Below are 100,229 nucleotides of genomic sequence, written 5' to 3' on the forward strand. Positions count from 1 at the left end.
GAATTGCGCAATGTGAGATTCCGGTCAGCGACTAGGTGGAAGCTGTGTCGCGATAATTGGTGGTTGTTGACGAACTTTCGACAACCGCCAATTATCGGGGACAAATTGAAGACTCGCACGTTTTTTGGCGAGGCTTCAATTTGAGGACTGAGACCGCCCTTTGGCTCAGGCCGGCCCCACAGCTGGAACCTAGTCGTTGACCGGAATCGTTAGTTCACACAAATCACATTTCACAAACTCACATCAATGATGCTTACGCTGGACACAAGCGACAGCATCAAGCGCTCATATAACGATAGCGATCGATTCGTTTGCTTCTCAGCAAGAAGCCATTAATGCCATCTTCGAGATAGAACTTCAAAAACTCATATTCCTGTTTAAACGACACTTCGGGATCCTGATACAGCCACTTCTTCAACGAGGTAAACAGCGTCTCGCCCAGCACTTCGCGTAAGAAGTCGCAGTAGTCCGTGTTGAGACTGATTTTTTCGTACTCGCCTAAGCTCGTGAAGATTTCACCGACCATCTTCTTGATGTGTTCGCCGATGACTTCTTCAGGAGCGTTTTGTTCGTCCAACTGCAACACGTGTTGGTAGAAAGTGCGGTTCTCATTAAAGTAGGTCATCATCGCCAGTAGGGTCTGTGGCCAAAGCCGGTAATTGCCGCAATAGCGCACCGCGTCGTTGACTTCCGTTTGGTAAATGTCAGCCAACACATCGTATTTATCCCGGAAATGGTCGTAAAATGACTGCCGTCTGATTCCCGCTTCCGCCATGATCGTGGTCACGGTGATCTTATCAAATGGCATGGTGATCACTAACTGCTTGGTTGCCGCGATAATTGACTCCTTCGTTTTACTCATCCATCAAGATCCTTTCGTTCGTTCTTCGTGCTTACTAGTCGTTAGTGGTAGCTTAGCACAAATCATTTTGAAATGAAATTAACGACATTTATCGATTTTCGTTAGCTTCAAATTGGGAGCGAATTCGTTTACCCCATCAACATTTTTTACAAAATGACCAAATCTGGGTAAGTTATGCATTGCAGTTCGCCCAAATTTTCAGTAGAATATTACTATTCTATAAGGGGGAATATTCACTTGCTTAATAACGTCGAACTGATCATTAATCCCGTTGCGGGGAACGGGAAAACGGCACGGCTCCAAGATCAATTGATCGAACAGCTCCAGCCAAACTGTCTTACCTTACATACGCAACACACCCAGTATCCGGGTCATGCGCAAGAACTCGCCAGTCAATTGACTGACGCTGCCGATACCATCGTGGTCGTGTTCGGCGGTGATGGCACCCTCCACGAAGTTGTGAACGGCTTACACCAAGCGCACCTTGAACTGCCAGTCGGTTACATTCCAACTGGGACTGGCAATGACTTTGCGCGGGCGCACGGTATTTCACAAAGGCCATTAATCGCACTTAATCAACTGCTAACGGCTCAGACAACTGCCACCGCAATTGGCCTTGTCAGTGACCCTAAATTAGGTGAAATTGTGTTTATCAATAATCTGGGTATCGGCATTGATGCCAATATCGTGTACCAAACCAACCATTCGAAAATCAAAGGGCTCCTAAATAAGCTGAAGCTTGGCAATATGTCATACGCGGCTAATCTGTTAAAGGCCATCCGTCACCAGCAACCATTCCAGCTGACTTGGCAGGCCCGCAAAGATCACCAACTAGACCACGCTTACTTATGTGTCTTCACCAACCACCCCTACTTCGGTGGTGGCGTCCAGTTGTTGTCTGACCGTCAAAATGCGCAAGCTGGCATCCACCTCGTCATGGTTGAAAAAACCACTTGGCGCAAATTGATTCCGGTCATCGGCTCCATTTATGCGGGACGATCGTTGAACCGCAACATTCATACGGCTGATCACAACACATTCCATTTACTCGTTAATTCACCGCAACACATTCAAATCGATGGCGAAGAGGCAATGGCACCCGTGAACGCAACAATCAAACAGATTAACCAGACCTTTTTATTGCCGGTCAGTTAATCCCGTATCAATCAAAAGCACGCTGATCACATAACTAAGTGGTCACCGTGCTTTTTAGTCCATTGCCCCCATCAACGCTTCCGTAGTACACTATTGGTAGTTACGACACGTTTATTATTGGAGGCCACATGGATAACCAAAAACCATCAAAATTTACTTACACCGTTTCACAGCACCACCACATGACGATTCCCTGGAAGTCATTTGCGCAAGATGAGGACCACCACGTTAAAGCCGCTCACGTCAAAGCACGGGCGTCAATCGTTGGCCGCATTGGCATTCAAATGCTGTCGTGTGGCACTGGGGCCTGGCGCGTTCGCGATGCCATGAACACCGTTGCCCGAGAACTCAACCTCACCTGTTCCGCTGATATTGGCTTAACCAGTATCAACTATACCTGTTTTGATGCCGGTCACAGTTACTCGCAGGTGCTCGCACTACCCAACACCGGCGTGAACACCGAAAAGCTGTACACGTTGGAACAGTTCGTTAAACGTTTCCACACCGATTATGCGGACCTGACCGTTCGTCAGATTCACCAAAAATTAGATGAAATTCAAAATCGTCCCGGTCACTACAGCCCTGCCATCCGCGGTTTAGCTGCTGCCCTTGCCTGCGCAGGCTTTATTTTTCTGCTTGGCGGCGGTTGGATTGAAATGCTGTGCACCTTCGTTGGCGCCGGGTTGGGTAACTGGACCCGTGGCGCAATTGGTAAACACCGCGTCACCACCATCGCAGGCTTGGCCGTTGGGGTTGCCGTTGCTGGCTTGGGCTACTTTTTAGCCTTTAAACTTCTACAGATTGGGTTCCACGTCCCCGGTCACCACGAAGCTGGCTACATCGGCGCCATGCTGTTTGTGATTCCCGGCTTTCCATTCATCACGAGTTTTTTGGACATCTCCAAACTCGATATGCGCTCCGGTTTAGAACGGCTAACTTACGCCTTGATGATCACCATTGTCGCAACGCTGGTCGGCTGGCTGGTGGCGCTCGGCGTGCATTTTCGACCCGAAGACTTTGCCACACTTGGCTTAAGTTCACTCACGCTATTATTACTACGCTTGCCGGCCAGTTTTGCGGGAGTCTACGGTTTCTCGATGATGTTTAACAGTTCCCAGAAAATGGCAATTACCGCCGGCGTAATTGGTGCGATTGCCAACACACTCCGACTTGAACTGACGCAGCTCACGTCCCTACCACCAGCTGCCGCAGCTTTCTGTGGTGCGCTGGTTGCTGGACTCCTCGCCTCAGCCATTAACCACTATAACGGCTATCCGAGAATCTCGCTAACGGTCCCATCCATCGTCATCATGGTGCCCGGACTGTACATCTACCGTGGCATCTACGCCATCGGCCTGAACAACATCGGCACGGGGGCCCTCTGGCTGACCCGCGCCAGTCTAATGATCATGTTCCTGCCGCTCGGCCTGTTTGTGGCCCGCTTCTTGATGGACAAGAAGTGGCGGCATTTCGATTAAACTACCTCTAAAGGAGCTTTCCTATGCCTGATTACCCCATCGTTGAGAACCAAACACTGGCCTTTGACGATCTCCAACCAGAACATACTTACCAAAACTGTACGATTACCTATGCCCACGAGGCCATCAAGTTAAGCGACCTGATCCTTGACCACTGTACTTTCCAGCAGGAGAATTTTTCCGCTGGCGAATGGTTAGACTGCACGATTCGTCACTGTCGTTTTCTGAACGCGGATTTTAGAAACAGCCAGTTCTATCGGTGTCACTTTGAAGCGGATCAGTTAGTTGGTAGCGACTTTGGCAACAGCCACCTCAAACAGGTGACGTTCCACGATGCTCAGGCTGACTACTGTAACTTTTCCGAAGCCAACTTAGATGACTGCCACTTTGAAACGACTCGGTTGCAGGAAAGTGTTTATCAAGCCACAACGATTAAACATGCGCTCAACTTTGACCGCTGCGACTTAACCGGCGCCGATTTTAGTGATACGGCGTTGAAAGCCGTTGATTTTCGGACCAGCATCATCGAAGATTTTCGGTTCTCACCGCGGTTAGTTCGTGGTTGCCGAATCGATCCGCTTCAGGCGGTGCCGTTCGCGTTGGCGCTGGGCGTTACGATTGAAGATTAAACTAACACAAAAAGCTCGCCGAATTCGAGATCACGAATTCGGCGAGCTTCTTTGTTGTAAGTAACAATGGCCAACCAACGGGGCACCGCCCATCAGTTGACCACTGTCAGTTGAGAAATCCACTTCTTGAGAAATTCACTTCATTAACATCTCACAACAGCTTTAACGGCGCCTACTCCTACGTGTTAACCATTAATTATTGTGCTGTGTAACCACCATCGACAACGAATTCAGAACCCGTTGCAAACTTCGATTCATTAGAAGCCAAGTAAACGCACATGTACGCAATGTCATCGGGCTCCCCAATGTGCCCCATTGGCGTCTTAGTCCGTTCTGACATGGCTGCTTCAGCCCCCGGCAAGTCATCGACTAGTGGCGTTTTGATGTACCCTGGGTGAACCGTGTTGACCCGGACACCGTAGTCCTTCAAAGCGCAATCCAAAGCAGCTGACTTCGACATGATCCGAACAGCACCCTTCGATGCGTTGTAAGCACCCAAGTTAGGATCACCGATGAAGCCTTCAATTGAAGACATGTTGATGATTGAAGCACCTAGGTTCTTATTCTTCATCCGTTGAATGGCCAAACGTGTGCCAAAGAATACGGCATCCAAGTTAATGGACAACAGTTTGTGCCATTCTTCCGTCGTCGTGTTTTCAATGCTCTTGTTGACAGCGATCCCGGCGTTATTAACTAACGTTGATACGGGACCAAAGGCCTTTTCGGTTTCGTCAAACAAATCGACCCAGCCAGCTTCATCCGAAGCATCATGCTTGAAGAACCGAATCTTATCCGGTCCACCAATGCTAGCAGCAGCCTTTTCACCAACGTCGGCGTGGCGGCCAGTAATAACCACTTTTGCCCCTTCGTCAACGAAACGCTTAGCAATGCCTAAGCCAATTCCTAACGTACCACCTGTAACGATTGCAACCTTACCTTTTAAACGATCTGTCAAACCGAACACCTCCAGCGAAATTACATCGATTGATGTTGATTTAAGGATAGCACCATTTTGGTCAAAAAGATAGTGTTTTTCTTCACAAATAATCTTTTTTTGAAAGTATTTCGTTTCTATTACTCAATAATTAGAATAATGTAATGTACGCTGTTAACGTGTATTTACCAATGTATTATTTACTTATTATTGATAATAAAAACGATTTCAGTTCATTTAACTCGATATTTTTTAACGTGACAATAATCACATTCAAGCGTTTTTTCACTAAATGTAATTTGAAAATCGTTGACTAAAAAGAACCTAGTCGATGGTGGTTGACTAGGTTCTTTTTTTAATTTAGTTGGTTACTTTCAATCGTGTTAGTTTGCGGTTGGTAGTTTTCAACTGCTTTGTTCCACCTCTCTTGAGAACTCTAAATCATGGCCGATACTGCTTAACCGTTCTTCTGTCCTCGAGCCTAAACGGGCCCCGCAAAGCAGAGACCTGCACCTAAGCTACACCAACCACAAACCCCAAAAACCGGGGTTTCTGGTTGGTGTAGCTTAGGCTCCGGTCTCTAACCGCTTTGCTCCGCCCTCTCTTCTCAACAACTCATTCTTCACCAACCGATAAATCGTTGCAGCAACTGGGACGCCCAGCAACATGCCCACAATGCCGCCTAGACCGCTACCAATCGTAATGGCTGCTAAGACCAAGATGCCTGGCAGGCCAATTGACGTGCCGACCACTCGTGGGTAGATTAAATTACCTTCAACTTGTTGGAGAATCAAGATGTACACAATGAAGAACACCGCTTTAATTGGTGAGGTGACTGCAATCAGCACGAAGCCAACGATTCCACCAATCCAAGCACCAATCATTGGGATCAATGCGGTGACCCCCATTAACGCCCCAACGGAGACGGCGTCTGGGAAGCGGAATAACAGCATGCCCAACATACATAACGTCCCAAGAATGAAGCCTTCCAACACTTGGCCGGCAATGAAGCTTGAGAAGACCTGGTTCGTTTCACGTAACACGTAATGCGTTTTCGTCACAAATTTTTCCGGTAAGAACGCCAACATCAAGCGGTCCAGCGTCCGGCCAATTTTTTCCTTACCCATGATGAGATAAATTGAAAAGATGAAGGCCAAAATGAAATTCATCAAGCCCTTCGTCAAGCCGCTGAAAATCGATACCGTGGACGAGAACACCCCACTGGCGCCCACCTGCAGGTATTTCATCACCTTCGACTGAATCGAGGTCCAGTCGAATTGACTGCTGGCTAACTTTTTCGTGATGGCCGTACTCTGGTCAAACTTCGTCAGCCACTGGTTCACATCGTTGATCGTACTTGGCAATGCCTTGAAGAATCCACTGATGGCGTCCACGAACTGTGGAATCACCAACCGCAATACCCCACTAATGATCAATAGAATAAGAATGATTGATACCACCAACACGATTGGTCGGCGAAGTCCCGCCAACCACTTTTGCTTCGTGTGTGGCCAAAACCATTTTTCAAGTTGCCGGCACAGCAAGTTCACGCAGTACGCCATCGCTGCCCCCAAAATCAATGGCATCACAACGTTGAACAAGTTGCCAATCGAGCCAAAGACCTGTTTTGGATAGATCACACAAACCAAAAAGATGGCTAAGACAACACTGTATTTCACAATCTGTCGCTTCGATATGCTCATTTTATTTCCCCCTACGTCAAATTTATTAGTCTTAGTGTACCCTACTCATTCCGAATAACAAAGTGCTGATTTTAGTCCGTGGCTGGTTCCTTGATACCCGACCAAAGTAAGTCGTAGAACGTTTCAAACGAATAATCAGATGGCTGGTATAAACCACGCTTCAGATTCAACGTATGGGTATGGATCATCGAAAAGACCAGTGACATGTGGACGTTGATCGGCACATTGCGAATGACGCCCGCATCGACTGCTTCTTGCATCAACGTTTCAACAATGTTTTGCGTCCCCTGAACCGTTGCTAACAACGGGTTACCGTCATCCTGACCCATCAAAAATTTAATCTGCTGAATCAACGTCAGACTGTCTGGATGGTCAACGGCGTAGTCAAAAATCCCTCGCATGTAGAGCCGCAATCGCACGGGTAACGCAATCGTCTTGTCCGTCAGTTGATTCAAATCACCAGCCGCCTGAATCCGAGCTTGCTCGCGCTGGTAAACACTCAGTAGTAAGTCATCCTTATTTTTAAAGTAGAGGTACACGTTGGATTGAGAAATGCCAACCCGCTTCGCCACCTTCACCGTTGAAACGGCCGCCGCCCCCTCTTTGAGAATGATTGCCGCAGTTGCGTCTTGGATGCGTGCTTCTTTCGTTAAATCCTTTTTTCGCATGTTATTAACCCACATTTCCTTAAAATCATTTCGCCATAAATCCGGTCGTTAGTTCGTTTCTCCCAGTTTACGCAATTTTTTTCGGAAGTACAAGCTTGACAAAGATAGTTCTATCTTTTATGATGGTGATATTCTAAAAAGATAAACCTATTTTTTAAAAAACCAAAGGAGTTCCTTAAAATGAAAATTACCCTACTCGGTTCCCTCGGCAACGTTAACCGCATCGTCGTCCCAAAGCTCGTCCAAGCCGGCCACGATGTCACCGTCATCACGACTAACGCCCAACGAGTTGCTGAAATTGAAGCGTTAGGCGCCCACGCCGCAGTCGGTACCATGACCGATGCCGCGTTCTTAACTGAACAATTTACCGGTCGTGACGTTGTTTACTTAATGATTTCTGGCACTGCTCCAGACCTATTCGCTGCTGCTCAGCAACAAGCTGAGGTTTTCAAGTCAGCAATTCAAAACGCCGGTGTTAAAAAAGTGGTTAACCTCAGCAGCATTGCCGCTCAAGATGAACCCGCTGGTACGCTGTACGCCTACCACTTCATCGAAGACGCCCTTTCAAGTTTGACTGATATCGACCTAGCTATCGTCCGGCCGACTGGGTTCTACAATAACCTCTATGCTAATTTACCAAGCATCAAAAAGGATCACGCCATCTACAGCAACGTTCCAGCTAATATTGAACGAAAATACGTCTCACCAGTTGACATCGCTGCAGCCGTCTTTGGCGTTTTGGCCAATATTCCAGCTGGCAAGACCATCCGTTACGTTGTTAGCGACACGTTTACGGGTGATGAAATGATTGCGGCTTTCCGCGAGGCTTTGGCGTTGCCAGACCTCAAGTTGGTCGAGATCACTGATGACCAATTCGCAGCCTCTCTGCGTGCTAACGGCGTGCCGGACAGTATCGTTGACCCTTACGTTAAGAGCACCCAATATCAACGTCATCCGGAGCAGCTCTACGCCGATCTCAAGCAACACCCCGTATTTGACGGTCAGGTTAAGTTAACCGATTTTGCAAAGCAGTTTGCGGCAGCCTATCGCGCTGGGGACGATGCGCCAAAGTCACAAACGGTGGTTAGCAAATAGCGCCAACTCACCAGCTTAGGACCATTATAAAAGCGGTATGACCTCCACATCGGAGTTCATACCGCTTTTTCAATTCTACCGCGTTAACTTTTTGGCTGCCCCTTCAACGTGATCATCATAGTGGGCAACCTTTTCCGAGATGCGATCATAAGTCTCTTGAACCTCATCCAAGTGCCGCTTAATGACTTCAAGCTGTTCGGTCAAGAGATCCTTGCGCGCTTGATGCGTCCGTTCTCCACCGGGATAGAGGGTAATGTATTCAATCAAATACTCAATTGAAACGCCAGCACCCCGCATGCATTTAGCAAACGAAACCCAACCTAGATCTTCTTCATCGTAATCGCGATAACCAGCTGAATCCCGATGAACCGCTGGGATAGCACCGACCCGTTCCCAATAACGGAGGGTGTCGGCGGGAATGTCGTACTGTTCGGAAACGGCTTTGATTTTCATTGTTGTCACCTGACCTTATTGCTATTATTGAAGCTATTCTAAACCTTTGAGCTGGGTCTAAGGCAACTCATTTTTCGGCAATCGGTTCAAATAAATTTAAAAACGCCGTCAGCTGCGGCGTTACCGTCTGATCACGTCGCGTCAATAAATGTGCGTGAACGTGGTTATCAATGTCCGTTGGCACTTCAAACAACTCGCCGGCAGTTAATTCCTGCTGAACCATTTTCCGTGGCAGATAACTAAACCCGATGCCATTAACGACTGTTGCTTTGATGGCCGCAATACTTGGTAGCATTATCGTTCGAAACTTACGCTGATGTTGTTGCCACAGTGCGGTTTCAAACTGATTGCGGTAACTGCAGTCCGGTTCGTTGATCACAAACGTTGCCGTTCGATCTGCCAGCAGTGCCTCGTAGGTCTGGTTGGATTGACTTGTCACCAAGACGATCTCTTGTAGCCCAAGGTCGTGATCGATTAAACGAGCGTCCGGTTGACTCGGCCACATCATAAAGGCTACATCAACATCGTGTCGCAGCAATGCCGCCTCATTGTGCAGGCAGGTGGCATTTTGCAACTGTAGCTCGACCAGTGGCCATTGTTGCTGAAAGTGCTGAAGTTTAGCAGCCAGTAGCGAAATGGTCAGCGACTCTGGTGCTGCAATTCGCAAGCGCCCCATCTCCTGCGTTCGGGTCGCCCAGTGGGCCACGTCATCGAAGCTGGTGAGCGTTTTTTCCACCAGTGGCAATAGGCGTTGACCCGCTTCGGTCACCTGAACCCGTCGCCGTTGATAGGTCAATAATTTCGCCCCCAGTTCCGCTTCCAATCGCTGAATCTGCATCGATACCGTTGATTGGGTATACCCTAATTGATCAGCCGCTTTCGAAAAACTCCGGGTGGCCACGATTGTCTTAAAGGTGAGTAGTTCCCGAAATTCCACCTCTTTATCCCTCCTATCAAAATAATTGATAATAACTATTATAACTATCAATTTTTCAACTAACTGGTTTCAGCGTACACTAAAGCTATGCTAAACACAACGGAGGCTTCACGATGCAAATTCAATCCTATCAACCTAATCCACAACACCTCGCCGAAATCGTCGACGTGATCAACTACTGTCAAAATCTCGAAGCGCATCTTAATATCAAGATGGCTGAACAAGCGGACATCTTCGATATTCAAAACTACTACCAAGCTCGTGGTGGCGACTTTTGGCTGGCACTAGATGCTGACCACGTGGTGGGAACGATCGCATTACTGCCAGTTGATGCCCACACTGCGGTTTTGAAGAAGTTTTTTACGTATCCCAAATACCGAGGTGAACCGGTTCATCTAGGGCAACAGCTCTATCAACAATTTTTGACGTTTGCGAAAGCGCATAGGTTTAGTCGAATCGTGCTTGATACGCCAGAAGGTGAACATCGGTCGCACCGGTTTTATGAACGGCAGGGATTTCGGCAAATCACGGCTGAGCAGTTAGGGGTGAGTTATGCTTATCCGGATCGGGAGTCGCGGTTGTATGAGTTAGTGTTAGATTAGCGTTTAAAAATGAGCTATTTTATACGTCTACTCTTTTGATTCGTGTGAAAAAATGCAGGACCCGGCCTTATAAGTGAAAGTGATTACGATTGAGCACTAATTCCTCACTATTATTTCAGAGTGGTAGTTGGCGACGCGCTTTGCTATGACGTTTGTTTCGGCTTGGTTTGAGCTGAAGTTCTTGGGGTTCTTTTTAAATTTTGAAATTTAGTAGTTTAACCACCTTCTGGCCACCACGCCGAAACGTGTGAAAAAATGCAGGACCCGGCCATATAAGCAAAGACGACCAGTAATCCCCAAAAACCGGGGATTACTGGTCGTCTTTGCTTATATTCTGGGTCCTAAACGCATTTTTTCACACTCTAAAACTTAATCTCATCCACATACTCTAAATGCCGATAATAATCCAACTCCACAAAATCAGTCGGTCGCACATCGCCTGGTTGCTTATCGAAGTAAGTGGCATCCGCTTTTTGCAGCATCTTATACACAAACTGCGAACAAAACATAATGTTTCGCCGCAATGACCGCTTCGTGACTAGGCCAAGAATGTTATAGGCACTGCCCGTATCATTGATTTGCTTCACGGTATCGATCACCCGTTGCTTCTGCTCAACCGTTACTGGTAAGCGATACACCAGCACCGAAGCATCCGCCTTTTTATGGAAAGCCGCGACCATTTCCGGGTTCAGGCCCGGTGGATAAACCCGTTCACCACCGTTATAGCTGATAATCGTGGTTAAGTCGCGATCAAAACTTAACGATGCGTGGTTGAATTGTTTTTGGGTGAACAGCGCAATCAGCTCACTAGCCGCACTCCCGGTATTTGAAATCACGATATACAGCGCTGGATCAGCTAATGAGGCTTTCACACGCTCAAAGTACTCCTCATTCAACGACCCATCGTTGACGTAATGGACCGAACTATGCCGGTGCAGGTCACCAAAGATATCTTGGACGTTATCAGCCGAAAACACCGATTTGACCTTATCTGCCCCCTGCATCGCTTGGCGAATCTTAGTTTTATTTTTCTCAAATTCCGCAAAGCTGATGGTTGCCAATTCACTCAACGATGGTAAATAAAACGCGTCGGTCTTATTTCGAATCACCAACCGCTCCAGCAACAACGGCAACGGCAAAATGGCCGCCGCAATCACCCGCATCACGATGTGGCCCCAGCCCGGAATAAACACCCCGTTAACGTCAAACACGATTTGAAGCACCATCGCAAACCCATATGTAACCCCTAAAAGTACCTTTTGTCGCACCGTATACTGCGGATTCAGCGCACCCCTTACGATCAGATACGCCGCAATGCCCACGGTCACGATCACAAAAATAGGTAAGTTTCCAAATAACGCCATCACGATTAACATGCCAAGTTCAATTTGGCCAAGTAATCGCTGATAGCTCACTATATCGCCCATGAAACGTTCCTTTCTAATTCTTCCTTATAAAAATCATCCAAAGATTAAGACTAGCATATCCACATAGGCGATACTAGACCTTTCCGGAATTTTATCTAATTTGAAATTTGAGTTGTTTTTCTAATCATCTTTACACAGCCTATACCAATTCAACATTTTCTCGTCACACTTACCTGTTAAACTAGTGCTACTAATAGTTAGAGGAGGTTCATTTCGATGCCAACCCAATCCATTACCTTCAACTCACAAACGTTCCTCTACGATTCGCGAATGACCGCCTACCAATCTGTTGACGGCACCCAGCTCATGTTTACCTCAACAACCGCGCCGGATAACGTTGTGGAAATCAACCTCACTGTGACCCTTGACGATCAACAACAGCCTCAACTTCATCCCGGTTACGAGGTTAGCTTTACCCTTAATCGAGATGACAGTATTACCGTTTGGCTCAATTCCGAGTTGAGTTAATTTTTTTCAACAGCGTAAACGCCCGTCTTAATCGTCTTTTCAACCTGCTTTCATCATTTTTGCCCAAAAGGGAAGCCAAACAATGTCCTTTCGACCGATGTTGCCCAATCGCATTCCCGTTATGATAGACCTACTTAATCAGTTAACGGGAGGCACTATATGAGTTATTTAGAACTACGGGACATTCATAAGTCCTACTATTTAGGGAAAGAGGAGTTTCCAGTCCTCAAAGGCATCGATCTGAACTTTGATCTTGGCGAGTTCGTATCGATTCTCGGGGAATCTGGTGGTGGTAAGTCAACCTTGATGAACATCATTGGTGGTCTTGACCGCCAGTTCCAAGGGAGCGTGACGGTGAACGGCAAACGCCTTGACCATAACGATGAAAAGGCCTTGGATACCTACCGCCGAGATACCATCGGCTACATTTACCAAGCTTACAATTTAATCAGTCACTTATCGGTTATCGACAACGTGCTCATTCCGTTGGACATGACCACCCTCAACAAATCCGAACGAGAAGCCCGCGCCATGCAGCTACTTGAACGGGTCGGCTTGAAGGAACAGGCCCATAAGTACCCCAACCAACTGTCTGGTGGACAAAAGCAACGGGTCGCCATTGCCAGAGCGTTGGCGAGTGATCCCAAAGTCATCATCGCCGACGAACCAACCGGTGCCCTGGATGCCCAAAACACCCAGGAAGTGCTCCAAATTTTGGACGATATCGCCGCTGAAGGCCGTTTGGTCATCGCCGTGACCCACTCACAGTCCGTGGCTGACGCCGGCACCCGAATCGTTCACCTGGAAGACGGCCAAATCGACAAGGACACGAAGCTCCGAGACGCTTACGCAACTGACGAAACACCACGGTTGCAATCCAAGCTCCTCCCAGCATCTGTTTCATACAAAACAGCCTATAAGCATTTCAAATACAACTTCTGGCGTAACTCCCTCATCGTGTTAGGGACCGCCATCGGCCTATTTGCCGTGATGCTGTTCTCCGGCTTAGGCAACGGGATCAAGGGTTACATCAACAAGCAGGTCAACGACATGGTCAACCCACAAGTCGTTTCCGTGAGTCGTTACCAAAAGACCAGTAAGTCGGCTGCAGCTGGCGCACAAGCTGCTCCAAGCAGCAGCAGCGGTGGTGCGTCACAAGCTGGTCCATCCGCTGCAACCGGTGCTGCTGCTACAACCAGCACCAAGAAGGTCAGCTTAACCGACAAACAGATCAACAAGCTGAAAAACCTCAAGCATGTCGACCAGGTCGATAAAGTCTACTCGGCTAGTGGTGTAACAGCCAAATACAGTGGTAAGACCGCTACTATCTCAACTCTGCAAAACTGGAATGCCAGCGCCACGACCAACACCATCAAGTACGGCCACAAACCAAAGGCCGGCGAAGTGTTGATCGACAAAAAGAGCGTTGCCAAGACCTTCTCAAAGAACGACTACAAGTCTCTAATCGGTAAAACCATCACCCTGTCTTACAAGACGTTAAACAAGGATAACAAGATGGTCACCGTCAAGTTCAAAGCTAAGGTTGCCGGCATCACCAGCACCTCCAACAGCATGGGCATGGCCTTTGATAACTACGTCAACACCAAGACATTAACGTCGGCTATGAAAGCCAACAATGTTGATACGACTGCTTCTGGGGTTGCTGTGAGCGTTGATAAACTCGATAACGTGAACGCCACCACCAAGAAAATGAACCAATTGAAGATGAACGGCAAACGGATTTTCACTGCCACTTCAGTCAGTTCAATGATTGGGACGATTCAAACCTACGTTGATCTCGCCACTAACATCTTGGCTGCCATCGCTGCCATCTCATTAGTCGTTTCCGCACTGATGATCATCGTCACGATGTACATGTCGGTTAGTGCCCGGACCAAGGAAATCGGGATTCTCCGAGCGCTTGGTGAAAGTAAGAAAGACGTCCGCCGGTTGTTCATCAGTGAATCGTTGATCATCGGGGTCTTGAGTGCCGCTTTAGCTACAGTCGTTGCGATTGGCGGTGAGTTGCTCACGAACCACTTACTGGCGTCAATTGCGAACTACGCCTTCGTTCAAATTACGATTGGCAACGTGGTCACGGTCTTCGTGATTGCCCTCGTTATCTCCTTGTTAGCAGCGATGCTACCAGCCCGGAGTGCCGCGAAGTTGAACCCAATCGACGCCTTATCAGCAGACTAATAACCAAAATAGTCAAGGAGGCGATGCCCGTCAAAAACACAACCAACTGCGTTAATGAAGTGTCATCAAGCGATTTCTCTCAAACCAATAATCAACCGTCACTGGCGCTCCCCTCGTCAATGATGGACTAACTTAATTCCATCCCACAGAAACATCTATTCCAAAAATACCAGCTTGCGGTCGTTGACGGGCCCAAGCTGGTATTTTTGCGATGTGTAACTGGTGTATAATTTGAGTCAATTAGACCATTTGAAGGAGCTGAACCTTTCCATGACCCAACCTACCGAAGCGCAAAAGATTCAGACATTACGCGCGATTCGTGGCCCGCTGATCGTCTGGATGATTATGATCGGGTTTGTGGCCGTTTATGTCAGTACCAGCGCAATTGCGCTGATTCGCACCCATATTTCAAGCAAACAATTTCAACTGCTATCACGGTATGCGCCATCGCATCAATCCTTAATTCCGTTCTATATCCTCCTAGCAACCGTCTGTCTGATTGCAACGATTTGGTTCGGACCCAAGCTCTACCAGCACCGGCGCTACCTACTAATTGGTTGTCCAATGCTACTACTCCTGATTTATATTCGGTTTATGCCCACCAGCGCACCCGTGTTGATGATTGGGACCTACCCGGTATTTACCATTGAATCAATCGTTGCTTACAATAACTCGAAAAGAATTTTACGGTATGTCACCACCGTTTACCTCTTCATGTGGGGGGCCTACTCGATTGCGGTCGGTTGGATGATGGCGCTTGTGACCCTTGAGTCCTTCGGGTTTGTGATGATGATGGTCTTCTACTACTGGCGCTTCTACCAACGCCAAGTTCAGGAACGCGAGCGGGTCGAGAATCTGTACACTGAATTGCAACTCGCCTATACCCAGGTTGAAACCTCCACCATCCGCGCCGAACGCCAACGCGTCGCCCGTGAACTCCACGACACCCTCACGCAAGGTTTGGCGGGGACGGTCATGCAGTTGGAAGCTGCCAAGAGTTTTTTGGAACAGGGAAATACCGAGCGCACCGCCGAGATTATTGATAACAGTATCGACGTGGCGCGCGATGCCCTCCACGAATCGCGAATCACCTTAACCGACCTACGGAGTACCACGGAAGAAAGTTTGCCAGCCCGACTGCATTTAGTTACCGAAGCGATTCGAAAAAACTACCAAGTGACGACAACCACCAAAATTAACGACATTCCGGACTATTCACCGAGTCAACTCACTGAGATCACGCGAATCGTCACCGAAGCGTTAACTAACGTGGCGAAGCACGCTAACACCGACCAGGCGCTGTTAACTAGTAGTCTCCACGACGATATCTTCAAACTCAAAATTATCGACTTTGGTGACGGCTTTGACATGTCATCACAGTCCAAGAAAAAGCTGGCGGGTCACTTCGGTTTACAAGGCCTTCAAGAACGGGCGACCCGCTTAGACGGTGTGATTACCGTTGTCAGTGCGCCCGATGAAGGCACCACCGTCACCCTCACCATGCCAGCCACCAGAAAGGAACTGACAAACTCATGATCAATTTACTGATTGTCGACGACCACCAGATTTTACGGGCGGGACTCGAACTCATTTTTGAAACTGTTTCGGATATCAACGTGCTCGGAACGGCGAACGATGGTGAGGCCGGTCTGCAGCAAGTTGCTGCGTTGCACCCCGACCTCGTACTCACCGATATTCGCATGCCGAAACTGGACGGCATTGCCATGATGCGCCAACTTCACGACACTGACCCGGACCTGCCCGTTGTGGTGCTCACGACCTTTGATGACCAAGAACCGATTCAACAAGCTATGCAGCTTGGTGCAAAGGGCTTTTTATTGAAAGACGCTGATAAAGACACGATTCTTCGCGTCATCCGCGGGGCAATGAAGGGCGAAACCTACATTGAACCCCGAATCGCCGGAAAGGCCTTTACGCCCGCCAAACCTGCTGAACCCGCCATTGACCTGTCACCCCGGGAACACGCCATTTTAACGCAGGTTGCTCAGGGTGAGCACAGCAAGGAAATCGCAGCCGATTTGCACGTGAGTGAGCGGACTGTTAAGTCACATCTAACTAGTATTTATAATAAACTGGGCGTTTTTTCCCGCGCTGAGGCGGTGGCGAAGGCGTTGCAGTTGGGGTTGATCGAGCTGTAGCAGCCCGATTGCTTATGGCAAGCAAAAGGCGTACCACGCTGAATTGAACGTGGCACGCCTTTTTCATGACTGCTCATCAAACCGGTGTCCCTTCTGCCGCAACAATCGCCACATCGGTTTCGGCAACTTCACAATTTCAACGTCATCGCCCAAATACAACAACCAGTCTACGAATCGGGACAGCTCCCGCTCATCCGCTAAAGCCACAGTTGTTTCGTACTGCGCTTGAGGTCCCAAGGTATCGGTTGGCTGATGAAACCCTTGAAACCGCTGAATTGCGGTTGGCCCTAACCTGAGTTGAACATTCGTTGTTTGATCAAAAGTCGTTTCCAGCGCAGATGTTGGTGTCATCAGTTCTGGCACTTGTGATAAGTCATAGGCGGCTACGCTTTGAATTCGGTCAACCCGAAAAGTTCGCTTAGCCTGCCGGGTTAAATCCCAAGTATCCACGTACCACAGTGATGATTGTTGAAAAATTCTGCGGACATAAACGTGATGTTGCTCGTCATTAGTCGCAAACTTTTTTCTGTACATGATCGTTGCAAACCCCATCCCATAACTAATTTCATCAATTAGCGGTGCCAGCATGACTGGCGCCTGATCCGATACTGCAAACCAGTCTATATCAGAGCGACTTTCGTTCGATATCGTCAGGAGTTGCTGTAAACTCAGCAAGGCATGACGCTGTTTTTCCGGAACGTTCCTCAGTAACTTTTCAACTAGTGATTGCCGACTTTTTAAGTACGGTAGGTTATCGTTCAACGAAGCCAAAAACGAAACAAAGATGGCCGCAATTTCATCTTGGTGGAGTTGAACCGTCAACGAATTTTTTCGATTTTTCACCGTATACCGATCCCGATACCCCGCCTGTGGCACTACCGTTATTCCTTGTAATTCAATGTCATGCAAGTCCCGCATCGCAGTCTGTCGCGAGATGTTAAATACCGTCATTAAGTCACCAATTGTGAAACTATCGCGATTAGTCACGTATCGAATTTCGGTTGGGATACGGACGCTTTTCTTCAATCGACCATCATCAAAATCGTAGCCACTGTCTTCATCCAGTAGCGGCATCGTAAACTGCATTTTAAACCCATCAATCATTTGACCCACCTCGGTTTCCCATCAACCTCTAATCCCTTCAACCTAATTTGAAGAAAGTTTAACATAGATTTCGGCGTTCTTGAATACTGATGATCCGCAATTCCTTTTGAAAAATAAATTGCCGAAACCCATGCTTAACCTGTTACAATAGTGCAAGACTCACGAAAGGAGGCGTCGCCGTGACGCTCACTAAAACGCAAAGCAACCTCGGTTTGTTGACCTCAGCCTTTATCTGGGGCATTAGCTACACCTTTATTAAACAGTGTACGGATGCTCACATGTCGGCCGGCTTGATCAACGGTGGTCGGGGACTGATCTTCGCCACGCTTCTCTACATATTTTTCCACAAAACGATTCACCACATCACTTGGCAGGAGGTGAAACTGGGCGCTATTGGCGGTCTGCTCAACGTTGCCGTCGTGCTCCTGCAAACCACCGGGCTCAAATACACCACGCCCAGCAACAGTTCATTTCTCACCGCTACCTACGTGCTGTTTGTCCCCATCGTGGTCTGGATTACACAACACCAGCGCCCGCAACGCAAACTGATCCTCGCGATTATCCTGTGCTTGATTGGTACGACCTTCCTAACCGGCATCATCCAAACTGGATTTCACCTCCAACTGGGTGATATCTTAACGCTTTGTTCAGCCATCTTCGTGTCACTGCAGATCGTTTATTACAGTGCGTTAGGTACTCGGCTAAATCCCATTAATAGTTCATTTATGTTAGCCATGAGTCAAATCGTGGTGAGTGGTGGCATGTCGCTTCTCTTTGAGCGTCAAGGCTACGGCGCCATTGATTGGCCACACGCCATTTTACCTTTGATTGCATTGGGAATTACTGCCTCGTTTATGGCCCAGACACTGCAAATTTTCTGCCAACAGTTTGCGGACCCGACCACCTCTGGTCTGCTGCTAATGACGGAATCGCTGTTTGCGAGTTTGGTTTCCGTGCTGGTTGGCATTGAACCGGTTACCAGTAATTTGGTGATTGGCGGAAGCTTGATTTTTGTGGCGTTATTATTAATGCAGTTGGATTTGCACCGGTTGTCGTTGTGGCGGCGACAGCGGTTTTAAGCAAATAAAAACGAGAGTGAGCAAAAACTCGTTTAGGTCCCAGAATATTAGAGAACCGGCCCGTGGATTCCTGGTTTTGGAATCTACGGGCCGGTTCTCTTATATGGCCGGGACCTGAGTTTTGGCGCACGTTTAGACTAGATAATAGTCTTGAGATAAAATGAAATTTTTAACTCACTTTGAGTTAAGAAATTAGTTCGATGCTTACCAATATGGACTTTTGTCCAAGCTTCGTTTTTTGTATTATCTATAAAATTGCAATTAATTCATCCAATTCAGCCTGCGTCGTTGACCAACTCGTTGCCAACCGAATCGCCGTGTGTGTCTCATCGATCTTCTCCCAGAACGAATAATCGACAGACTGACTCAACGCTTTTAATTGATCTGCATCAACCACGATAAACTGCTGGTTAGTTGGCGAATCAATGTAGAATTCGTATCCCTTATCCGTCAGCGCTTGTTTCAATTGCATCGCCAAATCAATGGCGTGCTTGCTGATATCGAGATACAAGTTGTCGGTAAAGAGGGCGTCAAACTGAACACCACACAACCGGCCCTTCGCCAACAACGCCCCCTGACGCTTGATTTTCGTCACGAACCGCTTTGGCGTGTTGTGTTTCGTAAAGACCACCGCTTCACCACACAGTGCGCCAACCTTCGTCCCACCAATGTAGAACACGTCGCACAACGCCGCAATTTCTGGTAACGTCAAATCCGCTGCCGGACTCGCTAAGCCGTAACCTAACCGGGCACCGTCAATAAAGAGTGGTAACTGATTGGCATGACAGGTTTCTGCTAGCTCAGTGAGTTCCTGTTTGCTGTACAACGTGCCACCCTCAGTTGGGTAAGAGATGTAGACCAAACCCGGCGCCACCATCTGACCGTGATTTTCGTCAGCATAAAAGTCGTCCACGTAAGTTTGGAGGTTACCGGCAGTCAACTTGCCATCAACTTGTGGTACTGTCAGGACCTTGTGCCCCGTATACTCAATGGAACCCGCTTCGTGTAGCGCAATATGACCGGTATCAACGGCCACAACCCCCTCATCATCGGCCAGTAAGTTTGAAATCACGATAGCGTTGGTTTGCGTCCCACCTGAAATGAAGTAAACGTCTGCGTCATCAATCCCACAGGCCGCTTGAATTTTAGCAATCGCACTTGCAGTGTATTTGTCAGCCCCGTATCCGGGTTGTGCATCTAAATTGGTATCAACTAAGTGTTGCAATACCTTGGGATGGGCGCCCCGAGCGTAATCGTTTGCGAATGGTAACATAGTGAATTCCTCCAGACTTTTCCTGACACTTTATTAAATAAGTTTTAATCTGATTGTAAGGCTATGCCAATTCACCAAAGCTGTCAAGATACGCCATTAATCCGCTGTTAACGATTTCAATACTCGAGCCGGAACCCCGCCAACCAAAACGTTATCGGGCACATCTTTTGTGACGACAGCACCGGCAGCAATGACGACATTATTACCAATCGTGACGCCAGGCGTAATCGTTGCCTTGCCACCGATCCAGACATCGTTGCCAATCATCACCGGTTTGGCTTGCGCTAAGTAATCTCGGCGTCCCTGCGGCGTCATCGGGTGATTGACTGTATAAATATCAACGTTGGGCCCAATCATGACGTGTGTTCCAATCATCACGGGCGCAATATCTAAGATGGTAAGGTTGTAATTGCTCAAAAAGTAATCCCCCACGTGAATGTTTTGCCCGTTATCGCAGTTAAACGTCGCTTGCATGGACAAGTGGGCCCCTGCCGACCCTAAAATTTCACGCGCTTTAGCCGTTTGTCGCTCCGGTTCGGTTGCTGGAATGGCGTTAAATTCCTGGCACAGTTGCGCAGCTCTAGCTTTTCTAGCAGCCACCGCTTCGTCTAAAAAGTTGTACCAATCACCGGCAGCTAATTTTTCTAGTTCTGTCATCTTTCCACGCTCCTTTTACCTTTAATCATAGTTGTTAGAGGTGGGTGTAAGTCAAGAAAATCGTTAATTCTTAGGGTTCAAATAAACCGATAACCACTGTAGCTATGCTCAATTAAGCTACCACAATAGTTACCGGTTTATTTTTATGTAGCACTTACCGCGTAATCTCACCCGCAATCGCAGCCCGAGCAGCCGTTGCTGGCGAGGCCAAATAAATCAGTGACTTATTCGTTCCCATCCGGCCAACAAAATTCCGATTATTCGTGCCAACTACGACTTCATCATCCGCCAATAAGCCATATGGTTGTCCTGCACACAACCCGCAATCTGGATGGGTCACAGAGCCACCCGCTTTCACAAAAGTCTGAATATACCCCCGTTTAACGGCCTGTTTATAAACCGAGATTGTCGCAGGTGTCACTACCAATTTAGTATATGGCGCAACGTGATGACCAGCTAACACGTTGGCTGCCTCTGCCAGATCTTCAATACTGCCGTTGGTACACGAGCCAATGAACACCTCATCAACCTTAGTGCCAACGACTTCACTGACTGGATGAACGTTATCCACGCCCTGCGGACACGATAGTTGTGGTTCTAGCTCATTTAAATCATAGTGAAGAACCTGTTCATACCGGTCATCCGGGCCCACCGTTAACCAATCCAGCTCCGTCAGCGGCATCTGGTAATAGTCAGCGGTTTTCTGATCCGCTTCAAACAAGCCCACCTTAGCACCAACTTCTAGTGCCATGTTGCAAATCGTGAACCGTGATTCCATTGATAAGGCACTCACGCCCGGTCCCGTAAACTCCATTGACATATACTGAGCACCATCCGACCGCAGATCACCTAAAATTTTTAGAATCAAATCCTTGGCAACGACTCCCGGCTGAAACTCGCCGTCTAACACAAACTTCAACGCTTTAGGCACCTTAAACCACATCTGACCAGTCGCCATCACCGCGGCCATTTCAGTATGGCCAATACCCGTACTAAAACAAGCCGCGCCACCATACGTTGTCGTATGACTATCGGTTGCCACAACGATTTCGCCTGGTCGTGCAATTCGCAGTTCGTGCATCAGGTGATGACAGATACCCTCACCCTTATGAACGTCCGTCACGTGGTATTTTTCAGCAATTTCCAACGCATCTCGAAAATGGATTGGATCCGTAGACGCGTAGTTAGTTGGTAATAAGTGGTCAATGAAAATGACGCCCTTGCTCGGATCTGCCAGTCGTTTTACGTGCATCTCCTTTAGCACCCGTTTAATGCTGGACGTGTAGATATCATGAATCATATAACGATCCGGATAAGCGGTTACGATTTGACCTGGCATTAAGTTGATCTCACCCGTATTTTTCATCAAGATTTTTTCCGCTAACGTTGCCTCCAACTCACTCGCCTCCTTCTAATGCTTGCATCCGCTTAATGGTGTTCGGAACTAAACCACCGTCATTAATAATATCCATTAAGTAATCTGGTAGTTTCGAAATGGGGTAAGTTTGGCCGTTCACGACCACTGATTGACCGATGTTGACTGTGAGCACATCGTTTTCGACAACCTGATCTGGAATCACATCACTTTCAATCAGTAACATCCCATTATTAATGGCGTTTCGAAAGAAGATTCGTGCAAATGACTTGGCGATGATACAGGTAATACCTGATTCTTTCAACGCTTCTGCGGCCTGTTCACGGGAGGAACCACAGCCAAAGTTCTTCCCACCAACAATAATGTCGCCTGATTTGACGTTGGCCGTAAAGTCTGGTCGTAGTGACTCTAAACAGTGTTTAGCCATCTCGGCCTTTTTAACAATAATGCAGTACCGCACCGCAATAATTGAATCCGTATCAACATCGTCCGGTAGTTTCCAGACTTTTCCCGAAAAAGTTTTGTCCACTACTGCTCACCTGCTTTCGATAGCTGACCAATTGTTTGCGTTAGCGCTGTTTCTGCGACCGTCCTTGCCGAAGCGACAAATGTCTGCGAATCCGGGGTTCCGTTATAGCCCACGTAATTCCAATACCCATCGGTCAGTTGGGTTTCACCTTTACCTACTACCGCCTTCGATGGCAATCTAACGCTCCCATACCCAGGCTCGATCACCTGTGCACCTGCATCGATAAACGCATTAACTAGCCCCTCCGCCAACGCTTGTAGGTAGACCGCGTTACTTTCAGGTGAAATCGTCAACCGCATCGTCATTGGGACGTGATGGCCCTTGAGCACATTTGCGACCACCCGTAAATCGGCAATGCTAGATCCCGTCGCCCCACCAATTAGACAAGACTGAACGACTTGCTCACCTAACTTAGACAATGGTGTCACGTTCGTTAACTGGCCTGGTTTCGCCACCATTGGGACTACTTTTGCTAAATCAATCGTGATATCAGCAGCCGTAACGTTGGCCTTTAGCCCACTTAGAATCGGTAACGTATGAGTGAGTTGTAATAGGTCACGCTGTTCATCCGCTGTTAATTGATCGTAACCAGCTCCACCAATTTGTAATAACTGACCGTCAACGCGATCATTCAACATTGATAGCAACTGTAACCCTGCGTCCTTTAGCATCACTCCCGGTTGCAGTTGACCGATTACCTGAACGTTCAGCGTTGCGGGACGTGCCACTCGGACTGCGCCAGTACTCAGAACCGATAACAAATTTTCTTCAGTTAAATTAAAGCCCAATGCGTGTTTAACCCCAAACACTGCATTATGCTGACCGGTACTCATCACAACCTGTCCTGCCGTCACATACTGTCGTAACAGGGTATCATAGATAATTCCGTCTGCCTGTTCAAATCGAAGTTGATACCGCTTCGCATAGGCGATCAACGCTTTTTGAACAGCGGAAGTTTCGAACGCACCAGATGGCACATCATAGGCGTTCATCACAACGATTCGTTCAGGCATCGCTGGCCTTAATGCCGTCAATTTATGTATAGTTTCAAGCGTTAAATTATCGCCTAGCACGAGCACGTCTGGCGTCAAAATCACCTGAGTCCCCGGTGAGGCAGTTAAAAATCGATCAACTTGTGTCACAATAACCACTTCCCTAACTGATTGACGTCGGTATTCCCACGCCAATAATGAGTATATGATTAGAATTATAACGAGATTCCTACAACATAAATAGGTTACTTTTTCAACACAAGCTGCTGAAAAAGTAACCTATTTATTCCGATTAACGTTCAAGCAATCCCCGAAGATTCTGCCAATCCTGCTGACTTAGTGGAATATTGATCGATAACACCGGTTGTCGCCGTTCCGAAACATCTAAGTTGGTCACAACTACATCGCACTCATCAACATCGGTAACATACCGAATCCGATAACGTTGTTGTAGGAGCGTCGTTAACTCCTTGGCAAACCAGTCTCGATAAAATGAGGATGAATCTAATAATAACCGAATCTTTAACTCAGGATTGAGAACGGATAAATCAAAATACGTCATGAGTAACGTTGCGTAGTTTGCCATCAAGTAGTCTTCATTTTGAAACACTGAATTCCCCGACAATTGCCACTGCCGGTATAGCTCACTTAAACGTTGAACGACTTGCGGTCGTTGTTGCGTGAGTTGCGTCAAGACGCTATCTCGTTCAAGTAATAAGCCACCGGTAGGAAAAATTAAACTATAACTATGTAGCAGGTTAAGTTGTTGGATAAACCGTTTTTGGTCTTCATCTGTCAATTGCTGCTGATACGCAGTCGTTAAATCAGCCATTACTTGTCCAGTAGCGCATTGAACAGTCTCACCTACAACTAACGGTGTTTGCGCCTGATGATCTACACAGAAAAAGCGACGACAGTAGTCCAAAAAAACGTCCTCGGGCAGTTGACCATCCGCAACCGGCACTTCTTTTGGTAATTGTAGCGTATGTTTCGAATTCCGGTTATGGGTGATCACCAACCAATAACTTAACTGTAACGCTGCAACATCCGTCAATTGTTGCCAACGTTGATGAACCTCGTCCAAAATGGTTTGTCGTTCAACTGCTTTAAACGGCCAAGTAAAATGCGAATAGGTCTCCCAGTAAACTCGATAATAAAACAACCGAACCATGGTTTCTGGCCCTTCAAGTTCGTTAGTTGCCGCTAAATAATGACACCCATAAATGGCAAGATGTTCCTGTAACTTCCGGACACCACGCTTAGCCGTTGAATAACTCACAAAGGATTGTTCTGCAAACTCTTCCAATGAAGTTGCGGTTCTTTCAAACGTTGTCTTAATTAATTTAGTCATCAACGACTCCGTTGTCAGAATCAGCATCATTCGATTTAAATTACTGCTGTTTCGCCTGTGCAAACTCACCCCAAGACCCGTTTGATAAAGTAACTGCATGTCATCTGGACTAAATTGCTGTTCAATTAACGTCTGTAATTCTGCTAAATGTTTCTTTACCGTATTCCGATCCAACTCCAATTCCGAGGCAATTTGAACCAACGTCACCGGTTGAATATGGTTATCCAAGTACCGAATTAAGCGAACATTAATTGTATCTCGACTCATAAACGGTTGCATTACGTCACCCTCTTTCTAAACAGTGTAGCATGCTTTGAGCAGTTATTAATCATGACCGATAAGCAAAAATACCGAACAAGAAGTGCGCCTTCTCATCCGGTATCAATCATAATGACTAATCACTTAACTTATAGATCAATCTTAGCTGTCGCATATTTTTGTTCCAACGCATTAATGTCATCCAATCCAATAAATTGATTGAACTTCGGGAACGTGACCATGTTGTCAATTTGACGTTTGGTCGTTCCAAGTTCAACCATATCCTTTAGCAACCGTTCCGTTGAGAAGGTCGATGTGTAAACAAGTACGTTAGGGTGGACAACAATGGAGAAGCCCATCTCATGAATTTCTTCATTCGTGAGCAATGGCGTTTTTCCGTTTTCAATCATGTTAGCCATAACAGGAACGTCTGGGAAACTATCAGCAACTTTTTGAAGATCATCCTTAGTCTTTGGTGCTTCAACGAAAACTAAGTCCGCCCCCGCTTCGTGATAGTGCCGCGATCTATCAATCGCACTTTGTAATCCGGTAACCGCATAAGCGTCAGTTCTTGACATAATCAAGAAGTCATCATGTTGACGAGCCGCCACAGCCGCCTTCAATTTATTAATCATCACTTCTTCAGGAACGATGGTTTTACCATCCATGTGCCCACAGCGTTTTGGCCAAGTTTGGTCTTCGATGAATAAACCGGCCGCTCCCATGTTTTCGTAAACGTGAACTAGCCGAGCAATGTTTTCTTCATCGCCATAACCGGTATCAGCATCAATAAAAACTGGAATGTTGACCGCGTTAATAATTTCCCGGGCACTATTACTCATTAAACCAAAATCAGCAATTCCCCGATCAGGTTGGGCTAATTTATTCGCTGAAGTGGCATATCCGGCCTGAAAAATCGCCTTGAATCCCGATTGTTCAGCAATCTTTGCACTTAATGCATCTGGTGCAACCACTAAATTCACCAGCTCGCCACTAAAACACATTTGTTTAAAGGCCGCTCTCATTCGATCTGCTTTTGTCATTTTGCTGCCTCCTTTGGTTGTTCTAGTTGACGTGCGACTTGCTGCTCCGCTTGTTGACGTGCTTGCGACAATGCGCCGGTATAGAAAATGGTCTTGAACGCGGTTGCCTGATTTGCATCAAAGTAAGCATCACGAACGGTATTGATCACCAATCCAATCGCCTGTTGCTGAGCAAGCGCAGCAACACCTTCAAAATCGGCTTCAGAAACGTGTCCAATCAAAATAACGTCCGCTAGCCCATTGACCTTGAGGTACTCGACCCGCTTCGCCAATCCCGTTTGACCATACGCGCTAACGCCATCCAACTCGGCAAACAGCAACGTTTCAGGATTATCAAACGCATCCTTCGCCGCCTTTAGCTTGGCCACAAAATCACTAAATTCAATCAACTGCGTTTCGGCTGCAGCTGTATGGGCTGGAAAAATTTGGTCATTGATCACTAATCCTGCAGCGCCAGACCGTTCTAGATCCTGTGTTACAAAATAAGTTGTCAGTTGATTACCAAACCCAGATTCAGCGTCAACAATAACCGGAAAGTCCGATTCTTCTTTAACATGTCGTAAACTAGCTGATAACTCAGATGGTGAAATCAATCCTTCATTCGTCTTACCTAACTGACTTCTAACCACATCATACCCGTTGAAATAACTCGCAACATATCCCGCTGCTTCAGTTGATTGGGCGCTCTGTGCATCCATTACGCCTAGAACTGATACAGGTGTTGTCGTTTCAAACGTTGCTTTCGATAGTGTCATTATGACCCATCCCCTCAATATTAATTAATTTTCTTTGCTTTCGTTTCAGGACCCCAAATAAACGTGACGAGTGCTGACACAGCTGCTAATCCGATGATGAAGTAAATCACCGCGTCTTCGTTAGCAATTTGAAGAATCCAAATAACGAGGTATGGCATACCGAAATTGGCGAATTTAGATAACCCATTTGCCACCCCAGCACCTCTAAATCGATACTTAGTTGAAAATAACTCAGTCACATAAACCCCAATAATGGTTGAATTTAAAACTTAAAAACAACAAGTTAATAAGAAACCAACAAACATCACCATGGCGGCCTTAGACTGCAAGGTATACGTAAAGCCAAGAATCATGACCAAGATAAAGCCACCAATAATGTTCTTGCGACGACCAACGCGATCGACTAATAACGACCCGATAAAAGCACCAACTGGTGCGCCAATCATCATAACCGTTGTGTAGGACAGCGATGAAACAATGGTGATTCCCTTTGCAACTAGCAACGTTGGCACCCAAGAAGTAAAGGTATACTGACAAACCTGCGTTCCAACGGCCAACATGATGGCCACTAACATATACCGAACTAAGTGATTATCACTAGCCTTAGCAAGTGTCTTTTGTTGTTTAACTGGTGCCGGTTGTAACCCTGCCGCCGTCATCTCAGTTTCAATTTGGGTAATCACTTGGTCGGCAGCTTGGAAATTACCATGGGCAATATTCCAACGCGGTGATTCTGGTAAGTGATGTCTGAAATAACAGACAATTAGCGCCATTGCGCCGTTAAGAAAATATGTAGACCGCCAAGTAAAATGAGGAATTAATAGTAGACAAAGTGCCATTGCAACGGGTGCGCCAATATTACCGATACAATTAACTAACGTGCCCCATCGTCCTCGAGATGAGACTGGTGCGAATTCATTAATCACTGAAAAACTCGTCACTAGTTCTGCCCCAAGTCCAATCCCACTGATGAACCGCATGACAATTAAGAACCACATATTAGGTGAAAAGGCACCGATTAAAGTTGCCAACCCAAAAATCAACAGGTTCCATTGAAAGGCTGTCATCCGTCCCTTTCGATCACCAATAACCCCAGCTAAAATTGATCCTAAAAATAAGCCTAAGAAACCACTAGATAAAAAGGTTGAATTCAATAAATCTGTTGAAAAGCCTGTCGATTTCAGGTATCCAATCGTTCCACTCGCCAAGTAAACATCCATCGCATCAATGAACACTCCGGCCGACGTTAACGCAAATAATCGATAAAAGGTTTTAGTTGCCTTAACCCCGTTCATCCGTTCGCTTAACGTTGTGGCGTTTTGTAGCGTTCCTGTTACATTTTCTACCGTAGTCATCACTTCCTTATCTCATTTAATCGTTCTGCAACGATTAGTATTTGGTTAGAATCATAACGATATTTTCACATTAAAAAAAGGTCACTCTTTCATCTTATCATGATGAAAAAACGGCCCGTTTTATTATTGTATCCCTTATTCCGTTTCCAACCCCCGCTTAACATCCCCCAACAACGCCAACAATGTCCCCCGCTGTTCGCCCGTTAGTCCGCGGGTTAAGCGCTGATCGACCATCTGCTGAACCGCCTGAAACTGATCAACAATTGCCTGACCTTCAGCCGTTAAATACAGCATCTTATTGCGCGTATTATCCACCGGAATGTGCCGTTCAACTAGGCCTGCCTCTTCCAGTTTCTTAAGAAACGCTGAGACCGTAGCTGCCCGCCGGTGCATCACGTCCACTAATTCGCGTTGAATCATTCCGGGGTGTGCCCCAATCAACTGTAAAACCATGGCCTGCTGATCCGTCACCTCGTTGGTTTGACGTAACTGGTCATTGATCAACGCCCGTTCTTTCAGTGTAATTTGTCGTAACAGTGTACTAATTTCCTGTGCCGTTTGTGCTTCCGTCATCTGAATCACCTCACTTCCAGTGTAGCAAAAAGTTAGTTAAAAATATAGTTAGTCTAACTAATTGTTTGACAATCGAATTTCACAGCGTTATGATGACTAACTGTTAGACAATCTAACTTTAAAGGAGACTAACTATCATGACAGAAAACACAAAAGCTTTAACTAACCTCGATCCAAAAATCACCACTTTCCAAAACCAACTCTACGCGAAGTACGACCTGGCTAACCAAACCTTTACCCCCGGTCAGACCGTTTTTGTCGGTTCCTCACTAATGGAAATTTTTCCGATTGAACGGTTCCAGACTGAACAAGAACTTAACCTCACCCAACATATTTATAACCGTGGCGTCCGCGCGACCACTACGGCTGATTTGTTAGCGCACCTGACAACGCAAGTGCTAGCACTAAAACCTAGTCGCCTCTTTATTAATATTGGCGCCAATGACCTTGGATTCAACGTGCCCGAAGCCACCTTCTTCGCCAACTACACCACCATTTTGACCCAAATTCACGCTGAATTACCGGACACCCAAATCTTCGTGATGGCCTTCTACCCCATCAACGCGGTCGCTGACTTTGGCGAAGATTCACACGAGCACCAACAGTTCTTTGAATTTCGGTCAAATAATCGCATCGATGCGGCCAATCAAAAGGTTCAACAACTGGTGACTGATCTTCCAAACGTTACCTTTATTGATGCCAGTGACGGGTTACGGGATGCTGCTGGCAACCTCCGCCAAGAACTCACCTTCGATGGTGCGCATCTGCTTCCCAACGGCTATCAAATCATCCTCAACAACTTGATGCCCTACCTCAAATAGCCACTACCCCATTCGTGTATAGGTCCAATAGGGAACCTCAAATCGCCGTTGATTGATGGCCGCAACCTTTAACGTCGTCATCAACCTAACCGGTAGCAACGCGATTCCTCGCCCCGTTGCCACCAATTTAGTGATACCTGCCCACGAATCAACCGTCATCACCCGCTCCGCTTCGTGGCTAAATACCGTCAGCGTGCGGCGGCGAAACGGGCACCGGGTATCTCGATTGACTAAAATTGGTAGTTGGTCACTTTGACCTAAAAATGCGGTCGTTAACGCCGACTGCGCGACGCATTGATAGTCGGCTTGCTCAAAATGAGCGTACGTAATGACCTGGTCCGCACCCTGTACTGGCTTCGTTTCAATCTCGGTAGACGACTTAACTTGAAAAGTATTTTGCGTTAAATCAAACCGTTGTTGGTCGATCACCAATTCGTTAAACAGTAATTCTGAAATTACAATTTGCCGGTGTTTTGGTGCCGATTGGAGTTTACTGCGAACCGCCGAAGTTGCTTGCAACACCGTTAACGCATATTGATAAAAAGCTTCACCAGCCTGAGTCGGCGTGATGCCTTGATAGCTGCGTTCAAATAATTGCGCATCAAACTCCGATTCGATGGCCTTCAACCGGGCCGTAATGTTAGATTGCGCAAACCCCAACGCTTTCGCAACCGCGTTGATTGACCGTAATTCGTATAGTTGCCGATAAATTTCTAAGTCTTGAAGTTGCATGGTTAGCCGCCCCCTTATCACTATTTATGATAACCATATCACATTCCGGTAATAGGCAGAACCCTTTTTAGGGACTAAACTAACCCCATTACTTAACGAAATGAGGAATTCAACTATGCCATACTTACGTGTTCGAATCGCGAGCGCTAACACAACCATTACCAGCCAACAAATTGCAACCAACCTTACCCAACTTGCCGTGGACGTTTTGGGTAAAGATGCGGCAGTAGCGGCCGTTGACGTTAAATTCACCGACCCTAGTGACTGGTTCGTTGGCGGTAAATCGTTAACGCAACTCAACCAAACCAGCTTCTACGTTGAAATCAAAATTACTGAAGCAACGAATACCCGAGACCAAAAGGCCGCCTTTGTAAAACAGGTCTTCGACACCTTCGCCAAACTTTACGGCAACGTGACGCCAACCAGTTACGTTGTCTTGCATGACGTTGCTTCCGATGCTTGGGGCTATGGTGGTAAAACCCAGGAGTATCGCTATATCGCACAATAATAACGTTAAATTCACCTAATCGGCTCAGTTAACTGCTAGCCGATTTTGGTCGTCGCTCTGCCGCAACCACCGCTCACCAAAATGATAGTTTAATCGTTTTACTCACTGTTATAACAAGTCTTAACAGAATTCTAAAATTGAATATAATTGCCGGATTTAATGGTTGACGCTATCCCAACCCGCGCCCTATAGTAGTAGTGATGAGATCAAGAACGATATTTTCTCATCATCCGACACTAGCACTCGCGTTAGGAGGTTAACTAGATGCTGATCGGTAACTATATCACGAGCGTTTTTTTGGTGGTTGCATGCACCCTCGGTATCATGTCGACTTACTTCCAAGTCGATGCCGTTACCCGTCAACGAGTGGCTAAGCAACGTGATTTAGGGCGACTTAAAGCGGACTATCCGCTGGTCGTCTTCGTTTGCTTGGTATTACTACTACTTGGTTTTTTGAGCACGACCGCCAGTCACCAACTGTTTTGGGTGCTCATTAACCTGCAAGCAATTTTGATGCTTTACAGTAACCTGCTCCTACCAACCCTTAGTGAATTTTTGATTATTCAAGGCATGGGCGCACTAATGTTCTTTCTAGCAGGTGATGCCCTTAACTGGGTCACCTGGCTGATTTTTCTGGCCTCTTGCTTCGTCGTTTATAGCGAGCACTGGTATTCCAAATACCTAGCGCACCACCCCTACTTCTTTTTGATGCCACCACTTATTATCGGCGTCGTCTTCTGGGCTCGAGTTTACTTTATTTCGCCTAGTCTATCATTGACCGATACCATTGTGAACTACATCGGTTTTGCCTGGGCCTATTACGCCCTTTGGGTTTACGATCAATCCTTGCAGCGGGATCAACAAGTCGTTGCCAAACTCACCCACGAAGTGCAGTACGATGGCCTTACCCGCGTCCGTAATTGGGCGATGTTTCGTCAAGATTTCACCCACAACTATGGTCAGTTAAGTGAGACGCCTCAGTTAGCCCTAGTCGTGATGGACATTGATCATTTTAAGCACATCAACGATACGTACGGGCACTTGGTCGGTAACCAAGTCCTCATGATGGTGGCCACTCAGATTCAAAGCTATCTCAAACGTCAAAATCCGAATTACAAATTCTACCGAACCGGCGGCGAAGAATTCGCCATGATCCTTCCCGGCGCTGATTTAGCCCGGGCGAAGGTTATCACGCTAATTTGCCACCAACTGCTCAGCGATATGGATGTTCGCTTCAACGGCGGTGAATTCAACATCACCGCCTCCTTCGGCCTCGCCATGGCAACAACAAAAGACGGCAACTCAACCGCCGTCTTCAAGCGCGCCGACCACTACCTCTACCAGTCCAAACACGCTGGCCGAGACTGCATCACGGTCGAAGGCGAAACGTTGAATCATCAGGTTGCATGATAAAAGCACTGCTATTCTGAATTGAATGGCAGTGCTTTTTTGTTTGCTGTCGTTTGTGTCCAGCGTAAGTGTTGGGTGTATGGTGAGTGTCGGCTGTTTGTCGTCGCTTCGCTCGCCAAAGCCGCATTGAAAAGCGCTCGTTCAGGCTACAAAATTCGGCGCCGCTTAAACTGTTATTTCCAGGGTTCTTGAAGTTGTAGGAACTTGTCAACCACGCGCTTTCTGGCCACCACGCCGAATGGTGCTGCGCGAGACTGAGAGCTGCATGTAGGGGCACTTCGATAAAACCGCCAGGCCCGGGCGCTTTCACCGAAGTGCCCCTACACACCGCTCTCAACCCGTCTCGCTCCGCACACTATCGCTGGACACAAACGTCAGTCATTCACCGTAACTTGCTCAATCGCCCGAACATACTCCTGCAACAACGATTCATCCGTCCCGTTATCCCGCTCCGTCTCATAAGCCGCCTGTAAGAACTCAACCACAGCGGTATTACCAGGTTGACTTAACCGCCCTACCGCATACGCAGCAGTGGCACGAATCAATGGCCGTGGATCATTTTCGACGACTTCTAATAATTTCGGTAATGAGCTGGTGTCATTCAGATTGGCCAATGCAATGATAGCGTTGCGTTGGAGCGGCTTTTTACCCCGCCACGACCCAGCCATTGGACCAAAACTTTCCTTAAACTCCCGGTTTGTCTGCGTCAACATCGGGGTTAACTCCGGCCGAACCAGCTCAACGTCTGGTTCCATTCGCTCATGCAGATGATTATCCACGCCCCGGTTAAACGGGCACACGACCTGACAAATATCACAGCCGTAAATCACGTTACGAATCAGTGGCCGAAACTCATCCGGCATTTGCCCCTTGGTTTGCGTTTGGTACGACAAACAGCGTTGGCCGTTCAGCTGACCGTTGCCCATCAACGCCCGTGGCGGGCAGGCATCGATGCAGCGGGTGCAGTCACCACACTGGCAGGCCATCGGCTCATCCGGTTCCAATTCTAAATTCGTGACGATTTCGCCTAAGTACACAAATGAGCCAAATTCCGGCGTGATCAACAACCCGTTCTTACCAATAAAGCCGACCCCTGCCCGTTGTGCCACTGCAACGTCGATCAACTCGCCAGTGTCCACCATTGGTTTGAACCGAACGTCGCTGTCCGCTGGTAGTAACGCCTTGATGGCTTCAATCAACGCTTCTAGGTGGTCGTCCAAAATGAAGTGGTAGTCCTCACCCCACGACGCCCGCGCAAACTGACCCCGCTTCAATCCAGTTCGCGGTGGTTGCTTTTTCAACCGCGCCGGATACGCCAACGCAATTGAAATTAACGTTTTGGGATCATCGAAAATCAAATCTGGGTTTAACCGCTCATCGAGATTCTGATGTTCAAAACCGGTGGTGTGCCCATCGGCTTTTTGTTTGACCAATCCAGCTCTTAAATGCTCAAAATTGGCCGCTGTCGTAAAGCCGATTTTATCGATACCGACTTGTTGACTAGCGGCGATGATTTGCTGTTTCAGCGTTGTATTTGGCATCACACGTGCCTCCTTAATGACTTGTCTGTTGGAGTTGCTTGTTAAAGTTAATCAATGCGGGGTTGGTGTTCAGTTCGTTGACCACCACGCAAATTTGGTACCGGTGACTAGTGTTTTTAATTTTACGGTACACGATATTCGGATTGCTGGGGTAGCTAAAGCCCTCCGGCACAAAGGTGATGCAGTTGTTCAACGAAACGTTGAGCAACAATTCCTCTAATCGGTCAAAGCGCTTCGTTTTCTCAATCGCATACCCGTCTCGATGGGCGTTAGGAATCATCCCGTTTGGCGCGGGCGTTGCGCCGTCAAAGTTGTAAAAGCCAATTGTTTCGGTAGCTAACTCCTGACCATCCAGTACTTGCTTTTGCGCTAACGGGTGATTACGACTGATGCCGATCATCATCTCACCCTCACGCACCACCGTCTGCTTGATAAAGGCCTCCGATAACAAATGTCCGATACCGTAATCGACCGCGATCACCACATCAACGGTCTGATTCAACAGCCCTTCGCGACTCTGTTGGTAGGTCTGCTGTACCGGAAAAAGGTTGGTCTGTGGGAACTGCTTTTGAAACGGACTCAGCAGTTCATCTGCTACAATCGACTCAAAACTAGTGGTAAAGCCGATGCGTAGGGTCGCCGATGTCGATTGACTCAGTTGCTTAGTTTGGTCGATAGCAATCGACAAATCACTGAGTAACGACTTGGCTTTATGGTAGAACAGTGTCCCCGCCGGCGTGAGTTTAATCTTGTTATGCTCAATGTTGAATAACTGAACATCCAGTTCCTTTTCCAGGGTGTGAATCTGCTTGCTAATGGCCGTTTGCGAAATGTAGTTTTTACTAGCAGCGGCTGAAAAGCTTTCTAATTCAGCACTATCAACGAAGTATTTTAATTTATCCGTGTTCATCAACCCACCCCCAACTAAAAGTTAGACCCTCAACCAAAGCGATAGTGTCCGCCGTTAATTAACGATGCTATGCTTAATTTGAAATTAGTTGAGCAAACTTTCTAGATTATTATTAATCCTATTTTACTACAAACACTTGTCAGAAAAGGAGATTGTCATGAGCAATACTTTTAAACCAGGTACCTACACCGTTAACGCCAAGGGGCACAACGGCACCTTCCCCATGAGCGTTACTTTCTCTGAAGACCGAATCGAAAACATTGATATTCAAGCTAAGAGCGAAACGAAGGGGATCAGTGATGTCGTTTACGAACGACTACCACACCAAGTGATTGCCGGCCAAACCTTGAACGTTGACGCCGTGACCGGAGCTTCCGATACCAGTCACGGAATCATCGACGGGGTCGCCCAAGCCGCCGCCTTAGCCGGTGCTGACCCAGCCGAATTAAAGGCCCGTGATAAATACGTGGCGCCTGCGAACACCGAAGACAAGACCTTCAGCACCGACCTCGTTGTCGTCGGTGGGGGTGGCGCCGGTCTCTCAGCAGCCGCAACCGCCTTAGATCAAGGTCAACAAGTCGTCCTCGTTGAAAAAGCCCCCGCACTTGGTGGTAACACTGTCCGAGCAGGTGGTCCCATGAACGCCGCTGACCCCGACTGGCAAAAGCAATTCGCAGCCCTTCCCGGCGAGGACCAAACGTTGACCGACATCCTCAACATACCAATTGATGATATTGACGCTGAATTCCAACCTGACTTTAAAGTGCTCCAATCTCAAATCAAAGCTTACTTAGCAGAAGTCGCTAACGGCACCCCAGCCTACCTGTTTGATTCCGTTGAGCTGCACCGAATCATGACCTACTTAGGCGGGACCCGGACCGACCGTAACGGCTACCGAATTCACGGTAAATACGATTTGGTCAAAACGTTGACCGATAACGTGCTGGCTTCTCAAAGATGGTTAGCCAAAATTGGCGTGGCCTTTGATAACACCCAAGTCACGATGCCCGTTGGTGCGCTCTGGCGCCGGGGTCACAAACCAGTTGAAGAAGCTGGTTTCGCCTACATCTCCGTCTTGGGTGATTACGTGAAGGCTCACGGCGGCAAAATTTTCACCGACAGTCCCGTCACTGCCCTGCAACATGCTGACGGCCGTGTAACCGGCGTTATTGTCACAAAGGCAAATGGCCAAACAATCACCATTAATGCCAAAGCCGTTATCTTGGCTTCCGGTGGCTTCGGTGCCAACACCAAGATGGTGCAACAGTACAACACCTACTGGTCAAGCGTTGCTGATAATATCGCCACCACCAACACACCAACCGAAACCGGCGACGGGATTCGCTTAGGCCAAAGCGTTGGCGCTGACTTAACCGGCATGGGCTTTATCCAAATGATGCCAGTCGCTGACCCAGAAACCGGCGAACTCTTCTCCGGCATCCAATGCCCGCCAGCTAACTTTGTGATGGTCAACCAACAGGGTAAGCGATTCGTTAACGAGTACGCTGAACGGGACGTCTTAGCCCAAGCGGCATTTGATAACGGTGGGCTGTTCTACTTGATTGCAGATGCTAAAATCAAGGACACGGCTTACAACACCAGTGATGCTCAGCTTGAACAACAGGTTAAAGATGGTCGCTTGTTTAAGGCTGACACCTTAGCCGAACTGGCTGACCAAATTCACGTTGATGCGGCCACGCTAGAAACCACCATCGCTAACTACAACCGTTACGTTGACGCCGGTGAAGATCCTGAATTCGGCAAGAACGTCTTTGACTTGAAGGTTGAAGTTGGACCGTTCTACGCCACGCCACGGATGCCATCCATTCACCATACCATGGGTGGGTTGACGATTGATGCCAAGGCTCACGTACTGGATGAAACTGGCACTGCGATCAGTGGCCTTTACGCTGCTGGCGAAGTTGCCGGTGGCCTGCATGCCGGTAACCGATTAGGTGGTAACTCCCTTGCGGACATCTTTACCTTTGGCCCAATTGCGGCGAAAACTGCCGTGGCTGAATTACCAGCCGACGTTGTGACGGGTGCCTCGCAACATTAATGAATCGTTATTAACAATAATCTGTCTACACTAAAAACGGAACACCTAACTGACTTAACATCAGTAGGTGTCCCGTTTTTAGTCTTATTCCGCCGTCAAATAATCTAACAGTTGAAACATCACCTGCCGATTTTCTGCCGGCACTGGTGCAGCTAAAATATCAACGGGCGTCTGGTGCAACGCGGAATCCGCCGCATACTGGCCGTCATTGACCACAATTTCTCGCACGTCATCCGCTTCAGGTTCAAAGTGGAACTGCAGCCCGATTGCTTCATGGCCGAACACAAAGCCCTGATTACGGACTAAATCGCTACTAAATAATAGTTCTGCACCATCCGGAATGCCAAACATCTCTTGGTGCCAGTGTAGCGCCGTTAACTGCTCTGGGAGCTGTGGAATCACGTGACTTTGCAGGTAAACTGGTGCCCAGCCCACTTCCTTTGCGGGCGCTGCAGTCACTGGTGCGCCTAAAACTTTCGCAATTTGCTGAGCGCCATAACAAGCCCCAAACATCGGGACGTTACGATCTAGCAACTGCCGAATCAACTGCCGTTCCTGTTTGATCCACGGTAAGTCATCGTTAGGGCTCATCGGCCCACCCAAGATGATCAGTAAGTCAGTTTCAGCCGCACTAGGGAGTACTCCGTTAAACTGGTATGGATGGTACACATACATCTGATGACCATGCGCTTGTGACCAAGCTTTGATGGCCCCCGGTCCTTCATTTGGCGTATGTTGTAGCACGTTGATTCTCATCGTCTTGCCCCGCTTTCGTTTCAATTATGATGCCTTATTTTAGGCCTGACGATCCCTAAAAGTCAAAGTTAGGCGTCGAATGAGTTGAGCTCAAAACCGGTCTTCGAGTATGATGGAAGTAACCTATCTAAAGGACTGATTTTAGTGAAAATTCTACTGATTAACGGTTATACACCCCATCCAGACGCCCGTGGTAAATTAACGCAGGCGCTGGTTGATCTCAGTGCCACAACGCTGAGTCCGCAGCACCAAGTTAAACAATCGAACGTGCTCGATTACGATTTAATCGAGGAATACCATAAGTTTCAGTGGGCGGACATGGTTTTACTGTACTTTCCACTCTACTGGTATGCCGTGCCGTGGGGGCTCAAACGCTACCTCGATGACGTTTTCGAAAAACACCGGTTCTACGATGCTGATGCACAGGGCCGTCCGGTACCACTGATGACCGGTAAATCCTTCGGCTACGTGACCACGTTGGCGGCGGTTGAAGATACTTACCGTCCCGGGAATCCGCTGACGCAAGGACTGACAGTTGACGATTTACTCCAGCCATTAACAGTCACTTTCCGTTATGTCGGCATTGAACAACAGCCACGGTTTCAAAACTGCGTATTTTATGATGTGTATGATCCGAAACAAGTCGTGGCAGCTAAAGAAACGTTGACGATGCAGTTATCATCGCTATAACCCTTACGTTTGTGTCCAGCGATAGAGTGCGATGTTTGTGAAATTTAGCTTCGTTGGTGTGTTAATCATGGGTGATATTGTGGGCACAACCGGTCGGTCAGAAAATTTGGGCTGGAACGCCGTGGGCACGATTCTGAGCCGGAAAACACGTCTCAGAATTCGGCCTTTCACTAAGCTGGAAGTTCACCAGCTAAGTGAAATTTCACGGCTGAGCCCAATTTTCTGACCGACCTCTTGTTTGCGAGCTTTCGGCATCGATTACCGCACTCCCGAAAATTTATCATGAAGGGCTAAACCGTCGTACGATGACAATCGAGAACATCTCAGTAAACATTAAACGATAACGTTACAGCATTACGTCACAGTCCGTTCAAGTGCATTAAGTCAACGTTCAGAATAGATCGACATCTTGTCCGTCACGATGACGAAACATCGACTGTTGATCAACTTTAGCGTTTGTCGACTCAACGTCAGTCATTGTAATACTGTCGTAAGTCGTTCAGTTAAGCACTTGAGATGCTCTACAACAGTGGCGAATTGCGCCGATGTAAGATTTCGGTAAGCAGCTAGGTGGATGCTGTGTCGCGATAATTGGTGGTTGTTGATGATCTTCCAACAACCGCCAATTATCGGGGACGAATTCAAGACTCGCACGGGTTTTGGCGAGGCTTGAATTCGAGGACTGAGACCGCCCTTCGGCTCAGGCCGGCCCCACAGCAGGAACCTAGCTGCTTACCGGAATCGACAGTTCAAGCAAATCATCGCATTTCACAAACTGACAACAACGATGCTTACGCTGAACACAAACGTAAACAAAAAGGACGTCAACCAGTCGCACAACTGATTGACGCCCTTTTACTTTCAGTAAGATAAACCGCGTTCATCTTACCCTGCCCATTTAAGGCGACCGTTGATCTGTTTTAAAAACATTCATTGATCGGCTTGAGACCTACTTCGGCTCCTCCAGGTCAGCTAGTGAACCACAAAAACCGCCACGGATGGTGACCGGTCGTTTCAAGCCAACTGACGTTTAGCTAAAGCCAATTTCCCCAAACTGACTCGTGTTGCTAACTTAGTTGCATCAATCGTGACTTTCCCCATCACAATTGCGCACCGCTCTTCAACATTAATGATTCCTCCAAGGCCTACCATGTATGCGTTGAGCACAATTGAATCGCTCATAATCGTTACATGTTAGAACAATTGTCATAATTATGCTCCGCCCTATATAGTATCATAATCATTTAGAAAAATCAGGCGAAAGTCGAATTTTTTATAATAGTTGCAGTTGAAGGCGTTATTATCTCACTTGTCACACTCCGAAAACGCTATCATTTCGGGGATTGCATCGATTCTCTTTGCGAATTAGAGTTCAGTGAGCACCCTCACAGCAGTCACAATCTACGGACTAATGTGATGCAACTGATCACAAGCCATAAAAAAAGAACCCCAACCCTGCTTCCCTAGCAGCATTGAGATTCTACTTATCCCTTGGGGCAAACGGTTGTCCCTTAACCTTCGACAGCTTCTTGGCGCTTCACGTGATACATCTGTTCTGCCATCTGACGAGCTTCGCAAGCCTCGTTACGGGTGTCAAAACTCTTCAGTAACACGTAGCGGCCATTTACCATCAACCGTGCAAGCCACTTATTGGTTGCCTTATCATAAGACACCCCAATCATGCCGGACTTGTTGCGGTGTGACATCCGAATGGACGCTAGTGAAATACCGTCAACGGTCTTCAGCGAACTTGCATCACCGATTTGCGCGATGAATTGATCATTTTGCCGTGAGCTCCGGCGACTGGTTTCCCGTCGTAAGCACCCACAACTCCGAGTTGCACCTGAACGCAATCGGGCACCATCGACGTTAACGATGTTGCCACAATCACACTGGCACCGCCACATGAGATCGCCGTTTCGCTCATCTCGACCACTCACGGACAGTGCAACTAACCGACCAAAACGCTGGTTTGTAATATCTTTCTTACTAGCCATAACATTCCCCCCAATATTCCTCCAAAAAATTGGTGTATTCTGGCGAGAACAATCAAGCGGGTAATCGTAACACTGACTTAGCAACGACTTAATTGCACAAAGCGATCCCCGTTCGTTGCGGTTTCAGTGATCACTATCCCCCGATCGATCACCCTCTCAACACCAGCAAGCTATGACGTCGACTTCCCCAAAGGAATGTGAAATTACCAGTTCTATACCTAGTCACTGATGTTCCACTGTCCAAATTCGAACAGTCATACTACTAGTGTTGTACCTAATCATAACATAAAACGTCTAAAAAACGGCGAAATTTTGAAGATTTCATGAACATTGTTACATTGCTGTAACTTTTGTTGCAGATAGTCATAATCCCGTCATTTTTCTGACACATTTTTATGCTACCTGATTAACTACGCACCACTAATGGCCTAGTCATTTTATTTATTTCAATTAAGCCTTACGGAACTATACAGTGTGCTGTATAGTTGATTAGCGAGGTGAAAAAAATGAACCAAGATGACATGATTACGCGTCAGTTAATTCAGTTAGCACGCCGAATTAAGCAACGCCGTAATTTACACATTCAAGATTTGAACTTAACGACCAGCCAAGGCGATGCATTGCGGTATTTTTATGAGCACCCGCATCAGACCATTGCCGCGTTTAAGGCCTATCAAGATATTACCCATCAAACTGCGCGGGTGATTGTCCAACATATGGTGCGTTTGGGTGTGCTGACTTTAACCCCTAACCCTAATGATGGTCGGTCAAAACTAGTTGGCGTGACCCCACTTGGCAAGCGTAAATACAATCAGTTAGATCAACACGGGTGGCAAACGAGCGCCGAACTATTTGCCGGCTTTACACCAGAAGAGCAACAACAATTTTTAGCATTAGCGCGCCGTGCCAATGCCAACTTGGAAAGGAAATGACAGCTTGCAACAACGTTTATATACGAAAGATGTCACTTTAGTTTTAGTGGCCAGTTTCTTCTATTTAATGAGTCCAATGCTTATTAATCCGGTGATTGCCGGCTTTTCAACCAATATCGGTGCCAGCAGCATCTTGGCAGGCGTTATCGCCGGGGCAATGAATTTAACTGCTCTGGTGCTGCGACCACTGGCTGGCAATTTAACCGATCACGTTTCAAAATACACCATTACCTTTATTGGTGGCGGCTTTATTTTAGTGGCCAGCTTAGGTTACGCATTCACGACTAACGTGCTGTTGGTCTTGCTCCTTCGAATTATCAACGGTATCGGCTACACCCTGTGTTCCGTCTGCATGGCTACCTGGATGGCAGCCTTACTCCCTGCTGATCGAATCGGTTCTGGGATGGGCATCTACGGACTAGCCAGTGCCTTGGGAATGGCAGTTGGCCCAGCCGTCAGTGTTTATTTATACCAACACTACAGTTACCGAAGCGTCTTTTTGGTGGCAGCTGCGTTTAGTATTTTGCTACTGATCGTCATTCAGTTTGTCGGCAATCATGGTATTCCAAAACCAACCCCGTCAGCAACGACCGCCAGCGCCAAAAGAGTTCGCTTAGTGCAACCCAAAGTGGTGCCCTTGGCCGTTATTTTGCTGCTGATTTCCTTACCCTATTTTGCCACCGAAACTTATATCGTGAGTTACATTGCCCATCGGCATTTTTCGGTGTCAGCCGGCGCTTTCTTTCCAACTTACGCTGTTATTTTATTGATCATGCGAATCGTTCTGCGAGATGCGTTTGATCACGTACCGTTTAAAAAATTCTTTTGGCTATGCTTAGGATTTAATCTACTCGGCATCATTGGCTTAACTGATTTAAGTAACTGGTTAATGCTGATTTTGGGTGCATTCGGCTTCGCTGCCGGATACGGCCTGATGTTTTCCATTTGCCAAGCCAAAGCGTTGACGCTGGTCCCAGAATCCGATCATGGCTTGGCCAACAGCACCTTCTACATTGGCGTTGACCTTGGCATGTCCGGTGGCCCAATCATAGCGGGCCTGATTACCGCTTTCTTACCATGGGCGTGGCTCTACCCTGTCATGGCGTTGTCGTTGCCAATAACGGTTGTCGTCTACTTAGCTAATCGCAAGTTATTAGCTTAATTGAAAAAATGCTTGTCCAGCAACGCTAATGTCGCTGAACAAGCATTTTTTATTCAATAAGTGTGTGATCGCCTAATTAAGCCGTTGTTTTTGCCATCCGAACCGCCACCCCAATCAAACCAAGGGCCAGCAAGCTCAACACCAGACCACCAACCGGCGTCATTGCTAAGCCGAACTGGCTCACAATTTGACCACCGGTAAATGACCCTAGCATAACGCCGACGTTAAACGCTGAAATGTTCAGTGACGACGCCAACTGAACGTCCGCCGGTAACTTGGTTTCAGCAATTTGCATCGTGTAAAGTTGCAGCCCTGGCACGTTCATGAAAGCCAAGAGGCCCATAGCAAGGATGAAGAGCAGACCGAAGTATTTAGCACCCATCCCTACCAGCAAGAACGCCATCACAACCGCCAAAGCCGTAAACATCCAAGCTAGTGCGCGTAACGGCTTCACGTTCGCAAACCGGCCACCGGAGACGTTGCCAATCGCAACCATTACCCCGTAGACGATTAACAGCAGGACGACTGCTGTAGTTGACCAACCGTCATCCGCTAAAATGGTCGTTAAATAAGTGTAAACTGGGAAACTCGCCCCGTAACCGATTGCCGTTACGATCAATCCCAACAGCAATTCCTTTTGCTTTAAAATGCGCCAGAAGCCACCACGTTGACCCATTGCTGGCTTTGGTAACTTAGCTGGCACTAAGATTTGACTGGCAATTAACGCCACGAAGCCGATTGCGGCAATCACTGTAAAGGACATCCGCCAACTCGCGTGTTGGCCAATAAACGTGCCCAGCGGTACCCCGGTCACCGTGGCCACCGTCAACCCCGTAAACATGGTTGCGATTGCTGAAGCCCGCCGGTTAGCTGGGACCACGCTTGCAGCAATCACCGTGGCTACTGACATAAACAGGCCGTGCGCTAACGCTGCAATCACCCGTCCAATTAATAGTAACGTAAAGCTCGGTGCCATTGCCGTGATCAAGTTACCTATGATAAAGGTGACCATCACCGCTAACAGGAGTGTCTTACGTTCAAACCGGCCAGTCAGACTGGTTAAAACCGGTGCCCCCACCGTCACGCCGGCCGCGTAGATTGAGACCGTTAGACCCGCGGTACTCAAACTAATCCCAAAGGTCTTGATAATTAAGGGCATCACCCCAACACTAATAAATTCCGTTGAGCCAATCGCAAAGGCACTCAGTGCGAGCGCAAGGAGCGTCCAGGTTGCCGTTGCACTTTGGCGTTGTTCATTTAACATATTTTGTTACCTCCCATGATTTCAATTCTGCAGATTGTTCAGTTAACGTTGTTTCTAGCACAAGAAACCATTATACTGATACCAGCGAACGAAACAATTACGCACTATAAAGTGCGATACGCACCTTTTAGTGCCTATGGAGGTCATCATGAGTAAAACCTACAACATTGGCGTTGAAGCCACGATGGAAATTATCGGTGGTAAGTGGAAAGCCATCATTCTCTGTCATCTACGTCACGCAACCATGCGAACCAGTGAATTGAGACGGGCCATTCCCCAAATCACCCAGAAGATGCTGACACAGCAACTTCGTGAATTAGAAGCTGACGGCATCGTCAGTCGCCACGTGTACGAACAAGTGCCCCCCAAGGTTGAATATGCCTTGACCGAGCGCGGTGAAAGTCTCAACAAAATTCTGAACCAACTCTGCAAGTGGGGTGAATGCAACATTGACGCTCGCCGCGCGGAAGGTGAAGAGATCACGTTAATTCACCGAGACGACGTGACCCTTGAGCCAGGAACTCAGGCCAGTTAACGTCATCATAAAAAGGACCATTCGTTACTCAAACTAATTAGCGTTGAGTAATGAATGGTCCCTTTTTCTTCAACATTAACGTTAGGCCTCATGTTGGCGCGCATAATCGGCAACATCTAAATAGACCCCGCTATCACCCAACGCCGCTGTTATCTGCATCAACCGCGGCAACATCAATTGCGCGCGTTGCACCAACGCTGCATCTTGGAATAGTGCCGTTGGCGTTCCGGTGAAAACCGCTTCACCCGCTCGCAAGACGGTCACTGAGTCGAAGCCAGCCGCAACTAGATCCATATCGTGGGTAATCACGATCACCTGCCAACCAGCTTCGGCTAACCGATGAAAAATCGCCATGACCCGTTGGCGACTTTGCCAATCCAGCGCCACCATCGGTTCGTCAAACAGATAAATCGCCGGGTCAATCGCTAAAACGGTGGCAATAACGAGTAATTTACGTTCTGACAAGGACAAATCATACGGGTTTTGTTCCCGCCGATCCTGTAACCCCACTTCCAGCAAGACTCGGTCAACGGTCGCTGTGATGGTCTCAGCGTCAGTTCCTAATTGTTTAAGCCCCCACGCCACTTCGCTTTCCACCGTGCTGTTAAATAACTGATCATCCGGATCCTGAAACGTGATGCCGATTTGGCGTAATCGCTGCGCTGGTGTCAGCTCAGTTAGTGAGTGCCCCGCTAGTTGAATTTGCCCCGTTTGAGGCGTTAAGAGGCCCGTTAATAATTTGATCAAGGTCGTCTTGCCTGCCCCATTTTGACCAACGATCGCCGTTAGTCCCGCATCCAGTGTGAGCTGATCGATGGTGAGGCCAAACGCTGTATTCGGATACTTAAACTTGAGTTGCTGCAACGTGATCATAGCGTGCCTCCTTCAATTCAGTCAGGGTCACCGGCCAAGATTGATCAGCCAACCGCCAGTTCATGGTCTGGGCTAACTGGGTGGTTACGGGAACTGGTAGGTGCCACTCAGGAACGAGTTGATTTATGACTTGTCGTGGCGTTCCACTGATCACTAGCTCGCCATCAGCAAGCCCCCACAATTGATCCGCAATTTCACAGAGATCGTCAATTTCATCGGAGACAATGAGAACCGTGGTGTCCGTCAATTGACGTAACCACTTAAAAAACACCGCCCGTCCTTGCGGATCCATCTGGCTGGTTGGGTCATCCATGACTAATACTTGTGGGTGGGTGATCAGGGCACAGCCAATTGCCAGTCGCTGCAGTTGACCGCCAGAAAGTTCGGTTGGGGCCTGTGAAAGTTGTGACGTTAACCCCAGTTGTTGCGCGATTTCGTGAACCCGGGTGACAATCATTGCTTCTGATTGCCCCTGATTGACTAAATCAAATGCCAGTTCATCCGCAACCGTCTCAGATAGCCCGCTCAGTTGACCCGCTGGATCTTGAAAGACAACGCCTAGGTGTTGCCGGTATGCGGCCCAGTCCGTTACCGGCTGATAGCTACCAAGTTGAACAGTTCCCGTAAGTTTACCATGCACGATATTGGGAATAATCCCCGCCAAAACTCGGCACAAGGTCGTTTTACCAGACCGACTGGCACCGATAACGCCAATTAGTTGTCCCACTTGAGCTGTTGCACTGGGAATCGTCAACTGTGGCGCCGATGTTCCCGGATACTGCACGACTACGTTCGTTAATGCCAGTTGTTGAGAATTAACCATCCGATTTTCCACCCCACAATTCCGATCATGACAAGACTTAAACCAATATGGCTCACGGCCGGATGCCAGTAATGACGCACCGCTGTTGCCCGTTGCCGGTGAGGTTGATCAAACCCACGAAGTTGTAAAACGATTGCCCGTTCCATCGATTGCGTCAACGTTTTAATGATCAATGGCACCAGTACGGGGACGATTGCACGTACCCGTTGGATCACTGTTTTTTGCGGGTTGATGCCTCGGACCCGCTGCGCCGTTTGAATCTGGCGCATATTACCCATGATTTGTGGCAAGACGTAGCACACCGACATGACCACGTAAACGATTCGGTGTGGGACCCCTACCTGTTCTAGGTAGTGCGTGTTCTCGGAAATCGTCGTTGTAAAGATAAAGAAGCTGGTGATCAGAATCACGACGAGCACCCGACACCCTAACGTTGTGGCGTACAGCACCCCTTCGCGGTAAATTGAAAGTCCACCGAGATTAAATAAAACTGTTTGATTACGACTATAAAATAACCCCTGAATCACAAACATCGTGACGATCAAAAAACTACTGAACCCAATCAACGATAATGCTTGTCGGCCAACTCGAGCGGTCAATAGTAGGATCAAAGCGACTACCAACAGTCCAGCCAATTCCGGCAACGCTGCTGTTAAAAAGCTCGCCAACGTGAAAACCGCTACCAATAAAAGCTTGGTAACGGGATCGATCACGTGGTACCACCGCTGTTGGGCCGTGGATTTCGCAAAATTCAGACTTAAATTATCCATTTATCCTCAGTCCTTAAAAAATTGCACCAATCGCTGCGGTAATTGCCGGTAAATCAAGAAGGCTAAGTAAGCCACCGCAACTTTATCGAGAATATCTAACACGAACTCATCCGTGAATGACGCCAACCAAACGGGCAAGTGGTTCGCCACCATACTGGCAAATAACGCATCGCCCCAGGCCACACCGGTTTGGCCACCCCAAAAGATGATGTTGAGCGGCGTTGAAATCACCGCTGAAACTAACGCAATAATAAGTGCTGAAACAAAAACCTTCTTCGCGGTGCTAAACCAACCCCGATGGAATAAAACACCGACTGCAATCCCAATTGCTAAACTGGTAATCGCATAAACCGTTGAAATTGGTGATAGCGTGAGACCGTAAATAATATTGTTGATAAAGCCACTAATCGCGCCCGCAATTGGACCGGCCAACATACTAGCTAGGAAGGTCCCCAACGATCCTAACCAGAGTGGTAATTTCAGTCCTTCGGCTAATGCCTTGGCCACATAATTGATACCAACCGCTGCTGGAATCAACACCATCACCGCCGTCGATAATTTGAATTTCCATAAACTCGTCTTGGTACTCTCTTGCATGATTCAATTCCCCATTCCCGCTTAAGTTGACTTGCAAGCACTACTTCGGATCACTGGCGCCGAGTCATCCACTGTCATTAGTAACCTGTCGAGTCATTAAAGTGTATTTTACTTTTATTATTTCAAAAGTCAAGACATGTCACTTAATATTTTAGATTCTAGTTATAAAAAAGGATTGTGTTATGTCTTTACACCCTTTGATAATTCATCAATCCCACGTGATACCCAATTCAAGGTCGCAACCCACACCATCCATGATATGATTAACCTATTAACGACATTCAAAACTGACCTTAAGATCAGAATTTAATTAAGTGAGGCACCACTTTGACTACATTTCGCTTTTTAGGCACCCTTTTTCGGGACTACCGCCGAGACTGGGTGGCGTATACCAGCCTGATTTTAGGCACGAATCTCACAATTGCTTGGATTGTAATCCCATTATTGACTTGGTTCACGGCTCAGGCCCTGGCACTGGGACACATCGACTACATTTCCTACACCAATGTGACGACCCTGTTCGCCCACCCGTTCGTGCTCATCGCGTTACTGCTTCTACTGTTGCTGACCCTTGCCCTCATTTACTGGCAATTTTCCATCTTGATGCGCGGTATTTACCAAATTCAGTCCCAACACCGGCTACAGGTGCTTGAACTGATCCAGCAAACGTTCTCCCAGCGACCAGAATTATCACTGTTCTCCTTCTGCTTCTTTCTGGGGTACTTTGTCCTGATTCTGCCATTCGCAGGACTGGGACTCAAAACGCCGTTGTTAGCTAAAGTCCAAATTCCTGACTTTATCGTCAGCTATCTGCAAGCCAATACCTGGATGGCACTGGGGCTCACCCTCTTCTACCTCGTGACCCTTTACCTCGGACTACGCCTGTTGTTCGTACTACCAAAGTTAGTGATTCAACGCCAACCCCTTCGTCAAGCCGTTGCCGCGAGTTGGCAACAAACCCGGTGGCACACACGGCACCACTTCTTCCAAATTTTGGCTTTGTCGATTGGCGTTTCCGTCACCGCTGGGGCAGGTTACCTCATCGTGATCATTGCCCAAACGGTTATTGATGCGATTAATCAGCCACTGGCGCTCACTGCAGCAATCGTTAACCTAATTTTGATTCAACTCATTTCGCAGTTCATCGTTTTGATGTCGATCTACGGTTTGATGCGAATCCTCTTGTTAGACGTTGTCATTCCAGATCGGGCTGTGTTTAGTCTGATGCACCACCGGCGTTTTCCGAAGTTTCTGACGGTCGGCGCCCTCCTCGTGATTGCGTTAAGCGTTGTGGGCTTCAACGTCATCTACCTGAACGGCCTCACCGTCACCAAGCCCCTGACGATTTCCCACCGGGGTGTTGATAGTGGCAATGGCGTGCAAAATACCATTCCGGCCCTCCGAAAAACGAGTCGTGAACATCCCGACCTCGTTGAAATGGACCTGCACGAAACAAAGGATCACCAGTTTGTGGTGATGCACGATGAAAATTTAAAGGCCCTAACCGGCGTTAATAAGGCGCCATACCAATTAACGCTGAAACAGCTAACCCGGCTGACGGCGCATGAAAATGGCTACCGGGCTAAGGTAGCGTCCTTCGATGCGTATTTAGCCGCCGCCAACCAGCTCCATCAGCGACTCCTAGTTGAAATTAAAACGACGAAGCACGACTCGTCCGACATGTTATCCCGCTTCATTACCCACTATGGCACGACGTTGCGTCAACACCACGATCAGGTCCATTCATTGGACTATAACGTTGTGACCGGGTTGAAAAAACAGGACCCGAAACAGTTTGTCAGCTTCATCTTACCGTATAACTTCTCGTTTCCGAAAACGGACGCCAACGCCTATACCATGGAAGCCACGACGTTAACGGACAGCTTCGTGGATGAGGCGCAAAGTCAGCATCAAAAGGTCTACGCTTGGACGGTCAACGACGATACAACGACTCAAAAAATGCTGTTCGAGGGCGTCGACGGCATCGTCACCGACCACCTGAAGCAATTGCAGGGCACCATCGCGGATAATGTGAGTCATCCGAACTATGCGACACGGTTGATGGATTATATTATTGATGCACCGACGACTAATTTGCCGTTGGATTAGAGTGCAAAAACAAGCGGTTAGGGCGTGGCGTATAAGGGCGTCTCAAGTGAAGCTACCGGTGTTTGGTAGGTTTACTTGAGACGCCCTTATACATAACGCCCTGCTTGTTTTTGCACGTTTCGGCGCGGTAGCCTAAATGCGCCCGAATAACCAATCCTACGCTTTAAACTAACCCCAAGAAATACCAGTCACCTAGCGCCGAAAATTGTCGCAGGACAGGCTAAATAACAGTGACAATGCACCGCTTATCAATCTAAAAAACAGCCTTCAACTCTCAATCTCGAGAATTTGAAGGCTGCTTTTTGACTGCTGTGTGAATTGCGGTAGCGTTTTGGTGGTTAGTTGTTACCGAGCGCTATTGGTGCTGTGCATTTCGACTACCAACCGGTTCTGGCGACGTGCTTTCCTACGACATTGTTTTCGGCGCCAATTGAACTGTTCGTTCCGCTTTTTGGCTTTATCCTAAGTTTGGTTATTTTAGTGGTTTTAGGCCACCGCGCCGAAACGCGTTCCACAAGGCAGAGAGCTATGTATAAGGCGACTAAGGCGAAAGCCCAAGCCCGGGGCTTTCACCTTAGTCACCTTATACGCCGCTCTCTAACCGCCTTGTTCCACGCTCTATTGGGCCAACACCCCATGCACCACCATCACTTCGCCATCTTCATCCGGCGCTTCAAGCCAGTGAAACTCACCGGGTGCCATGACAACTGCTTTTCCTGGTACGATCGTGGTCACGTCGTCATCCGTATGGAATTCAACGGCGCCCTTGATGCCGACCACCGTTACCGTCATTAATGACCGGTGGCGCTTAATGTCCGTTCCCTTGGGAATCACCAACCGCACAATACTCAAATGGCGTTCTGATAATAACCGATCTGGTCCCTGTTTCACTTCTGGATTTGCTGAAAGTACTCTCATCTCAAAATCCTCCTGTTGTATGTAGATCATCACTTGTTATTCTAAAACTATATCATCAGTGATTAATTTTGATTATAGTCGCTTGCGGGCTAATTTCAACCGGCTTTTTTCGGTCCGCACCCGTTTGCAGTATAATAAAGGTAACTGCGCACCAACAAGTATGCGCATCCTGCAACTCATTTCAACGTGAAAGTAGGCGCTTTTTATGCAAACGCAACACCTTGGCACTAGTAACCTCAACATTTCTCGTATCGGCCTGGGAACCATGGCATTCGGTCGCTGGATCTCCGAAGCTGATAGCTTCAACATTTTAGATTACGCGCTTGACAACGGCATCAACCTCGTTGATACCGCCGACTACTACGGTCCCGGTCAGGATCAGCCCACCGCCTTTGGTGACGGCACTTCCGAAACCATCATCGGTCACTGGCTCCAACAACACCCCGGTCGCCGAAACGACATGATCTTAGCCACGAAGGTTGGCCAAAATACCGACCCTGAACGGCATCACCCTAGCCTTTCAAAAGCGCACATCCGCACCCAAGTCGATGGCTCACTCACTCGCCTGCACACCAATTACCTGGACCTCTACCAAGCCCACCGTTTTGACGATCAGGTGCCACTGGAAGAAACACTGACCACCCTCAGTGAACTAGTCGATGTCGGCAAGATTCGCTACTACGGCGTGTCCAACTACACGGCTGAACAGCTCCGGGCCGCTCTAGATATTATCAAGGCGCGCCACCTGCACCCGATGACATCGGTCCAAAACCGTTATAACCTGCTAACGACTCAGACCGATCAACCCGGGTTAGACTTCGCCAACACCCATAACATCGGCTTTCTCGCTTACAGTCCACTGGCGCGGGGCGTATTGACTGGCAAATACCTGACAGGTAACGTCCCCGCAGATAGTCGCCGCGCCCACGGTGAACGGTTGATTGACGATTACTTCAATGACCAAACAGCCGAAACTGTTCAACGGTTCAAAGCGTTGGCGGACGAAGCGGGTATCCCGATGACCCAGCTAGCATTCGCTTGGCTATTGAAACAGCCAGGTATCACCACCGCCCTCTTTGGTGCCAGCAAGGTCCGCTATTTCGATGACATCTTGGCAGCTGAAGCGTTGCAACTCTCACCCGATTTAGTAACCGAACTCGCACAACTTTAACCGACTTTAAAAAACGCTAACCAAGTCGCTCCGATTCATTCAGAGAACTCAGTTAGCGTTTTTTGATTTAGGCACCATGCCCCAATCCTTTAAGCCCGGTCTCACTGAAAATATCACGCTGGTTGGCAATCTCACGCAATTCATCCAGCAGGCCATCATACTCTGGCGCATTTAAATAGTTTTCGATGCTAATAATTCGGGGCTTTTCCGCTAATTGATCACACAATAACTGCCGTAAATCATGCCGAACGATAAAAATCGTCTCAGCCGACGTGGTCAACTCGTTGATGGGTTTACTCGTCACACTGATCGTAATGTCAGGTAATTGACGTAGCTTACGCCGTAAAACGGCCGCTCCCATTGCTGGTGAGCCCATGCCATCCGTTCCGGTAACGACAATGTTACGAATCGCGTTATCGACTGAAACATCGAGGTCGGTTGTTTTAATCAAGTGATGCGCGTTTTCGCGCGCCAACACTAGTATCGCAACCGCGAAGGACACCATGGTTGCAGCTGCGATCCCAATAAGTACCCCAAGAAAATCACCGCCATCATGCGGCGTTAACAGCAAGATCGAAATCAACGATCCGGGTGACGGTGTTGCCTTTAAACCAACGTCTAATAAGTCAAAGACAAACGTCCCCGTAACGCCACCACCGATAACGGCTAAAAACAAAGCCGGCCGCATCAAGACGAACGGAAAGTAAATTTCGTGAATCCCACCAAGCGCTTCAATGATGATGGCACCAAACGCCGATTTTTTCTGGGTCCCGCGCCCCAAAACCGCATAGGCCAGCAGGATGCCCAGCCCGGGTCCCGGATTCGTTTCTACTAGAAATAAAACGGATTTGCCTAAATGAACTGCATCCTGCGTTCCCAATGGCGTTAACAGGCCGTGATTAATGGCGTTGTTCATAAATAGGACTTTCGCTGGTTCCACAACCACGTTAGCCAAAGGCAACAGATTCTGATCGACCAGATAGACTGCCCCGTGTAACAACGCCCGTTCAACAACTTCTAGTAACGGTCCGATGCCTAAGTACCCGATGATTGCTAACACAATGCCTAAGATGCCCGCAGACAGGTTATTGATCAGCATCTCAAACCCTTGCGGCACGTGTGCTCGTAATCGGTCATCAACCACGTTCACACACCAGCCGGCCAGCGGTCCAATGATCATCGCCGCAATCAGGCCGACCATGTTGGTGCCCGCCAAAATGCCAAATGTCGCAATCGTCGCAACAACGCCACCCCGGTGCCCCGCAACGTTGGAACCCCCGGTAAACGCCAGCAAAATTGGCAACAAATAGTTCCCAATTGGGGCCACGATTTGGTTAATCTGCGCGTTAGGATACCACCCGCTTGGTAAAAAAATAGCCGCTAATAGCCCCCAGGCAATAAACGCCGCAATGTTTGGCAACACCATTGCAGAGAGTAAATTACCAAAGGTTAACAGTCGCTGTTGAATGTGTTTGGCAGTCGTCATTGTCATGAGTCCTTTCTAGGGCGCTAGCACGCTAATCATCCGTTGCCAGTTTAATTAAACTTGGCCGGCCGAAGTAGTAGCCTTGTAGAATATCCGCGTGGTAGTTTTGCGCGATTTTTAAATCGGCCTTCGTTTCAAACCCTTCAATTGCGAAAAATAACTCGTTGATTTTCGCCTGTTCTCGCCAGAATTGAAGTAATGGTGATACCAGACTAGTGAAATCCTTTTGGTCGTGAAAATTTTGAAGTGCAAACTTATATTCCGTGACGTAAGGGGCTAATTCACCCACAACTTCCAGTTCGTTGTCGCCCGTTCCCACGTCATCAATGCACACCCACAGGTTAGCCGATGCGTACCCGGAAGCGGCATCAATCAGCTGTTTTGCCGAGACGTCCCCCGGTCGTTCGGTCAACTCAACGCAGAGCTGGACTTGCGGACAGGCGCGTTGCGCTCGAGCCATCTCTTTCACGTAGTCCTCACGAATGAACTCCGGTCGGTCTAGGTTCAATGATAGGAGTTGTGCCCGGTTTCCGAGTGTCTTCACCGTTTCAATCAACAGATCGGTAATCTCAGTAGCACTGTACGCCCCAAAGTCTTTGGGAAACTGCCACTGATCAGCTACGGCTTCACGCAAAAACAACTCGTACCCTAACAGTTCTCGGTCAGCATACTTTGGTTGTCCCCAAAATCTCAGCACTGCAGTTCCCCCAATCTCAGTCTGATTTATCTAGACCAATAAACGTTTTAATCACTAGTATTTCATCCATTATACAACGCTCGAAAATAAACGAAAACGCTATTTCGAAAGTTCGGTTTGCTTTTGGCAACTTTCTTGCCAATTAACGCCTACCTCAACTCAGCCATCCCATTAATTAACATCGTGACGCCCCATTGCCCATCGAAGTCCCTCAATTAACCAAAAGAACAGCACGAGTGCCACCCAAATCACGAGTACGACCACGATAACAACGAGCAGTGCCTTACCGCGATCAGGTGCTTGCCAAACCAACCGAACTAGCCCCCGCAAACTACCGCTTTCTCGGTGAAGCAACCACGAAATCGGCTCAAAAACCAAGTCCATGATAAAGATAATCAGTAACCATTGATTTGCGTGTCGAATCGCTTGCTTAAACATTTAATTTCTCCGCCAAAGAATGGTTAGTTGCTTATACTGCTATTATTATAACGTATTTGAATTGCGGATAAAAATAACGCAAAATACTTTCTAAAACCTGACAAACTGTTGTCAACTTTCAGCAGTATAATAACCTTATCAAGTTAACTTAAGGAGACTCGAACATGACTGCAGAAGAAATTTACACTGAACGCTTAACCAACACCGATACGATTGCCTTAGCCACGCTTAACCTCGAAGGCAATGCGCCTCGGGTTCGGACCGTCAACATGGTGTATTTGCCAGAAACGCCGAACACCATTTACTTTACGTCTAACGGTCAATCTGCCAAGACTAAGGAATTCCTCGTCCACGATACGGTATCTTTCATTACTGATGACATCGATCACCTTGCCGTTCGAGTCAACGAAGGCCACGTTACCCGTGCCGACAATAGCGATGAGGTCTTTGCGGCTTTGGACGCTAAGTACGAACACATTCGGAACTTCACCCCTGAATTCCGGTCAAAACTGGTGATTTTCAAGATCACCTTTGACGAAGCAGTTGTCATTACTCGCAAGGGTGAAACGACGCTGACTTTCTAATTGAAACAACCCCCAACACACAAAAAAACTCGACACCCTTCCCCGGTGCCGAGTTTTTTCGTTTCAAAATTTGACTCAATCGAGACATTTACAAAACATTTACCCCATCGACACACAACCTTTACACCCGTCAGGTAAACTAAACTCGACCAATACTCAGCAAAGTAGGCGATTTTACCGTGTTAGACATTATTAAAGCCGTCATTCTCGGCATCATTGAAGGTATCACCGAATTTCTACCCATTAGTTCAACTGGCCACCTTTATTTGGCTGATGATTTCATTCACCTCAGTCAGCCCACTGCGTTCATCAACATGTTTATGGTGGTGATTCAGCTTGGCGCCATTTTGGCCGTGGTGGTGTTGTACTTCAATAAGCTCAATCCTTGGGCGCCTAGTAAAGATCGACTTGAACGGCATCAGACCTGGACGCTTTGGGCCAAGGTGATTTTGGCCGTTCTGCCATCCGTCATCATCGGTCTCCCGCTCAACGACTGGATGGACGCCCACCTCACCACTTGGCAAGTGATTGCCAGCACCTTGATTGGCTACGGGATCCTATTCATCATTATCGAGAACTTCAACCGGAACCGGATTGCCCGCTTCACCGACCTGAACAGTCTGCCAATCAAGCTGGCACTTGCGATTGGCCTGTTTCAGATTCTCTCCCTTGTCCCCGGAACCTCCCGCTCTGGCGCCACCATCTTAGGCGCAATTCTCATTGGCGCTTCCCGCTACGTGGCCACCGAATTCTCCTTCTTCCTCGCGATTCCCACCATGTTTGGGGCGTCGTTGTTGAAGTTAGTCAAATACTTCGTGCACGGCAACAGCTTCACCTACAGCCAAATCGTCATCTTGATCACCGGGACGCTGGTCTCGTTCATCGTGGCCTACATCGCCATCCGCTTCCTGCTAAACTACATCAAGCAAAACGACTTCAAGCTATTCGGCTGGTATCGAATCGTATTGGGGCTAGTGGTTGTCGGCTATTTCAGCCTGTTTGCGCACTAAGCAACTGTCGTGAGTTAATTCACGTTGTGCAAATAATCGCTTTTTAAATAGCATTTTATATACTATTAGAATATTTTCCGGTTAATTCACGCGTTCTAGCGCTATAATGGGGACACTAAATTCAAAGGAGCCCCTTGCCCATGACAGTTACTGATACCTTCAACGACGTATTAACCAACGCCGAAACCATTGCTTTAGCCACCGAATCAACCGCTGGTCACAACCCCGACGTTCGAATCGTCAACTTACTCCGGTTACCGCAAGATACTAATACCATTTACTTCATGTCAGTTGGCCCAACGGATAAGGTTGCGGAATTGACCCACAACAACCACGTGGCCTTTGTGACAACCCCGATTGGTCCCAAAGCCGTCCGCGTCACTGATGCGACAACGACTAAGGTCGCTGATAAGACTGAATTCTTCAACGCGCTTGGCGCTAAGTTTCCAGCCTTCAGTCACTTTGACGATGCCACTAAGGCAAGCATCACCGTTTACGCTGCGACTTTCTCATCCGCAATCGTGATTACAGGTGACGGCTCACCAGTCACGCTGAATTTCTAAATCTTAACCCATTCAAAATAGGTCTCACTAGGCACACCAACCCTGATGTGCTTAGTGAGGCCTATTTAGATTTTCTTAACCAATTCATGACGCACCCGGTACAGCAACGGCCACGGACCACGTTCGTAGCTCGCTTTAAGCTCCCATTAAGTTTGCCTCCCTAACGTTAATCCCAACTTAACTAAGGAGGCGAGCTCGTGCCCACCACAACATCAATCCCCACCACGAAAAAACCGTACCTTCACGAAGTAGACCTGATGCGCCTCTTCTTCATTTGCGGTGTCCTATTCAATCACACGATCAACGTCTTCACTGACGCCATGACCTCAAACACTGACCTGCCCTACTACACCGTCCGGAGCATCCGCATGATGTTTCACTATACCCGGATGGGCTTTTTATTCATGAGCGGCCTCGTCCTCATGATGAACTACTACAACCGCCACGATTGGCCAACCTTTTTCAAGAAACGCTATAAAGGCAGCATCTGGCCCTACCTCATCTGGAACTTCATCCTCCTAGCCATCGCCACCCTTGATAGCGCAACAACCCTGGACGTATCCAAATTCAGCCTGCAATACCTCAGCTACGTCATCCACGGTAACCAGTCCTACATGTACTTCATGCTGATCGTCATGCAACTGTACCTGCTCTTTCCAGCAATCGTTTGGCTGTTCAAACGCTGGCCTAATCACCATAACCGGATCCTCGCAATCAGTTTTGCGACCCAACTCGTTTTGATGATTACCATTAAATACTACCTGCAAGGCCTCGACACGTCGAGCTGGCTTTACTGGTTCAAAAACTACAGTATCAACGTCTTTTCTTACCAATTCTACTTCATTGCGGGGGCCTATATGAGCTTGCATCACGCTGAGGTCTATCAGCTGATCAAGCGCCATATTAAAGCCATCGCAACCGTGACGTTAAGCCTGTCACTAGGCACCATCGTTTACTACCGCATCTGGAACGAAAAGGTGCTTGGGTTGAACACCGATCTCGCCACCACGCCGCACCAACCCTACATGTTTATCTACGACACGATGATGATCGTCCTCGTTTTCTGGTTGGGCAAGCAGTACGCCAGTTGGCGCGAACACGGCATGCCGACTTGGCTGGATCATCTGGTACAACGCTGCGCCAAAGTTAGTTTTGGCATGTACCTCAATCAAATCATCGGCTTAACCACTTTAGCCGCGATTCTCTCCCACCTCACCCTAGCTGACTGGCAACTGGCACTCTTAATTCCAGTAGGTTACGGTTTTGTGTTAGTCTACTCATTTGCGTTAGCCTGGTTCTGCTACAAAGTCGCGCCGTTCGGCATCTTAGTGGGTCGGCCCCAAAAGCGGCACCGAACCCGGATTGCGCCAGTTACCGCAGTTCGAGAAACGAAGTCCAATTAAGACACAATAAAAACGTTCCGAGCACGCACTCGAAACGTTTTAAGTTGACTCGCTCATTAGCGCCCAACATTCGCGCCAAACCCAACCCGTTCAAACGTATCGCCATCAAAGGTGATCGCATCGCGACCGTTTTGTTTGGACAGGTAGAGGTATTTGTCAGCCTTATTATAGATATCCAGGTAGTTGTTATCTTCCGGGACGACCCGTTCCAAGCCAATCAAGACGTTGATGCCAAATTCAGTGTTGGCCGCCGCAAACCGAAGTTCATCGATTCGCGACATGATCTCACGCCCAATTTGCTTGGCCGAGTCAATATTACCTTCCGCACCCTCGCCTTGAACGACTAAGCTAAACTCTTCGCCGCCCATTCGGTAGACACTGGCCTCGTTTTCTAAACCGTCCGCCAGTTCCCGCAACGTTTCGGCAACCCGTTGAAGTACGACGTTGCCAACTGGATGCCCGTAAGTATCGTTGACGTGCTTAAAATAATCGATGTCCAACTCGTACATGATATAAGGCGCGCCTGTTCGCTGATAACGGTCATATAACCGGCGCACATCCGTGTTAAACGTGCCCATGTTTTTAATTCCGGTCAACGGATCCATGATCGCTTCATCGTAGTAATTATCGATGCGGTCATTTCGCCGTCTCAGCGCAAGGGCGTACTCACCCATCGCGGTATTCACGATTAGAAAGGCGGCTATTTGGCGCACCCAGAACCAGCCATCAAGCGTTGCCGGTGACATGGTATACACGGTTGCTACCGAACAAACCGCATACGCAATTGCCACCAAATGATACGACCACCGCGCATGCCGCACCCAGTCACCATAACGGTTAAACCAGATCTGCATGGCAACGAGTAACGCAGTCAGTGCGACTCCCGTGACGGAATAGTGCGCCGAGGCCATCGCCACGTATAGGATCGTGGTCACAATGGAAAATACCAATTGAATCCGTGATTGGAGCACGATGTTAAACAGTAAACAGGCCACGATGATCAGGTTCAAGAAGGTCCAGTGTAACCCAAACGCATGCGGCCCTAGATATGTATTGGTCAACGCCTCCATAAATAAGTATGCGTGAAACGTAAAACTGATGCTTAATTCAACGGCAAGTCGGTGGCGGGCAATCCAATCGTTCGTCATGTCACCGCGCACCCAATAGAATAACGACAGCACCCCGCTAAAAACAACGAGGTTGGTCACTAATGACAGCCAAAATGAAACGTTGATCCAACCAGCGTTCATTCCCAATTCCTTTCTGGTTTATCGACCACTGAAATTTAGTTTAGCACCTAAATGATGTTACTTTTAGAATACCGTATTTGATGGCGCTAAACAATGCTATTTCAACCTTTAGCCGGCTTTTTTTATGCGGAATTTATCGAACTATCAGACATCGCCACGTGAGGATTTGTTAAATTCTAACCTTATCTTAGTAATAAACTAGCCGAATCTCTCATATAATGTTAATATTAATCTCATGTAACAACCAATCAACTCGCAATAAGGAGCACGACACGATGCATTTAATTATTCCAGAATCATACAACCCGAAACTGACTGTTCGGGAAACCCAGGATGCCATCCGCTACATCCGCGAGACGTTCCAAGATGAATTCGGCAAACAACTTAACCTTTCCCGGCTTTCAGCGCCAATGTTCGTTGAAAAATCAACCGGCTTAAACGATAACCTGAACGGGGTTGAACAACCCGTTTCCTTTACCATGCAAGACGAAGGCGATGCCACGATTGAAATCGTTCACTCATTAGCTAAGTGGAAGCGTGTCGCTTTAAAGCGTTACGGCTTTGGCATGCACGAAGGCCTCTACACCAACATGAACGCCATTCGTAAAGACGAAGACCTAGACAACTACCATTCCGCTTACGTGGATCAATGGGACTGGGAGAAGGTCATCAGTCGCGACGAACGTAACTTGGACACCTTGAAGGACACTGTTCGTCAGATTTTCAAAGTGATCAAGCACATGGAACACGAAGTTTGGTACAAGTTCCCACAATCAGTGCACCACTTGCCTGACGAAATTCACTTTGTGACAACTCAGGAATTGGAAGACCGCTTCCCTGACTTAACGCCAAAGGAACGCGAAAATGCCATCACTAAGGAACTCGGTTGTGTCTTCTTAATGAAGATCGGTGGCGCCATGAAGAGTGGCAAACGTCACGATGGCCGCGCCCCTGACTACGATGACTGGTCATTAAACGGTGACATCTTGTTCTGGTACGAACCATTGAACCAATCCATCGAAATCTCCAGCATGGGCATCCGGGTCGACGCCGACGCCTTGAAGCGCCAACTTAAATTAGCTGACGCCGAAGATCGGCTCCAATACCCATACCACCAAATGGTCTTGAACGGCGAAGTGCCATTCACCATCGGCGGCGGAATCGGCCAATCACGACTCTGCATGCTGTTATTAGGCAAGGCCCACGTGGGCGAAGTGCAAGCATCACTTTGGCCACAAGAGATGATTGATCAGTGTGAGGAGAATCATATTCATTTGCTGTAGAGCGTTAAAACAAGCGCTTTGAGAGTGGCGTATAAGAAAGGCTCCGCGAAATTACCTGGTTTTTGGGTAATTTTGCGGGGCCTTTCTTATACATAACTCTCAGCTTGTTTTAACGCATTTCGGCGTGGTGGCCAGAAAGATGTTCACTAAGAAGGCTTCACAACCATTACCGATACGCGGAACCAGCCCAGTCACTACCAAGCCGAAACCAACGTAATAGTAGTGTTCGTCGCCAATACCACTCAATTATCGAAAAATACAACATAAAACAAGCCGCAACCGCACACATTCCCCAACTCAAAAAGCCACAAAAAAACAAAGCCATCAAAACTCCTCGCTCAAGAAGTTTTGATGGCTTCATTTTTCGTGACACTTAACCTTTTCAGTAAAGTAAGTAAGGCGTTAACCACACTACGCAAGGTACTTCCGCTCTGCCGCTTGCCTTGCAGCAATCGCATCTGCTTTGTCTTCGAAGCTCTCATTCAAGACATAGCGACCTTTGTAGTATAAGTGGGCAATCCACTTTTGACGGCGCTTATCAAAACTGACTCCGGTGATACCACTTTGGTTGCTCGACCTCAGCTCGGTTGTCGTTGGGTGCCACTTTTTAGCTAACAGGTGATAATCACCCATTCGCTTCCGAGTTGCCGGATTAGCTAACAGATTTCGGCGTGATTGTTCACGTTGTAAGCAACCACAACTTGTCGTTTCACCAACCCGCAAGCGGTGACCATCTACCACGCAGGTATTGCCACACGTACATTGACACCGCCACGTGGCATTGCCATTAGGCCGACGACCAGCTCGCTCGATAACGGTCAAGCGCCCAAATTGACGTCCAGTCATGTCAATTATATGGGTCATCGTTGTTACCTCCGTCTAATCAGAATTACCAAAAACCAATCTACGTTAACAACCATGTCCCGTCACGCTAATCACGAACCGTACCAATTTCCCCAAAACCAGTACTTTGTGAAAAAATCAGTATCCTCTGTCACCAGAATTATACTAACTTTATTTTGCAACAAATGGGTTGTTAATTCAATCTATTTTTAATAATTCTAAAAAATAACGATTCCGTTACTTGCCATTAGTGTACCTTGACTTTCCCTAGAAATCAACACTTATTGCAAGTTAGACCTCATTTGAAATGAAACCGTTTTATATTCATTTGACGTTTTCTCGATTTTACCCTTAATTCTGATCGACTCACACCTTATTTCCCACCGAAAGCCGTTTTCACAAACGTCAGTATTTGACACTTACCAATTTGATTCTCAAAAATGACAACATCTGACTGATGCACATGCTACAATGGATGCATTGTTGTTTTTTATACCATACATAATATAAAAGGAAGTGCCGTTCTTCATGACATCCGCTCAATCTCACCGGACCTGGCTTGGTGTTACCTTTGCCATCGTTTCCGGAATCGCATTCGGCCTTTCTGGAGTGGCCGCCAGCACCCTATTTCGTTACTATCCGCGCTTTGACGCCCTTTGGCTGAGTCAAGTTCGGATGGTCAGTGCTGGTCTCATCTTGTTGCTTATCAGCGGCTTTACGCGGCAACACCCATTCGCTATTTGGCAACACTGGCATAGCGCCAGACAAGTTGTCATCTACGGCTTGTTTGGCACGATTCCGGTTCAATTCTGTTACTTTTTAGCAGTTCAAGCCGGCAACGCGTCCATCGCAACTATCTTGCAGTATTTAGGCCCGTTCGCGATCGTTGCCTACTACATTCTCCGCTATCGGCAATTACCCCGGCGGAGCGAAGTCGTCGGCATGATTCTCGCCTTCATCGGCGTTGCCCTCATCGTTACCCACGGTCAGTTCCAAAGCCTTTCAATTTCCCCAGCCGTTTTATTCTGGGGACTAATGGCCGCTTTAGGCACCGCGACAAACACCCTGTTACCCCGCCCAATTTTGCCTAAATACGGGGTCCTCAACTGTACCGGCTGGGCGTTACTGATTGCCGGTACGGTGCTTAACTTGGCTCATCCCATGTGGCGCCAATCGCGACCACCACTGACTTTACCAATTGTCTTACTGGTACTGGCAATCGTACTCGTTGGCACCGTTCTGGCATTAGCGCTGTACAACATCAGCTTCAGCTACATCCAGCCAACGACTGCCAGCCTACTCAACGCCTTCGAACCGCTCTCTGCCACCCTCTTTTCCGTACTATTACTCGGCATTCCTTTCACCGGTTTCGATGCCACGGGTAGTCTACTGGTCATCGTTGCGGTCATGTGCCTAACGTTAGATTTACGAAAATACTTCCGGTTGCTACGACGGCGGTAAGCCTAATCAACTAGCAAAGCCATCACGATTCGATTTAATCGTGATGGCTTTTTGGTTACGTTTGTGTCCAGCGATAGTGTGCGGAGCGAGACGGGTTGAGAGCGGTGTGTAGGGGCACTTCGGTGAAAGCGCCCGGGCCTGGCGGTTTTATCGAAGTGCCCCTACATGCAGCTCTCAGTCTCGCGCAGCACGACCCGACGAAGTCTGGAAGCCTATCTGGCCATTCGGCGTGGTGGCCAGAAAGCGCGTGGTTGACAAGTTTCTACAACTTCAGAAACCCTGAAAATAACAGTTTAAGCGGCGCCGAATTTTGTAGCCTGAACGAGCGCTTTTCATGCGGCTTTGGCGAGCGAAGCGACGACAAACAGCCAACACCCAAATCGCACCCAACACTTACGCTGGACACAAACGACAGCATAAAAAAGACCCAGCAACTGCCAGGTCTAATCAAATCGCTATTTCATTTTCCGTTCAAACGCCGCAATATCATCCGCAAAGCCATCGGTAATATCAATATCCGTTAACCCTTGAGTCAACCGTTGTTTCCACTGATCAAGAATCTCAAAATGAAACGCCCGGTCCTGTGCTTGAACGGTCTGATTCGGCAAGTCGACCGTAACCTCAGCCGTTACTGACAACGCGGCCAACCAGTCACACTGTTCATCAGTTAACGTGACTGGCAAAATGCCGTTCTTAATGGCATTCATGTAGAAAATATCGCTAAAACTTTTCGCAATCACCACTTGAAACCCATAATCTCGCAACGCCCAAGCGGCATGTTCCCACGATGACCCACAGCCAAAGTTCCGCCCAGTGACTAGAATTTTAGCCGTTTGACGAGCTGGGTCATTTAACGGAAAGGCTGGATTTTTCGCGCCAGAAGCGAGGTAGCGTTGACCATAGAACAGCATGTCAGCGTAACTCGCTTTATCGGTTTCCTTTAACACATCCCGTGACACGAGCTCACCCGTTGCAATATTATCCGCCATGATTGGGACTAACTGACTCACAACCGTTTCAATTGCGCTCATGATTCTGCCACCTTTCTGATGTCGATGAAGTGTCCGTTCAGGGCCGCATAAGCAACCATGGCAGGACTGGCTAAATGCGTTCGCGCACCAACCCCTTGCCGACCTTCAAAGTTCCGGTTAGTGGTCGAGGCACAGTGCTCACCCGCTGGAATCTTATCGGGATTCATGGCTAAACAGGCTGAACAACCAGGCTCGCGCCATTCGCAACCCGCATCGGTAAAGATTTTGTCCAATCCCAGCTCTTCAGCAGCAAGCTTAACCTGCCGCGACCCCGGTACCACCCAAGCGGTCACTTTCGGATCAATGTGGTGACCCTTCATCACCTTGGCGGCAGCCTTCAAATCAGATAACCGGCCATTCGTACATGACCCAAAGAAGGCATAAGTTACTGGAATATCTTGCGCGGTTTGGCCGGGTTTTAAGCCAATGTAGTCGTAGGCCTTTCGATCGTCCTCATCCTTGATTTCAGGGAACGGCGTTGTGACACCCACAGTCATGCCCGGATTAGTGCCCCAAGAAACTTGTGGTGCCAAGTCACTAACGTCAAAGTCGATAATTTTATCGAAATCGTCAGGACTGTCAGTATATAGCGTCTTCCAATCCGCTACGGCCGTTTCGTAATCTTCGGGCGCATACTTACGGCCTTTAATGTAATCGAAAGTTGTTTGGTCGGGCTTGATACAACCGTATTTAGCGCCACCTTCGATCGTCATGTTACAGATGCTCATCCGTTCTTCCATCGTTAAACCTTCGATGGTTTCGCCGTAATACTCAACGGAATAACCGTTCCCAAAGGCCACCCCTTCGCGAGCAATCAATCCCAGAATAATGTCCTTGGCGTAAACTCCTTTTGGTAGCTTACCGTGAACGTGAACGCCCATGTTTTTCGGCTTAGTTTGCCAAATCGTCTGCGTTGCCAGTACATGTTCCACTTCACTGGTCCCAATCCCGAAGGCCATCGCGCCAAATGCTCCGTGAGTCGCGGTATGTGAATCGCCACAAACAATCACCATGCCGGGGTTCGTCAGCCCTAATTCCGGGCCAATCACGTGAACGATGCCCTGTTCCTTATCGCCTAAGTCGCAGAGGTGAATCCCAAATTCCTTGACGTTAGCTTCCAGCGTTTCAATTTGTTTTCGCGAAATTGCGTCTTGAATGTTAAAAATATCCTCAGTTGGGACGTTATGATCCAACGTGGCAAAGTTCTTTTCCGGGTGACGAACTGTTCGATGATTTTGCCGTAACCCTTCAAAGGCCTGTGGTGAGGTGACTTCATGCAACATCTGCAAGTCAACGTAAATCAACTGTGGTTCCCCCGGTTCACCGGCCACCACGTGCCGATCCCAAAGTTTATCAAATAGTGTTTTGCCCAAAACGAACGCCCTCCTTTAGTGGTCTTGCACCGCTATTCGAACTCATGCTAATCTCATCTGTTTCTCACCATCAGTATACAAGTGGGTTCTGAGAGCTGCAATAGCATACTTTCAGGGGTGTTTTTACGGAGTTTTGGCATATGTTGTGCACTTAGATATTGAATAAATAATGGCTAATAGACGGTGTCAGAATTCATACTGTGTCAGTTGCAAGCCCACCAGTTCCATTTCAACGTTGTCTTCTAAATCGCTTGACGCCATCAAAAAACGAGTCCAAGCTCTTTCCACACCGGAAAAGCTTAAACTCGCACGTTTATTCTTATTCAACTAAGCGGTATACCCAGTCGTTACCACAGCAGTCACGTAATTCTGTAACGTTTCGTCACCGCCAGTCACCGTAACGCCATCTGAAGTAATCTTAATCGATAAATCGCCATGATTAGCCTCAAAAACCGCGTTGGGTTCGCCCTCCGCGTTAGCCGCCCGTTCGTATTGGTCATGCGCCAGATTCAGCATGCCAAAGAAGTTCGGCTGGCGGTTATTCTGACTGTCACCAAAAGCCACCTTGATCAAACTGTTTGACCCAGCATCGTAGGCCATTGAGTGGAAGCCGTCAAATTCGGTCACATCAATGTCCGCCAGTTTTCGTAACTGGGCCCGCTGCGTGTCAAATTCATCAATAAGTTGTTCCATCGTGACCCCGGTCACATTAGCGATGCTGATTAAATTACCAACGACCATGTTGTGGTAATCATTATTGTGATGCGATAAGTATTGGGTAATGGGTTCCAACCCCAAAGGTGCCGTTTCGTTGCTCATATGAAAAACCTCCGAAAAAATAAGATTAAAATTAGATGTGTTTATGTAGGGTGCTATCCGTCTAAATTACCCCATTTTCTCATTTTTGGCAAGCAAAATTCACCGCCCTCATCACTTTCCTTGCCGACGACACCAATAAAGTGTAATATTTTCTCACCATTTCCCATGATATAATGGTGTTTAAAGGGGAGGAATTACCGTGTCTAAACTAACCACCATCGTACTCGCAAGTCTCACCCTGGTCGGCATTGGTCTAACAACATCAACCGGTCAGGCGAATTCAAGCCAACCCAAGCGGACTAAGATCGACGTCTACACGTACGGCGCTAACGACGGCGGCTTTGCGACGAACTGGTATCGGCTCAAACACGCAACGAAGGTCAACGTGACCTACTCAGCCGTAACCAATTCTCACGCCATTAATAAAACGCTGAAACTAGCAAAGGGCACGATCATTGGTGCGCAACGGTATCACCATGGGGCCGCCTCACAAAAGGATGCCTATACAACAGGCTACATGACGCCAAACATCAGCTATCATTTAAAGTCCCGCCTCGTCAACAAGCACGTCTATGGCTTCGGCGCGGTCTCATTTAAATTATCACCGAAACAGGTCGTCCAGATTCACCGACCAGCTTACGCCCTGCCATATGGTAGTGGCACGCTGTACACCGGCGGTCTGGGGAGCATCAAAACGCTGAACCGAAACGTGGACGCCGTTAAGCTCACTTCGGATGGCTACATCGAAACCTATAATAATGATCCTAAAAAATACGGCTCGTTTTGGGGCACGCTAGAATCCCACTACGACACTAAGCCAACCTCATCGGCTAAAATCACGCATACGATCAAGCGCAATAACACCGTCTATCTCTATTACGCTAAGCATTTAGCTGGCATGAACGATCAACAAGTTCGCCGGTCGGGTAACTATAAATACCGCTTAGCCCTCACCAACATGCATACGCCATACCAGTACAACGATGATGCCTACGGTGGTAAAAAAGCCGTGGCTAGTATTTATCATCTGGGTGGTACACCCTACTTTACCGTCATCGGTACAGAATAATATGTTTAATAAAAAGGACGCCTAAATCGCTATTTCAAGCGATTTGGGTGTCCTTTTCTTACTTACTTTTTCAACATGTCATACAAACTTTGATAATAATCAACCGCATCAGGTTCACTACTCATCCAAGTCACATCACCCGGCGTAGTGGCAGCCGTCAAGCCATCATGTTCAACTAACACGTGACGGAGCTGTTTCGCAACCCCTTCAAACCCAGTGTGAACCGGAATTCCCGGCTTAAACAGCGCGCTAATCGCATCTCGCACAAATGGATAGTGGGTGCAACCTAACACGATCCCGTCGATTGGCTTATCCAAGTACGGTGCCAATAACGTCGTCAGCAACTCGTTCAACGCTGCCGGATCGGTCATCCCGCCTTCAACGTAGTCCGCTAAACCGGGACACGGTACGGCGTAAATGTTGTGGTCACTTTGGTACTTGGCCATCATCGTTTGAAACTTTGGCAAATGAACCGTTAACTGTGTGCCCATCACCAAAATATTGTGGCTGCCATCATCAATGGCCTCCTTTAGCGCTGGTTCGATCCCGACGATTGGGGTCTCTGGGTAAGCCTGCATCAACCGTGGCTTGGCTGCGCTGGTTGCTGTATTACAAGCAATCACAACCGCCTTAACGTGTTGCGCTAATAGCTCGTCCATGACGCGCTGGGTGCACTGAAAAACCTCATCCGGCGTTTTACTGCCGTAGGGCGCATTCTTTGTGTCACCATAGAAAATAAACCGTTCATTGGGGAACTGCTTCGTTAACTCGTTCAGCGTGCTGATGCCGCCGACACCTGAGTCAAACACCCCGATTGGATTGTTGTTCATCGCTCGAATGCCTTCTTTGATCTGTTTTTAAAAATCCTTGAAACTATATTATGCCACAAAAGCCGGTCACCCGCTGGTATTTTGAACGAATCCTCATCAGTTTTTAAGCTCTAGCGGACTTGGTCCCCCGGCCGTTAGCGCAATGGCGGTGGCGCGCTGAAATGCCCCTACTAGCCCGTGAATCGTTTCGATTGGTGCTTGCCGGCCGTCTAAGAACCACTGCCGCCAAATCGCATACACCCCGTCACTCATAAAGGCGACCCAGTAAGTCTGTTGAGTAGGCGTTAATTGTTGCCAGACTGCGGTCTGCGGATAATAGCGGGCCATATTGTCATTAAAGATTTGGCGAATAATGTCCTCAAAGTGCCGGTTGACGGCTAACGTCAGAGTATGTTCAAATTCCTCGAAGAAGGCCGCCATATCCGCCGCCTTCTTTTCGTGCGATACCTGTAAGATCACATCGTTAAATAATGCCGTCACTTTCGGTTCAAAATACGCCCGCAGCAAATCTTCTAATGACTCATAGTTGCGGTAAAACGCCATTCGACTGACGCCGGCCCGCTTTACCAATGCCGTAATTTTAATCTCATGTAAATCGTGAGTTTCCAGTAACTGAAATAACGCAGTGGTCAGATAATCCTGTGAATCCTGTTTTAACTGTTGGGCGTGCTTGGTTGCTGACATGTGGCTTTCCTCCTAAAGTAGCGTGTTAATTGAAGCTACTATACCTGATTTCCCACAGTGTTACAAGTGTCACTCTACTTATCCATTAAAACCGATGATCATCATTGTTCATTTCAATTACTTATTTTGCTGTCATTCACATTGATACCGAATTACAAGCTGTCATATCACTTCATCGGTTCTGTCACAGATGCCCCAATTTTACTTGATACCCCGTTCAATACCGGTTATGATGACTCCACTAACGTTACATTTGTAACTAATTAAAATTCATTCAGGAGGCATCATCCATGTCAAAACAACTCGTTGTCGTTACCGGTGGCAGTGGCTTCATTGCCAGTCACATCATTCTCAAGCTCTTGCAACAGGGCTATGCAGTTCGAACCACCGTCCGTTCACTTGCTAAAACTGAATTGATCAAAACCATGCTGGCTAACGGCGGTCAAACTGATTTCAGTGACCTTTCGTTTGTCGAAGCTGACTTAACACACGAAGACAACTGGGACCAAGTCATGGCAGGCGCAACCTACGCGATCCACCCAGCGTCACCGACCCCAACCTTGAACTTTAAAGATGAAAACGAAATGATTCAACCCGCCATCAACGGTGTGCTGTACGTCCTACGGGCAGCCAGCGCCGCGCATTTGAAACGGGTGGTGTTGACCTCCGCTTACGGCGCCATCTTTGCCGGTCACAAGCATCGGACCACCCCATATACTGAAGCCGATTGGTCAGACCTTTCCGCTAAGGGCATCCATCCCTACCAAAAATCCAAAACACTTTCCGAACGTGCTGCTTGGGACTTCATCGCCCAAGATGATAGCGGGCTTGAACTCAGTACCGTTAACCCGGTTGCTGTGATGGGACCCGTTCTCGCCAGCGACTACTCCCACTCCAACATCCAAATTCAGGACCTGTTGACGGGCAAAACCAAGGTCGTGCCCGAAGTTGATTCGGGTTACGTTGACGTGCGCGATGTTGCCAGTCTGCATTTACTTGCCATGACTTCACCAAAGGCTGCTGGTGAACGGTTCTTAGCCACTACTGGTGAAACTTACTCAATGTTGGACGTTGCCAACATTCTTCGCGAGGCGTTTCCAGCCTACGCGTCAAAGTTACCCACCAAGGTCGTGCCAACGCCCGTGCTGAAACTCGCCGCTAAAGCCAATCCGATGATGCGCATGGTCGCCTCCGTTGCGGGGAAGTACGCAGAAACTAGTGACGCCAAAGCCACAACGTTACTGGGCTGGCAACACGGGACTGCGAAGGATGCGATTATTGCGACGGCGCAGTCGATGATTGATTTAGGGATTGTGTAGTCTTATCAATTTAAAAACGGGTCACACTACCGGATTGGGCGTGTGACCCGTTTTTGAATTGTTATTTGAGGAATGTTGGATGAGACTTGCACGTAAGTCCCTCCCGCCACAAGCCCCAAAACCAGTAGTTCAATACTTGCCAATTGCTTGCTGGCGACGTGCTTTGCTATTACTTTGATTTCGGCGCCATTTGGGGTCGCCTTTTCGCTTATCGGCTCTATTTTGAAGTTTGTCGGCGACACTGTGTTCTGGCTACTGCGCCGAAATGCGCTACACGAAGCAGAGATCTGCACATAAGCCTCTCTTACCACAAGTCCCAAAAACCAGTAGTTCGATGCTCGCCAATTGCTTACTGGCGACGTGCTTTGCTATTACTTTGATTTCGGCGCCATTTGGGGTCGCCTTTTCGCTTATCAGTTCTATTTTGAAGTTTGTCAGCGACACTGCGTTCTGGCTACTGCGCCGAAATGCGCAAAATAAGACAGAGACTTGCACGTAAGCCCCGGCCACCACAAGTCCTAAAAACCAGGACTTATGGTGGCCGGGGCTTACGCTCCAGTCTCTAACCGTCTTATTTTACGCTCTATTCCTCAAACACATTCGGCCCCACCACCAACGACTCCGCCAGTAGGACTTCATTATAGAGCTGATACACACACTGCTGATACTTCGCTTCACTCTGCGAGATCATGTCCAGATACTCCCGCTCCTGCTTGAATGCGTTGATGAAGGCCCGCATTTCCAGTTCCTTTTCGGCGTCCGTAAATTCCGGATGCCTTGAAACGTCCAACCAGGCGTGGACAAAATCTCTCGTCCGGGTCTTTTGTTTTTGCGTCATTAAATCAAAAACAACTGAGCGCTTTACTCGCTCCGGTAGGTACATAGATTGCACGGCATCAATGGCCTGATGCACCATCTTCACTTTAATTTCATCGACTTCTCTGACCAGATCCCGGTTACTTGGTTCCGGTTCTAACAGAAATTGGAACGCAATCGTCGGCACGATCATGCTTAACAGAATCAACACACTCGCCGACAACAAAATCAGATCAAAATCGCCCCGCTGAATATGCCGCTCCGCAATCGTATAGGCTAGCGCCAGAGTCACTGCACCATGAACGCCACCTAACGAAAAAATCGTCGCCAATCGGCGAGTAAGATGGATTCTTAAACGCCCGTAACCATACCGGACGATTACACTAACAACATACAAAATAACCCCGATCAACACCCAGTTCCCGGCATGCGCCACCAACCGTTGATTCGTCACGATTTGAACGAACAAAAAGCCCAGCACCACAAATACCGTACTGTTGAAGATTTCCGTAATCATGGTGACTAAATCTAAGCTAAAGTGAATCTGTGGCGAATTGATCAACCGACTCCGTTGCGCCTCAGCGTTATGCACCAGTCCGGCACAAACCACCGCAATGATGCCGGAAACATGCACCGCTTCTGCCACGTAGTAGAGCACGAACGGCGTGACGATGTAGAGCAACACCTGCGCATTTAACACGTTGTAGGCCGTTCGTAATAGCCGTTGGCGCCACAAAACGATAACCCACGCTGCGACGAATCCAAGGACTGCGCCACCACCGGCTGAGATTAAGAAATCCACCGCCGTTTCTTTAACGTTAACGTATCCGTTGATGTACCACAGCACTGCCATGTTTAATAGAATAATACCTGACGCATCATTGAATAATGACTCTAGTTTTAACAGCGTTCCAGTAGAAGCAGGCATCTTTAACCCATTAGTCACCGATTGTGTGGCTGTCGCATCCGTTGGCGCACCAATCGCCGCTAACATAAACGCCAACGGCAGACTAATACCGCCCAGCCACCAGACACTCACCCCAACAACGGCTAGTCCAATCAAGACTAAACTCACCGTCAGTTGAACGATATAGCGCAATTTGCGACCAACCAGATTCATCCGGGTGCTCTGTCCTTCAAAAAAGAGCAACGGCGCCACGATCAGCCCCATAAACACCTCTGAATCAAACGCCACCACGTGCTGCCGAATCACGGGAATCAAAAACATGAGTGCCCCAATCACTAAACTCACGTAGTTCGCTGAAACCCGCGGCACCACCTGCGCCACCAAAATACTCACGACCGCCGCCAATAACCACAGGCTGGTCGATATCATCAACGTCATAGCCGTCCCCCGCTTTCTTACCCTATTCTACCCTAATTATATCATCGGAATGATTGCATAATTCTAATAGATTAGACTAGTCGGTATCATGTGTCAATTGATGGGACTTGCTGTCGTTTGTGTCCGGCGTAAGTGTGCGGAGCGAGACGGGTTGAGAGCAGTGTGCAAGGCGACATCGGTGAAGGCGCCCGGGCCTGGCGGGTTTACCGATGTCGCCTTGCATGCAGCTCTCAGTCTCGCGCAGCACGACCCGACGAAGTCTGGAAGCCTATTTGGCCATTCGGCGTGGTTGACAGAAAGTGCGTGGTTGACAAGCTCCAGTCACTTCAGGAACCCCGGAAATTACAGTTTAAGCGACGCCGAATTTTGTAACCCGAGAGTGCCAGTTTTCATGCGGCTCTGACGAGCGAAGCGATGACAAACAGCCGACACCCAAATCGCACCCAACACTTACGCTCCCGCACACTACACAAAAAAACCGACCAATAAATCAGTCGGTTCTCTCACTAACTCGCCGAAGCGGCAATTGCGCTCCGCCACCATTATTCAATCGCGCCTGCAGCACCTGATCACTGAATAGCGCTTCCTTGGTTGGATACAACGGGAGATGCAGCTTTTGGTGCAACTGTACCAGCCAAGGTTGGTCAAGCTTGCTATCCAGTAGGAGTTGTTCGTCCAAGAAGACGGATTCCTTCTTACCAGATTTCACCACAGTGCCTTGACGGAGAATGTAGAAGTAGTCGCAAACCTCATACATAAAGTCCATGTCGTGGCTTGATAGAATAATCTTCTGGCCGTTCGCAATCAACTGCTTGATCAACGCGACCATCCGGTGCTTGCCATCGGGATCAAGCCCGGCGGTCGGTTCATCTAACAGTAACCATTCGGAGCGCAGAACCAAGATACCGGCAATGGCGACCCGCTTTTTCTGGCCACCACTAAGATATTGAATTGGTCGGTTTTTTAACGCCGTGATGTCCAGTTCGGCTAACACCCGGTCCACCCGCTGGTCAATCTCAGCCTGTGGTAGTCCTAAGTTATGCAACGCAAACGCAATGTCGTCTTTCACGATCGAGTAGAAAATCTGCTGGTCAGAATTTTGAAACACGATCCCGATTTTTTGACGCAATTTGTTAAGCGCCTTCTTGGTATAAGCAACTGGCTGATCGTCAACTAAGATTTCACCAGATGTGGGCTTCAGCATGCCGACCAAGTTGAGAAATAGCGTGGATTTCCCAGTACCGTTGGGACCAATAAAGCCAATCACATTACCCTGATCACCCAACTTCAACGAGATATCCTTTAAAATGGGTTTATTTTCCTCATATCCAAAACTGAGGTGTTTGAGTTCAATCACAGCGTTCGCCGTCCTTTATTTAAATTCACCGGTATACAGTTTGGCATCCAACGCGTGCACCATGGCTTCGTAGTTGACGATGACTTGTTCAAACAGCATTTTTGCTAAAATACCTGCCGAGTGCAGGGACAAGCGAAACGTACTGTACCCTAACCGCAACTTTTGGGCGCGGTAGATTTGTTCGAAGGCATCGATGAAGATAAAGATGAAGCGGTACATCAACATGGTTTCCTCAATCAACAACTTGGGTAAGTGGATGGCCTTAAGCGTGATGATGATTTGTTGGAATGGCGTGGTCAGTGCGAACCAATACGTACAGATCACAGCAGCGAAGACTTGAAGTCCTAGCCGCAACCCCTTCGGTAACATGGCTACTGAAACGCCAAAGTAATTGCCAAATAACCGAACAGGATAGTAAATGGCGTGCGGGTCTGACGACATCGTGAAGATGATTCCAATGATACTCAGGAGGATAAAGGGCAGAATCGCGTAGAACCATTTAATGTACTGGTGAAACGACATCCGGGCAACGTACAAGGTCCAGCCCGCAACACCAATGATCAACGCGACTTTAATGAGCTGGATCGGTTGAAAGGCTAATACCATGCCAATCAGCCAGAGGAACCCTTTTACTCGCGGCGACCAATCGATCAACCGATTCTGATAAGCGTATTTATCAATCGTTAACATGGTCGACACCTGATTTCAATTTTATTGACCTTGAATCGTAGTCTGTTCATCACTTGCTCGTTTCGCGCGTTCTTGTTCCTTCTTCTTACCATGCGCGTTTCCAAGAAAGTAACAGATGACCCCGGTGCCTAAACTCCCCTGAACCGTAAAGAGCAAGCTTTCAATTTCACCCGAAGGCGGCGTCCAAAGCGGGTGCGCCCAAACCTTATAACTGGGGTCGTTTTTCTTGATTTGCGCGGTTCCTTGGTCGTCGCTTCCACCAAATGCCCCGTTTTTGGCAACGATAAATGGTGCGATAACTAGGATCAGCACAAGGATCAACAGAATAATATTTTGGCGGGTTCGGTTTTTCGGTTTGGTTGCTTTCATTGCAGCGCCGTCTCCTTCCATAGATTGTTACTGATGACTAAGTTGTAAACGATGACGGTCAGGAAGCCTTCAGCAATTGCCAGTGGAATCTGCGTGACGGCGTAGATGCTGAGAAATTTGATAACCGCCCCGCCAACCCCGGTATTTGGATCCGGGAACACGACGGCTAACTGGAACGACGTGGTCACGTAGGTTGACCAGTCTGCTAACATGGCACACAAGAAGAGCGAAATGCTACGGCTGACTTTAAGGGCCCGGCAGATCTTATAAACAGCAAACCCGACAAATGGGCCAACGATTGTCATTGAAAAACAGTTGGCGCCTAACGTGGTTAAACCACCATGGGCTAACAACAGCGCTTGGAACAAGAGCACGATGACCCCTAACACGGCCATCACACCGGGACCAAACATCACGGTCCCAAGGCCAACCCCGGTTGGGTGAGACGATGAACCGGTGACGGAAGGCATCTTCAGTGATGACAACACGAAGACGAAGGCGCCGCACAAGGCCAACATGACCTTGGCGTTTTGTTCCGTTGACCGGACGATTTTATGCATCCGGTATAACCCATAGATGAAGAACGGGGCACTTACCGCAAACCAGAAGATACACCACTTTGGCGGTAGCATCCCTTCCATAATATGCATGGCGTGTGCATCACGCGGGTAGAGAAAAAAGTAGGCTGCTGAAGCCAACAGTGCGATTGCGCTGGTTTTCGGCAAATAAGTTTGAATAAATCGCTTCATCGTAATTGCTCCTTTAACGAGATTAATTTAACTGTGACTGAACGGCTTCGGTTGAAAAGCGCAACGTTTTCTTAACGGTTTGAATCACGCTATCGTAACTTGGATTGACCAAAATCACGTGGCGGAGTCCCAGTTTCTGACACTCATCCGCCACAACCTGCCCCATTGCGAAACATGGCATGTGCCGAAGCTCAGCACGCATAAAATCGCCGCAGCTGAGATAGAGGTCCGCTACCGACTGTGAGCTCGGGAACACAACACCGTGGAACTCTTTGAGGTTCAGTGGTTGATCCACGGCCACACTTTCGTAAGTGGGTAAGTAAGTCGCCTTCACAGGAACATGGTAAGTTGTTAAGCGCTCCTGTTCGCCAATCAACACGATTGGCCGGCGTGGATCGAGTCGTTGTGGATCATACAGGCCGTCCGCCATGAGGCCGAGAGCTTGCAGGCGGTATTTGACAATGTGGTTCATCGCCAATAACTTCCAGTTACTTAACGCACGGATGTCCAAGCCCTTCGCGTGGAGCTGTTGAAGAAAGAACGGCATCGCGGCGAAATCGGTGATCACCAGTGTGCCTCCAGTTGTCAAATCTGGCAGTTGCACCGGCAACGGATTCTTAATGCGCCGGTCAAAGCAGTTCACCGACGCGCCTTCGTCCTGCAACGCACTGAATAATTTGGACCCAGCTTTGTAGGGCACGAGTAAATGCAGCCCCTGCAATGGCGGCTTCGGTGTCAACTTACCCATAAAATTCACCACCTGCCCAACAACAATCAGCGCCGGTGCCGCTAACTTGCCTCGCTGTACAACATTGACAAGGTGACCTAAATCAGACGCAATCGCCCGTTGGCGCCACTGGGTTGCCCACTGCACAACTGCGGCTGGCGTGGCTCGCGGCATACCGTTGATGATCAACTGTGTCGTCAGGGTTTCTAGATTTTCCATGCCCATCACAAACACCAACGTCCCTTCTTGATGGGCAATGTTTGACCAGTCTAACGGTTGACCATTCGCCCGCCGATGGCCGGTGATGACGTGAAAACTGGTTGCTTGATCCGATGTAATTGGAATCCCGGCAGCGGCCAAACCAGCAATTGCGCTGGTCAATCCCGGTACAACTTCAAAGGCAACGTGTTGTGCCTTTAAATACTGGGCTTCTTCACCACCTCGCCCGAAGACGTTCGGATCCCCGGCCTTTAACCGAACGACTCGCTGCCCCTTCTTGGCAAGACTGACCATTAATTCGTTGATTTCAGCTTGACTGATCTTATGCCGATACGGCAATTGACCGACGTTGATCTTATCGGCAGTGTATGGCGACAGTAATGCTGGATCCACAAGGCGGTCGTAGATGATCACATCAGCCGCACTTAATCGCCGGTGGCCAAGCATCGTCAACCACTCCGCGTTACCGGGACCCGCACCAACTAACGATACTAATCCACTCATCTCAACTGACCTCCTTCTCTTTTTGAGTGCGCTTACATGTTATCTTCTCTTCCAAAATACCCGATGCTTTCCCACCATACAATGGCTTGTGACAGGCCTAACAATTTTATTGAACCGATTTTTAAACCCGCGTAAATATGTTCTATCTTGGCGCCGACTAGCACACTTTCTTCAGAAGGATTATTGTGTGAAGACCATAGAAACCCCAGATTTACCGGGAACTTATGAAACTCGACTATTAAAATTGATAGGATTGGAATGGTTGATTTGGCTATTTTTCATCTAATTAGCGTTTTTTTGTGTTGGGGTTGTTTGGTTTGGTAGTTTATTTCTTGGTGATTGGTAGAATTTTGTGGTGGAGATGAGAGTTGGGGAGGTGGCGATGCTCTGCTGGGGCTAAACGTGCGCCACACTCTGTGCGTTGCTGTCCTCGAGTCTAAACGTGCGCCACAAAACAGAGAGCTGCATCTAAGGCGACCTGAGTAAATCCGCCAAGCCCGGGCGCCTTCACTCAGGTCGCCTTAGACTCCGCTCTCTAACCGTTTTGTTCTGCACTCTGCGCGTTGCTGTCCTCGAGCCTAAACGTGTTCCACAAAACTGAAAGCTGCACCTAAGTTACTCCCAACACAAAGCCGAAGCCCACGTCTTTCTGTCGGGAGTAACTTAGGCTCCGCTTTCAACCCGTTTTGTTCCACACTCTCAACTACTTGACTCTCTCCACCAAAAAGCCTACTATAATGAACGGTTTTATTACTATCAACCATTCATTTATCATTCCATTATTTCCAAGGAGGACACCGATCCATGTCCATCGCAATTATTACGGATAGTACTGCTTATCTAGATCCTGATACGATTCAACAAGCTTCAAACTTGTTTGTCTTGCCCGTTCCCGTTTTATGGCAGGGACACACTTACGCCGATATGGTTGACCTTCAACCGGATACCTTTTTTGCACAACTGGCACAAACCGCCGAAGCACCAACCACTTCCATGCCCAGCATGGGTGAGATTGACCGGCTTCTTAGTCAGCTGACAGCACAAGGATTTGACGATGCCATTATCATTCCGATGTCTGCTGGCATTAGCTCATTTGCGAGTGCCCTTCATGAATTTGATGACCGCGACACGCCACACGTGCACCTCTTTGATACCAAGAGCACTGCCGGTGGTAACAATTTGTTAGTGCACCTGGCGCTGAGTTTGGCTGACCATGATTTTGACGCGACGACCATCTTAACCGCGTTGACCGAATTACGTGACTCCATGACCATTGAGTTCGTTGTTCAAGACCTGCGGCACCTGCAGAAAACCGGCCGCATCAATGGCGCTGAACGCTTGCTGGCCAGCCTCTTTCACGTTTGTCCCGTGCTCGAAATGGATACTCACGAAACTGGCGAAATTCGACCAATGGCTAAGGAACGGACTGAAAAGCGCGCGTTGGCTCACATTCAAACCGATATTGACACCACGTTAACCGATTCAGCCGCACAAAAATACCCTTACCGTGCCGTCGTCTTTGATGGTAACTACGCTGAGGCGAAGGCTGACTGGCTCTCCCATCTGGAAGCCACCTTTCCCGCGATGATCTTTGATAGTAGTTTCATCGGTCCCGCAATCGGTTGTCACACCGGTTCTGGCGTTCTGGGCGTTGCTTGGGCCTATGATTGGCAGGCAATGACTGAGCAATTGTTGGAACAGCGGACGTTGACTTCTGCTAAATAATGACACAAAAAAACTAGCCTCGGATGCTTTATCCGAAGCTAGTTTTTTATTTGCTAATCGCTGCCACAATTAACGTTGTCAATAAGTCTAAATCCGCATCCTCGTTGACTGGTAAATCCGGTGCCAACTTTTCACGCTGCAAGAAGTAAGCAAACACCTGCCCAGCAACTGTCCGAAACAGTGCTAACGGCGTTAAATCATCCCGTAGCTCACCCGTCTGTTTGATTCGAGCCACCAAACTCTGCATATACATCGGACTAGTTTCCGTCATAAAATCGCGTACCCGATTCCGAACCGTTTCACTGGTCAACATCTGGGTGAACGCAATCATGACCGCATCACTATTTTGCTGAATAAACGCGTAACGGTCACGCACGAAAAAGCTAATGATGTCACGTAACGACCCATTTTCCGGAACGGAAGAAAAGAAGTCCTCCCGGTATCCCGGCAACAAGTTGCTGATAATCGGTAGCAAAATCGCATTTAACAAGTCCTGCTTCGTTTTAAAATACTTAAAGATCGTCGCCTGACTAATCCCAGCGTGCTCGGCAATCGCCATTGTTGACGTCCCATCATAACCCTGCTTTGAAAACAACGCTAAGGCAGACAACAACGCCGCCCGCTTGCCATTGGGCATCTTTTGTTCGTTAAGCCAGTTTTGATAACTGGTAAATACTGGTGGTTGCACGCCTGTCACTCCTCGTTCAAATTGATTAGTCTTATTATCCGTTGTTCTGTTGGTAACGTCAACGCTAATACGGCGAATTCATTATCGTTTGTATCCAGCGTAAAGGTTGGGTGCGATTGGGATGTTGGCTGTTTGTCGTCGCTTCGCTCGCCAAAGCCGCTTTGAAAACCGGCGCTCTCAGGCTACAAAATTCGGCGCCGCTTAGACTGCTATTTTCAGGGTTCCTGAAGTTATAAAAACCTGTCAACCACGCGCTTTCTGGCCATCACGCCGAATGGCCAAATAGGCTTCCAGACTTCGTCGGGTCGTGCTGCGCGAGACTGAGAGCTGCATGCAAGCGACAGCAAAAAGGCACCAACTCGTTCAAGTTAGCACCCGTTTTCAAAACCAGATTCAATTATTCAACAACCACGTAAGCCTTAATTGCTTCCCGCTTCGTCATTGCTTGATAAGCATCATCGATATCATCCAAGTCAAACGACTTCGTAAAGACCTTCCCAGGATGAATATCGCCATCCAAAACGGCCTTCAACAAACTTTGCTTGTCGTAGGTCGTAACGGAAGCTGGTCCACCGGCAATCGTAATGTTGTTGTAGAACGATGGGGTCATGTCCATCTTAGGTTCGTGTGGTAAGCCCACCCGACCAACGATGGCGCCTGGCCGGCCAACCTTCATGGCAGTGTCGTTAGACTGTTCCGTCCCGACACATTCTAAGACGGCATCCGCACCATCACCATTAGTCAGTTCAAGCACCTTAGCCACGGCTTCGTCGCCCCGTTCAGCAACAATATCGGTGGCACCGAATTCGGTAGCCAATTGTTGACGATCTTCATGACGGCTCATCGCAATGATTCGCTTAGCGCCACGCATCTTAGCCGCAATCACCCCACATAAGCCAACGGCACCGTCGCCCACGACAACAACCGTGTCGCCAGTGTGCACGTTCGCTACCCGAGCGGCGTGATAACCCGTTGCCATTACATCAGCCAAACTCAAGAGTGACTTCAGCATTTCTTCACTGTAATCACTTGGTTGGCCAGGAATCTTGATCAAGGCCCATTCACCGTGTTGGAAGCGGATGTATTCGCCTTGAACGCCGTTACTAAAGTTGTCTTGGTGACTTTGACAATCGCCATCAAAGCCAGCGCGGCAAGCTGCACAGTGGCCACAACCGTGAGTAAATGGTGCGATCACAAAGTCGCCAGGAACGACCGTGGTGATATCTGATCCAACTGATTCAACGATCCCGATAGCTTCGTGCCCGGTGTTTTCCGAATGGTCCGCCTTATCCTCTAAGCCGCGGTAAGCCCACAGGTCTGACCCACAGACGCAGGTCCGGACCACGTGAATGATCACGTCATCTGGCGCTTGAACCGTTGGCTTTTCAACGTCTTCAATCGCAACTTTTCCAGCCGTTTCAAAAATTGTTTTCTTCATTAAAAATACACTCCTTTTTAGCTCATTCACCGTTAGTATAAACGTTTGAGTCCACTCCAAGTCAACCACTAATTTGGGGTTGGCGTTAAGACGATTTTTTGCCGATGCACCGTGCCACTTGCTAGTGCTTGATGGGCCCAGGCGGCATCCGCAAAGGATTTTAACAACACCGTGTCTTCCAATAACTTACCGTCAGCAAAGCAAGCGTTCAACTGGGTAGCAGCAATCGCCAGTTCTGTCTGTGTAGCGTGGCTGATCACAAATCCATTTAGCCGTTGGCGACTGGTGTAGAACTGCCGCACCGCAAACTGAAACTGGTTGTCCGCTGGTGCCGTGATCAACGTCACATCTCCTGCTTCGGCCAGCAACGCCAAGTTATCCTGTAACGCAACCTGTCCGGAGGTATCGACCACGTGATCAACAAGTTCTGCGACACCATCCGCTAAATCAGCGTGGTAGTCCAAGCACTGATCACTGCCCAACTGCCGCAGCTGGGCAAAGTCTCTTGGTGCTGAGGTTGTGATCACGTGCAAGCCCATTATTTTGCCAAGGGTCACAAACTTTCGACCAACGTGTCCCGCTGCCCCTTCGACCAACAACGTCTCGCCAGTCCGTGCATGCATTTCAGCATTTAAAACGATACTAGCTGTCGCCGCTGAATGCACGGCCGCGACTAATTGAATCGGGTCAACGCCCGCAGGCACCGGATAAAGCCGCTCAACCGGTACCGCAACTTGGTCACTGGTAACGCCGGGACGGCCATCATAGCCCATCGAATTCGTCCACACTTGCTGACCAATCGTAAACTGGGTCACCGCCGAGCCACACTGCAAAACCGTACCGACCATATCGCGACCTACCACGTGCGGTTCAGCTAATGCCGTTTTAAAGCCACCGCTTCGCACAAATGTATCCACATGGTTAACCGCCACCGCCAGTACCTGAACCAAAACGTCATTCGGTCCCACAACGGGTGCGGGAATGGTTGCCAGCTGAATCACCTCAGGCCCGCCCAAGGTGGGGAAAATTGCTGCCTGCATCGTCAGTCATCTCCTATTAACTATCATTAATCTTAGTGTAACACTTTAACCCTTCACAACTATCAACCACCGTTACCCTTTCTTAACTTCCACTTAAGTTACCGTTAAGCTCCACCGATTATAGTATGGATATTGAATCAGCCAAGGCTGATATCCCTGAACTGAAATCGGAGGTTCCGCTTATGATTACGACAAATACCATTAAAACCTATAACTTAACTGCCATGTCACTTCCCTTCGTCCTCACCCTCGTGTTGGACCCCAAACAAGCTGACGCCATGCCTAATCCCGGTGCAATCGTTGACCAAGTTGGTGCCTTCCTAAAACAGGTCGATCAGGACTTCTCGGCATTTAAACCCACTTCCCTCGTCAGCCGCTTCCAGCGGGGTGAACTCGCAGAAGATGAGTATACCGAACAGTTTAAGGAAGTCCTTGACCTTGCCACTAAAGCCGAAGCAACCACGGATGGCGCTTTTGATCCGTACTATAGTGGTAAATACGATCCGACCGGGATGGTCAAAGGCTGGGCGATTGAACAATCCTTCAACGCCTACCTCGCACCGCTTATTCGTCACCAACGCGTCACCGCCGCCGTACTCAACGGTGCCGGCGACATGCGGTTTGGCGTGATGGCTGGTTCCGATTTTATCTGGAACATCGGCATCGGCGACCCCAACGATAGCGAGCGTATGATCTATCAACTCGACATTCAAAACGGTGCCGTGGCCACTTCTGGCATTGGACCCCAAGGCAACCACATCAGCCTTAAGGGCTTTGACGCCACTTTAGAGCAAGCTACCATTATTTCGGATAACCTGATTGAAGCCGACGTCCTCGCCTTGGCCGCGGTAGCGATGGGCAAAGAGGCGTTCCTAGCGTTTTCGGAAACCCATGAAGCAAACGGATTGTTGGTGGATCAGAATATGACGGAAATTGAACTATAATTTTAATAATGAGCTGAGTCCTCGGACGTGAGTAATCACGCTTGAGGACTTTTTTGTTGTAGCCCTTTACTTATTGTTTGTGTTCAACGTTAGTGTTGGCTGTTTGTCATCGCTTCGCTCGCCAAAGCCGCATAAAAACCGGCGCTCTCAGGCTACAAAATTCGGCGCCACTTAAACTGTTATTTCTAGGGTTCCTGACATTTCAGGAACTTGTCAATCACGCGCTTTCTGGCCACTACGCCGAATGGTGCTGCGCGAGGCAAAAGTCTATGTGTAACGGGCTCTAAGCCAAACTACCAAAACCCGGTAGTTTACCTTAGAGCCCGTTACACGCCGACTTCTGACCGCCTCGCTCCGCACACTTAATTTACTTATCAAGCGATAATCGCCTAACAGTTATAAGTCGCGCCCGACATGTGTATAATAAGGCTAAGAAACCCTAATTTAACCTCATTTAACAATGAGTATCTCGAATTCAAAAAAACAACAAAAAAATGAACCCCCGCTCGTCCCGAATTCACGGTATGCTTACATTAACGTAAGCGTTCGTTATTCGTCGCTCAGCGGACAACTACACTTATGTTATTTGTAAGGAGAATCGCGATGTACTTTGACTTCTTATTAAACAAGAATGACCGAATCTGTCTTGCCATGTTACGTCAATTTTCGCAGCTATCAGTTCCAACGATCGACCGGCAAACACTGCTGACGGACTATGACATTACTAATTTCCACCTTAATAAATACTTTGAATCAATCAACGAAGACTTAGCTGCCGTTTCTGACGATCAACCCTGTTATCTTGATGAAGCCGTTAAAGGGGTTTTTCATGCTCATCATTTGACCACTTACATCGTCCAGAAAGTGACACTCATGTATCTAAAGCGGGCAACTGGTTATCCAGTGTTTGAGTTCCAATTCTTCTACGACCAGATTCAGACGGCGGCCGATTACAGGGACGCCCACTTCATTACGAAGCCGGTATTTTTCCGGTACGCCAAACAACTGAAACAGGCCTATGAAGATGAAGGGTTTTACGATATCGCCGGCGTGGCGCAGAGTGAAGAGTTCGTGATTCGCTTACGACTTTTCCAACTCTACTACACCACCTTTTCTGGTATCGAAGCCCCCTTTCCCGAACTTGATGACTCAGTCCAGCGCTTGATGGATGCGTGCGTCCCCTTCTTTAGTGAGTCTCTCTCACCCACTCAGGAAGTTAAGCTCAGCACGCTCCTCAAGATCTGGTTGCTTCGGTTACGCAACCAAGCGACGATTCAAGCCGTTGAGTTAGCTTATAACCTTCGTGACGAAACCTACCACGCACTCTTCAAGCAACTTCAAACCGTTCTGCCCTCAGACATCGCGCTGTCCGAGGCTGAACAAGATTACGTGTACAGTTTCTTGCTCACCCAGGGCTTTATCGAACTTAACGACGCCACAATCACCGCCGCGTTCCCACTGGCTGCCAAGATTACCCAACAATTCGTTGACTTTATTAAGGACCAACACTTCATGGAAGACACGGTGCCGCTCAATCACCTTGATTTGACTGGCCAACTGTTACGGGTCAACCTGCAATTCACCACGTTTTACATGGAACCGACGACCTTTATCAGTCCGGATCAGATTGATTTTTTCCGGGAGCTCTACCCGATTTTCGATCTGTTGATTCGCGATTTCATTAAGCAGTTGCGGCAAACTTCTGCTTTTCGTTTCAGTCCTCAGATGGTGGTGAACCTGTACTTTAGCTACATGTTTGCTATGATCAATACCATCCCTACCGAGGCGATGAAGGATCGCATCTATGTCTGCGTTGACTTCTCGGAAGGCGTGCTTTATGCAAACTACGTCATCCGTTCCCTAGAAGGTTTCAATCACGCCCACATTGTGGTTCAACATCAACTCACTGAAGCCACTGACATCTATATCTCCGATTTTCACGCACCAAAAGTATCACAGCCACAAGTCATTTGGTTAGATCCCCCCACCCCACAAGATTGGTCGGATCTAGCGGACCTGATTCTTGCTCAGAAGCAGGCGCGGCTTACAACTCTCTTTCCGGGACATGACTGGTCGGAATCGTAAAGGAGGTTTCCGTTATGCAAGTTAAACCTAGTCAAGTCATCAGTGGTATCGGGGCAACGCTCAGCCTCCTACTTCTGAACAACTTAGTCAAAACAACTCAAGTACAAGCTGACCCAGTGCCATCAACAACAACTGTGACGTCAACGCAAGTGTCAGATGCTGATCCATTTACCTTGGATGCATTAACAGACTCACTGCAACGTGACACCACGGTTTCATTGACCAACAGCAACGACCACATTCACGCCTATTTAACTCACGCAAAACAACTTAGCAATCATCAACTTGTGATCAGTCAGCGTAGTCAGTACATTGGGTTAGTTGATACTAGCGATGACTTTAGCTTCGTTAAGTTTTGGCTTAGCGAAACGGCTAATGGGACTTCTTATTACCACGACAAAGTTCGTCACGTGACGATCGACGGTAAATCCTATGCTGCCATCATCATCCCGAACCATATCCTACTGGAAGCTCACCGCCGTTACATGCAAGACGGCAATCCCGCCTACATTAACGTCAACCACCATATGACTGAGTTAACCGGCTTTGACGCCCTCAGCTTGCCGTTCGTTGCAGAACCACTCCAGATCGTTCTGCCAACGATTAATACTCAGGCTAATCGTCAAAGCGCGTTAACTCACCTTGTCGGCCAAACCGTTAACTTAGTTGATTCCGATCAACGGGTTTTCGGCACCTACCAACTCAAAGCTTCTGACATCGTGTTGACTCACGATGACACGAAGGCCGGGACTTACTCGTATCGACTCTCCGATACCGGGTTGACCCACGTTCAAGCCGTTTTGGCACAGCTCAACCAAATTACGGCAACGCATAACGGGACGTACTACAGTCTCGATACCAACGTTACTGGTCACGTTACCCTAACACCTAATCCCACAACGACTGATTCGTCGCACGGTAACGGTGGTACCACAATGAGTAGCAGCTCCGCGTCAACGACTAGTGCGTCAGGCTCATCAACGGCAACTAACGCCAACACCAACAGTGGCGCTGATAGTAGTTCAGAATCGACTACCTCCAATAGTCATTCCGAAACCACCACATCAACTTCTGCCAGTGAGTCGACCACGACCTCGTCAACTAACGAGACGACCGGTAACAGCTCCTCGAATCGCGCTAATTCGGGAAGCGATACTGCAACGACTAGTGCCACCCACGTGACCACTAGTTCAGAAACAACGCCAAGTGTGAGTTCCTCAACCCACACAACGGCTAGTGAGCCGTTACCCGTTGTGTCTCAATTGATCAACACAACCTTTCCAACGCTCACAACTGGCACACTCCCTGTCACTCCTGATTTAGTCACCACGCTAACGACGTCGTTTCGCTCAACGACGTCTAATCCGGTCGCCCGGCCCGCTCAGCCGACGACTCCCAAAGCAGTGACCACTTCTGGAACGACAACTACCCAGTCAACAACGTCGTCTGACCGTCAAACGCCAGTCACGGTCTCCACAGCTACCCCACGAACCGGCCTCGCTACCGTGCTTTACATTAACGCGGAAACTGGTCGGCCGATTGCAAGTGAAGCCTTTACCGGTACCATCGGGGAGGACATTCCCTTTGACACGTATCAGTACATGGCCAATCTTCAGCAACAAGGGTACTACGTGACCAGCAATGGCACGAACGGCGACGCTCAGTTCCAATCGACACCTGGGGTCTACAAAGTCCTCATGCGTCAACAGGCACAATCTGCTAATCCAGTTGGGACAACTGCTCAGTCTCAACAAACACCCCGTTCTCAAACAACTGTAACGGAAACCACGCCTCATCAGTCCGGTGATACCACACCAGCGCCAGCAACCACGACGCACCATCGGACTCGGCTCAAGGCCAAGAAACTAGAACGCGTTGCATCGCAACCCGCCGTCATGGATGACACGGATGCGATTTTAAGTAGTGCTGCTGGCACGCTCAGTGACGATAGCCTGATTCATTCCCAATTGGGCGCGTTCTTTGTCAGCATTTCCGGCAAAATCAACTTAGGTTATCCCGTAAGTTGACCCGCCGAACGTAAAATACTTATCCAATCTGGATCGAAAAAACCACGTGGCAGCGATCAATTGGGCGTGAACTTCCACCTAATTTTGCGCAAACACGTGTTTTTTCATTGTCTAACTAAGTTGAGAGGTGAATCAGAACGATGTACACATTCTACGGCCAGCCAAAGTTTGCTTTGGCTGATTCAAAAACCGCCATCGGTTACGAATTATTCATCCGTGAATATCAAGGTGATCGGTGGACCTTACCAGATGACTTTGACACGATCACATCTGCGACGATTGAAACGCTACTCAACAAAACGGTTCAAAAGCTACCGACCACGACGACCCTATTGTCCTTTAACCTAGAACAAAATCAGTTTGTGGATCCCGAGTTTGCAGCAATGGTCGCACGGATTCAAGCAACGACCAGTATCAACATCTACACCGAGTTGACTGAACGCAAGAACCCTAATGTAACCGACGAGCAATTGTTCGAAGCTGCAGAACGGTTCGAACGGCTTGGTCTACTCGTCTGCATTGATGATGTTGGGACGGCGTACAACACCCCAAGCCTAGTGGGGAAGCTTGACGAATACGTAGACGAGTACAAATTCGCGCTCCAAAACCTTCGCCCCTTCAAAACGATCCAAGCGGTTGTGCCACAAATTAAGTATTGGTACGCGCAGGCTAGCAAGTTATGTAAGACGCTGGTAATTGAAGGCATTGAATCTAAGGAAGAACTTGAATTTTTACAACAGTATTTCCCCTGTGATATTGTTCAGGGCTATTACTTGGGTAAGCCCAGTCTTCTAGAAATCTAACGGTTGGGTGATCCACTAACTTAACGGCAAGTTGACCACCCGACCTCAGTATGCAAAAACGGTTTATCACCGACTAACCTCAGTGATAAACCGTTTTTTAATTTTTGTAATCTATTGGTGATCATTCAGCCTGCCGCTGTAACGTTTTACCTCGTAATGTAATTGCGTTACGCCCGTTATGCTTTGAGGTGTAAAGGTATTTATCAGCCCGCTTAAACGCATCCAAAGCCGTTTTATCGTTCGGTTGCACCCGCTCCTCACCCATCGAAACGGTGCAGGAAAACGGCGCGCCTTGATCGAACCGAAACGTTAACTGACTCACACTATCTTGAATGTGGCGCGAAATGCGCTCGGCTTCGCTTGAATCTTCGGCAATCGCCTGCAAAATAATCGTAAACTCCTCGCCACCGGTTCGATAAAGACTTGCTTCATAAGGGAGTTTAGCAACCACGTCCTCAATACACGCAGCGATTTGCTTCAAAACCGTGTTCCCCATTAAATGACCATAGGTATCATTGATATGCTTAAAGTGGTCAACGTCCATTGCATAGATGGCATAGCGTTTACCAGACTGCCGAAACTGAATGAACCGCGCTTCGAGATCACTGCTAAACATGCGAAAATTACGTAATCCCGTTAAACTATCGTACTTCGCTTCGTGTTCAAAGAGCATTGACGTTGCCGTCATCTTGCTTAATCCACGACTATACTCATAACTCACAACCGATAGAATTAACATTGCGACCAGCTGTCGAACCCAAGATTCAACATCTTGTCCCGGTAACGTTAACGCAGCAATTCTTAAAACAAGCACCGTAACAGTCACAAACGCCACGGCATTGACCCATCGCAATTCAAATATCTGTTTCGCAAATTGATGAATCCCAATTTCGACCAGTACTAGCACCAAGAATAACCCGAACGCGACCGCATTAAACGTACTCATCGCGCTCGATAGCCATAGCGTGGTTAAAACTAGCGTTGTTCCTAATTGCCACTTAGAGCGAACTTGCATCGTTAACCCGTACAACGCAATAATTTCCAGGTTCATGTACGACCAGTGCATTCCCACAAACTCCTTAGATAGAAAGAAGTTCGACCAAGATTCCCCGAATAAAAAGAGCATGACAATAATCCCAAACATAATTTGACAAGCTGTTCGGTGTTTTAAAATAAATTCATTTTTAGACTGTTCCTTGATCCAGATAAATACGGAGATCAAGCCCAACAACACGATGATGTTCGTCACCACGGTGGACACGTAGGAAACCGCCACTAATTGAAAACTCATAGATTAATGTTCCTTTGCTTATGAACTTGAGCACTTACTCACAACGTTTAGCATACCATATAACCGATGGTAAGATAACCTAATCTTTCCAAACACTTCACGTCCCAGTGTATAATTAAGGATAAATGCTTCAAGGAGGTTCCCATCTTGTCACACTTTTCTCGTCGTAAATTACTGGGCTTTCTCGGTGCGCTTTTAATCGTCGTTTTAGCGCTGTGGGGCTGGCAAACTTACTCTCGCCATCATCAGCTAAGCGCCTTTAAGCAACAACATCCCGTCGAAAGCAGCATCGTGATTGGTACCGCCCGAATTACGCCATTTAAAAATCAAATTACAGTGCCCAAATCCGCAACTGGCAGCCAACCGGTTCATTTCCAATTGGCACTGACAACGCCTCGAAATGCCGCTAGTCACCGGGTTGCCGCCCTGACCTTTCAGACAACCGATGCCAAAGCCCAATTACAGTACCGTTATAAAGCCCAAACCGTTCATATTAGCGTTCGCCAGGGTTCGGCTCAGTTGACGAATGTCTATGACTTGAATAGTAGCGGTAGTAAGTTATTACTGACGCATCAACAGTTTAACGGTGCGCCCTCCGCTCGGGTGAAAACGCAATTGCGAACTGAGGCTAAGCGGTATGAGAGTCATTTGAATTGGCTTACCCGGAATGTGTTGTCGTTTGAGAATCAGCGGTTGTTGGCGGAGCGTGTTTCGGGGAAGTAGGGTTTGTTGGTATTGGCGCTAAAAAAACAGGTGATGGGTTGGCATCATCTGTTTTGAGGTTTTTTAAGTTTGAGTTTGCTATGTGCAGTTTTAGATTGTGGTATTTCGTTGTGGCTGATATCACTGAACTGATTTTCTGTCCTTGAGCCGAAACGTGCTCCACAAGGCAGAGAGCTATGTGTAAGGTAACTTCAGTAAAACCGCCCAAAGCCCGGGCGCTTTCACTGAAGTCACCTTACACGTCGCTCTCTAACCGCCTTGTTCCGCACTCTGTGGCTGATATCACTGAACTGCTTTTCTGTCCTCGAGCCGAAACGTGTAAAAAAGGCAAAGAGCTGCATGTAAGCCACTTCCACCACAACTCCCAAAGCCCAGGAGTTATGGCGGAAGTGACTTACACTCCGCTCTTTAACCGCCTTTTTTTACACTCTAAATCTTTTGCTCCACATCCCCAATTTCCACCTTCAGCACCTTACGCACCCACGGGAACTTGGCCTTCATGGCGTCGAATTCAGCGCCGTCTTCGATGAAGCTGCCCTTGCCGTGAATGTGGAATCCGGCGCCTGGGCCTTGGGTGCCTTCAACTTCTTTGGTACCTAACGTTAACGTCACGGTGTTATCCGTTTCAAAATCGTGTTCGATACTGCGCATGCCGGCTGCGGGAGCCAACAAGTAGCCGTCCTTGACCGTTAAGTAGGACATCCAAGTGTTCACGATACTAGCTGGCGCCGCGTTGATCGTTACGATCGTCACAACACCTTCATGTTTGAGTACTTCTTCAAATTTTTCGTTCATCTAAAAATGCCTTCTTTCCAATGTTTGTACCAACCGAACATCAGTACCCTTCCAGTATATCAAATATAACAATATAAAACGATTAAAAAATAGACTATTTTATATTATAATTTTATATAAATTGAGGTGACCTACTTTGAAAATGATTATCGCACCCGCTAAGAAAATGGTGATCGATACCGACACGTTTGCGGTGTTGAGCCAACCAGAGTATTTAGCGGCAACTCAACAGATTTTAGACGTTTTACGCCAGTTTGATTACGAGGCGGCCAAGGCCCTCTGGCACTGCAGCGACAAGCTTGCACGCCTCAACTACCAATGGTTGCAGCAAATGGCACTTAACGACCACCAAACGCCGGCGCTTCTCAGCTATACCGGCATCCAGTACCAGTACATGGCCCCCGACCTCTTCACGGCGCCAGCCCTCGACTACGTTCAGGACAACTTGCGCATTCTCTCCGGCTTTTACGGGATCCTCCGTCCCTTCGATGGCGTAGTCCCTTACCGGCTCGAAATGCAGTCGGCACTATCCGTCAACGGCACACCAAACCTATACGCATTCTGGGGTGATCGCCTTTACCAGTCGCTAAACTTCAACGAAGGTCCCGTGGTCAACCTTGCGTCACAGGAGTATGCCAAAGCCATTCGGCCGTATTTAAAACCTGGTGAACGCTTAGTCGACGTTGTCTTCGGCAGTCTCGTTGATGGTAAATTAAAGACCAAAGCCACCCTCGCTAAAATGGCGCGTGGTGAAATGGTACGCTTCATGGCAGAACATCAAGTCAATGACGTTGCCGAGGTGACTCAGTTTGATCATCCCGACTACCGGTTCGATGAAGCGACCTCAACTGAGGATCACTTAGTCTTTGTCCACAAGTAATGATCACTAAAATAACCGGCATCAAGCGCCTTCCAGACTAAAGGCGCTTAATGCCGGTTATTTATTTGCAAGCCAACCCTAGTCCAAGTCGTAAGGAGTGCTCACAACCTCGAATTAACGCTGTTCATGCTTCTCGGAAACCGGATCAAATAGCTTTACCGGTCGGCCAATGTAATAGCCTTGAATAATATCACAGGGATAGTACTGTTGCACAAAGTCTAATTCGGCAGCCGTTTCGACCCCTTCGATCGCCAACACTTTATGGTGTGAGGCGGCTAGCTCATACCAGTATTTTAGTGCCGGCTCAACCGCTTTGATGTCGTTAAACGGCCGCAAGTTCTGCAGGGCAAACTTGTACTCGTCAACGTAATCATCTAATTGCAGCACCAAGTTGGTTTGGTTATCACCAGTGCCAACGTCATCAACGCAAACCAACAACCCGAGATGTTTAAAATACTGACTGGCGCAAATCAGTTGGTCTGCCGTGACCGTTGGACTATTCCGTTCCGTTAATTCGGTAAACAACCGAATCGACGTCTGTGCTTGAACGCGCGCAACCATCTCCGCATACTGTGGATCAATAAACTGCGTCTGTTCAAGATTAAACGACAAGAGCGTCGTTTCCGCTGGTAAAATTTGTAACGATCTTAATAGTAGCGATTCCAACGTCGTCGCTGAAATGGCTTCAAAATCCTCTGGGAGGATCCAATGGCCGCCGCGATACTCACGAATAAACAGTTCGTACCCGATTGCCAGCTCCTGCCCCTCAGTCATCGAAAACTTTGACTGTCCAAAAAAAGTGAACACCGCACTTCACCCCTTAACGGCTCACTACGAATGAGTTTTGTTAGATTTCACCAATTCTACACTAAAATTATACTTTTTATCGTAACCGGTTACAACCGTCATTTTATGACTAGTTGCCGTTATTTAACCGAATTATTGTATAAACGTCCTCGTATATGCCTTTTTGTAGCAAAATTTATGCATAATCAATCGATTTTAATTTCACTGTTTCTTTACAATTATCATTTCATACCCGAACAATTAGACTATTCATTCAAATTCCGTTTGTATTTAAACAATCTATTATCATCATCATTTATATTAGCTTCATAATGTTTGGCGTATCGTTAATTAACTATCATAATATAACACTCGCAACCCTTTCACAGTTTTTCAGTAATATACAATCGCTTGATTCCTCAAATAACAAAAAAAGCGAAGGCCCCGCTGGATTCCGAATCGAAATCCGCGGGGCCTTCACTTTTTGCGTCCTTTAACACTTAGTCGTCATCAAATGATGTTACTTTTCATCCTTCCGACGCCGTTTGCCAGCTAAACCAAAGGCTGCTAATAAGCTAGCTAACCCAAGGCCAATCAAACCACTCGTTTGCGTTTGATCATCGCTAGTTTGTGGAAGCGTTGCTTGACCATCGGCATCAGTCGCAGCGTTCGCATCCGATTGTGATTGTAACTCATCGGTTGCGGTTGCAGTGGCGTTGGCCTTAGTCGTTACTCCGGTTGACCGTCCAGTTGATGTGCTATCAACCGTATCAGCTTCAACCGTGTTGTTCAACGTGGTTTCGCTATCGCTACCTTGACCCGTTGTCTTGCCAGTTTGACCACCCTTAGTTGCTGAAGTGGTCTTGCCTGACTTAACGGTCGTATCGTTAGCTTGGTCGGTCGTAGTTGCATTTGGCGTGGTACCCGTTGTCGCGTTTGCATCACCATCAGTTGTTGCATCGTCAGGCGCTGCCGGTACCGTGGCAACCGGAATAGCAACCGTTCCTTGCGTCGTATTGCCGTTAGCGTCCGTTACCATCACGGCTAACTTAGAAGCGCTCATGCTTACTGGTAAGTTCGTAAACGTGAATTTACCATCCGTCCCGGCGGTTACCGTGTGACTCGTGCCATTGCCATCGGTGATTGTCACCGTAGCACCCGGCGTGGTCGTACCGGTCACCGTGGCAGTGCCGTTGTAGTTAGTCCCATCAGGCAACGTCAGTACTGGCGCCGCCGGAACCGTCACCTTAACTTCACTGTGGTTGCCAGCAGCATCCGTTACCGCCACCGTCAACTCACCACCATCGGTAGAAACAACCACGTTTGGTAGTGTAAATGCACCAGTGTCATCGGCGACAACCGTGTGGACGTTACCGTTAGCATCCGTTACCGTGACAGTTGCGCCAGGAGTGGTCGTACCGCTGATTGTAGTAGCGCCATTGGTATTTACCGCTGGAGTCGTTGTAACCGTTGGAATGCCAGCTACCGTAACTTCAGTTGCAGCGCTGTTGCCATCCTTATCGGTCGTCGTAATCGTCAGCTTACCACCATCAGTCCCCGTTGGCACATCAACCGTGTAGTTACCGTTGTCGTCAACTGTTGCTGGATACTGTTTGCCGGCTTCATCGGTAACAACGACCGTGTTGCCAGGAACAGTTGTCCCACTGATTGTTGTCGTGCCATCCGTGTTCTTGGCTGGATCAGTGGTTAAGGTTGGCGTGCCGGCAACATCGACTTCGGTACTCTTGCTGTTGCCGTCCGTGTCAGTCGTCTTGACCGTTAACTTACCACCATCCGCATCCACTGGGACGTCGACCGTGTAGTTGCCGTTGTCGTCAACTGTTGCTGGGTATTCCTTACCGGCTTCATCAGTGATGACAACCGTGTTACCTGGGGTGGTTGTCCCACCAATCGTTGCCGTACCGTTGTCGTTCGTTACTGGGTTAGTGGTCAAGGTTGGGGTTCCGGCGACATCGACTTCGGTACTCTTGCTGTTGCCGTCAGTATCGGTCGTCTTTACCGTTAACTTACCACCATCGGCATCTACTGGGACATCAACCGTATAGTTGCCGTTGTCGTCAACCGTAGCTGGGTATTCTTTGCCGGCTTCATCAGTTACAACCACTGTGTTACCTGGTTCAGTTTTACCCGTTACTGTCGTTGTGCCATCGATGTTCTTGGCTGGATCCGTCGTTAATGCTGGTGTACCGGCGACGTCTACTTCGGTACTCTTACTGTTTCCGTCAGTATCGGTCGTCTTAACGGTTAATTTGCCACCGTCTGCGTCTACCGGAACGTCGACTGTATAGTTACCGTTATCGTCAACCGTAGCTGGGTATTCTTTACCAGATTCATCGGTCACAACGACCGTGTTGCCTGGTTCGGTCGTACCCGTTACTGTGGTTGTGTCGTCTACGTTCTTCGCTGGATCAGTCGTTAATGCTGGCGTACCGGCAACGTCTACTTCGGTACTCTTACTGTTACCATCCGTGTCAGTCGTTTTGACGGTTAACTTGCCACCATCGGCATCTACTGGAACGTCGACTGTGTAGTTACCGTTATCGTCAACCGTAGCCGGGTATTCCTTGCCAGATTCATCAGTCACAACTACTGTATTACCTGGTCCTGTCGTACCTGTTACCGTCGTTGTACCATCGATGTTCTTGGCTGGGTCCGTCGTTAATGCTGGTGTACCGGCTACATCGACCTCGGTACTCTTACTGTTACCATCTGTATCGGTCGTCTTGACCGTCAACTTACCACCGTCGGCATCAACTGGGACATCGACCGTGTAGTTACCGTTATCGTCAACCGTGGCTGGATATTCTTTACCAGTTTCATCAGTCACAACAACCGTGTTGCCCGGTTCAGTTTTACCCGTTACCGTCGTTGTACCATCGATGTTCTTGGCTGGATCAGTCGTTAACGCTGGCGTACCCGCAACATCTACTTCGGTACTCTTACTGTTACCATCCGTATCAGTCGTTTTGACGGTTAACTTACCACCATCGGCATCTACTGGAACGTCGACTGTGTAGTTACCGTTGTCGTCAACCGTAGCGGGGTATTCCTTACCGGCTTCATCAGTCACAACAACTGTGTTGCCCGGTTCAGTTTTACCCGTTACTGTCGTTGTACCGTCAATGTTCTTCGCTGGATCAGTGGTCAACGCTGGCGTACCCGCAACATCTACTTCGGTACTCTTACTGTTACCATCCGTGTCAGTCGTTTTGACGGTTAACTTGCCACCGTCTGCGTCCACTGGCACATCGACTGTGTAGTTTCCATCCGCATCAACTTCGGCTGGGTATTCTTTGCCGGTTTCATCAGTGACTACCACTGTGTTACCTGGTTCAGTTTTACCCGTTACCGTCGTTGTACCATCGATGTTCTTGGCTGGATCCGTCGTTAATGCTGGCGTACCGGCAACGTCTACTTCGGTACTCTTGCTGTTGCCATCAGTGTCGGTTGTCTTTACCGTCAACTTGCCACCATCCGCATCAACTGGGACATCGACCGTGTAGTTACCATCCGCATCAACTGTAGCTGGATATTCCTTGCCAGATTCATCAGTCACAACGACCGTGTTGCCTGGTTCGGTCGTACCCGTTACTGCGGTTGTGCCGTCTACGTTCTTCGCTGGATTAGTCGTTAACGCTGGGGTCCCGGCGACGTCTACTTCGGTACTCTTGCTGTTGCCATCAGTGTCGGTTGTCTTTACCGTCAACTTGCCACCATCCGCATCAACTGGAACGTCGACTGTGTAGTTACCATCCGCATCTACTTCGGCTGGGTATTCCTTGCCAGATTCGTCAGTGACTACCACTGTATTGCCCGGTTCAGTTTTACCCGTTACCGTCGTTGTACCGTCTACGTTCTTCACTGGATCAGTCGTCAACGCTGGGGTCCCTGCTACATCAACATCAGTACTCTTACTGTTGCCGTCAGTATCGGTCGTCTTGACCGTTAACTTACCACCATCGGCATCCACTGGAACATCGACTGTGTAGTTACCATTATCGTCAACCGTAGCTGGGTATTCTTTACCGGCTTCGTCAGTTACAACAACTGTGTTGCCTGGTTCGGTCGTACCCGTTACCGCGGTTGTGCCGTCTACGTTTTTGGCTGGATCAGTCGTTAACGCTGGGGTCCCGGCGACGTCTACTTCGGTACTCTTGCTGTTGCCATCAGCGTCGGTTGTCTTTACCGTCAACTTGCCACCATCCGCATCAACCGGGACATCGACCGTGTAGTTACCATCCGCATCAACTGTAGCTGGATATTCCTTGCCGGCTTCATCAGTCACAACAACTGTGTTGCCTGGTTCGGTCGTACCCGTTACCGTTGCAGTTTCATCTACGTTGGCAGCTGGAGCCACAGTCAGCGCTGGGGTCCCGGCGACGTCTACTTCGGTACTCTTACCGTTACCATCCGTGTCAGTCGTTTTGACGGTTAACTTGCCACCATCGGCATCCACTGGAACGTCGACCGTGTAGTTACCATCCGCATCAACTGTAGCTGGATATTCCTTACCGGCTTCATCAGTCACAACAACTGTGTTGCCTGGTTCTGTCGTACCCGTTACCGTTGCAGTTTCATCTACGTTGGCAGCTGGAGCCACAGTCAGCGCTGGGGTCCCGGCGACATCTACTTCAGTACGCTTACTGTTACCAGCAGCATCAGTAGCTTTCACCGTCAATTTACCGCCATCAGCGCCGACTGTTACTGGAACAGTGTAGTTACCACTGCCATCGACCGTTGCCGTGTACGTATTGCCATCGGCATCCGTCACGGTTACGGTGCTACCTGGTGTTGTGGTCCCGGTAACGGCAGTCGTGCCGTCAACGTTCTTAGCATCATCTGGGGTCAAATCCGGTGTAGCGGCAACCGTTACATCCTTGGTCGTCACGTTACCCGTTGGATCAGTAGTCGTCACTGTCAGCTTGCCACCATCAGTTCCAACTGTTACCGGAACAGTGTAGTTGCCATCGGCATCGACTGTGGCTGGGTAGTTATTACCCGCCTCATCGGTCACAACGACGGTGCTACCTTTTGGCGTAGTCCCTGTGATCGTTGTCTCGCCATCCGTGTTGATTGGTGTCGTTATCGTCACTTCTGGTGTTGCTGGTACCGTCACCGTGGTTACCGTGCTGTTGCCAGCCGGATCAGTAGTCGTCATCGTCAGTGGTTCACCTTCAGCGATGGTTGCCACAGTCGCAAAGCTGAATTTGCCATCAGCATCCGCCGTTGTTGTTACAGTTTGACCATCGTGATCCACTAACTGGACTGTTGCGCCCGGAGTCGTCGTTCCTGTAACCGCTGCGTTGTTATCCTGGTTCGTGACTTGCAAAATTGTCACCATTGGCGTACTGTCCGCAGTCAACTTCTTGCTGGTGCTGTTACCATCAGCATCGGTCGTCTTAACGGTCAAGTCACCGCCATTAGTGCCAACCGGTACATCCACCGTGTAACTGCCGTCAGCTTTGACCGTTACTGGATAAACCTTGCCAGCATCATCAGTTACCGTGACCGTGTTACCGGCATCAGTGGTACCAGCTACCGTAACGTTTCCATTCGCGTTAACGATTGGTGCAGTTGTTAAAGCTGGCGTTGGGTCCGCCGTAACGTCCTTGCTGGTGATGTTGCCATCAACATCCGTGGTCTTAACTGTTAGTGAGCCACCGTCAGTCCCAACTGGTACATCCACCGTGTAGTTACCATCGGCGTCAACTGTTGCTGTGTAACTGTTGTTGCCATCAGTTACCGTCACGGTTGAACCTGGCGTGGTCGTACCCGCAACTGTAGTTGTACCATCCGTGTTTTTAAGATCATTAGTTGTTAAATCCGGTGTTTTGGCTACCGTGATGGCTTGGGTTGTGGCGTTGCCGGCACCGTCGTCAGATTTAACGGTTAAGGTTGCGGCGTCGGTCCCGACTGGTACATCGACCGTGTAGTTACCTTTATCATCAACTGTTGCTTTGTAGCTCTTGTCGCCGTCAGTTACCGTCACCGTTGAGCCCGGCGTTGTTGTACCAGTTACCGTTGTTGTTCCATTGACGTTTTTCGCGTCATTCGTAGTCAACGTTGGCGTCTTCGCTACCGCAACATCTTGTGTTGTGGCGTTGCCGTCACCATCGTCAGATTTAACGGTTAAGGTTGCGGCGTCGGTTCCGACTGGAACATCGACCGTGTAGTTACCTTCATCATCAACCGTAGCCGCATAACTCTTGTCACCATCGGTTACTGTAACCGTTGAACCTGGTGTAGTAGTACCAGTTACCGTTGTCGTACCGTTGACGTTCTTGGCATCATTAGTCGTCAACGCTGGGGTACCAGCTACTGCAACGTCCTTAGTTGTAGCGTTGCCGGCACCATCAGCGGTTTTAACAGTTAAGGTCGTGGCGTCAGTTCCAACCGGAACATCTACCGTGTAGTTACCTTGATCATCAACCGTAGCCGTATAACTCTTGTCGCCATCGGTTACCGTGACTGTCGAGCCCGGCGTCGTGGTACCTGTTACTGTTGTCGTACCGTTGATGTTTTTAGCATCGTTAGTCGTCAATGCTGGGGTACCAGCTACCGCAACGTCTTTGGTTGTGGCGTTACCGGCACCATCATCAGACTTAACGACCAAGTTCGTTGCATTCGTCCCGACTGGAATATTAACCGTGTAGTTACCTTCATCATCAACTGTGGCTTTGTAGCTCTTGTCGCCATCGGTTACTGTAACTGTTGATCCTGGCGTTGTTGTACCAGTTACCGTTGTTGTGCCGTTAACGTTCTTAGCATCATTAGTAGTCAACGCTGGCGTGCCCGCTACCGCAACGTCTTTGGTTGTGGCGTTACCGGCACCATCATCAGACTTAACTACCAAGTTTGTTGCACTGGTTCCGACTGGAATATTAACCGTGTAGTTACCTTCATCATCAACTGTGGCTTTGTAGCTATTATCGCCATCAGTTACTGTGACCGTTGAGCCTGGCGTGGTCGTACCCGTTACCGTTGTCGTACCGTTGACGTTCTTGGCATCATTAGTAGTCAACGCTGGGGTACCAGCTACTGCAACGTCTTTGGTTGTGGCATTGCAACTACCATCATCAGTCTTAACGACCAAGTTCGTTGCATCGGTTCCGACTGGAATGTTAACCGTGTAGTTACCTTCATCATCAACCGTAGCCGTGTAGCTCTTATCACCATCGGTTACCGTGACTGTCGAGCCCGGCGTGGTCGTACCCGTTACCGTTGTTGTGCCGTTAACGTTCTTAGCATCATTCGTGGTCAATGCTGGGGTACCAGCTACTGCAACGTCCTTAGTTGTGGTATTGCCGTTGCCATCATCAGTCTTAACAGTTAAGGTTGTCGCATCCGCCCCGACTGGAACGTTTACCGTGAAGTTACCTTTATCATCAACCGTAGCCGTATAACTCTTGTCGCCGGCAGTTACCGTCACTGTCGATCCCGGTGTCGTAGTACCTTTTACCGTTGTCGTACCGTTAACGTTCTTGGCGTCATTAGTAGTTAAATCCGGTGCTTTCGCTACCACAATGTCTTTCGATGTCGTGTTACCACCAGCATCGGTCGTTTTAACCGTTAACGTACCGCCGGCAGTTCCAACTGGTACATTAGTTAACCTATAGGTACCATCTGGATCAACCGTTACGTTGTGGGTGTCACCGTTACCATCAGTAATCACTACTGTGGTGCCGGCCGTTGCAGTACCCGTTACCGTTGTCGTACCATTGTTATTTACTACTGGATCTGCAGTCAACGTTGGGGTTGCTGGTACAGTCACATCCGTGCGCTTCGTGTTGCCAGCTGCATCAGTTGTGGCGACTGTAATCTTGCCGCCAGTTGTAGCAACTGGAACATCATTCAAGCTATAGCTCCCATCTGGGTCAACTGTTACATCGTGCGTGTCACCATTGCCATCAGTAACGACTACTGTTGTCCCTGGCGTCGCCGTACCTTTTACTGTCGTGGTACCGTTGTTGTTCACTACTGGGTCTGCAGTCAACGCTGGGGTTGCCGGTACCGTTACATCCGTGCGCTTCGTATTGCCAGCTGCATCAGTTGTAGCTACTGTAACTTTGCCACCATCTGTAGCAACTGCCACATTGTCTAAGCTATAGGTGCCATCTGGGGTCACCGTAACATCATGGCTATCGCCATTACCGTCAGTAACGACTACTGTTGAACCTGGCGTTGCCGTACCCGTTACCGTCGTCGTCCCGTTATTGTTAGTCACTGGATCAGTGGTTAATGATGGCGTTGCCGGTACCGTTACTTCGGTACTCTTTGTGTTTCCAGCTGCATCAGTTGTGGCGACTGTAACCTTGCCACCGTCTGCTGAAACTGGCACATCAGCCAAACTATAAGTGCCATCTGGCTTAACTG

The 100,229-nt window shown here is 48.3% G+C and carries 85 protein-coding genes and 2 pseudogenes; 35 read left to right on the plus strand and 52 right to left on the minus strand.

Annotated elements, in window-relative coordinates; all coding sequences use genetic code 11:
• Positions 1 to 277: 277 nt before the first annotated feature.
• Positions 278 to 862, minus strand: coding sequence for a TetR/AcrR family transcriptional regulator C-terminal domain-containing protein (locus ACYVR3_RS02860; RefSeq protein WP_461243035.1), 585 nt, complete (start codon positions 860 to 862; stop codon positions 278 to 280).
• 237 nt (positions 863 to 1,099) lie between these two features.
• Between ACYVR3_RS02860 and ACYVR3_RS02865 the strand changes: the two genes are divergently transcribed.
• The 3 genes from ACYVR3_RS02865 (at position 1,100) to ACYVR3_RS02875 (ending at position 4,124) form a co-directional block, all read left to right on the plus strand.
• Positions 1,100 to 2,017, plus strand: coding sequence for a diacylglycerol/lipid kinase family protein (locus ACYVR3_RS02865; protein WP_461243036.1), 918 nt, complete (start codon positions 1,100 to 1,102; stop codon positions 2,015 to 2,017).
• A gap of 128 nt (positions 2,018 to 2,145) precedes the next feature.
• Positions 2,146 to 3,495 (plus strand): threonine/serine exporter family protein, encoded by a 1,350-nt coding sequence (locus ACYVR3_RS02870; RefSeq protein ID WP_461243037.1) that lies wholly within the window; start codon positions 2,146 to 2,148, stop codon positions 3,493 to 3,495.
• A 23-nt stretch (positions 3,496 to 3,518) separates the two neighbouring features.
• Positions 3,519 to 4,124 carry a pentapeptide repeat-containing protein gene (locus ACYVR3_RS02875; protein ID WP_461243038.1) on the plus strand — a complete coding sequence of 202 codons (606 nt, stop codon included), beginning with the start codon at positions 3,519 to 3,521 and terminating at the stop codon, positions 4,122 to 4,124.
• A 196-nt stretch (positions 4,125 to 4,320) separates the two neighbouring features.
• Here the strand turns inward: ACYVR3_RS02875 and ACYVR3_RS02880 are convergent, their stop codons facing one another.
• The 3 genes from ACYVR3_RS02880 to ACYVR3_RS02890 form a co-directional block, all read right to left on the minus strand.
• Positions 4,321 to 5,079, minus strand: coding sequence for an NADP-dependent (R)-specific alcohol dehydrogenase (locus tag ACYVR3_RS02880; RefSeq protein ID WP_057151972.1), 759 nt, complete (start codon positions 5,077 to 5,079; stop codon positions 4,321 to 4,323).
• 545 nt (positions 5,080 to 5,624) lie between these two features.
• Positions 5,625 to 6,761 carry an AI-2E family transporter gene (locus ACYVR3_RS02885; RefSeq protein ID WP_461243039.1) on the minus strand — a complete coding sequence of 379 codons (1,137 nt, stop codon included), beginning with the start codon at positions 6,759 to 6,761 and terminating at the stop codon, positions 5,625 to 5,627.
• Positions 6,762 to 6,832: 71 nt separating this feature from the next.
• Complete coding sequence (locus ACYVR3_RS02890) at positions 6,833 to 7,429, minus strand: TetR/AcrR family transcriptional regulator (protein WP_461243040.1); 597 nt, start codon at positions 7,427 to 7,429, stop codon at positions 6,833 to 6,835.
• 180 nt (positions 7,430 to 7,609) lie between these two features.
• Between ACYVR3_RS02890 and ACYVR3_RS02895 the strand changes: the two genes are divergently transcribed.
• Positions 7,610 to 8,524, plus strand: coding sequence for an SDR family oxidoreductase (locus ACYVR3_RS02895; RefSeq protein ID WP_461243041.1), 915 nt, complete (start codon positions 7,610 to 7,612; stop codon positions 8,522 to 8,524).
• A gap of 75 nt (positions 8,525 to 8,599) precedes the next feature.
• Here ACYVR3_RS02895 and ACYVR3_RS02900 read toward each other — a convergent pair whose 3' ends face one another.
• Positions 8,600 to 8,977: a MerR family transcriptional regulator gene (locus ACYVR3_RS02900; protein ID WP_054733144.1), complete on the minus strand. Its 378-nt coding sequence runs from the start codon at positions 8,975 to 8,977 to the stop codon at positions 8,600 to 8,602.
• Between the two features lie 67 nt (positions 8,978 to 9,044).
• Positions 9,045 to 9,914 (minus strand): LysR family transcriptional regulator, encoded by an 870-nt coding sequence (locus ACYVR3_RS02905; RefSeq protein WP_461243042.1) that lies wholly within the window; start codon positions 9,912 to 9,914, stop codon positions 9,045 to 9,047.
• A 113-nt stretch (positions 9,915 to 10,027) separates the two neighbouring features.
• On the opposite strand from ACYVR3_RS02905, the gene ACYVR3_RS02910 reads away from it, so the two are divergent.
• Positions 10,028 to 10,516 (plus strand): GNAT family N-acetyltransferase, encoded by a 489-nt coding sequence (locus ACYVR3_RS02910; protein WP_461243043.1) that lies wholly within the window; start codon positions 10,028 to 10,030, stop codon positions 10,514 to 10,516.
• Between the two features lie 362 nt (positions 10,517 to 10,878).
• Here the strand turns inward: ACYVR3_RS02910 and ACYVR3_RS02915 are convergent, their stop codons facing one another.
• The gene (locus ACYVR3_RS02915) at positions 10,879 to 11,943 is read right to left on the minus strand and encodes a hypothetical protein (RefSeq protein ID WP_461243044.1); all 1,065 of its coding nucleotides are present in this window, start codon (positions 11,941 to 11,943) and stop codon (positions 10,879 to 10,881) included.
• A gap of 216 nt (positions 11,944 to 12,159) precedes the next feature.
• Between ACYVR3_RS02915 and ACYVR3_RS02920 the strand changes: the two genes are divergently transcribed.
• The 4 genes from ACYVR3_RS02920 (at position 12,160) to ACYVR3_RS02935 (ending at position 16,769) form a co-directional block, all read left to right on the plus strand.
• The gene (locus tag ACYVR3_RS02920; protein WP_461243045.1) at positions 12,160 to 12,411 is read left to right on the plus strand and encodes a hypothetical protein; all 252 of its coding nucleotides are present in this window, start codon (positions 12,160 to 12,162) and stop codon (positions 12,409 to 12,411) included.
• A 159-nt stretch (positions 12,412 to 12,570) separates the two neighbouring features.
• A complete protein-coding gene (locus ACYVR3_RS02925; RefSeq protein ID WP_461243046.1) occupies positions 12,571 to 14,610 on the plus strand; it encodes an ABC transporter ATP-binding protein/permease in 2,040 nt (679 codons plus the stop codon).
• 270 nt (positions 14,611 to 14,880) lie between these two features.
• Positions 14,881 to 16,146, plus strand: a complete 1,266-nt coding sequence (locus ACYVR3_RS02930) for a sensor histidine kinase (RefSeq protein ID WP_461243047.1) — start codon at positions 14,881 to 14,883, stop codon at positions 16,144 to 16,146.
• Positions 16,143 to 16,769 (plus strand): response regulator, encoded by a 627-nt coding sequence (locus ACYVR3_RS02935; protein ID WP_461243048.1) that lies wholly within the window; start codon positions 16,143 to 16,145, stop codon positions 16,767 to 16,769. The genes ACYVR3_RS02930 and ACYVR3_RS02935 overlap by 4 nt, the downstream gene beginning before the upstream one ends.
• Before the next feature lie 63 nt (positions 16,770 to 16,832).
• Here the strand turns inward: ACYVR3_RS02935 and ACYVR3_RS02940 are convergent, their stop codons facing one another.
• Entirely contained in the window at positions 16,833 to 17,873 is a 1,041-nt protein-coding gene (locus tag ACYVR3_RS02940) for a helix-turn-helix transcriptional regulator (protein ID WP_461243049.1), read from the minus strand.
• 179 nt (positions 17,874 to 18,052) lie between these two features.
• Between ACYVR3_RS02940 and ACYVR3_RS02945 the strand changes: the two genes are divergently transcribed.
• Positions 18,053 to 18,952, plus strand: coding sequence for a DMT family transporter (locus ACYVR3_RS02945; protein WP_461243050.1), 900 nt, complete (start codon positions 18,053 to 18,055; stop codon positions 18,950 to 18,952).
• A 247-nt stretch (positions 18,953 to 19,199) separates the two neighbouring features.
• Here ACYVR3_RS02945 and ACYVR3_RS02950 read toward each other — a convergent pair whose 3' ends face one another.
• The 10 genes and pseudogenes from ACYVR3_RS02950 to ACYVR3_RS02995 all read right to left on the minus strand — a co-directional run bounded on the left by ACYVR3_RS02950 (position 19,200) and on the right by ACYVR3_RS02995 (position 29,113).
• The gene (locus tag ACYVR3_RS02950; RefSeq protein ID WP_461243051.1) at positions 19,200 to 20,225 is read right to left on the minus strand and encodes a threonine aldolase family protein; all 1,026 of its coding nucleotides are present in this window, start codon (positions 20,223 to 20,225) and stop codon (positions 19,200 to 19,202) included.
• Between the two features lie 96 nt (positions 20,226 to 20,321).
• The gene (locus tag ACYVR3_RS02955; RefSeq protein ID WP_461243052.1) at positions 20,322 to 20,882 is read right to left on the minus strand and encodes a sugar O-acetyltransferase; all 561 of its coding nucleotides are present in this window, start codon (positions 20,880 to 20,882) and stop codon (positions 20,322 to 20,324) included.
• Positions 20,883 to 21,036: 154 nt separating this feature from the next.
• Positions 21,037 to 22,278 carry a 3-isopropylmalate dehydratase large subunit gene (locus ACYVR3_RS02960; RefSeq protein WP_461243053.1) on the minus strand — a complete coding sequence of 414 codons (1,242 nt, stop codon included), beginning with the start codon at positions 22,276 to 22,278 and terminating at the stop codon, positions 21,037 to 21,039.
• 1 nt (position 22,279) lies between these two features.
• The gene (locus ACYVR3_RS02965; protein WP_461243054.1) at positions 22,280 to 22,786 is read right to left on the minus strand and encodes a LeuD/DmdB family oxidoreductase small subunit; all 507 of its coding nucleotides are present in this window, start codon (positions 22,784 to 22,786) and stop codon (positions 22,280 to 22,282) included.
• Positions 22,786 to 23,928, minus strand: coding sequence for an aconitase family protein (locus tag ACYVR3_RS02970; RefSeq protein ID WP_461243055.1), 1,143 nt, complete (start codon positions 23,926 to 23,928; stop codon positions 22,786 to 22,788). Before ACYVR3_RS02970 ends, ACYVR3_RS02965 begins: the two co-directional genes overlap by 1 nt.
• A gap of 142 nt (positions 23,929 to 24,070) precedes the next feature.
• Positions 24,071 to 25,408: a helix-turn-helix domain-containing protein gene (locus tag ACYVR3_RS02975; protein ID WP_461243056.1), complete on the minus strand. Its 1,338-nt coding sequence runs from the start codon at positions 25,406 to 25,408 to the stop codon at positions 24,071 to 24,073.
• 128 nt (positions 25,409 to 25,536) lie between these two features.
• The gene (locus ACYVR3_RS02980) at positions 25,537 to 26,430 is read right to left on the minus strand and encodes an isocitrate lyase/PEP mutase family protein (protein ID WP_461243057.1); all 894 of its coding nucleotides are present in this window, start codon (positions 26,428 to 26,430) and stop codon (positions 25,537 to 25,539) included.
• Positions 26,427 to 27,185 carry an isocitrate lyase/phosphoenolpyruvate mutase family protein gene (locus ACYVR3_RS02985; RefSeq protein ID WP_461243058.1) on the minus strand — a complete coding sequence of 253 codons (759 nt, stop codon included), beginning with the start codon at positions 27,183 to 27,185 and terminating at the stop codon, positions 26,427 to 26,429. The genes ACYVR3_RS02980 and ACYVR3_RS02985 overlap by 4 nt, the downstream gene beginning before the upstream one ends.
• A gap of 20 nt (positions 27,186 to 27,205) precedes the next feature.
• Positions 27,206 to 28,540, minus strand: a pseudogene (locus ACYVR3_RS02990) (MFS transporter).
• A 135-nt stretch (positions 28,541 to 28,675) separates the two neighbouring features.
• Positions 28,676 to 29,113, minus strand: coding sequence for a MarR family winged helix-turn-helix transcriptional regulator (locus tag ACYVR3_RS02995; RefSeq protein WP_461243059.1), 438 nt, complete (start codon positions 29,111 to 29,113; stop codon positions 28,676 to 28,678).
• A gap of 137 nt (positions 29,114 to 29,250) precedes the next feature.
• On the opposite strand from ACYVR3_RS02995, the gene ACYVR3_RS03000 reads away from it, so the two are divergent.
• Positions 29,251 to 29,934, plus strand: coding sequence for a GDSL-type esterase/lipase family protein (locus ACYVR3_RS03000; RefSeq protein ID WP_461243060.1), 684 nt, complete (start codon positions 29,251 to 29,253; stop codon positions 29,932 to 29,934).
• A gap of 3 nt (positions 29,935 to 29,937) precedes the next feature.
• Here the strand turns inward: ACYVR3_RS03000 and ACYVR3_RS03005 are convergent, their stop codons facing one another.
• Complete coding sequence (locus ACYVR3_RS03005) at positions 29,938 to 30,666, minus strand: LysR family transcriptional regulator (RefSeq protein ID WP_461243061.1); 729 nt, start codon at positions 30,664 to 30,666, stop codon at positions 29,938 to 29,940.
• Between the two features lie 115 nt (positions 30,667 to 30,781).
• Between ACYVR3_RS03005 and ACYVR3_RS03010 the strand changes: the two genes are divergently transcribed.
• Both ACYVR3_RS03010 and ACYVR3_RS03015 read left to right on the plus strand, forming a co-directional pair.
• The gene (locus ACYVR3_RS03010; RefSeq protein WP_461243062.1) at positions 30,782 to 31,174 is read left to right on the plus strand and encodes a tautomerase family protein; all 393 of its coding nucleotides are present in this window, start codon (positions 30,782 to 30,784) and stop codon (positions 31,172 to 31,174) included.
• Between the two features lie 264 nt (positions 31,175 to 31,438).
• Positions 31,439 to 32,584 (plus strand): GGDEF domain-containing protein, encoded by a 1,146-nt coding sequence (locus ACYVR3_RS03015; protein WP_461243063.1) that lies wholly within the window; start codon positions 31,439 to 31,441, stop codon positions 32,582 to 32,584.
• 374 nt (positions 32,585 to 32,958) lie between these two features.
• On the opposite strand, the gene queG is transcribed toward ACYVR3_RS03015, so the two are convergent.
• Positions 32,959 to 34,125 (minus strand): tRNA epoxyqueuosine(34) reductase QueG, encoded by a 1,167-nt coding sequence (queG, locus tag ACYVR3_RS03020; RefSeq protein WP_461243064.1) that lies wholly within the window; start codon positions 34,123 to 34,125, stop codon positions 32,959 to 32,961.
• Positions 34,126 to 34,138: 13 nt separating this feature from the next.
• Positions 34,139 to 35,035, minus strand: coding sequence for a LysR family transcriptional regulator (locus ACYVR3_RS03025; protein WP_461243065.1), 897 nt, complete (start codon positions 35,033 to 35,035; stop codon positions 34,139 to 34,141).
• A gap of 169 nt (positions 35,036 to 35,204) precedes the next feature.
• Between ACYVR3_RS03025 and ACYVR3_RS03030 the strand changes: the two are divergent.
• Positions 35,205 to 37,094: pseudogene (locus ACYVR3_RS03030) on the plus strand (flavocytochrome c); the annotation flags it as partial.
• Between the two features lie 84 nt (positions 37,095 to 37,178).
• Here ACYVR3_RS03030 and ACYVR3_RS03035 read toward each other — a convergent pair.
• Positions 37,179 to 37,850, minus strand: a complete 672-nt coding sequence (locus ACYVR3_RS03035; RefSeq protein WP_461243109.1) for a type 1 glutamine amidotransferase — start codon at positions 37,848 to 37,850, stop codon at positions 37,179 to 37,181.
• A 144-nt stretch (positions 37,851 to 37,994) separates the two neighbouring features.
• Between ACYVR3_RS03035 and ACYVR3_RS03040 the strand changes: the two genes are divergently transcribed.
• Positions 37,995 to 38,540 (plus strand): NAD(P)H-dependent oxidoreductase, encoded by a 546-nt coding sequence (locus ACYVR3_RS03040; RefSeq protein WP_461243066.1) that lies wholly within the window; start codon positions 37,995 to 37,997, stop codon positions 38,538 to 38,540.
• 1,511 nt (positions 38,541 to 40,051) lie between these two features.
• Here ACYVR3_RS03040 and ACYVR3_RS03045 read toward each other — a convergent pair.
• Positions 40,052 to 40,537: an AP2 domain-containing protein gene (locus tag ACYVR3_RS03045; protein ID WP_054735955.1), complete on the minus strand. Its 486-nt coding sequence runs from the start codon at positions 40,535 to 40,537 to the stop codon at positions 40,052 to 40,054.
• A gap of 506 nt (positions 40,538 to 41,043) precedes the next feature.
• On the opposite strand from ACYVR3_RS03045, the gene ACYVR3_RS03050 reads away from it, so the two are divergent.
• A complete protein-coding gene (locus ACYVR3_RS03050; protein ID WP_461243067.1) occupies positions 41,044 to 41,469 on the plus strand; it encodes a MarR family winged helix-turn-helix transcriptional regulator in 426 nt (141 codons plus the stop codon).
• Positions 41,470 to 41,473: 4 nt separating this feature from the next.
• Positions 41,474 to 42,631: an MFS transporter gene (locus tag ACYVR3_RS03055; protein ID WP_461243068.1), complete on the plus strand. Its 1,158-nt coding sequence runs from the start codon at positions 41,474 to 41,476 to the stop codon at positions 42,629 to 42,631.
• A gap of 76 nt (positions 42,632 to 42,707) precedes the next feature.
• Here the strand turns inward: ACYVR3_RS03055 and ACYVR3_RS03060 are convergent, their stop codons facing one another.
• Entirely contained in the window at positions 42,708 to 43,895 is a 1,188-nt protein-coding gene (locus ACYVR3_RS03060) for an MFS transporter (protein WP_461243069.1), read from the minus strand.
• Positions 43,896 to 44,043: 148 nt separating this feature from the next.
• Here ACYVR3_RS03060 and ACYVR3_RS03065 point away from each other — a divergent pair, with 148 nt between their 5' ends.
• Complete coding sequence (locus ACYVR3_RS03065) at positions 44,044 to 44,430, plus strand: winged helix-turn-helix transcriptional regulator (RefSeq protein WP_461243070.1); 387 nt, start codon at positions 44,044 to 44,046, stop codon at positions 44,428 to 44,430.
• A gap of 81 nt (positions 44,431 to 44,511) precedes the next feature.
• Here ACYVR3_RS03065 and ACYVR3_RS03070 read toward each other — a convergent pair whose 3' ends face one another.
• Genes ACYVR3_RS03070 through ACYVR3_RS03085 form a run of 4 tightly spaced genes read right to left on the minus strand, consistent with a single transcriptional unit; the run spans position 44,512 to position 47,493 of the window.
• A complete protein-coding gene (locus ACYVR3_RS03070; RefSeq protein WP_461243071.1) occupies positions 44,512 to 45,303 on the minus strand; it encodes an energy-coupling factor ABC transporter ATP-binding protein in 792 nt (263 codons plus the stop codon).
• A complete protein-coding gene (locus tag ACYVR3_RS03075) occupies positions 45,275 to 46,126 on the minus strand; it encodes an ABC transporter ATP-binding protein (RefSeq protein WP_461243072.1) in 852 nt (283 codons plus the stop codon). The genes ACYVR3_RS03070 and ACYVR3_RS03075 overlap by 29 nt, the downstream gene beginning before the upstream one ends.
• Positions 46,099 to 46,896 (minus strand): energy-coupling factor transporter transmembrane component T, encoded by a 798-nt coding sequence (locus tag ACYVR3_RS03080; protein ID WP_461243073.1) that lies wholly within the window; start codon positions 46,894 to 46,896, stop codon positions 46,099 to 46,101. The genes ACYVR3_RS03075 and ACYVR3_RS03080 overlap by 28 nt, the downstream gene beginning before the upstream one ends.
• A 6-nt stretch (positions 46,897 to 46,902) precedes the next feature.
• The gene (locus ACYVR3_RS03085; protein ID WP_054735936.1) at positions 46,903 to 47,493 is read right to left on the minus strand and encodes a hypothetical protein; all 591 of its coding nucleotides are present in this window, start codon (positions 47,491 to 47,493) and stop codon (positions 46,903 to 46,905) included.
• 327 nt (positions 47,494 to 47,820) lie between these two features.
• On the opposite strand from ACYVR3_RS03085, the gene ACYVR3_RS03090 reads away from it, so the two are divergent.
• Positions 47,821 to 49,602, plus strand: a complete 1,782-nt coding sequence (locus ACYVR3_RS03090) for a glycerophosphoryl diester phosphodiesterase membrane domain-containing protein (protein ID WP_461243074.1) — start codon at positions 47,821 to 47,823, stop codon at positions 49,600 to 49,602.
• Between the two features lie 618 nt (positions 49,603 to 50,220).
• Here ACYVR3_RS03090 and ACYVR3_RS03095 read toward each other — a convergent pair.
• Positions 50,221 to 50,520, minus strand: coding sequence for a cupin domain-containing protein (locus tag ACYVR3_RS03095; RefSeq protein ID WP_461243075.1), 300 nt, complete (start codon positions 50,518 to 50,520; stop codon positions 50,221 to 50,223).
• Between the two features lie 205 nt (positions 50,521 to 50,725).
• On the opposite strand from ACYVR3_RS03095, the gene ACYVR3_RS03100 reads away from it, so the two are divergent.
• Complete coding sequence (locus ACYVR3_RS03100; RefSeq protein ID WP_461243076.1) at positions 50,726 to 51,691, plus strand: aldo/keto reductase; 966 nt, start codon at positions 50,726 to 50,728, stop codon at positions 51,689 to 51,691.
• Positions 51,692 to 51,758: 67 nt separating this feature from the next.
• Here the strand turns inward: ACYVR3_RS03100 and ACYVR3_RS03105 are convergent, their stop codons facing one another.
• From ACYVR3_RS03105 to ACYVR3_RS03115, 3 genes are all read right to left on the minus strand, one after another.
• On the minus strand, positions 51,759 to 53,183 hold the full coding sequence (locus ACYVR3_RS03105; RefSeq protein WP_461243077.1) for a PTS transporter subunit EIIC: 1,425 nt from the start codon (positions 53,181 to 53,183) through the stop codon (positions 51,759 to 51,761).
• A 25-nt stretch (positions 53,184 to 53,208) separates the two neighbouring features.
• Positions 53,209 to 53,874, minus strand: coding sequence for an EAL domain-containing protein (locus tag ACYVR3_RS03110; RefSeq protein ID WP_461243078.1), 666 nt, complete (start codon positions 53,872 to 53,874; stop codon positions 53,209 to 53,211).
• A gap of 171 nt (positions 53,875 to 54,045) precedes the next feature.
• On the minus strand, positions 54,046 to 54,312 hold the full coding sequence (locus ACYVR3_RS03115) for a hypothetical protein (RefSeq protein WP_461243079.1): 267 nt from the start codon (positions 54,310 to 54,312) through the stop codon (positions 54,046 to 54,048).
• A 164-nt stretch (positions 54,313 to 54,476) separates the two neighbouring features.
• On the opposite strand from ACYVR3_RS03115, the gene ACYVR3_RS03120 reads away from it, so the two are divergent.
• The 4 genes from ACYVR3_RS03120 (at position 54,477) to ACYVR3_RS03135 (ending at position 57,872) form a co-directional block, all read left to right on the plus strand.
• Positions 54,477 to 54,896, plus strand: coding sequence for a pyridoxamine 5'-phosphate oxidase family protein (locus ACYVR3_RS03120; protein WP_461243080.1), 420 nt, complete (start codon positions 54,477 to 54,479; stop codon positions 54,894 to 54,896).
• A gap of 179 nt (positions 54,897 to 55,075) precedes the next feature.
• Positions 55,076 to 55,906: an undecaprenyl-diphosphate phosphatase gene (locus ACYVR3_RS03125; protein WP_461243081.1), complete on the plus strand. Its 831-nt coding sequence runs from the start codon at positions 55,076 to 55,078 to the stop codon at positions 55,904 to 55,906.
• Positions 55,907 to 56,046: 140 nt separating this feature from the next.
• Positions 56,047 to 56,469, plus strand: a complete 423-nt coding sequence (locus ACYVR3_RS03130; protein WP_461243082.1) for a pyridoxamine 5'-phosphate oxidase family protein — start codon at positions 56,047 to 56,049, stop codon at positions 56,467 to 56,469.
• 197 nt (positions 56,470 to 56,666) lie between these two features.
• On the plus strand, positions 56,667 to 57,872 hold the full coding sequence (locus ACYVR3_RS03135; protein ID WP_461243083.1) for an acyltransferase: 1,206 nt from the start codon (positions 56,667 to 56,669) through the stop codon (positions 57,870 to 57,872).
• A gap of 56 nt (positions 57,873 to 57,928) precedes the next feature.
• On the opposite strand, the gene ACYVR3_RS03140 is transcribed toward ACYVR3_RS03135, so the two are convergent.
• Entirely contained in the window at positions 57,929 to 59,122 is a 1,194-nt protein-coding gene (locus ACYVR3_RS03140; RefSeq protein ID WP_461243084.1) for a GGDEF domain-containing protein, read from the minus strand.
• Between the two features lie 275 nt (positions 59,123 to 59,397).
• Between ACYVR3_RS03140 and asnA the strand changes: the two genes are divergently transcribed.
• A complete protein-coding gene (gene asnA, locus ACYVR3_RS03145) occupies positions 59,398 to 60,405 on the plus strand; it encodes an aspartate--ammonia ligase (RefSeq protein WP_057151998.1) in 1,008 nt (335 codons plus the stop codon).
• 411 nt (positions 60,406 to 60,816) lie between these two features.
• Here asnA and ACYVR3_RS03150 read toward each other — a convergent pair whose 3' ends face one another.
• Entirely contained in the window at positions 60,817 to 61,269 is a 453-nt protein-coding gene (locus tag ACYVR3_RS03150) for a hypothetical protein (RefSeq protein ID WP_054735909.1), read from the minus strand.
• A 507-nt stretch (positions 61,270 to 61,776) separates the two neighbouring features.
• On the opposite strand from ACYVR3_RS03150, the gene ACYVR3_RS03155 reads away from it, so the two are divergent.
• Complete coding sequence (locus ACYVR3_RS03155) at positions 61,777 to 62,709, plus strand: DMT family transporter (RefSeq protein WP_461243085.1); 933 nt, start codon at positions 61,777 to 61,779, stop codon at positions 62,707 to 62,709.
• A 455-nt stretch (positions 62,710 to 63,164) separates the two neighbouring features.
• On the opposite strand, the gene leuD is transcribed toward ACYVR3_RS03155, so the two are convergent.
• From leuD to ACYVR3_RS03170, 3 genes are all read right to left on the minus strand, one after another.
• Positions 63,165 to 63,740, minus strand: a complete 576-nt coding sequence (gene leuD / locus ACYVR3_RS03160; protein ID WP_461243086.1) for a 3-isopropylmalate dehydratase small subunit — start codon at positions 63,738 to 63,740, stop codon at positions 63,165 to 63,167.
• On the minus strand, positions 63,737 to 65,113 hold the full coding sequence (leuC, locus tag ACYVR3_RS03165; protein WP_461243087.1) for a 3-isopropylmalate dehydratase large subunit: 1,377 nt from the start codon (positions 65,111 to 65,113) through the stop codon (positions 63,737 to 63,739). Before leuC ends, leuD begins: the two co-directional genes overlap by 4 nt.
• A 327-nt stretch (positions 65,114 to 65,440) precedes the next feature.
• Entirely contained in the window at positions 65,441 to 65,932 is a 492-nt protein-coding gene (locus ACYVR3_RS03170; RefSeq protein WP_461243088.1) for a hypothetical protein, read from the minus strand.
• A gap of 199 nt (positions 65,933 to 66,131) precedes the next feature.
• Here ACYVR3_RS03170 and ACYVR3_RS03175 point away from each other — a divergent pair, with 199 nt between their 5' ends.
• Positions 66,132 to 67,001, plus strand: coding sequence for a hypothetical protein (locus tag ACYVR3_RS03175; RefSeq protein WP_054735904.1), 870 nt, complete (start codon positions 66,132 to 66,134; stop codon positions 66,999 to 67,001).
• A 62-nt stretch (positions 67,002 to 67,063) separates the two neighbouring features.
• Here the strand turns inward: ACYVR3_RS03175 and murI are convergent, their stop codons facing one another.
• Positions 67,064 to 67,831: a glutamate racemase gene (gene murI, locus ACYVR3_RS03180; protein ID WP_057151995.1), complete on the minus strand. Its 768-nt coding sequence runs from the start codon at positions 67,829 to 67,831 to the stop codon at positions 67,064 to 67,066.
• 96 nt (positions 67,832 to 67,927) lie between these two features.
• Complete coding sequence (locus ACYVR3_RS03185) at positions 67,928 to 68,515, minus strand: TetR/AcrR family transcriptional regulator (RefSeq protein WP_461243089.1); 588 nt, start codon at positions 68,513 to 68,515, stop codon at positions 67,928 to 67,930.
• A gap of 290 nt (positions 68,516 to 68,805) precedes the next feature.
• Between ACYVR3_RS03185 and ACYVR3_RS03190 the strand changes: the two genes are divergently transcribed.
• Positions 68,806 to 69,834 carry an SDR family oxidoreductase gene (locus tag ACYVR3_RS03190; RefSeq protein WP_461243090.1) on the plus strand — a complete coding sequence of 343 codons (1,029 nt, stop codon included), beginning with the start codon at positions 68,806 to 68,808 and terminating at the stop codon, positions 69,832 to 69,834.
• Positions 69,835 to 70,417: 583 nt separating this feature from the next.
• Here the strand turns inward: ACYVR3_RS03190 and ACYVR3_RS03195 are convergent.
• The 6 genes from ACYVR3_RS03195 to cobA all read right to left on the minus strand — a co-directional run bounded on the left by ACYVR3_RS03195 (position 70,418) and on the right by cobA (position 76,610).
• A complete protein-coding gene (locus ACYVR3_RS03195; protein ID WP_461243091.1) occupies positions 70,418 to 71,995 on the minus strand; it encodes a cation:proton antiporter in 1,578 nt (525 codons plus the stop codon).
• 490 nt (positions 71,996 to 72,485) lie between these two features.
• On the minus strand, positions 72,486 to 73,352 hold the full coding sequence (locus ACYVR3_RS03200) for an energy-coupling factor ABC transporter ATP-binding protein (RefSeq protein WP_461243092.1): 867 nt from the start codon (positions 73,350 to 73,352) through the stop codon (positions 72,486 to 72,488).
• A 15-nt stretch (positions 73,353 to 73,367) separates the two neighbouring features.
• Entirely contained in the window at positions 73,368 to 74,042 is a 675-nt protein-coding gene (gene cbiQ / locus ACYVR3_RS03205; protein ID WP_461243093.1) for a cobalt ECF transporter T component CbiQ, read from the minus strand.
• Between the two features lie 21 nt (positions 74,043 to 74,063).
• Positions 74,064 to 74,411 (minus strand): energy-coupling factor ABC transporter substrate-binding protein, encoded by a 348-nt coding sequence (locus tag ACYVR3_RS03210; protein ID WP_461243094.1) that lies wholly within the window; start codon positions 74,409 to 74,411, stop codon positions 74,064 to 74,066.
• Positions 74,408 to 75,160, minus strand: coding sequence for an energy-coupling factor ABC transporter permease (locus tag ACYVR3_RS03215; RefSeq protein ID WP_461243095.1), 753 nt, complete (start codon positions 75,158 to 75,160; stop codon positions 74,408 to 74,410). The genes ACYVR3_RS03210 and ACYVR3_RS03215 overlap by 4 nt, the downstream gene beginning before the upstream one ends.
• A 22-nt stretch (positions 75,161 to 75,182) precedes the next feature.
• Positions 75,183 to 76,610 carry a uroporphyrinogen-III C-methyltransferase gene (gene cobA, locus ACYVR3_RS03220; RefSeq protein WP_461243096.1) on the minus strand — a complete coding sequence of 476 codons (1,428 nt, stop codon included), beginning with the start codon at positions 76,608 to 76,610 and terminating at the stop codon, positions 75,183 to 75,185.
• A gap of 804 nt (positions 76,611 to 77,414) precedes the next feature.
• Here cobA and ACYVR3_RS03225 point away from each other — a divergent pair.
• Positions 77,415 to 78,335 (plus strand): DegV family protein, encoded by a 921-nt coding sequence (locus tag ACYVR3_RS03225; protein WP_461243097.1) that lies wholly within the window; start codon positions 77,415 to 77,417, stop codon positions 78,333 to 78,335.
• 46 nt (positions 78,336 to 78,381) lie between these two features.
• Here ACYVR3_RS03225 and ACYVR3_RS03230 read toward each other — a convergent pair whose 3' ends face one another.
• The 3 genes from ACYVR3_RS03230 to ACYVR3_RS03240 all read right to left on the minus strand — a co-directional run bounded on the left by ACYVR3_RS03230 (position 78,382) and on the right by ACYVR3_RS03240 (position 81,501).
• Positions 78,382 to 79,023 carry a TetR/AcrR family transcriptional regulator gene (locus ACYVR3_RS03230; protein ID WP_461243098.1) on the minus strand — a complete coding sequence of 214 codons (642 nt, stop codon included), beginning with the start codon at positions 79,021 to 79,023 and terminating at the stop codon, positions 78,382 to 78,384.
• A 397-nt stretch (positions 79,024 to 79,420) separates the two neighbouring features.
• Positions 79,421 to 80,461 carry a zinc-binding dehydrogenase gene (locus ACYVR3_RS03235; protein WP_057151608.1) on the minus strand — a complete coding sequence of 347 codons (1,041 nt, stop codon included), beginning with the start codon at positions 80,459 to 80,461 and terminating at the stop codon, positions 79,421 to 79,423.
• Positions 80,462 to 80,529: 68 nt separating this feature from the next.
• Positions 80,530 to 81,501, minus strand: coding sequence for a quinone oxidoreductase family protein (locus ACYVR3_RS03240; protein WP_461243099.1), 972 nt, complete (start codon positions 81,499 to 81,501; stop codon positions 80,530 to 80,532).
• A 182-nt stretch (positions 81,502 to 81,683) separates the two neighbouring features.
• Between ACYVR3_RS03240 and ACYVR3_RS03245 the strand changes: the two genes are divergently transcribed.
• The 4 genes from ACYVR3_RS03245 to ACYVR3_RS03260 all read left to right on the plus strand — a co-directional run bounded on the left by ACYVR3_RS03245 (position 81,684) and on the right by ACYVR3_RS03260 (position 87,360).
• Positions 81,684 to 82,445 (plus strand): FAD:protein FMN transferase, encoded by a 762-nt coding sequence (locus ACYVR3_RS03245; RefSeq protein WP_461243100.1) that lies wholly within the window; start codon positions 81,684 to 81,686, stop codon positions 82,443 to 82,445.
• A gap of 603 nt (positions 82,446 to 83,048) precedes the next feature.
• A complete protein-coding gene (locus ACYVR3_RS03250) occupies positions 83,049 to 84,530 on the plus strand; it encodes a hypothetical protein (RefSeq protein WP_461243101.1) in 1,482 nt (493 codons plus the stop codon).
• A gap of 14 nt (positions 84,531 to 84,544) precedes the next feature.
• Positions 84,545 to 86,557 carry a mucin-binding protein gene (locus tag ACYVR3_RS03255; RefSeq protein WP_461243102.1) on the plus strand — a complete coding sequence of 671 codons (2,013 nt, stop codon included), beginning with the start codon at positions 84,545 to 84,547 and terminating at the stop codon, positions 86,555 to 86,557.
• 140 nt (positions 86,558 to 86,697) lie between these two features.
• Positions 86,698 to 87,360, plus strand: a complete 663-nt coding sequence (locus tag ACYVR3_RS03260; protein ID WP_461243103.1) for an EAL domain-containing protein — start codon at positions 86,698 to 86,700, stop codon at positions 87,358 to 87,360.
• Positions 87,361 to 87,481: 121 nt separating this feature from the next.
• Here ACYVR3_RS03260 and ACYVR3_RS03265 read toward each other — a convergent pair whose 3' ends face one another.
• Entirely contained in the window at positions 87,482 to 88,651 is a 1,170-nt protein-coding gene (locus tag ACYVR3_RS03265; RefSeq protein WP_461243104.1) for a GGDEF domain-containing protein, read from the minus strand.
• A 147-nt stretch (positions 88,652 to 88,798) separates the two neighbouring features.
• On the opposite strand from ACYVR3_RS03265, the gene ACYVR3_RS03270 reads away from it, so the two are divergent.
• Positions 88,799 to 89,374 carry a hypothetical protein gene (locus ACYVR3_RS03270; protein ID WP_461243105.1) on the plus strand — a complete coding sequence of 192 codons (576 nt, stop codon included), beginning with the start codon at positions 88,799 to 88,801 and terminating at the stop codon, positions 89,372 to 89,374.
• Between the two features lie 429 nt (positions 89,375 to 89,803).
• Here the strand turns inward: ACYVR3_RS03270 and ACYVR3_RS03275 are convergent, their stop codons facing one another.
• Complete coding sequence (locus ACYVR3_RS03275; RefSeq protein ID WP_461243106.1) at positions 89,804 to 90,169, minus strand: pyridoxamine 5'-phosphate oxidase family protein; 366 nt, start codon at positions 90,167 to 90,169, stop codon at positions 89,804 to 89,806.
• A gap of 136 nt (positions 90,170 to 90,305) precedes the next feature.
• Here ACYVR3_RS03275 and yaaA point away from each other — a divergent pair, with 136 nt between their 5' ends.
• Positions 90,306 to 91,049 carry a peroxide stress protein YaaA gene (yaaA, locus tag ACYVR3_RS03280; protein ID WP_461243107.1) on the plus strand — a complete coding sequence of 248 codons (744 nt, stop codon included), beginning with the start codon at positions 90,306 to 90,308 and terminating at the stop codon, positions 91,047 to 91,049.
• A 114-nt stretch (positions 91,050 to 91,163) separates the two neighbouring features.
• Here the strand turns inward: yaaA and ACYVR3_RS03285 are convergent, their stop codons facing one another.
• Positions 91,164 to 91,856 (minus strand): EAL domain-containing protein, encoded by a 693-nt coding sequence (locus ACYVR3_RS03285; protein WP_461243108.1) that lies wholly within the window; start codon positions 91,854 to 91,856, stop codon positions 91,164 to 91,166.
• A gap of 499 nt (positions 91,857 to 92,355) precedes the next feature.
• The gene (locus ACYVR3_RS03290; RefSeq protein WP_461243110.1) at positions 92,356 to 100,194 is read right to left on the minus strand and encodes an Ig-like domain-containing protein; all 7,839 of its coding nucleotides are present in this window, start codon (positions 100,192 to 100,194) and stop codon (positions 92,356 to 92,358) included.
• Positions 100,195 to 100,229 lie beyond the last annotated feature (35 nt).

The organism is Secundilactobacillus muriivasis (assembly GCF_054785195.1).

What these genes read in the sequence shown, in the direction of transcription:
- ACYVR3_RS03250 (WP_461243101.1), top strand. Translation starts at nt 83,049, where the DNA reads ATGTACTTTGACTTCTTATTAAACAAGAATGACCGAATCTGTCTTGCC.
- ACYVR3_RS03265 (WP_461243104.1), bottom strand. Translation starts at nt 88,651, where the DNA reads ATGAGTTTTCAATTAGTGGCGGTTTCCTACGTGTCCACCGTGGTGACG.
- cobA (WP_461243096.1), bottom strand. Translation starts at nt 76,610, where the DNA reads ATGAGTGGATTAGTATCGTTAGTTGGTGCGGGTCCCGGTAACGCGGAG.
- ACYVR3_RS02920 (WP_461243045.1), top strand. Translation starts at nt 12,160, where the DNA reads ATGCCAACCCAATCCATTACCTTCAACTCACAAACGTTCCTCTACGAT.
- ACYVR3_RS03260 (WP_461243103.1), top strand. Translation starts at nt 86,698, where the DNA reads ATGTACACATTCTACGGCCAGCCAAAGTTTGCTTTGGCTGATTCAAAA.
- ACYVR3_RS03015 (WP_461243063.1), top strand. Translation starts at nt 31,439, where the DNA reads ATGCTGATCGGTAACTATATCACGAGCGTTTTTTTGGTGGTTGCATGC.
- ACYVR3_RS02860 (WP_461243035.1), bottom strand. Translation starts at nt 862, where the DNA reads ATGAGTAAAACGAAGGAGTCAATTATCGCGGCAACCAAGCAGTTAGTG.
- ACYVR3_RS03130 (WP_461243082.1), top strand. Translation starts at nt 56,047, where the DNA reads ATGACAGTTACTGATACCTTCAACGACGTATTAACCAACGCCGAAACC.
- ACYVR3_RS02930 (WP_461243047.1), top strand. Translation starts at nt 14,881, where the DNA reads ATGACCCAACCTACCGAAGCGCAAAAGATTCAGACATTACGCGCGATT.
- murI (WP_057151995.1), bottom strand. Translation starts at nt 67,831, where the DNA reads ATGAACAACAATCCAATCGGGGTGTTTGACTCAGGTGTCGGCGGCATC.
- ACYVR3_RS03105 (WP_461243077.1), bottom strand. Translation starts at nt 53,183, where the DNA reads ATGACAATGACGACTGCCAAACACATTCAACAGCGACTGTTAACCTTT.
- ACYVR3_RS03140 (WP_461243084.1), bottom strand. Translation starts at nt 59,122, where the DNA reads ATGAACGCTGGTTGGATCAACGTTTCATTTTGGCTGTCATTAGTGACC.
- ACYVR3_RS02935 (WP_461243048.1), top strand. Translation starts at nt 16,143, where the DNA reads ATGATCAATTTACTGATTGTCGACGACCACCAGATTTTACGGGCGGGA.
- ACYVR3_RS03060 (WP_461243069.1), bottom strand. Translation starts at nt 43,895, where the DNA reads ATGTTAAATGAACAACGCCAAAGTGCAACGGCAACCTGGACGCTCCTT.
- ACYVR3_RS02895 (WP_461243041.1), top strand. Translation starts at nt 7,610, where the DNA reads ATGAAAATTACCCTACTCGGTTCCCTCGGCAACGTTAACCGCATCGTC.
- ACYVR3_RS03185 (WP_461243089.1), bottom strand. Translation starts at nt 68,515, where the DNA reads ATGTCAGCAACCAAGCACGCCCAACAGTTAAAACAGGATTCACAGGAT.
- ACYVR3_RS03195 (WP_461243091.1), bottom strand. Translation starts at nt 71,995, where the DNA reads ATGACGTTGATGATATCGACCAGCCTGTGGTTATTGGCGGCGGTCGTG.
- ACYVR3_RS03065 (WP_461243070.1), top strand. Translation starts at nt 44,044, where the DNA reads ATGAGTAAAACCTACAACATTGGCGTTGAAGCCACGATGGAAATTATC.
- ACYVR3_RS03075 (WP_461243072.1), bottom strand. Translation starts at nt 46,126, where the DNA reads ATGGTTAATTCTCAACAACTGGCATTAACGAACGTAGTCGTGCAGTAT.
- ACYVR3_RS03215 (WP_461243095.1), bottom strand. Translation starts at nt 75,160, where the DNA reads ATGAAGCGATTTATTCAAACTTATTTGCCGAAAACCAGCGCAATCGCA.
- ACYVR3_RS02890 (WP_461243040.1), bottom strand. Translation starts at nt 7,429, where the DNA reads ATGCGAAAAAAGGATTTAACGAAAGAAGCACGCATCCAAGACGCAACT.
- queG (WP_461243064.1), bottom strand. Translation starts at nt 34,125, where the DNA reads ATGCCAAATACAACGCTGAAACAGCAAATCATCGCCGCTAGTCAACAA.
- ACYVR3_RS03000 (WP_461243060.1), top strand. Translation starts at nt 29,251, where the DNA reads ATGACAGAAAACACAAAAGCTTTAACTAACCTCGATCCAAAAATCACC.
- ACYVR3_RS03100 (WP_461243076.1), top strand. Translation starts at nt 50,726, where the DNA reads ATGCAAACGCAACACCTTGGCACTAGTAACCTCAACATTTCTCGTATC.
- ACYVR3_RS02885 (WP_461243039.1), bottom strand. Translation starts at nt 6,761, where the DNA reads ATGAGCATATCGAAGCGACAGATTGTGAAATACAGTGTTGTCTTAGCC.
- ACYVR3_RS03010 (WP_461243062.1), top strand. Translation starts at nt 30,782, where the DNA reads ATGCCATACTTACGTGTTCGAATCGCGAGCGCTAACACAACCATTACC.
- ACYVR3_RS03150 (WP_054735909.1), bottom strand. Translation starts at nt 61,269, where the DNA reads ATGACCCATATAATTGACATGACTGGACGTCAATTTGGGCGCTTGACC.
- ACYVR3_RS03095 (WP_461243075.1), bottom strand. Translation starts at nt 50,520, where the DNA reads ATGAGAGTACTTTCAGCAAATCCAGAAGTGAAACAGGGACCAGATCGG.
- ACYVR3_RS02910 (WP_461243043.1), top strand. Translation starts at nt 10,028, where the DNA reads ATGCAAATTCAATCCTATCAACCTAATCCACAACACCTCGCCGAAATC.
- ACYVR3_RS03275 (WP_461243106.1), bottom strand. Translation starts at nt 90,169, where the DNA reads ATGAACGAAAAATTTGAAGAAGTACTCAAACATGAAGGTGTTGTGACG.
- ACYVR3_RS02925 (WP_461243046.1), top strand. Translation starts at nt 12,571, where the DNA reads ATGAGTTATTTAGAACTACGGGACATTCATAAGTCCTACTATTTAGGG.
- ACYVR3_RS02980 (WP_461243057.1), bottom strand. Translation starts at nt 26,430, where the DNA reads ATGACAAAAGCAGATCGAATGAGAGCGGCCTTTAAACAAATGTGTTTT.
- ACYVR3_RS03035 (WP_461243109.1), bottom strand. Translation starts at nt 37,850, where the DNA reads ATGAGAATCAACGTGCTACAACATACGCCAAATGAAGGACCGGGGGCC.
- ACYVR3_RS02985 (WP_461243058.1), bottom strand. Translation starts at nt 27,185, where the DNA reads ATGACACTATCGAAAGCAACGTTTGAAACGACAACACCTGTATCAGTT.
- ACYVR3_RS03045 (WP_054735955.1), bottom strand. Translation starts at nt 40,537, where the DNA reads ATGGCTAGTAAGAAAGATATTACAAACCAGCGTTTTGGTCGGTTAGTT.
- ACYVR3_RS03235 (WP_057151608.1), bottom strand. Translation starts at nt 80,461, where the DNA reads ATGAAGAAAACAATTTTTGAAACGGCTGGAAAAGTTGCGATTGAAGAC.
- ACYVR3_RS03025 (WP_461243065.1), bottom strand. Translation starts at nt 35,035, where the DNA reads ATGAACACGGATAAATTAAAATACTTCGTTGATAGTGCTGAATTAGAA.
- ACYVR3_RS03005 (WP_461243061.1), bottom strand. Translation starts at nt 30,666, where the DNA reads ATGCAACTTCAAGACTTAGAAATTTATCGGCAACTATACGAATTACGG.
- cbiQ (WP_461243093.1), bottom strand. Translation starts at nt 74,042, where the DNA reads ATGTTAACGATTGATAAATACGCTTATCAGAATCGGTTGATCGATTGG.
- ACYVR3_RS02950 (WP_461243051.1), bottom strand. Translation starts at nt 20,225, where the DNA reads ATGTTACCATTCGCAAACGATTACGCTCGGGGCGCCCATCCCAAGGTA.
- ACYVR3_RS03240 (WP_461243099.1), bottom strand. Translation starts at nt 81,501, where the DNA reads ATGCAGGCAGCAATTTTCCCCACCTTGGGCGGGCCTGAGGTGATTCAG.
- ACYVR3_RS02940 (WP_461243049.1), bottom strand. Translation starts at nt 17,873, where the DNA reads ATGATTGATGGGTTTAAAATGCAGTTTACGATGCCGCTACTGGATGAA.
- ACYVR3_RS02915 (WP_461243044.1), bottom strand. Translation starts at nt 11,943, where the DNA reads ATGGGCGATATAGTGAGCTATCAGCGATTACTTGGCCAAATTGAACTT.
- ACYVR3_RS02995 (WP_461243059.1), bottom strand. Translation starts at nt 29,113, where the DNA reads ATGACGGAAGCACAAACGGCACAGGAAATTAGTACACTGTTACGACAA.
- ACYVR3_RS03225 (WP_461243097.1), top strand. Translation starts at nt 77,415, where the DNA reads ATGTCCATCGCAATTATTACGGATAGTACTGCTTATCTAGATCCTGAT.
- ACYVR3_RS03245 (WP_461243100.1), top strand. Translation starts at nt 81,684, where the DNA reads ATGATTACGACAAATACCATTAAAACCTATAACTTAACTGCCATGTCA.
- ACYVR3_RS02975 (WP_461243056.1), bottom strand. Translation starts at nt 25,408, where the DNA reads ATGCAACCGTTTATGAGTCGAGATACAATTAATGTTCGCTTAATTCGG.
- ACYVR3_RS03255 (WP_461243102.1), top strand. Translation starts at nt 84,545, where the DNA reads ATGCAAGTTAAACCTAGTCAAGTCATCAGTGGTATCGGGGCAACGCTC.
- ACYVR3_RS02900 (WP_054733144.1), bottom strand. Translation starts at nt 8,977, where the DNA reads ATGAAAATCAAAGCCGTTTCCGAACAGTACGACATTCCCGCCGACACC.
- ACYVR3_RS03070 (WP_461243071.1), bottom strand. Translation starts at nt 45,303, where the DNA reads ATGATCACGTTGCAGCAACTCAAGTTTAAGTATCCGAATACAGCGTTT.
- leuD (WP_461243086.1), bottom strand. Translation starts at nt 63,740, where the DNA reads ATGAGCGCAATTGAAACGGTTGTGAGTCAGTTAGTCCCAATCATGGCG.
- ACYVR3_RS02875 (WP_461243038.1), top strand. Translation starts at nt 3,519, where the DNA reads ATGCCTGATTACCCCATCGTTGAGAACCAAACACTGGCCTTTGACGAT.
- ACYVR3_RS03155 (WP_461243085.1), top strand. Translation starts at nt 61,777, where the DNA reads ATGACATCCGCTCAATCTCACCGGACCTGGCTTGGTGTTACCTTTGCC.
- ACYVR3_RS03190 (WP_461243090.1), top strand. Translation starts at nt 68,806, where the DNA reads ATGTCAAAACAACTCGTTGTCGTTACCGGTGGCAGTGGCTTCATTGCC.
- ACYVR3_RS03080 (WP_461243073.1), bottom strand. Translation starts at nt 46,896, where the DNA reads ATGGATAATTTAAGTCTGAATTTTGCGAAATCCACGGCCCAACAGCGG.
- ACYVR3_RS03210 (WP_461243094.1), bottom strand. Translation starts at nt 74,411, where the DNA reads ATGAAAGCAACCAAACCGAAAAACCGAACCCGCCAAAATATTATTCTG.
- ACYVR3_RS03085 (WP_054735936.1), bottom strand. Translation starts at nt 47,493, where the DNA reads ATGCAAGAGAGTACCAAGACGAGTTTATGGAAATTCAAATTATCGACG.
- ACYVR3_RS03120 (WP_461243080.1), top strand. Translation starts at nt 54,477, where the DNA reads ATGACTGCAGAAGAAATTTACACTGAACGCTTAACCAACACCGATACG.
- ACYVR3_RS03115 (WP_461243079.1), bottom strand. Translation starts at nt 54,312, where the DNA reads ATGTTTAAGCAAGCGATTCGACACGCAAATCAATGGTTACTGATTATC.
- ACYVR3_RS03170 (WP_461243088.1), bottom strand. Translation starts at nt 65,932, where the DNA reads ATGAGCAACGAAACGGCACCTTTGGGGTTGGAACCCATTACCCAATAC.
- ACYVR3_RS02955 (WP_461243052.1), bottom strand. Translation starts at nt 20,882, where the DNA reads ATGACAGAACTAGAAAAATTAGCTGCCGGTGATTGGTACAACTTTTTA.
- asnA (WP_057151998.1), top strand. Translation starts at nt 59,398, where the DNA reads ATGCATTTAATTATTCCAGAATCATACAACCCGAAACTGACTGTTCGG.
- ACYVR3_RS03050 (WP_461243067.1), top strand. Translation starts at nt 41,044, where the DNA reads ATGAACCAAGATGACATGATTACGCGTCAGTTAATTCAGTTAGCACGC.
- ACYVR3_RS02870 (WP_461243037.1), top strand. Translation starts at nt 2,146, where the DNA reads ATGGATAACCAAAAACCATCAAAATTTACTTACACCGTTTCACAGCAC.